Source organism: Cerasibacillus terrae, assembly GCF_008039555.1.
Classification (GTDB): Bacteria; Bacillota; Bacilli; order Bacillales; family Amphibacillaceae; genus Cerasibacillus; species Cerasibacillus terrae.
In genome coordinates this window covers 230,685-346,027 of sequence record NZ_VDUW01000001.1, presented here as the reverse complement: position 1 = coordinate 346,027, position 115,343 = coordinate 230,685, and the positions used below count along the sequence as shown (strand labels likewise).

Sequence of the window (115,343 nt, the reverse complement as noted above, 5' to 3'; positions counted from 1 at the left end):
ACCAACTTGGGTAGGACCTTATGATATAAGTGTTATTCCCAAAAGGTTTAAAAAACAAACCGACTTTTTCTAACTCATGTTTAAACTGATTGATAAAAATTGCTTCTTGTCTCGAAAATTCAAATGTAAGTGGTAATAATAATTCTTGTGACATCTGAATCGGTTCACTTAGTTTTTTTCGATAATATTCATATTTAACACGTTCTTGGGCGGCATGTTGGTCAATCATATATAGCCCTGTTTCGTTTTGTGCTAAAATATAGGTTCCGTGAAGTTGACCAATCGGAAACATCATTGGAACTCGAGTATCAGCATCGCTTATCTCCTGTGATTTCTCTGTCTGAAAGGGTTTTGGTTCCTTCTGTTCTTCCTTTTCATGTAAAAAATGCGGTGTCTCTTGAGATTTTTTTGTATCTAAATTAGAAGTATATTGATCTAATGCTGGTTCCCGAATGGACGGTGAAAATGACTTTTCTTTTTTACTTGTTACAGCTGACTCAAAATCTAATGTGTCTTGTATGGATTTTTTTTCTTCTTGTTTAGTGACTTGCATTTCTGGAATAAGTGTTGTGTTACGAAATGTTTGTTTAATGGTTTCTTCAATTATTTGTATTAATTCTCTTTCCTTACTAAATCTTGCTTCTAGCTTTGTTGGATGGACGTTAAAATCAACTAAATATGGATCCATCTCAATAGACAATACAACAATTGGAAAACGACCAATCATCAGTAAGCTGTGATATGCTCGAATAATAGCCTGTGTTAGTAAATAATTTCTAATATATCTGCCATTTACAATGATTGATATAAAGTTTCTTGACGCCCTTGTTACCTCGGGTTTACCAATATAGCCGCGAATTACAAAGTCTAGGCTTTTTTGTTCAAGCGGTATCATTTTTTTGGCGACTTTCATTCCATAGACTTGGGCAATCACCTGTAATAAATCACCAGATCCTGCTGTTTGAAATAATACTTTCCCATTATGCACGGCCTCAAAGCGAACCTCTGGATGTGATAATGCAAGTCGATTCAAATAATCTGTAATATGCCCAAGTTCGGTATGAATTGTTTTCATATATTTAAGACGTGCTGGTGTGTTAAAAAATAAATCATTGACCGTAATCTCGGTACCTTTACGAGCATCACTAATCGATCTTTCTTTTACATGTCCACCCTCTAAAAATAGGTATGTGCTTGCTTTTTCCCCTGTCGATGTTTTAATAGATAACCGACTAACAGAAGCGATACTTGCTAATGCTTCACCACGAAACCCTAATGTTTTTATACGAAACAAATCCGTCTCATCTTTAATTTTACTTGTTGCATGTCGCAAAAAAGCCCTCTCACAATCAATGTCTGAAATGCCATCACCATTATCTGTCACTCTTATTTGTTCAATTCCTGCTTCCTTTAATTCTATTTTTATCCATGTACTATTTGCATCGATACTATTTTCTACCAGTTCCTTCACAACAGAAGCAGGCCGTTCGACAACTTCCCCTGCAGCTATCATATTTGCAAGTGATTCAGACATTTGTACAATTCCCATGCTTTATCTCCTTTCTAAATACTTAGGCAATCATTTTATTAGTTTCTGCAGACGATACAATTCATTTAATGCATCTATCGGTGTCATCTCAAGTAAATTGATTTGGCTTAACTCATGAGCCAAATCAGGTTGCTGAGTAGATTTTTTCATTGGTTTATTCTTCTCTTTTTGTTCTTCAAACAATGAAAGTTGATTTGACTCACTTTTCATTGTTTCTGTTTCATTTGTTCCAGCCTGTTCAAATTTATTTAGAATAGTTGTTGCTCGTTCGATTAAATTTCCTGGTAAGTTAGCAAGCTTAGCAACATGAATTCCATAACTTTTATCTGCAGCTCCTTCTTTTACTTGATGTAAAAATACAACATTCCCTTCATATTCTTCTGCTCGAACATGAATGTTTTTTAATCTAGGCAAGGAGGTTTCAAGTGCAGTTAGTTCATGATAATGCGTAGAAAACAATGTTTTAGCATAAACATAATCATGAATATATTCAACAATTGCTTGTGCTAACGCAATCCCGTCATATGTGCTTGTCCCCCGTCCAATTTCATCTAATAAAATCAAACTATTTTCGGTTGCATTTTTTAAAGCATGGTTTGCTTCTAACATCTCTACCATGAAGGTACTTTGCCCTGAAACAAGGTCATCTGCTGCCCCAATTCTAGTAAAGATTTTATCGAAAATCTTCAAATGAGCCTTTTCTGCAGGTACAAAACAGCCAATTTGTCCCATAATAATAATCAAGGCAAGTTGCCGCATATATGTACTCTTTCCTGACATATTTGGTCCAGTAATTAATAAGATATCTGTATCCTCATCTAAATTGATATCGTTTGGGACATAGGAACCATCTTTAATTACTTGTTCTACAACTGGGTGACGGCCATCTTTGATTGATAATTCTTGTTGATGAAAAACAGGTCGAGTATAATGATTGATTTCACTAACCAAAGCAAATGATTGCAATACATCAATGGTACTGATAATTTCAGCTAATACTTGTAACTGTGGAATATGTTCTTTTATTTTTTCCCGTATACCCAAAAACAACTCATACTCTAAGTCAATACTCTTTTCTTCTGCTTCTAATATTAATTGTTCTTTTTCTTTTAATTCTGGTGTAACAAATCGTTCTGCATTTGTTAATGTTTGTTTTCGTTCATATCTCCCCTCAGGAAGTAGATGAAGATTTGCTTTGGTTACTTCAATATAATATCCAAAAACACGATTATAACCGATTTTTAATGAACGAATATTTGTTTCTTCTTTTTCTTTTTTCTCTAACTCCGCAATCCATTTTTTCCCATTGTGACTTGCATCCCGATATGTATCGAGTGTTTTATGGTAACCATCTTTAATTAATGAACCTTCCTTAATTGATACAGGTGGGTCGTCCTTTATACTTTTTTCTAGTAAATCAATTAAATGATTTGGTACTTGAAGTTGTTCTGCTAATTGTTTCGTTTTTTCTTCTTCAAACTGAGTCAATATTTGTTTGATGTTAGGTATTTGTTGTAATGAATTTTTCAATTGGATTAAATCTCGTGCATTAACATTTCCAAAAGCAACTCTTCCAGCAAGTCGTTCCAAATCATATACTGATTTTAAAGATTCACGTAATTGTTCTCGTTGCATAAATCCTTTTAAGAAACTTTCAACAATATCAAGGCGATTTTCGATACTTGTTTGATGTAATAGTGGACGTTCAATCCACTTTTTTAATTGTCGAGATCCCATTGCAGTGACTGTTTTATCTAAAATCCATAACAAACTTCCGTGTTTTCCCTTTCTTAAAATTGATTCCGTTAATTCTAAATTTCGTTTCGAATACATGTCTAGTGATAAATATTGATTTAATTCAATTATTTTTGCTTGTTGTAAATGATTTAGGGATCGTTTTTGTGTGTGTTGTATATAATTTAATAATCTGCTGAATCCTTTCATTAATCTTTCATCATTATTTATATTTTCACATAGGAAACGATACTCCGCATTAAAATTCACCTTATCTTCATAAGAAATCGTTACATGTAATCGGTCTTTTAACTGCTCCTGATACTTTTTCGGCAATGCTGTTGCAATAACCACTTCTTTTATTGGTTGATTATATAGTTCGTGGATTACTTGTTCCCATCCATTATTTAGTAAGGCGATTCGATTTTCTCCTGTTGACAGATCATTATATGCAAGTACAAATGTGCCATCTGGAAAATGAGATAAACTAGCAATATAGTTGTTATCATGTTCCTCTAACATAGTGCTTTCCATAACTGTTCCTGGTGTAATCACTTGAATGACTTCTCTTTTCACAATTCCTTTTGCTTTTTTTGGGTCTTCTGTTTGTTCACAAATAGCAACTTTGTATCCTTTATCAATTAATATTTTAATATAGTTACTTGCTGAGTGATACGGGACGCCACACATTGGTATTTCTTCCTTTTGTCCAGAGTCCCTCTTTGTTAATGTTATTTCAAGTTCTTGGGCTGCTTTTATCGCATCATCAAAAAATAGTTCATAAAAGTCACCAAGACGAAAAAATAAAAACGAATCTTTATGTTCTGCTTTTATTTTTAAATATTGTTTAATCATTGGTGTATGTTTTGCCATTATAAATCCTCCAAAACAGTCATCATATGTTGTCATTATAACATAAAAGTTGTTATTATAGGCATTTCCTTTATTTATCGGCTGTCAATTATATTGGGGAAATCAATTTTAAAAATGAACAAAATCAGCAATTGAAATAAAAGAAATAAAGAAACTTACGAGAATTATTTTCCCGTAAGTTTATAAAGTTTTTATTCTTTGTTTTTTAAAAAATTAGGGTCCACATCCTCTAATTCCTCGTCAACAACAGCAAAATCCCATGCGTCATCATCATCTACATAATTATTCCCTTCTGGATCGACTTTTACATATACTTTTGTCTCTCCAATCACTTGAACAATAAATTCACGTTCTGTATCTACTTTTATTTGATCACCTTTCTTTGAAATCTCACATTCTAAGCAATTTGGTTGTTGAGTTGCTTTACAAACGACATCAAAATCATTGCTAATGGAATGATCATCTTTAATGGAAAGTGGTACAATATCACGATATTGGACTCGCTCTGTGACAACTTCTGTTTTCGTATTATCATGATAGGAATACCATATATTTATATCATAACTTCCATTTACCTCTACCGAATCCTCTGACTTTTTCTTCGAATGATATCGATGATTAATAATCCAGCATCCTAAGATACTTGTTGGTCTATGTGATGGTGTAACGGAATGAGTTTCGTTCGTAAACTTTTTCCCTTTTCCACAAACTGCTTTCGTTATAATTTCTCGATACTCTTTTTTTAAAAAACTCATAATAACGTTTACCTCCTCTTTTTACATTGTCATTTTATGCAAGGCGAATACCTAAAGTGAATCTTTTGCAAGAATATAAAACAGCATATTCTTCTTGCCTATTAGGTGAATCTACTACGTTATATGAGAAGTACAACAAATATGTTACAAAATACAAAAAAAGCTTGACGATGTTTCACATCATCAAGCAATTTTTTAAGACTGACAACAAGTAGGTTTTTTATTTTTTAATTTAGAACCTGTTTCTCCTGCAAGGACATCGCCACCCGTTGATTCAATAATATCTTTTGTAACAGATCGGGCAATTGTTCCTGTAATAAGTTGAAGAACATCATTTACTACAACTTGCGTATCTTTAAATTCCTCTACAACAGGAATTGCATCTAATTCATTTTGCATCCGGTCTAATTCTTTTTCTACCTTTTCAAGAGCCTCTGTTTTTTCATATGCTTGTAGATTTACTGCTTGTTTTTGTAATGCTTTAATTTTTGTGATAAGAGATTGTACTTTTTCACTTTCGTTTATTTTTGCTTCTGCTTGTTTAAATTGCTCAATTTCTTCTGTGTTTGCCAACATTGATGCTAATTTTTTTGCTTCATCTAGAACTTGTTTACGTGTATATTGTGTCATTTATTTCACCTCTACTGTATTTTCTACCATGATTCCATCTAATGACCATGTTTTTGCTTCTGTTATTTTTACTTTGACGATATTTCCGATTGCTTCTCTTGGACCTTTGAAGTTTACTAGTTTGTTTTTTTCGGTGTAACCAGCTAATACATCTGGGTCTTTCTTACTTTCACCTTCAACAAGCACTTTAACAATTTCACCTGTATATTTTGTCATTGCTTCACTAGATTGCTGATTTACAAGATCATTTAATCGATACAGACGTTCTTTTTTCACTTCTTCAGTTACATCATCTTTTTTCCTTGCAGCTGGTGTTCCTTCCCTTGGAGAATAAATAAATGTGTATGCCGATTCAAAGCCAACTTCTTCAACAAGTGAAAGTGTTTCTTCAAATTGTTCCTCCGTTTCATTAGGGAAACCAACAATAATATCTGTTGTAAGTGTAACATTTGGAATTGCTGCTTTTATTTTACGAACTAGTTCTAAAAACTCTTCTCGCGTATATTTTCTGTTCATCTTCCGTAAAATTTCACTACTTCCTGATTGAACAGGTAAGTGAATATGATCAAGAAGATTTCCACCTTTTGCAAGCACTTCAATCAGATGATCATCAAAGTCCCGTGGATGGGAAGTAGTAAAACGAACACGTGGGATATCAATTTTGCGTACATCATCCATTAAATCACCAAAACGATAATCAATGTCTTCAAAGTCTTTTCCATATGCATTGACATTTTGCCCTAGGAGTGTCACTTCTTGATATCCTTGTGCAGCTAAGTGACGAACTTCTTGTATGATATCTTCTGGTCTTCGGCTCCGTTCTTTACCACGTGTCATCGGAACAATACAGTACGTACAGAATTTATCACAGCCGTACATGATATTAACCCATGCTTTTATTTTCCCTTGCCGTACTTTAGGAAGGTTTTCTATGATATCTCCTTCCTTGGACCAAACTTCGACTACCTGGGCTTTCCCAAACATTGCTTCTTTTACTAAATGTGGCAGACGATGAATATTATGCGTTCCAAAAATGAGATCAACATGTTGGTGTTTTTTCATAATTCGATTAACAACAGACTCTTGTTGTGACATACAACCACAAACACCTAATATCAAATCAGGTTTCTCTAATTTCAGCGGTTTTAAATGCCCAATTTCACCAAAAACTTTATTCTCTGCATTTTCACGAATGGCACATGTATTCAATAAAATAATATCAGCATCTGATGTGTCTGAGGTGGCTTCATACCCCATACTACTTAAAATACCTGCCATTACTTCTGTATCATGTTCATTCATTTGACAGCCATATGTGCGAATTAAAAACTTCTTACCTTTTCCAACATCCCTCATATCTTCTGGGATATTGAAATCATAATGTACCTCTACTTGTTCACGACCACGTTTACGTGCTTTATTAATATTAGGTGGCTCATACGTTGTTTCAAAGTATTTTGCAAAATCTGCACTCGTTTTTTCATGTAATGGTTTGTCCTGACCGGATTTTTGGTCCGCGGCATCCACTTGTTTAATTTGAGATTGTTCTTTACGTTGTTGTTCGTTCATGATTAGACTCCTTTCTTTAACAATCCATTTATCTTAAAATTAATCATACATTATTTTAGTATAAAGGGTATAAGTAAATTAAACAACATTTCACATATAATATTTCTCTAAAAAAAAGACAATAAAAAAACAGTGTCACAAAAATGTAACACTGCTATGTGAAATACTTTTTTATCTTGGTTCCACAATTAACTTTATAGCCGTACGTTCTTCGTTGTCAATCATAATATCAGTAAAGGCAGGAATACAGATTAAATCGACTCCACTAGGTGCAACAAATCCTCTAGCAATTGCTACAGCTTTTACAGATTGGTTTAATGCTCCCGCACCGATGGCTTGTATTTCTGCTGTACCACGCTCACGTAATACATTTGCAAGTGCACCTGCTACTGAATTTGGATTTGATTTTGATGAAACTTTTAATATTTCCATTACTAGTACCTCCTCTTTTGCTTGTTGTCGTTCTAATCCTATCCTATTCTTAAAGTCCGCACCTTATTACATTATTATGAATGAAATAGTCGAAAAATTCAAATATTCAAGTAAAAAATGGATGATCATCATTTATTAAAATTCGTTTAATAGACTCTGCTCTTCCCGTTTTTTTGTCTATAGTTAGAATAATAGCACTTAATTGTGTGCTACCTTTTTCATCAACATTGAAACGTACTGGTAAATTGGTAAGGAAACGTTTTAGAACTGCTTCTTTTTCTACTCCCAAAATACCATCATATGGGCCAGTCATACCAACATCAGTGATATAAGCTGTACCATTTGGTAATATACGTTCATCTGCTGTTTGTACATGGGTATGTGTTCCAACAATAGCACTTACTCTACCATCCACATACCAACCAAGTGCTTGTTTTTCACTTGTTGTTTCTGCATGAAAGTCAACAAATATGATGTCTGTTCTTTTTTTTGCTTCTTCAATGAGTATATCTATTTTTGTAAAAGGGTCATCAATTGGTGCTAAAAATGTTCTTCCCTGTAAATTAATAATTGCAACTTCTATTCCATTTACATTTAGAAATACAAGCCCTTTTCCTGGGTTATTTTGCGGAAAATTCGCTGGTCTTACCATATACTTCGCATCATCAATAAAGTCGAATATTTCTTTTTTATCCCATGCATGGTTACCTAATGTAACAGCTTGAGCTCCCCATTCTAAAAATTGTTTGTAAATTTTTTCGGTAATACCTTTTCCAGCAGCCGCGTTTTCACCATTGACAATAGTAACATGGGGATGGTACTTGTCTTTTAATTTCGGTAAATAATCTCTTACCATTGTTCTACCCGGAGATCCAACTATATCTCCTATAAATAAAATTCGCATATATTTATCATCCTATATTTTATAATATGTATAGTTTTCCACAAATAAAAATAAATGTCAAAAAATAAAAGCGGAGTAATTACTCCGCTTTTACTTAATTGCTTTAAATATAACACACAATCAGGTTTATGAATTATTTAGCATATTCAATAGCTCGTGTTTCACGTATGACGGTAATCTTTATATGACCTGGATAATTCAATTCTTTCTCAATTCGCTTTCGAATATCTCGAGCAATATGAACAGAATCAACATCATCAATCATATCAGGCTTTACAATAATTCGAATTTCCCGTCCGGCTTGGATAGCATATGATTTTTCAACTCCGTCAAACGACTCTGAAATGGATTCTAGTTTTTCAAGACGTTTGATATAGTTTTCTAATGATTCGCTTCGTGCTCCAGGTCGTGCTGCAGAAATTGCATCTGCGGCAGCAACTAAAACTGAAACAACAGAAGTTTGTTCTTCATCACCATGGTGTGAGGCAATAGCATTAATAACAATTTCATGTTCATTATACTTCATCGCTAATTCTTTACCGATTTGAACATGACTTCCTTCTACTTCATGGTCAATTGCTTTTCCGATATCATGAAGCAAACCAGCTCTTTTTGCCAATACTTCATCTTCACCTAATTCAGCAGCAAGCAATCCAGAAAGATACGCTACTTCCATTGAATGCTTTAAGACGTTCTGTCCATAGCTTGTACGATATTTTAAACGACCTAGTATTTTTATTAAGTCTGGATGTAAGCCATGTACACCAAGCTCAAAGATTGTTTCTTCACCGACTTCACGTATATGCTCGTCCACCTCTCGGCGCGCTTTGTCTACCATTTCTTCTATTCTTGCTGGATGGATTCGTCCATCTTGAACAAGATTTTGTAATGCAATTCGAGCAATTTCTCTACGAATTGGATCAAAGCCAGATAGTATAACAGCTTCTGGTGTATCATCAATGATTAAATCAATACCAGTTAATGTTTCCAAAGTACGTATATTTCGTCCTTCACGACCAATAATACGTCCTTTCATTTCATCATTTGGCAAACTTACAACAGATACCGTTGTTTCAGCAACATGATCTGCTGCACAACGCTGAATTGCAGTAGAAAGGACTTCTTTTGCCTTTTTGTCTGCTTCTTCTTTTGCGCGATTTTCTGTTTCTTTAATCATCATGGCAGAATCATGTCTTAATTCTTTTTCAATACGGCTCAGGATCACTTGTTTTGCTTGCTCTGTTGTATATCCTGAAATGCGTTCAAGCTTGGACTGCTGCTCAGTTATCACAGCTTCCACTTTGCTTTCCATTTCTTCAATTTGTTGTTGTTTTGTTGTTAGGGAAGATTCCTTTTTCTCTAACATGAGCTCACGCTTATCAAGCGTTTCGCTTCTTTTATCTAGATTTTCCTCCTTTTTCATGAGGCGATTTTCTTGCTTTTGCAATTCTGCACGGCGTTCATGCAACTCTTTTTCGGTTTCTTGACGTAATTGATATATTTCATCTTTCGCTTCTAAAAGAGCTTCTTTTTTAGCTGCCTTAGCATTACGCTTTGCTTCTTCAACTATTTGTTTTGCTAATGTTTCTGCACTTGAAATTTTAGCTTCAGCAATTTTTTTACGAATCAGATAACCAACAACAATACCGACGATTAGGAACAAGGCAAGCAAAATGGAGATGATTATAGGATAATCCACGGTTTCTCACCTCCTATTGCTATAAATTTGTTGAATTCATTATTGTCGGCATGTACCATATTCAATAAATAAAAATACAACGTGTATAATTTTAAAAGATATAACTATACATCTTCAATTTTAATTGTCCAGGTAAAACTTGTCAAGAAATCTTCACAAGTTTTGGTTATATTTAAGGAAATAAATTCTTTCACCAAATTAAAACCCTTTATCTCATATGATAAAGGGTAGTCTATTAAATATTAGAGAAAAAAATAGGATTATTCCTGTAAATCCAATACTTCCTGGCCTTCTTCTGCCGTTTCCTCTTCTTTATCTGAATCTAATTTATAATGATTTCGGATTTCTCCTTGGATTTCTTCTAGCATATCAGGATGAGCTTGTAGAAATTGCTTAGCATTTTCTCGTCCTTGCCCGAGTCTTTCTTCTTCATAGGAATACCATGCACCACTTTTTGTGACAATATCTAAATCAGAGCCAATATCTAGTAATTCACCTTCTTTAGAGATTCCTTCACCATACATGATATCTACCTCCGCTTGCTTAAATGGAGGTGCTACTTTATTTTTAACAACCTTAATTCGTGCACGGTTTCCGACCATTTCATTTCCTTGTTTCAATGTTTCTGCACGGCGTACTTCTAAACGAACAGAAGAATAGAATTTCAATGCACGTCCACCTGGAGTTGTTTCAGGATTTCCGAACATTACACCAACTTTTTCGCGGATTTGATTAATGAAAACAGCAGTTGTTTTTGATTTATTAATAGCACCTGAAAGCTTCCGTAGTGCTTGAGACATAAGTCGAGCTTGTAAACCAACATGGGAATCTCCCATTTCACCTTCAATTTCTGCCTTTGGAACAAGTGCAGCAACAGAGTCAACTACAATAATGTCAACTGCCCCACTACGTACTAGTGCCTCTGCAATTTCTAGTGCTTGTTCCCCTGTATCAGGCTGAGACAATAATAATTCTTCAATATTTACGCCTAATGCTTTCGCATATGTAGGATCTAACGCATGTTCTGCATCAATAAATGCTGCTTGACCACCATTTTTCTGTGCTTCAGCAATGGCGTGTAAAGCTACTGTTGTCTTACCAGATGATTCTGGTCCATAAATTTCAATGACTCGACCGCGTGGATAACCACCAATGCCTAATGCAATATCTAAGGCCAATGAACCACTAGAAATAGTTTCAATTTTTTTATTTGCTTCTTCCCCTAATTTCATAATAGAACCTTTACCGAATTGCTTCTCTATCTGTCTTAATGCATTATCTAATGCTTGTTTTCTATCACTCAATGAAACAACCTCCTTTATCATTATATCTATCATACAACTTTTTATTTCATTTGCCAAGAAGAAACCGAATAAGTGTTCTTGTATTTTGTAATCAATAATTAACTAGAAAAGCAATTTTTGTAATCATTATTAATGAAATATTCACTTTTAATGCTTGTAACATGTCAATTTATCGATTTTAAAAACTTAAATAATATTTCATACCCTTTTAACACAGCTTTTCGCCTGATTGATTCGCGATCACCAAAAATCATATGTTTTTCAACTAATTCTTCGCCTTTATCATTAGCAATACCAATAAAGACAGTTCCAACTGGTTTTCCCTCAATATTGGTCGGTCCAGCAATTCCGGTAAAGCTAATTCCTATATTTGTTTTCAATAATTTACATACATTATGTGCTAAAGCACTTGCACATTCGTAACTAACCGTTCCCTTCGTATTGATTAATTCCGTTGAAACACCAAGTATATCTGTTTTAACTTGGGGATCATAACAAACAATTCCGCCCTTAAAAACTCCAGAAGAACCGGAAACAGAAGTCAGCTTTTGGCTAAACATTCCCCCTGTCAAACTTTCTGCCGTTCCAATCGTTAGTTTTCGTTGATTGAGCATGAATAATGCCTTTTTCTCTATTGTTTCATAATCTGTTCCCACATAGAATTTACCAACTCGAGTGAGTATTTTATTTTTGCATTCTTTTAATAAGTGACTTGCTTGTCTTTCTGAATCGGCCTTTACTGTTAAACGAATGATAAGTCCATCACTTTGTGCTAAAGGCGCTATAGTTGGATTAGATTGCTCTTTAATCATATCTTGTAGTTCATGTTCTAATTTTGCCTCACCGATACCAATAAACCGTAAGACCATTGATTGGATTAATTGCTTTTGTCCAGTGATTTTATATAAATAAGGAATAATCTCATTTGTGAACATTGATTTCATTTCATTTGGTACACCTGGTAAAAAGATCCATACTTTCCCTTCGTGGGTAATGATCATTCCTGGAGCCATTCCTACTTTATTTTCTATTACGGTAGATCCTTTAAAAACACGTGCTTGCTTTTTGTTATTATCCGTCATTTCTGTATGGTGTTTCTTAAAATATGCTTCAATCTTCTTCATGGATTCCTCATGTTCCATAAGCTCCATATCACTTACTTCTTGAAATGCTTCCCTTGTTAAGTCATCATCAGTTGGCCCAAGACCACCTGTAACGATAATAATGTCAGAACGCTTTTTAGCTAGATGGAAAGTACTTGAAACACGTTTTAAATTATCTCCAACAACTTCATGATAGTGAACATTTATCCCGTTTGCTGCTAATTGCTTCGAGATCCATTGTGCATTTGTATTTGCAATTTGCCCAAGTAATAATTCTGTTCCTACAGCAATTATTTCTGCCTGATATTCCTTCATTATTTTGATTCCTCCATAACATGCCAATTTTTAATGAAGTAATCCACTCCAGAGAGCACAGTGAAAAATAGCGCAATATACAACATAATCATGTCGATTGGAAAACCAAGATAGGAAAATGGGTAATTATGTAATAATAACAATGCAATGGCCACTAATTGGGATGCTGTTTTAACTTTACCTAAATTACTAGCTGCAAGTACAATACCCTCTCCGGCAGCAACAAGACGAAGACCTGTCACAGCTAATTCGCGACTAATAATTAAAATAACAACCCAAGCTGGTGCTATTCCCATTTCAACAAGTAAGATAAGCGCGGCAGACACAAGCAATTTATCTGCGAGTGGGTCAAGAAATTTCCCTAGATTGGTAACCAATTGGTACTTTCTTGCATAATGCCCATCAATCCAATCCGTTGCAGAAGCAATAATAAATACAATAGCTGCAACAAAATGAGTGATTGGAAGAACATCTTCACCAATTTGCCATTCTCCCCAATTAAAAGGTACACTCAAAATGATAATAAAAATGGGAATTAACATAATACGTGATAAAGTGATTCGATTTGGTATGTTCATTGTTTGAGATTCCTCCTATGATTTTAAAAAATATGAGCTTAAAAAACCCTTCCACATATATTTATGGGAAGGGTTTTTATATGTTTATTCCTCATTTCCTATTTTGACCCTTATTTTTTGTGTGACAACATCTGTCGGATCGATTGGATATTCTAACTCTGTTCCATTGATTGTAATGGTAAAATCTGCAGCATAACCAATATTAAAAAAGACTTCTTCCTCACCTGTCACATCTAATTCATGTGGTGATGTCTCTTCTGTTAATGAATCATAAAATAAACGTTCACCATTTGTACCTTGAATTTCCAACCATGTTTTACTGCCAGATTCTACTACAATTTTCACTTCGTCTTCAGGCTTAGATAATTTAAAAATTGATTCAGGATGATTTCCTGTTCCTTCTTCAACCAATTCTAATGTTGTATTAGAATCATCTGATTGAGCGTCTTCATTCGTATCTTTTTCATTACTTTCTTTTTCTGTATCCTCTTTTGGTTCTTCTTTACTTTCTTTCTCATCTGGATCTGTCACATAAAATTCATTTTTATCGATATTACTTTCCTCATCGACTGGACTATTGCTATCTGGTTTCTTATTTAAAAAATACACCATTGAAACAATAATACCTATAACGAGTATGACAACGATAATCGTAGGAATAAATGAAAATATGGAATGATTTTTTTCCTTTTCTTTTTGTGTGCGACTAAATCTTGTGTACTGTGTATTTTCTGTTTCATCCGGTGCTGGAATTTGCGTTTTAAATTCTTCTAAAAGCTCTTCCGGATCCAGACCAACAACAAGAGCATACTCTTTAATAAAAGCTCTAGCATAAAAATTACCTGGAAGCTTCTCGAAATTACCAGCTTCGATTGCTTCTAGATAGCGTTTTTGAATTTTGGTAATATCTTGAAGGCTTTCCAATGAAATATCTTTTTCCTGTCTGGCCTCTTTTAATCTTTCTCCTATATCCATAAACAACACCATCCAAATATAATGTAACTACATAAATCCCTGATTATGATGTAATGTATTTCTCTCTAAATCTTTATATGATATTTCTTCATCTTCATGATTACGGAGTTCAATAATATAATCAAAGTCCTCCATAGTATACTCTGTTGCTTGGACAAAAATGTCTGGATGTTCAATTACTTTCACAGCTGGTAACTGCATAATTTCACGAATTAATTGCCAATGTTTCTCGTTAGCACGATGTTTCGATACAATTCCATCAATTATGTACGTATTTTGTGGGCTATATTCCCCTTTAATTAATTGGCTACGGACGGTTTGTTTTAATAATGTACTTGATACAAAAACCCATCGTTTATTAGCGCAAACACTTGCAGCTACAACTGCTTCTGTTTTTCCTACTCGAGGCATACCTCGTATACCAACTAGTTTATGCTCATTCTTTTTAAATAATTCTGCCATGAAATCGACTAATATACCAAGATCATTTCTTACAAATCGTACAAGTTTACGATCATCTTGATCACTGTGAATATATCTTCCATGTCTAACGGCTAAACGGTCCCTAAGTTTTGGTTTACGAAGTTTAATTAATTGAATCGTGTCCATTGTTTGTAAAACTGTTTTTAAACGCTCTATTTGTAAATCATCTTTTGTTAATATTAAAAGACCTCGTCTTGCATGCTTCACTCCGTTTATCATAATGATATTAATAGATAGCATACCTAAAAGAGAAGAAATATCTCCTAACAATCCAGGCCGATTAATTAAGATTTCATATTCGAGATACCATTCCGTTTTTTCCATGGCTTTCTCCTTTAATTTAAATAGTTCCATTAATATGTTAACGAATGAATAACACAAATGCAATCATATACGCTTTATAATAAATCATTTTCAGTTTATATGGAAGTAAATTCATTATAAAAATGAATAAAATATTTTATGAAGAAAAAGGAGCTGTAAAAATCACAGCTCCTTTTTAGAAATTTTATTGTCTTTGAACAAGTTTCACCATTGCATTTGCAATAGATTTTTGTTCTTCTTCTGATGCAGCATTCCAAAGTTCACGAAGCATCGCTTGCTCATCATTTTTTGCATCCACCGTTTTAGCTAGGTAATCACCTATCTCATACGCAACATTTGTGACTGTTTCTTCTGTCATTCCCTCTGATTTAGCTTGTTCTAAACGATTTGATAAAAAGCCTTTCCAGGATTCAAAATTATCAAGTACTGACATCTAAATACCTCCTCGATATTATTCAAATTCAAATATAGTATTTGATTTTGACTTAAGTTTATACATCTATAAGAAGGTATTCTGGATCCTTCCACGTGCGTTACTGCCAACCACCATCTATCTTTATAATTTGTCCCTGAATATAATTGGAATGTTCATCAAGTAAAAATTGAACGGCATGTGCTACTTCGCTCGCCATTCCAATTCGTTGAAGTGGAATTTCAGAAACAATACTTTCCACATCTTCTGCTGACAGATGTTCATTCATTTTTGTCTGAATAAATCCTGGACTAATTCCATTAACAGAAATAGATGATGGACCTACTTCTTTAGCTAAAGCTTTAACAAAGCTATTCTGTGCACCCTTTACAGAAGAATAAATGACCTCATTACTTGCGCCTACTTCTCCCCAAATTGAACTAATAAATATAATATTACCTTTTTGTTGTTTGATCATGGACGGAAGCAGTTCCTTACATATAAGCCATGGTGCTTTAACATGTAAATTTAACAAAGTATCCATTACTTGTTCTGAAGTATCTTGGAATAATCCGTAGTAGGCTTTTCCTTGCGCAAATATAATATGATCGATTGGAAAGACAAGCTGATTAAAGAACGATTGCAATTGTGCTGTATTTTGTAGATTAGCTTTGACTTTTAATAAAATTGATTCATTTGGAACTTCTTCAGTTATTCGTTCTATACTATCTTTATTTTCATTAAAATGTAATATAAGTTGATATCCTGCATTTCCGAGTAATTTAGCAATTTCACTGCCAATACCTCCACTGGCTCCTACTATTAATACATTTTTCCCCATTGTCTTCCCCTTATTGTGGCATAATTTTACATACGGATAGTCTCTTTTCATCAATCCAATTTTTAATAAAGTGTTGTATATCCTCTCTTGTTAATGACTCAATTTCTGGAATCACCTGAAAGAAATCAATATCAGCAATTGCATAATGAATGTAATTATTTGCTATATACTCTAAAGAATTCATTGAACGGAGCATTTGACCAATTTTTCGTTTCTTCATGCGATCTACATCTGCTTCTGTTAGTTGTTCATCTTTTACAGACATTAATAACTCCTTCATCCTTTGAATAAATTCATCTGGTTTATTCGTGTTTCCACCAATTAAAGAATATCCAAAGTTTTTCTCTAAAGTTGTTTGATAAAAGAAGCTATTGTCAATTAAATTTTCTTCATATAAGATTTGATAAAGTTTCCCACCTTTGGAAAAATAATGATCTAAAATCATTTGTTGTAGTAAATCCTTTTTTAAGAATTCCTCTTTTTCAAGTGGTTTTACCGATTCCTTAATTCCTACAGTACATTTCGGAATAGATACCGGCATATGAATTGTTTTTTCATCCATATAAGCATGTTCTGGCTCTTTGGGATATTGTGTACGTAGTTCATTCAATGGTTCAAAAGTTTTACTTGTTTGATTGTCCCGAATGAGCTGACTCATCTGGTTAGGTTCAAAATTTCCAGCTATAAATAAAATCATATTTTCTGGATGATAAAATGTGTGATAGCACGTATACAAATGATCCTTCGTTATAGTATGGATGGAATCAACTGTTCCAGCAATATCTATTGTAATTGGATGATTTTTAAACATAGTTTGTAGTGTCCCCATAAAAGAACGCCAGTCTGGTTGATCATCATACATTTTGATTTCTTGGGCGATGATACCTTTCTCCTTTTCAACTGATTCATCCGAAAAATAGGGATCTTGCACAAAGTCAAGTAATGTTTTTACATTTTTCTCGATATTATTTGTTGCTGAAAATAAATAAGCTGTCTTTGTAAATGACGTAAATGCATTTGCAGATGCACCTTGATTACTGAAGTCAGTGAATACATCCCTATCCTTTTTCTCAAAAAGTTTATGTTCTAAAAAATGTGCAACCCCGTCTGGAACAGTAATCTGTTCTGTTTCACCAATTGGAGTGAATGTATGATCAATGGATCCATAATTTGTACAAAATATACCGAATGTTTTTGACATTTCTTGTTTTGGTAATAAAAATACTTGTAGTCCATTTGGTAACTTTTCAGAATAAATGGTTTCATCAATATGTTCATAGTATGTTTTATCCATCAAGATGACCTCCTTTGTCCGTTAATAAATAGACAGTATCTTCTTTAATTTGGTTAGCAATTTGTATACAATCATTTTTATCCACATTTTTAATTCGTTCAATAAGTTGGCTTGGTGGCAGTAAGGTTCCTGCTACGGTTTGTTGATAGAGCATCTCAATGATACCTTGCGGATTATCTAATGTTTCTAATAATTGATTGATAATTAAATTCTTTGTTTTTTCTAATTCTTCTTCCGTAAAATCACCTTGTTGCATTGCTTTTAACTGATGTTCTATAATATCCCTTGCAGCCTTATAATCCTTCGGTGCAATACCACTAAATACAAATAGTAATCCTTTATGACTCTCTATTCGAGATGCTGCGTAATAGGCCAAACTGTTTTTTTCACGAACATTTATAAATAATTTTGAGCTTGGAAATGCACCAAACAAGCCATTAAATACTTGTAAAGCAGGATAAAGATCATCTTTGTACGTGCAATTGGTACGGTAACCAATATGTAGTTTAGCTTGTTGAATATCTTGTTTTTCAATTACTTCATTTACTTCTTCTTTTTCTTGTTGCACATTTTTCTCTATCTTATTAAGGGATCTTTTAACACTTTTTCTGTGAATCTTTGTTGCAAACAATTCCTCAATTTCTTCAGAATCAATATCCCCTACCACATAAATATCTAAATCATCTTCTTTAATTATTTTTTGATAGTATTCATAAGCTGATTTTGCAGTAATTTTTTCTAAGTCTTCTACATAACCATGTACTGGCAATTGATAAGTTTCTTGACTACACATTTCTTCAATTAAACGCATATTAGCATAGCTTAGCTTATCATCTATAATTGATTCAATTTTTTGTTTTAATGTGACCAATTCACGCTTAACGATCTCATTAGAAAATTGTTTTTCTTCTGTCCTTGGATAAAATAACATTTCATTAAATAATGTAATGGCTTCTTCAAATATTGAATTGTTTTTCGTGAACTTTTCATTAGCGACATTAAATCGAATACTAATAATATGGTTATTTCCTTTTTTAGAACTATCTGAAGTAAGAACTGCTCCATATAAATCATCTAACTTTTTTTCTAATGCCGGACGTGTTGGATAGTTTTTCGAACCTTGCATTAAAATATAAGGAATTAATGCCCTTGTAGTAATATTTTCTCTTTGTAGAGCTGTCTTAAATTTTGCTACAAAATGAACTGTTTTAAATTTTTTCGTAGGTATCAGATGTAAGGTGTATCCATTCATATCTATTTTCTCTACTTTCTTTTGCTGGTGCATCATCAATTAACCTCCCATAGCTATCATTATCAATAGTTTAATCTTTCTTTCATTTCTTAAACAAATATTTAAGAAAATCGACTTTATTTAAAGTCGATTTTCCTAATTTTAGTATATTTATCTTGTTCCTTTAATATACGGAACACCATTTGCTTTTGGTGCATCCGCTCTACCAATAAATCCGGCAAGCGCTAAAATCGTTAATACATATGGTGCAATTAGTAAAAATATGTCAGGAACACTCGCTAGAAACGGAACACTTGAACTAACAACACTCAAACTTTGTGCCAATCCAAAGAAAAGTGCAGCACCTAGTGCACCTAGTGGATGCCATTTACCAAAAATAACTGCCGCAAGCGATATGAACCCTTGTCCAACAATAGTAGAATGGGAAAAATTAGATGCAATAGTAAGTGCAAAAACCGATCCACCAAGTCCACCTAATGCTCCAGAAATAATAACGGCAATATAACGCATTTTATATACGTTAATTCCATTTGTATCTGCTGCCATTGGATGCTCCCCGACAGAACGAAGTCTTAATCCAAAAGGTGTCTTATAAAGAATGTACCAAGCAATAACAGCAAATAAAATAGCAATATAAGAAGTTGTATAAACCCCTTTAAAAAACATCGGTCCAATAATAGGAATATCTGACAAAAAAGGAATATCATTTGAGAAAAATGGCTGTGATACCATTTCAGTTTGTCCTTTTCCATACCACTGCTTTGTTAAATATACACCTAGACCTAAGGCTAGAAAGTTAATTGCAACACCACTTACGACCTGGTCGGCACGAAATGATACAGAGGCAACCGCATGTATAATTGAAAAAATTGCACCGACGAATGTTGCAACGATGATTGATATCCATGGAGTCCATCCTCCGAGGGCATCAGCAAAAGTTAAATTAAATACAATTCCAACAAAAGCCCCCATAACCATTAAGCCTTCTAAACCAATATTAACCACACCAGAGCGTTCACTAAAAACTCCTCCAAGTGCCGTAAAAATTAATGGTGCAGAAAAGAATAATGCCGTTGGGATAATCGATTGCAATACATCAATCATTTACTTTTCCCCCCTTTAAAACGAAGTAATGCCCATCTAATAATGTAGCTAGAAGCAACGAAGAATATAATGATTGCAATAATTACATCAACAAGTTCAGTTGGGATTCCGGCACCTGTCGGCATTTCCCCAGCACCCTCTTTTAATGTACCAAATAAAAACGCGGCTATCACGACACCTAGAGGGGTGTTTGCACCTAATAGTGCAACAGCGATTCCATCAAAACCGATATTAGAAAATCCAGACATCACGGAAATATTCCCATATGTACCTAAACCTTCCATCGCACCAGCTAAACCACCTAGTGCCCCAGAAATAACCATTGCTAAAATAATATTTTTACTAACATTCATTCCAGCATATTTTGATGCATGTGGATTAAATCCAACTGCTTTCAATTCATATCCAATTGTTGTTCGATCAATCAAGAACCAAATAATAATTGCTATAAATAAAGCAAGTAAAATACCATAATGAAGACGGGAAAAAAATGTAATACTACCTAACCATTCAGAAGCCATTGATGCAGATTCATGAATGGATTCTGTTGTTGTTTTATGATCTGTCAATACATTCCGAATGATTTCATTTGTGGAGTATAAAGCAATATAATTCATCATAATAGTAACAATAACTTCGTGAACACCTAATTTTGCTTTTAATAATCCAGGAATAAAACCCCATAATGCACCAGCAAGAGCAGCAGCTAGGATTGCTAATGGTAAATGAATAACCATCGGTGCTTCAACAGAAATTCCAACCCATACAGCAGCTAACCAACCAACAATTACTTGACCTTCTGCTCCAATGTTAAATAAGTTTGCTCGAAAGGCAAAAGCAACAGCTAAACCTGATAAAATATATGGTGTACTTCGTCTAATTGTCTCACCAATTGTGTAGGCATCTCCAAATGCTCCTCTCCACAGTGCGGCATAACCAGTAATAGGATTATAACCAGACAAGAGCATAATAACAGCACCAGCAATTAAACCAAGTAAGACAGATATGATTGGAATTAAAACAGAAAATAATCTATGAGAAGACGACATTAATTTTCACCTGCCTTTTTTGTACTACTTCCTGCCATTAACAGACCTAATTCTTGCTCATTTGTTTCCTCAGGCTTTAAATCAGCAACAATTCTCCCATCAAACATGACAGCAATTCGATCACTCACATCCATTATTTCTTCTAATTCGAATGATACAAGTAAAACAGCTCTACCTTTATCACGTTCTTCAATCAATTTTTGATGTATAAATTCGATCGCTCCCACATCTAATCCCCTAGTTGGTTGAGCAGCAATTAATAAATCTGGTGACCGATCAACTTCTCGACCAATAATCGCCTTCTGTTGATTCCCACCCGAAAGTGCTCGTGCTTTCGTATGAATACTTGGTGTTCTTACATCAAATTGGGTAATCATATTTTTAGCATATCGATAAATTTCTTTTAAATTTAGGATACCTGCTTTGGAATAAGGTTTTTTATAATATGTTTGTAATACCATGTTTTCTCCAATAGTATAATCCAATACAAGTCCAAATTTATGGCGATCCTGTGGAATGTGTCCAACACCACTTTCCGTAATTTTACGTGGATTTTTATTTGTAATATCTTTATTATTTAATAAAATTGTTCCAGAATGTGTTTTTGTAAGACCTGTAATCGCCTCGATTAATTCTGTTTGACCATTACCATCTATTCCCGCTATTCCAACAATTTCCCCTGCGCGAAGATTTAATTCCAAACCTTTAATCATATCGATTTTTCTTTTATCTCTTACATATAAATCCTTAATTTCTAAAACAGTCTCTTTAGGGGTTGCTGGGTGTTTATCAACTTTAAAATTAATTTCACGGCCTACCATTAGAGAAGCAAGTTCATTAGCGTTTGTATCAGCTACATTTCGTGTTCCAATACCTTTACCACGCCTTATAATGGTACATTTGTCAGCGACTTGCATAATTTCTTTTAGTTTATGCGTGATTAAAATAATTGATTTTCCTTCTTTTACTAAAGAACGCATAATTTCCATTAATTCATTAATTTCTTGAGGCGTTAATACAGCAGTAGGTTCATCAAATATTAAGACTTCCGCTCCCCTGTATAGTGTTTTTAATATTTCTACACGTTGTTGCATACCTACAGAAATATCTCTTATTTTCGCAGTTGGGTCAACCTTTAGTCCATAACGGTCAGATAGTTCACGAATCTCTTTTTCTGCTTTTTTTAAATCAATTCGACCTGTTATTGTCTTTGGTTCTTTTCCTAGAATGATATTTTGGGTTACAGTAAATGGTTCCACTAACATAAAATGTTGATGAACCATACCTATTCCTAAATCATTCGCAACATTAGGATCTGGAATCTTTACCTCTTTCCCACGAATACGGATTTTTCCTTTTTCAGGTTGATAAAGACCAAATAACACATTCATTAATGTTGATTTTCCTGCTCCGTTTTCACCTAATAATGCATGAATTTCGCCTTTTTGAAGTTGTAGTGTAATATTATCATTTGCAACAATTCCGGGAAATTCTTTACGTATATTTAACATCTCAATAATATATTCCATGATTTAATCACCCCTTTTATGGCAATTACATTTTACTAGTGTTTTAAAATCACCAGACAAAATAAATAAATGGTTGCATAAATTTATTTATTTTGTCTAATGACTTATTAGGAAGTGGAAAAGGTTGACCAATCAACCTTTTCCTCATATATTATAGTGCCTCTAAAAATTTTTCGGTTTCTTCACGTGTTTTTGGAACTTCAATGTCTCCACTGAGAATTTTCTCTTTCCAATCCTCAACAGCATCAATAATATCTTGTGTCATCGCATCTTCATTTGTTGTTGCAACATTGATGGCATCTTCTTCTAGACCGTATTCTAATACTTCACCACCATGGTGTTCGCCATTCATTGCTTTGTTTGACAAGTCATGTACAGCAACATCCACACGTTTAACCATAGAAGTTAATGTAACATTATGGTCTCCAATTTGACCTTCTTCATGTTGGTCACGGTCTACCCCGATCACCCAAATATCACGATCTGGATCATTTTTCTTTAAGTCTTTCGCTTCGTTAAAGACACCATTTCCAGTTCCACCAGAAGCATGATATATAACGTCTATATCGTTGTTATACATGTTAGATGCAATGACTTTTCCTTTATCTGCTGCTCCAAATGATTCAGCATACTGCACGTCTACTTCAATGTCTGGATTAACAGATTTAACACCAGCAATAAAACCGGATTCAAATTTACTAATAAGTGGTGAGTCCACTCCACCAACAAATCCCACTTTGTTTGTTTTTGTTTTCATTGCTGCAGCAACACCAACTAAAAATGATCCTTGATGTTCTTTGAAGTTAATGCTTGCAACATTATCTTGTTCCACAACATCATCTACTATTGCAAAATGTGTGTCTGGATATTGTTTTGCAACTTTGTTAAGGTCCTCTTTTAATTCAAAACCAATTGCAAAAATCATATTATATTCATCACGAATTAATCGTGTCAGGTTTGGCATATAGTCTGCCTTATCATTGGATTGGGCATAGTCAAAGCCTTTCTTCTCTTCAATTCCATGTTCTTCTCCCCAAGCCTTCAATCCTTCCCAAGCTGATTGGTTAAAAGATTTATCATCTACTCCACCGATATCTGTTACCATCGCAACTTTAAAATCTGTAGTGGTTTCTTCTTCGCCTTTATCTGCATCTTTCGTTTCTTCCTCTTTATCAGCACCGCCACCACACGCTGCTAACACCATTCCTACACTAAGTAAAAGAGCAAGTAAAAGTGTCCAATTTTTTCTCATCTTAATACCCTCCTTTTATTATTAAACATCACGAAAAAACAAATTAACTTTTCCTTTAACCACCTCCTTTAACTATATAATTTGTTATACTCTTTTCCGTAATACATGAAAACTAAACATATCTGAACGAAAATAATTTTGTGAATATAATACAGGCCTATCATCTGATGTATAGTGCATTTGTTTTAAAAGAAGGACTGCTTGGTCTGGTTCACAATTTAATATATTATAAATTCTTCGGTGGAAACTAATTGGCTCAATATACGTTACAGCATAATCAATATGAATATTAGTATACTTTTCCAATAATGTAAATAAAGACTCTTCTTTTGAAATATGCTCGATTGGTATGATGTCTTCTGGAAGCTGATCAATACAAAAAACTACTGGTTCTGTATCTGCTGTACGAACTCGTTCCATTCTCACCATTGAATCGTTATGTATATCTGAAAAATACTCTTCCTTTAATTTTTCAGGTGTATGAATAATATCCGCCTTTAAGTATAGAGTACCTGCCTTTTTTCCACTTTGTTCAATCATATCTGTGACACTACTCAGTTGCTCTATCCCTGAAGAGAAGATTGGTTTCGTGTTTATAAATGTACCTACCCCGTGGCGTCGAATGATAACGTTTTCTTCTTCTAAAGTCCGAAGTGCTTCCCGTAATGTCGCTCGTGAAACTCCTAATTGTTTTGATAATTGATATTCTGATGGAAGCTTGTCTTTTTGCTTATATTTTCCTTTTTCTATATCTTTTTTTATTTTATCGATGACTTGTAAATAGAGATGACGTGAATCAGATCGAATTCCCATCGTAATCCTCCCTTATAACAAATATCTCTCAAGAAGTCAGACATCTGACATATGACAATTATATAGTTCAAATATACCATTCTAAAACACATAAATAAACACATAAATAATAGTTTCACTATTTTTTCAATTATTATATATCTTTTTTTCTTATCCTAACTCATTTCCAAATTCTAAACCAAGAGAAAAAGACAGCATGCTTTTAAAAACATACATGCTATCCATAAATATCTAGATTATTTATTTGCAGCCATTTCTTCTTCATCATTTGAAATCAGGACTGTTCTTGGTTTACTTCCTTCATAAGGCCCAACTACACCACGCTCTTCCATAGCATCAATCAGTCGAGCTGCACGATTATATCCAATTCGGAATCGTCTTTGTAACATAGAAATACTAGCACTTTGCATATCTATTATTAATGAAACAGCATCATTGTATAATTCATCGTCTACTTCTTCAAGTTCTTCATCTGAATCCTCAGGTATCATATCCTCCTGGTATGTAGCTTTTTGTTGCTCAATACAATGATCCACCACTCGCTTTACTTCATCATCGGAAAGAAATGCCCCTTGCACTCGTACAGGTTTCGAATTTCCTACAGGCATAAACAACATATCTCCACGTCCTAATAATTTCTCTGCTCCACCAGAGTCTAAAATAGTACGTGAATCTGTTGCAGAAGAAACACTAAACGCAATTCTAGAAGGAATATTCGCTTTAATAACACCAGTAATAACATCTACAGATGGGCGTTGTGTAGCTATGATTAGATGAATTCCTGCAGCACGAGCCATTTGAGCTAACCTTGTAATAGATGCTTCTACATCACTTGATGCAACCATCATTAAGTCAGCTAACTCATCAACTAAAACAACAATATACGGTAAAGTTGGACTTGGCTCATCTACAACATGATTTGTTTCGCGAATATAATCATTATATCCTTCAATATTACGTGTTTCTGTTTCAGAAAATAATTCATACCTTCTTTCCATTTCCTCTACAACCTTTTTCAATGCGCGGGATGCTTTCTTCGGATCTGTTACAACAGGTGCAATCAGATGTGGAATTCCATTGTAAACATTCAATTCAACTTTTTTGGGGTCAATCATCATCATTTTCACTTCATGTGGTTTTGTACGCATTAATATGGATGTAATAATACCATTTACACAGACACTCTTACCACTTCCCGTTGCTCCAGCGATTAATAAGTGTGGCATTTTATTTAGCTCTGTAATAACAGGATCACCAGATATATCACGACCTAATGCAATTAATAATTTCTTCTTATGGTTATTAGGAAGGCTTTCTAAAACTTCTCTTAGCGAAACCATTGCTACTTCTTTATTTGGCACTTCTATTCCTACCGCCGATTTCCCAGGAATAGGTGCTTCAATTCTTAAATCTTTAGCTGCTAGTGCAAGAGCAAGATCATCATGTAAATTAACAATCTTACTAACTTTAACACCTGAACCTGGATAAATTTCATATTTTGTAACAGCTGGTCCAACATGTACTTTTGTTACTTTCGCACGAACACCGAAACTATGAAAAGTTTGCTCTAGTGTTTTTACAGTTGCTTGAATTTTTGACTTTTCATATTGTTGTGGATTATGTTCTGGCTCTGCTAATAGAGTCATTGACGGTAAAATATATTCATAGTTTTCTGTTTCCGTCATTGGTAAAGATTGTTTAATCAGATCATCTTGTGGTTGTTCGTTTACGTCCTCATCAACATTTTCTTGTTTCTTTATTTCTTCCTGCTCATTTTTCGCATAAACAATATCTGTAAAATCCTGAATCACTGGTTCAGGATGTTCTTCTATGTTCTCCTCAGGCATATCTGGAATAAGATGTTTGTCTACCTTTTTTTCTTCCTTCTTCACATTATAGATTGTCCATTTTTCTTTTGAATAGTGAATAAACCGGCTAATTCTTTCATAAATCTTTTTCGCTAAGTCACCTACTGATATTTCCGTTAGAAAGATGATACCTACAACCATAGCAAATAGAGCGACTATTTTTGTACCGAAAGAAGAAAATAGATAATAACAAAATGCAAGCAGTATTGCACCTACCATTCCACCACCGACCTGCATAGCAGTACCATTTCCATTTATGTAAGAAAAAAAGAGATTCCAAGTTGTTTTTATGATAGATGAATCTGCATTGAGAGCTTCTAACTGCTCTAATGTATATGTATGTGTTAAAAGTAGTAATCCAGCAAACAAAATATAAAATCCAATCATTTTTTTGTGAAAAAAATCTGGGTATTTCCGTTTAATAAGTATAACAATTCCTGTTATAAGCAGAAATAGCGAAGCCACAAAAAACCAAATACCTAAAAAGAAACGAAATATATAATCTAATCCTCCTGGAATTAAACCATCACTAATAGCATTAGCACCACTTCCAAAAATGGCCAAAAATATAAATAACAATCCCAATAGTTCAAATTTAACTTTCTGCTTTAATTTCCTTTTCTTTTTCTTTTTCTTTTTTTTGGCCATTTTATCACCTCCAACCTCCTAAAGTATATACATGGGAATTAAGCCTATACAATTCGCGAATCAAATAGGTTAACCCTTGTCATTATAAAGACAAGGGCATCTACATGTACACTGTAATTAGTATAACATATTTTTTCCATTTAATAGACTAGCATTTTCTTGAAAAATGATTGGAACATTAACTTAAAATGCATTCGTATTACTTATTTGGGATGGAAGTCCCTGGGACGTAATTTTGATCCATAAAATCATTTGGATCTGTTGAAAGTAGTTGCAATAATTGGTAAGATCCATTTTCCTGTTCTTCTACATACATTTGCTTTCCTTGAAATGTTACACAATGACGTTTGGAATGTGCCTCATTTTCAGTTGGAAAAATATCCACTTCAGATAATGGCGTATATATAATCACTGAATAACCTCCTGTTCGGGTTCTTTATTGTCTCCAATCAACTCATTAACCTTTTCCATTGCGTTTTTCACACCACCGACTTCATTAATAAGTCCTTGTTCTACTGCATCTTCTCCAACAACATTTGTTCCAATATCTCTTGTTAAGTTACCTTTTGCAAACATCAATTCTTTAAAATGATCCTCTTTAATGTTTGAATGATCAACAACAAATTTAATAACTCGGTCTTGCATTTTATCTAAGTACTCAAATGTCTGAGGAACACCAATAACTAGACCAGTTAGTCGAATTGGATGTATGGTCATTGTAGCAGTAGGAACAATAAAACTATAATCCGCAGCCGTAGCAATAGGAACACCAATAGAATGTCCACCACCTAAAACAATTGAAACAGTTGGTTTAGACATAGATGCAATCATTTCAGCTAATGCTAATCCTGCTTCTACATCACCACCAACTGTGTTTAATAAAATGATTAAACCTTCAATTTTGGGATTTTGTTCAATGGCAATAAGTTGTGGTAATACATGTTCATATTTTGTTGTTTTATTTTGAGGAGGTAATTGGACGTGTCCTTCCACTTGGCCAATAATCGATAAAACATGAATATTCGAATCAGGTGCTTGTGGAACATTCGTTTGACCTAGTTGTTGTATTTTTTCTACTATAGCAGAAGCATTATTTCCACCTTGTTTCGTTTGCTTTTTTTGTTTTTCTGTTTCCTTATCCATTACAAATCACTCCTTTTATATATGGTCATAGTATGTTCGAAATGAGTATATTCATACTATACGAAAATAGGTTTGCTTGAAAAAAACACAAAAAAATACCGGCTATTGCCGGTATTTTTCATTTTATATCAATTGTTTGATGTACTTCTCTTCTTCCTCTGTTAAATCTACTAGTGGCAAACGAACACTTCCACAATCCATTCCACTCAAACGTAATGCAACTTTTAAAGGAGTTGGTGATGGAGCGCTAAATAGTCCATTCATCACTGGTAATAGCTCTCTATGAATGGCAGCAGCTTTCTTTACATCTCCATCTGTAAAGGCAGTGACCATGGATTGCATTTCTTTACCAATAATATGTGAAGATACGGATACAACTCCGTTCGCACCTATGGACATCATTGGCAATGTCAAAGCATCATCACCTGAATAAACGGAAAATGAATCATTTGTTTTTTCAATAATTTTAGCTACTTGGTCTAAGTCGCCCGATGCCTCTTTTACAGAAACAATGTTAGGAATATCACTTAGCTGAATGATTGTATCTGCATCCATTTTTACACTTGAACGTCCTGGTATATTATATAGCATAACAGGTAATGTTGTCACTTTAGCAATCGCAGTAAAATGTTGATACATTCCACGCTGATTTGGTTTATTATAATACGGAACAACAAGCATGATTCCATCTACACCTATTTTTTCTGCTTCTTTTGTTAAAGTGATCGAATTCGCTGTGTCGTTACTTCCCGTACCAGCAAACACTGGTACTCGTTTATCAACTACTTTTACTACATGTTCAAATAATTTTACTTTTTCTTCAAACGTTAAGGTAGGTGATTCACCAGTTGTACCTGATACAACAAGGCCATCTGTTCCATTCTCTAATAAATATTCAATTAATCGTGTTGTTTGATCGTAATCAATTGCCTTATTTTCATCAAATGGAGTGACCATCGCAGTTAAAACTCTACCGAAATCCATGTTTCTAACACCTTCCCCATATTATTACTTTGCACCATTTATTTTATTCAATTTAAATTCATTATGAAGCGCATTAACTGCCTTTTTTAAATCCTTTTCATCAACTAAGACCCAAATTGTTGTATGACTATCTGCTGATTGCAGTATTTGTATACCTTCATCTGTTAATGCTTGAACAATTCTTGAAGCAACACCAGGAACACCTGTCATTCCAGCTCCAACAGCAGAGACTTTCGCGCAATTTTTGTGTAGTGATGGCTGAAAACCTAGCGTATTTAATATATCAATTGCTTTTTCTGTTGAAGAATCTGGTACAGTATAAATTATCCCAGTTGGTGATATATTAATAAAATCAATGGATATACCAGCATCTGCCATCGCTTTAAATACATCAGATTGGCGCGTATAGCCTTCTTCCATCTCTACTTTAATTTGGGTAATAGATGAAATATGAGCAATTCCAGTGATTATACGATCTGTTATATCTGTAGAAGATGTAACAAGTGTACCACCATCATCGGCATAGGTAGACCGGACACGTATCGGAATTTTTGCTTGCATAGCAATTTCCACTGCACGTGGATGAATGACTTTAGCTCCTTGATAAGCTAAATTACATATTTCTGTATATGTTACAGTATCTAACGGGCATGCTGATTCAACAACTTTTGGATCTGCTGTCATAACACCATTTACATCCGTAAATATTTCAATTTGTTCCGCTTCTAGAGCAGCACCTAAAGATGCGGCAGTAGTATCACTTCCACCACGACCAATGGTTGTTATTTCACCTGTTTCTGTTTGCCCTTGGAAACCAGCAACAACAATCACATCATGGTGTTTAAATTCTTGTTCAATTCGCTCTGGATTAATTTGTTTAATCTTAGCTTCTGTAAAATCATCAGTTGTAATAAAGCCGGCTTGAGCACCAGTTAGAGCAATTGAATTGATATGATTTTTTTGAAGTTCGTTTGATAAAACAATAGAAGAAATAACTTCCCCACATGCCATTAATAAATCAAGTTCACGTTTCGAATTATGATTTGCTGGATATTGTACAAGTTCTAATAAAGAATCTGTTGCATATGGGTCTGGCCTTCTACCAAGAGCTGAGACAACAACTATTAATTTATAATTTTGCATAAGAGCATGCTTAATTTGTTTTAAAACATGTTTTCTGCTTTGTTCGTTTTGTACAGAAGTACCACCAAACTTTTGGACTAATATTTGCATAATAAAATTTCACACCTCAATGATTGGGTTTAAATCTAGCTTTATTCTATAACCATTTATTTTTTATTAAACTTTCTGCAATTTGTACAGTATTTAGTGCAGCACCTTTTAATAGATTATCAGAAACAACCCACATATGAAATCCTTTGTCACAGTCTAAGTCTTTTCTTACACGACCAACAAACACTTCATCTTTATCCATTGCACTTAATGGAGTTGGATATGTTTGTGTTTGTATATCATCTTCTAAGACGACCCCTTCCTGTGATTCTAGTACTTTCCATATATCAGTTGGATTGATATTTTCTTTATCTATTTCTATATAGATACTTTCAGCATGTGATGTGAAAAATGGTAGACGAACACACGTTGCCGCTACTTTCACATCTGGTAAATGCATTATTTTTTTCGTTTCATTGATCATTTTCATTTCCTCAGCAGTATAGCCATTTTCCTGAAATACATCAATCTGTGGTAAAGCATTAAAAGCAATTGGATAATGGCGTTTATCACCTGCAACTGGTAAAACTTCTGGCTTTGTTTCTTCTTTATTTACATAGTTTCTTGTTTGTTTATCTAACTCATCTACAGCTTTTTTACCTGATCCGGAAACAGCTTGATAGGTAGAAACAATAATTCGATTTAATCCGTATGCTTTTTGAATAGGTTTTAATGCTGTTACCATTTGAATCGTTGAGCAGTTTGGGTTTGCAATAAGTCCCTTATGATTTTTAATATCTGTTTCGTTTACTTCTGGAACAACTAAAGGTACATTTGCATCCATTCTATATGCACTGGTGTTATCGATGACAACTGCCCCTTTTTCAATGGCAGCTGGTACAAGTGCTTCAGAAACAGATCCTCCTGCTGAAAAGAAAGCAATATCTACGTTTGTAAAACTCTCGGGAGTAGCTTCTTCAACAATTATTTCTTCATTAAAAAAATTAATCTTTTTTCCTGCAGAATTTTTAGAGGATAATAGTTTTATAGAACCAATTGGAAAATTCCTTTTTTCTAGAACATCCATTATTTTTTGACCAACTGCTCCTGTCGCTCCTACAATAGCTATATCATATATTGATTTATTTTTCATTTATATTACTCCCTTCTAATCTATTCTTTCTATTTTATCATACAACATTTAATCATCAAATGGTATAATAACTGGCTGTAATTGTTTTTGTTTTAATGCATTTACAATCGTATTTGGCAGTAATTCCATATTTGCTACTAATGAATTTGGCTTTTTTTCTGGTGCATCTTGCCCAAAAGGAATAAAGAAAATATTTTTACTAGCCATTAATCGCATGAGGTTAACCCCATTTAAACCAAGTGCATCATTTGTGGCAATTCCTAATACAACTGGATTTTGATTTCTCATGGTTGCTTTTGCTGCCATAAGAGGTGGTGAATCTGTTATAGCATTAGCCAATCGACTCATTGAATTACCTGTGAGTGGTGCAATTACCATACAATCCAATGGTCTTATTGGACCTAGAGGCTCTGCATCTGGTATCGTAGCAATTACTTTTTCACCGGTTATATCCTCGATTCTTTGAATATGATCTTTCGCTTTTCCAAATTTTGTATCAACATTTTTAACATTATATGAAACAATTGGCACAACCTCCGCACCTAATTGTTTTAAACGCTCCATTTGAGGAAAAACATCTTCATATGTGCAATGAGAAGCAGTTAAACCAAAACCAATTCGTTTTCCTTCAAGATTCATCTATTGAACTCCTCTCCATTAATATCTGTATAATGACATTCGCAAGTATTTTTCCTGCTGTTTTCGGGGCAACAATGCCAGGGAGACTTTCCGATAAAACCGCTTTAATACCACGTTGTTTAGCAAATTCAAAATCTGTTCCACCTGGTTTAGAAGCAAGATCGAAAATTAAAGCGTGTGGCGGTAAATGCTGGATTGCAGTTTTTTGAATGACAGGAGCTGGGATGGTGTTGATTAAGATATCGCATTCATCCGTATAATCCTCCAATAAATGTAATGGAATAGAATCAAGTCCCATCTCTGTAATCCTTGCTAAATCCCTAATTTTAGTAGCTGCTACAGATACGTTCGCACCTAATGCTTGAAATTTATTTGCTACGGTATGTCCTACTCTTCCAAATCCTGTTACAATAATTCGTGATGAGTGGATTGTGTAATCTGTGTGTTTCATTGCCATGAGAATCGTACCTTCTGCAGTTGGAATGGAGTTATAAATAGCCACATCATCCCTATCTAATAGTGGGATAACTTTTGCATTTGTATTGTCTGTAATTTTATCTAAAAAGTCATTTGTTATTCCAGTAAAGATGGGAGTCTTTTTATCCAATCGCTCAAACCATTTTCTTGATAAATAAATTTCCTCATCAGAAAAAAAAGTTTCTACTAATCCTGCTTTTTTTGTCCCGGTGATTGGTAAAACAATTGCATCAAATAATTCCGGTCTTAAATCAGTAAAATCTACCTGTTTTGCTCCTGTAAACCCTTGTTCTAATTTATTAAATCCTGAAATAGTCGTTGTAAATTCAGGATAGTAATTTAATTGTCTTATCAATTCAATATAGCGTGCATCCCCACCTATGACAGCAATATTCTGTTTCATATTTATTCATCCCCTCTTACTCCATACAATTGGAATTTTATGATTGCCCCTTAACTGATTTCTATATAGTTTATGTCATTGTCATTAGAGGGTGATTAATTAGATAAAACTGGGTATTTATATATGAAGACATCCATAGAGATGGCTGTCCATTCATATTTCATATACGTATTAATCACAAGTGCGAAGAGCGGTGTCTTCGTTGTAATTAAAATATTTGTCGATTTTATATTTTTTATGGAATCTAACGTTTTTATAGAAGATTTGAATTCCTTTTTCTGTAATATAGGAAGGATAGAAAAATTGAAAAAATAGTTGCATCTTTAAATTTTATATCGTATGATTAATATTAAAATTCAAAATAAAGGGATGGTAGCATGAAAGAGAAACCTATACGGGTGGATTATCGTACTGATAAAAAAACAAAGCCGATCATTGAAGATATAGAGTTTGGTAGAGAATTTACTGACCACATGTTTGTAATGGATTATTCTTTTGCTCATGGTTGGCATGATCCACGAATTATACCTTATCAACCACTTACCGTTGACCCAGCTGCAATGATTTTTCATTATGGACAATCCGTTTTTGAAGGGATGAAAGCATATCTTTCACCAAAAGGTGACGCACTTCTCTTTCGCCCCCAAAAAAACATTGAACGTCTAAATCGTTCCAATCAACGCCTTTGTATACCAGAGATTGATGAAAAATTTGTCTTAAAGGCAATAAAACAGCTCGTTAGTCTTGAAAAAGAATGGATTCCAACCAAACAAGGAACATCACTTTACATCCGTCCATTTATCATCTCAACAGAACCATATTTAGGTGTAGCTTCATCACAACAGTATCAATTCATTGTTATTTTGTCGCCTGTGGGTTCGTATTATAAAGAAGGAGTTAATCCAGTAGAAATTTTGGTGGAAAATGAATATGTTCGGGCTGTTGTTGGTGGAACAGGTGAAGCTAAAACAGGTGGTAACTATGCATCCAGTCTTAAAGCTCAAGAAATTGCTGAAAGAAATGGATATGCTCAAGTTTTATGGCTTGATGCTGTAGAAAAAAAGTATATTGAAGAAGTCGGTAGTATGAATGTATTTTTTAAAATAAATGGTGAAATCATTACACCTGCTTTAACAGGGAGTATTTTACCAGGAGTTACAAGAGATTCAGCTATTAAATTATTAAAACATTGGGGCTTTAAAGTAACGGAGAGTAAAATTACTATAAAGGAACTAATCGAAGCATTTCATAATGGCATACTTGAAGAGGCGTTTGGTACGGGAACCGCTGCCGTCATCTCACCAATTGGCTCACTTGTCTGGAACGATGAGAAAATAACGATTAATCAAGGAAAGACAGGGGAACTGTCCAAAAGATTATACGATACAATAACAGATATCCAATACGGAAAAACGAAAGATCCTTTTGGATGGAGTGAATATGTTGATAAAGCACTCATTAAATAAACAATATAAAACATCGGTTACTGATGATTTTTATTAGTAACCGATGTTTTTACTATCCATCATAGTATGACTTTTTATCAATCTAGTAGGATGCAAATAAAGCTTGCCCAAAGATGCTTTATAATATATTTAGACATATTCTCTTAACTGAACTTTCAAGATTTTCCCGCTCGCTGTTTTTGGTAATTCATCCATAATTGTCACCATCCGTGGACATTTAAAATGAGCTAAATGTTCTCTTGTAAAGTCAATTAATTGTTGCTCTGTCACCTCATGACCACTGCGTAAAACAACAACTGCATGTGGTGTTTCACCCCATTTTTCATGTGGAGTCGCAATAACTGCTACTTCTTGAACTGCTGGGTGATCGTATAAAACATTTTCAATTTCAATAGAGGAAATGTTTTCTCCACCACTAATGATAATATCTTTCTTTCGATCAACTACTCTTATGCGTCTGTCTTCATCCATTGTTCCCATATCACCAGTATGAAGCCAACCATCAATAATTGTTGCATTTGTTTGTTCTTCATCTTTCCAATAACCCTTCATCACTCCTGGCCCTTTAACAATTATTTCACCAACTTCTTTTCCATCTTTCTCCACATCATTACCTAATTCATCAACAACTCGAACTTGTGATCCTATCATTTCATAACCTGTTTTTACTTTCATTTCATAGTATTCATCATCATCTACACCATCATCTTCTGAAGAAATATATGATGCAAGTGTTAATGGTGATGATTCTGTCATTCCATATACTTGATAAAACTCCCATCCAATATCTTCTTCCAACTGTTTAATAAACGCCTTTGGTGGTGCAGCTCCTGCAACAACGATTCGCACGTTTTGTTCAATCTTCGGTTTAACATTCTCATAATTATCCATAATCGATTGTAGTACAGTTGGGGCCATATGCATGACAGTTACTCCATACTTTTCCATCTTCTCTAAGATTACTTTTGGGTCTACTTTTTTCTGCATGACTTGTGTAGAACCATTTGCTGTATAGTAAAATGGCGAACCCCATCCATTTACGTGAAACATAGGTAAAATATGCATCAATACGTCTCGGTCACTCACACGTAAATGGTGCATTGCTGATAATGCATGCAAATAATTATTTCGATGGGTTAACATAACTCCTTTTGGATTCCCAGTTGTTCCGCTTGTATACAACAATGTACTCACATCATTTTCACTTAAAAGCACACGTGGAAAAGTTGTTGATGGATAAGTTTTAAGCCACTCATCGTATGAAATGAGATCGTTTTCATTTTCAGTCAGTCCATGTACAATAATTTTTTCTATTGTTTTCAGTTGATCACGAACTGGTTCAATTAAATGTACTAACTCATGATCAACAAATAATACTTTACTTTCACTGTGATTTAAAATATAAACATAATCACTTGGCAACAGCCTCGTATTTAATGAAACCATAATTCCACCAACTTGAAAAATCCCGTAAAATCCTTCATACATTTCCAATGTGTTTGGTGCTAAATATGCTACTCTGTCCCCTTTTTGAACATCAAGAGACGATAATCCATATGAAAGGCTATTAACACGCTTGTTTATATCTTCGTAAGTATATCTTGTACCATATTCATCAATAATTGCAGGCTTTTTTCCATATAAATGTACAGCTCGGTCTAAAAACTCTGTCAGAATTAAAGACATCTATTGTTTCCCCCTCTACAAAAAATAAGAATTATCAAAATTATACCATATATTTTACTTTTTGGAATACATTTGTGTCAAATTTTCAACAAATATCTTCATTTAAAAAGGGGATATATCGATTTTAATCACACTTTTAGATTAAATATCATTTCATTCCTGTTTTTGTTACCATATAGATTTCTACGTATATCTATTCTCCATTCTGAAAACATTAAAATTATTCCATATCTACCATAATCATATCCTCGCCAATTTTTTTAATATCATCCCAACGAATTTTTGTTTCTTCTCCGTCTTTTTTTAAGCCAAACCATTTATAGTCCGGAATAATAAAGGCATGAATTTTACCTGTACGTGGATCGATTTCTAAATCAGTCTGTCCCAGAATACCTAACCTCGTTCCATAGTGAATATTAACAATTTCTTTTCCACTAATATCTTTGTATCTCATAGGATCCTCCTTTTTAAACGTATATTTATCATATATATATGCATAAAAAAATAGCCTATGTTCAAAACATAGGCTATTTTTCCGGCGATACCAAAGCAGAAGAGTAATCTTGATTAAATACATTGTCAATAACGAAACGAATTTGTTCATGTGTCACTGCATCAATAGCGTGAACCATTTCATCTAAATTTCGATGACGATTTAATAATAATTCATTTCGACCATTTCGACTCATCCGACTGCTTGTACTTTCCAACCCTAATACCATATTTCCTTTTAATTGTTCCTTACTATTTTTTAATTCCTTATCTGTTATTCCCTTTTCAATGAGTTGATGAATGGTAGCCAAAATCGTATCCTTTAACAAAGTAAGTTGTTTTTTCCCGGTTCCTGCATAAATCGTTAATAAGCCTGTATCTAAAAAGGATGAGTGATATGAGAATACAGAATAAGCAAGCCCTTGTTGTTCCCTTACTTGTTGGAATAACCTTGAACTCATACTACCACCTAATATATTATTTAAAATAACCATACTGAAAATATTGTCATTATGGACAGGTAAGCCCTTGAAACCTAAGCATAAATGTGCCTGCTCCGTTTCTTTCACTTTTTGTATATGATTCGTATGAAATAAAGGAGATACTATTTTTTCTCTTTTTCCTTTTGTTTTAAAAGATCCAAATGAACGCTCAATCAATTGTATGAATGAATCATCTATATTTCCAGCAATAGATATCACAATATTTTCAGGTGTATAGTAATTTTCCATATAATCACGTAAAGTTGAATCCGAAAAAGAATCAAGATGTTTCTTTGTGCCTAAAATCGGATACCCTAATGCATGTTCACCAAATGAAGCATGTGCAAGCATATCATGAACAATATCATCCGGCGTATCATCATACATTTTAATTTCTTCTAAGACAACCTTTTTTTCTTTTGCCATTTCATCGGACTCATAGGTTGAATTAAAAAACATATCTGCTAATAAATCAAGTGCATATTCTTTATGGTTATCAAGTACTTTCGCATAATAACATGTATACTCTTTAGATGTAAAAGCATTAATATGACCGCCAATGGAATCATATGCTTCTGCAATATCTTGAGCAGATTTTGTTTTTGTGCCTTTAAAAAACATATGTTCTAAAAAGTGAGAAATACCATTATTTTGTTCTGTCTCATTTCTTGAACCTGCTAAAACCCATATACCAATTGTTACAGAACGAACAGTCGGTATATGCTCTGACACAATACGAAGTCCATTTTTACATACGTGTTTTTCAATCAAATAGATGTCCCCCTGAAATTTTATATTTATCTTTTTTCGGATAGTAATTGATCAATCGACCCAATTCTATAACCTTTTTCTTTTATCTGTGTGATTAATTCATTTAATCCATTTGCAATCACCGGTGTAGGATGCATCAAAATCGTTGCACCTGGATGAATATTTTTTGTCACGCGATTTAGCATAACAGAAACGGATGGTTTCTTCCAATCAATTGTATCAACTGTCCATAGAATTGTTTCCATTTGTAAGTTATCTGCCATTTTAACGACTTCTTCAGAAAAACTCCCACTTGGGGGCGCAAACCAGCTAATATCTTTCTCGATAATTGCTTTAATGATTTCATTTGTTTGTTCGATTTGATCCTTTATTTCATGATTTGAAAGTTTTGCCATGTCTGGATGGTTATATGCGTGGTTTCCAATTGTATGGCCTTCTTCATCAATCATTTTTACAAAATCTACATTTTCTTTTGCCCATTTTCCCTCCAAGAAAAATGTGGCCTTTATATTTTGTTTTTTTAAGATATGTAAAATTTTTGGCAGATGCTCTGTTCCCCAGGATACATTAATCAAAAGTGCAACCATTTTCTTTTTTGGATGACCACGGTAAATAGGTGTTGCTTTTAAGTCACTTAGAGATACATCTGGGGAAATCTCTTCAAAAACAAGATCAGTATCATTAAATGTACCGCTTTTTTTCATTTTTTCATATGATTCTTTCACATTTACACGGATTCCATTTCTTCCAGGTGTTTTTTTCCAGACCCGGTCAATATAAGCATCTTCTGGTTCCTCATTAAATTGTTCACTTTTTTGTTTAATTTCCTCATAAAGCAAGTTGCCATCTTTTGATACTTCTAATGCATAATTTTGTAAATAATTGCCAACAAATGGATTATAATGAATATTCCACGTAAATGCAACTAATAGCACAAACACAATAACATGTATATATTTACGAAGTCGATACATATCTTGTCCCCCTTTCATTTATTTATATGAATATGGGGTTCTGATATGTTTTATTCATCTTATTAATCAAATACAACCTTTGATATTTTTTACAATAAATAAAAAAGAAACTGGTTTTCCAGCTTCTTCGTTATATTTATTATATCATTTTGATTTAGCTTCTTTTTCTTGCTCTTTTAATATAGCTTTTCGGGAGAGATTAATACGTCCTTGTGAATCAATTTCAATTACTTTCACCATAATTTCATCACCAAGTTTAACAACATCTTCTACTTTGTTTGTACGTTTAATATCTAGTTCAGAAATATGGACTAGCCCGTCTTTTCCTTTGAAAAGCTCTACAAAAGCGCCAAATTTTTCAATTCGCTTCACTTTTCCTAGATATAATTCGCCCACTTCTACTTCACGAACAATATCTTCAATGATTTTTTTCGCTTTGTCATTCATTGTAGAATCCTCTGAGGAAATAAAAATATCCCCATTTTGTTCAATATCAATTTTAACTCCGGTTTCGTCAATAATCTGATTGATTTGTTTTCCACTTGGCCCAATCACATCACGGATTTTATCTGGTTTGATTTTCATAGTTAAAATCTTAGGTGCATATGGTGATAAATCTGTTCGTGGTTGCCCAATTGTTTCAAGCATTGAATTCAATATATGCATCCGGCCGCTTTTCGCCTGTGTTAATGCTTCAGCTAAAATATCTCTTGATAAGCCTGCAATTTTAATATCCATTTGTAATGCGGTAATTCCTTTTTCTGTACCTGCAACTTTAAAGTCCATATCTCCAAGTGCATCTTCCATACCTTGGATATCTGTCAATATGGTATAATCTTCTTCGTCTTTCACAAGTCCCATCGCAATACCTGCTACAGGCGCTTTAATAGGAATTCCTGCATCCATCATAGCTAATGTACTTCCACAAATACTAGCCTGTGAACTGGATCCATTTGATTCTAACACTTCTGAAACAAGTCGAATGGTGTATGGAAAATCTTTTTCATCTGGAATAACATATTCTAATGCTCGTTCACCTAAGGCACCATGTCCAATTTCACGACGACCTGGTCCTCGGATTGGTCCTGTTTCCCCTACACTAAAATGTGGGAAGTTATAATGATGCATAAAACGTTTGGATTCTTCTAAATCTAGTCCATCTAAAATTTGTACATCCCCTAACGCACCGAGCGTACAAATACTTAAGACTTGGGTTTGTCCACGTGTAAACAAGCCTGAACCATGTGTTCTTGAAAGAAGGCCAACACGTGATGACAACGGACGGATTTCTTCTGGGTTTCGCCCATCTGGACGTACTTTCTCTTTTGTGATTAAGCGACGAACTTCCTCTTTTATTAGCTGGTCTAAAACCACTTTCACTTGGCTAATGATTTCTGGTTGTTCTTCTGCTTTTTCTTCATAGGAGGCGACAACTTCTTCTTTCACCTGTTCTATCGCTTCTTCACGTGCATGCTTTTCTTGTACTTGAATGGCTTCAGTTAACCTTTGTCCTGCCATATTTTTTACTTCTGTATGTAGGGAATCTTCAACAGTAAACAATTCTACTTCCATTTTTTCCTTACCTACAGCTTCGATTATTTCTTCTTGAAAAGCTACAATTCGTTTAATTTCTTCATGACCAAACATAATGGCTTCTAGCATTATATCTTCAGATACTTCTTCAGCACCTGCCTCCACCATATTAATACCATCTTTCGTACCAGCCACAGTTAACTCTAAATCACTTTTTTCTTCCTGTTCCACAGTAGGATTGATAATAAATTCACCATCAATTCTTCCAATTTGCACCCCTGCAATTGGTCCAGAAAAGGGAATATCAGATATGCTTAAAGCTATAGAGGAACCAATCATAGCTGCAATTTCTGTAGAGCAGTCCTGATCAACACTTAATACAGTACTTATGACCTGCACTTCATTACGAAATCCTTCAGGAAAGAGTGGTCGTAATGGTCTGTCAATTAAACGTGACGATAAAATAGCTTTTTCACTTGGTCTTCCTTCACGCTTAATAAAACCTCCTGGGATTTTACCAACAGCATATAAACGTTCTTCATAATTAACAGTTAGAGGAAAAAACGGCAAGTCCTTAGCTGTTTTTGAAGCAGTTACAGTAGACAATACGGAAGAGTCCCCGTAATGAATCATACATGCACCATTAGCTTGTTTTGCTAGCTCACCTACTTCGACAGTAAAAGTTCTGCCAGCAATTTTTGTAGAAAATATTTTTTTCTGATCTGTCATCTATTTTAGTACTCCTTTCAAATCCTATCTTACCTACTATCTTATATTTATTTGTTAAAAATGTAAATTGTATGTACACAGATATACAAAAAAAGCAGGATTACTCCTGCTTTTTTATGTTATCTACGTAAACCAAGTTTTTTAATCAAATCACGGTAACGTGTAACATCTTTATTTCTTAAGTAAATAAGTAGATTACGACGTTTACCGACCATTTTCATTAAGCCACGGCGTGAATGATGATCACCTTTATGGGTACGTAAATGATCATTTAAATTATTAATTTCTTCTGTAAGTACAGCAATTTGTACTTCTGGTGAACCAGTATCATTTTCATGAATTTTGTATTCACTAATAATTTCATTTTTACGGTCTTTTGTTAGAGCCATTCGGCACACCTCCTATATTAATATATAAACACCTATCCCCTAGCAATCGTCGGAGTTACGATTTGCCACGAGATGGTTTCATCTTTTCTAGAATACATGTTTAAAGTGAAAATTGCAAGTAAAACAGAGAATTTCTCATCCTAAACAGGTAACTAATTCAGAGTATCTATTATTAACAAAACATATTAAGAAAAATAAGTACGAATTACTTTTTCATCATCTTTCAATTGCTCGATAAGGGCATCAACTGAAGAAAAAGTGACTTCATCGCGAATATATTGATGCCATTCCAATTGTAGCTCTTCTCCATATAAATCATTATTATAATCAAATATATTAACTTCTAGAGATAGTCGATATTTGTCTTCGGGAAAAGTTGGATTTGTACCTAAACTTGCCATTCCTTCATATGTTTTGTTTTTGTATTTAATCTTCACAGCATAGATTCCGGGCTTAGGTAACTGTATCTCTTCTTCTACTTTTAGATTTGCTGTTGGGAAACCAATTGTTCTTCCTCGCTTTGATCCAGTGACAACTGTTCCATATAATGATAATGGGCGACCTAGTAATGCATTTATTTTATCTACCTGCCCAGTTTTTAAAAGTTTTCTAATTCTTGTTGAACTTACTTTCTCAGCATCATCTTCTACTTTAGAGATTGTTGTGTATGTAAACTTTCCCTTTGTATAATCTCCAATATTACTCATGTTTCCTTTACCTTTATGTCCAAATGTATAATCAAATCCTGCTACAATATGCTTAATATTTAAACCAATAATAAAATGATTAATAAAATGTTGTGGTGAAAGGCCTGAAAGTTCTTCATTAAAGGTAATGATATATAAACGATCAACATCCATTTGTTGTAAGATTTCTTGCTTTTGACGAATAGGTGTAATATATTTCACGTTTTCTTTACTTTTATTAAGAATAACGGAAGGATGAGGGTGAAATGTAATTACAGCACTTTCCATATTTTTTTCCTTTGCCTTTGAAATAGCAGTTTGAACTACTTCCTGATGACCCTTATGGATACCATCAAAAAAACCAATTGCAGCAACTGTTTCAGGCAAAATAGAATCAGATAAAATGTGAGGATACTTAAGTTCTATTGTTCTCACTGAGAATCACCTACACTTTCAATGTCAATTAAAAACTCTTACTGCTTTAATTTGATCCTGTTTTTCTCTATTTACTTGATAAATCGCAAGCACTTCATCTTCATGTATTATAACAAATGGTTCTTTTGTTTTCACTTCGTTAGGTGTCGGAAGTTTTTGGCCATATAGTACTCTTCTTTTTACTTCTTGGTTCACTTCAATAATTGGTAAATGATCCAAACCTTGTAAAATGGGAATCAATAATTCTTGTTGTCGGTTATGAATACTCGCTTTTTCAATCATATCAAATGTAATTGAATTTTCCTTAGAAAATGAACCTGATTGAGAGCGTTCAAGATTAGACATATGTGCTGGATATCCTAATGTTTTTCCAATATCAACACATAATGTACGAATATATGTACCTTTTGAACAAATAACCTCAATAGAAAAACGATTTTTTTCCATGTCGTATTGGCTAGTTCTTTTTAATTCGTATATAGTTATCTCTCGTTTCGGACGTTCAACTGTTTTATTTTCTCTCGCATATTCATATAATTTTTTTCCTTTTACTTTAACAGCTGAATACATCGGTGGTACTTGTGTAATGATTCCTGTAAAAGTTTTTAATACTTGGTCAATTTGCTTTAAAGATGGTTGTGTAAGCATGTCCATTTTCTCTACTACTTTACCATAGGCATCTTCTGTTTCTGTTGCTATTCCCAATTCAACTTCAGCCTTATACGTCTTTTTTGTATTTGTTAAATAAGGGACTATTTTTGTAGCTTGTCCTATACAGATTGGTAATACTCCTTCCACTTGTGGGTCAAGTGTTCCTGTATGACCAACTTTTTTCGTTGAATAGAGCTTCCTTATTTTCGCAACACAATCATGTGATGTTAGCCCTCTTGGCTTCCATAATGGCAAAATACCTTTCATTGCTCAACTTCACTCTCCTTTATCAAAGGGTAATCAACAATCAGTCGAGGTTGAAGAAAACCTCCACTGATTGAAGAGTCACTTTATATCAAAGCTACTCATGGAAAAATCTGACCTACGAAAAGTAAGTCAGATTCAGCAACTAGCATTTACATTTCCTATGAATGATTTTTTAAAATTATTCTTTTAATTGACGCAGGATTTTTTCAATATGATTCCCATATTCTAGAGCTTCATCATATTCAAAAGTAATCTCTGGTGTTTTTCGCAATCGAATTCTACGACCTATTTCAGAGCGAATAAAACCTTTCGCCTTTGTTAGGCCAAGTAGTGTCTCTTGTTTTTCTTCATCGTCTCCAAGAATAGAGATAAAGATTTTTGCTTGTTGTAAATCAGAAGTAACCTCAACATCTGTCACCGTTACAAAGCCAATTCTTGGATCTTTAATTTTTCTTGTTAATATATCTCCAAGTTCTTTTTTCATTTGTTCTGCAACTCGGTTTGCACGTAATTTACTCATTTATTTCACCTCAACTTCACAAACAGGGCTTATAAACGTTCAACATTTGTTATTGTTCGTTCTAACTCTGGGTACGAATCAATTACTCGTAATACTTCTTGAATTACTTTTTCCGCATGGACAAGCTTATTTGAAATAGTAACAATACCTATTTTTGTTCGTTGCCATAAGTTTTGATAATCAAGTTCCGCTACGGAAATATTAAAGTCATTTTTTAATTTACTTATTAATTTCTTAAGCAGAGAGCGCTTTTGTTTTAATGAATTTCCTTCATAAAAGACACACTCTAACTCAACATAAAGGATCATACACGTTCGATTTCCTTCATGATGTACGCTTCAATGATGTCACCTACTTTGATATCATTGAAGTTCTGAATAGTTAGTCCACATTCATAGTTCTGCGCTACTTCTCTAACATCATCTTTAAATCGTTTAAGTGTATCAATTTCACCTTCATAAAGCACTACACCATCGCGGATTAAGCGAACACCAGAATCACGTGTTACTTTTCCGTCCGTAACATAACATCCAGCAATTGTGCCAACTTTTGATACCTTAAATGTTTCACGAACCTCAACTTGACCGATTACTTGTTCTTCATACTCTGGATCTAACATTCCCTTCATCGCTGCCTCAATTTCTTCAATTGCTTTATAAATTACACGATGGAGACGAACATCTACTTTTTCAGACTCTGCTGCTTTTTTAGCATTCACATCTGGTCGAACATTAAAACCAATAACAACGGCATTAGAAGCAGATGCTAAAGAAATGTCTGATTCATTAATTGCACCAACACCTGAATGGATAATATCGATTCTTACACCCTCTACTTCAATTTTTCGAAGGGATGCTGATAATGCTTCAGCAGAACCTTGAGTATCAGCTTTAATAATGATTTTTACTGCTTTCATTTCCCCTTGCTTAATATGTTCAAATAAATCATCTAAACTTACTTTTGTATGTTCACTTCTTGTTGCTAGAACGGCTTGTTGATGACGTGCTTCTCCAATTTGACGAGCCTTTTTCTCATCTTCAAAAACTAAAAATTGATCCCCGGCCTGTGGAACTTCATTTAAACCAGTTATTTCAACGGGTGTAGATGGACCAGCTGTTTTTACACGTTTTCCAATATCATTTAACATTGCACGAACACGACCATTTGTATTTCCTACAACAATTGAGTCACTAATATGCAATGTACCATTTTGAACAAGTAATGTAGCTACAGGACCTCGGCCTTTATCTAGTTCAGCCTCAATAACAGTTCCAAATGCTTGTGCTTTAGGATTTGCTTTAAGTTCCTGCATTTCTGCTATTAAAAGAATCATCTCTAGTAATTCATCAATACCTTTATTTTGTAGAGCAGATAATTGAACAAAAATCGTGTCACCACCCCAGTCTTCTGGGATAAGTTCATATTCTGTTAACTCCTGCATCACTCGATCAGGATTAGCGGTATCTTTATCCATTTTATTCACTGCTACAATAATTGGTACTCCTGCAGCTTTAGCATGGTTTAATGCTTCAACTGTTTGTGGCATGACCCCATCATCTGCAGCAACAACCAAAATCGACAAATCTGTTACTTGTGCACCACGAGAACGCATGCTTGTAAATGCTTCATGTCCAGGTGTATCTAGAAATGTGATTTTCTTATCATCTACTTCAATTTGATAGGCTCCGATATGTTGTGTAATACCGCCTGCTTCACCTGCAGTAACTTTTGACTCTCGAATCGCGTCTAAAAGAGTTGTTTTCCCATGGTCTACATGTCCCATTATGGTAACGACTGCAGGCCTTTCAATTAAGTTTTCTTCCTTTTCTTCCGCAATATATTTATTAAAATCTGTATCTTCTAATATAATTTCTTTTTCTACTTTCACATCGTATTCTGAACAAATTAATTCAATGGCATCATCATCTAAATCTTGGTTTTTTGTCGCCATAACCCCCAAGAAAAGAAGTTTCTTTATAATTTCAGATGAGTCTTTATTCAGTTTATCAGCTAATTCACCAACTGTAAGTGTGCCTTGATAAACAATTTTCTCAGGAGTAGATTTCTTAGAAGACTTTTGTTGGTTTGTATCTTCTTTTGTTTGATTCTTTTTATTATTACCTTTTGTTTCTTTTCGTTTCTTTCTATTTTGATGATTTTGTTTCTTATTTTCTTGTTTTCCCTGTTTCTTCGTGGAATTTGTTTTTTGTTTAGATCCTGATTTGGATTGTATCATTTGATCTAACTTTTTGATTGTATCTTCTGTTATAGTTGACATATGATTGGATACTTCAATTTCCATTTCTTTTAAGTGTTGGATAACTTCCTTACTTGTCATTTTTACTTTTTTTGCATATTCATATATACGTAATTTACGCATATATTCACCCCCAATAAATTACTCTAACAATGTCATTAATTTCGTCGCAAAACCATCATCTAGTATGGCAATGGCAACTCGTTCTGTCTTTCCAACTGCATTTCCTAATGTTTCACGGTCATCCAATATATATAATGGGATGTTGTATGAGTTGCATTTATCTGTTATTTTTTTACGTGTTTGAAAACCAGTGTCATTTGCGAGTATAACAAGTTTCGCATTTCTTTCTTGAATATCTTTTACAATTACTTTTTCGCCAAGTGAACATTTTCTTGCACGATAGGCTAGACCTATTAAGTTTAAATAGTCTTTATTTATCATTTTCATCTACCAACTGTTTTAATTGATCATAAATGGTTGAATCGATATTCGTTTGAAGATGGCGCTTTAATATTTCTGTTTTTTCTGCTTCCTTAATAACAGAAATATCTCTTGAAATATAGGCACCTCTTCCATTTTTCTTTCCTGTTAAATCAACAGAAACATTTCCTTCTTTATCACGAACTATTCGAATCATTTCTTTTTTTGGTTTCATTTCAGCTGTAATAACACATTTCCGTAGAGGTATTTTTCTTTTCTTTACCATAAAAATCCCCCTTAATCGAATAAGTCTTCTTCTGTTTCTGAAATAAATTCTGTATCAGCTAAGATACCTTCCTCAATTGCCTCTGATTCACTTTTGATGTCAATCTTCCATCCCGTTAACTTAGCAGCAAGCCTTGCATTTTGTCCTCGTTTTCCAATTGCTAATGATAATTGATAATCTGGTACAATAACTGTTGTCGCTCTATCTTCTTCATTTACGATTACTTTTAAAACCTTCGATGGACTTAAAGCGTTTGTAACGTAGATAACAGGGTCTTCTGACCATTCCACAATATCTATTTTCTCACCATTTAATTCGTCTACTATCACTTGAACCCTTTGTCCCTTTTGTCCTACACATGAACCAACGGGGTCAATTTCTGGATTTTCTGCATACACAGCAATTTTAGAGCGATCACCTGCTTCTCTAGCAACAGATTTAATTTCAACATGGCCATCATATATTTCTGGAACTTCCATTTCAAACAGGCGTTTTAAAAGGCCAGGGTGGGATCTTGAAATAAATATTTGTGGGCCTTTATTTGTGTTCTCAACTTTAGTCACATACACTTTAATACGATCGTGTACAAGGTATTCTTCATGATTTATTTGTTCAGATTGAGGTAATTTTGCTTCAATTTTACCCAAATCAACGTAGACAAAACGTGAATCACGACGCTGAATAATTCCTGTCATAACATCTTCTTCCCGATCAGCATATTCATCAAAAATAACACCACGTTCTGCTTCTCGTACACGTTGAGTAACGACTTGCTTTGCTGCTTGTGCAGCAATTCTACCGAAGTCTTTTGGTGCTACTTTCACTTCAATAACATCGTCGATTTCATAATTCGGATTAATTTCCTTAGCATCTTCTAAAGCAATTTCTTGCTGGTCATCTTCTGGGTCTTCTACGACTGTTTTACGAGAAAAAATCTCCATAATTCCTTTTTCCTCATCTAATTCTACTCGTACATTTGTTGCAGACTTAAAATTTTTCTTATAAGCAGATATCAGCGCAGCTTCCAATGCTTCTAATAATATGTCTTTATCTATACTTTTTTCTTTTGATAGCGCATCTATCGCTTCAAACAGTTGATTACTCACTTTTTTTCCCCCTTAAAACACAACTGCTAACCTTGCATGTGCAATTTTTTCATAAGGTATTTGAACCTCTTTTTTTCTTGTTTTCAATTTATATTCGATTATAACAACATCGTTTTCAAATTGTTTTAATATTCCCTCATACTCTTTTTCTCCATCAATTGGAGCATACAAAGACACATAAATATTACTATTTATATTTTTCAAAAAATCATCTTTTGTTTTTAAAGGACGTTCAGCACCTGGTGAGGATACTTCTAAAAAGTATGCATCTTGAATAGGATCAAGTTGATCTAATTTTTCACTCAGTTTTTCCGAAATTAGTTCACATTCTGTTAAACCTACTCCTCCATCTTTATCAATGAACACCCGTAGAAAAAAGTCTCTTCCCTCTTTAACATACTCAATATCTACTAGTTCAAGATTTTCTTCTTGCAAAATCGGTGTAACGACTTCTTCTGTAACTTTAGTCACTTCTTCAGCACGCAACACTATTCCTCCTTTACATAACTTATTAGTTCTTATTATGTACGATTAGAATATTTTTCATTTCAATTTGTATAAATTTCTAAACAATATCTTGATTATTAACCATCCAATATAAAACCCTTGCCTGTAAAGGGCAAGGGAAGCAGGAACAAGATGCTCATGTTACGACGAAAGAGTGGGTATATACCCACTCTTTCATAAAGAAATTATCTAATCATAAACAAATTATACCATAGAAGTAAATATGATGCAATCGTCTGCATCATTCAATAAACGGTAGACATGACCCATTTACTAATGAGACAGTTAATTTAAAAGAGAGACAGTTGGTTTTTATCAGGCATTCCTTTTAGGCAACCATGTTGATCTAAATACTCAAGCACTGTTTTCGAAATCTTGCTTCGTTCTCGTAAATCTTCTTTTGATAAAAACTCACCCTCGTCACGGCTTTTCACAATATTGATAGCCGCATTCGTTCCTAAACCATCTACTGCATTAAATGGTGGGATGAGTGTATTGCCATCAACAATAAAGTCAGTCGCACTTGAACGATATAAATCGACTTTTTGAAAGGAAAATCCTCGTTCACACATCTCTAATGAAATTTCTAAAACAGTTAATAAACTTTTTTCCTTTGGTGATGCATCATTACCTTTGGCATCAATTTCTTCGATACGTTTTCGAATTGCTTCTGATCCTTTTATCATTGTGTTTAATTCAAAATCGCTCGCTCTTACAGAAAAGTAGGCTGCATAAAAATAAATTGGATGATGAACTTTAAAATACGCAATTCTCACTGCCATTAAAACATACGCAGCTGCGTGTGCCTTTGGGAACATGTATTTGATTTTTTTACAGGATTCAATATACCAGTTTGGAACATTGTGTTTCCTCATCTCTTCTATCCATTCATCCTTTAAGCCTCGTCCTTTACGAACAAATTCCATTATCTGGAAAGCAGTTGACGCTTCTAATCCCTTTTGCATTAGATAAACCATAATATCGTCCCGGCAACCAATTACTTCAGGTAATGTACATGTACCCTCATTAATTAAGTCCTGAGCATTTCCAAGCCAAACATCTGTACCATGTGAAAGACCAGAAATAATAACTAATTCTGCGAATGTTGTTGGTTTTGTATCTTCTAGCATTTGGCGAACAAACCTTGTACCGAATTCAGGAACACCTAGTGTACCTGTATGACAATCATTAATTTGTTCTGGTTTCAGACCGAGTGGTTCTGGACCAGAAAATATCTTCATCACTTCAGGATCTTCTACAGGTATAGTTTTAGGATCTATTCCTGTTAAGTCTTGGAGCATACGGATGACGGTTGGATCATCATGACCAAGGATATCTAATTTCAGAAGATTATCTTCAATAGAATGGAAATCAAAATGTGTTGTACGCCATTCACTATTTCGGTCATCTGCCGGGAACTGGATTGGTGTGAAATCATATATTTCTTTGTCATCTGGTACAACAATAATTCCACCTGGATGTTGTCCTGTCGTTCGCTTTACCCCTGCACAACCTTGAACAAGTCGATCAATTTCTGTCGGCTTTAAAATAAGTTCATTATCTGATGCATATCCTTTCACATACCCATAGGCGGTTTTTTCTGCAATTGTTCCGATAGTTCCCGCACGATATACATTATCTTCACCAAATAATACTTTCGTATAGTTATGAGCCTCTGGTTGATATTCTCCTGAAAAGTTTAAATCAATATCCGGAACCTTATCCCCTTTAAATCCCAAAAAGGTTTCAAAAGGAATATCTTGTCCATCTTTCATTAATTCATTTTGACATGTAGGGCAGGATTTATCAGGTAAATCAAATCCACTTTTATAAGAACCATCTGTAATAAATTCATGATAATGGCAATTCGAACATACATAATGTGGTGGTAACGGATTTACTTCTGTTATTTCTGTCATTGTAGCAACTAAAGAAGATCCAACCGACCCTCTCGAACCGACTAAGTAACCATCATCTAATGATTTTTTTACGAGTTTATGAGAGATAAGATAAATAACGGCAAATCCGTGCTTAATGATACTTGATAATTCTTTATCTAATCGTTCTATTACGATAGATGGGATAGGTTCTCCATAAATCGATTTAGCACGACTATAACATAAATCCCGTATCTCTTTGTCTGCCCCTTCAATTGTAGGTGTATATAAACTATCTTTAATCGGTGAAATATTTTCTATGTTATTCGCTATCCCCTGACTGTTTGTCACAACAATTTCTTCCGCAACTTCTTTTCCAAGAAAGCTAAATGCCTCTTGCATTTCATTCGTTGTTCGAAATGGCGTATCTGATAATCGATGACGATTTAATGGGTTACCAGCTTGAGATGCAATTAGAATTTGTCGGTATTGTTTTTCATGTTTCTCAATGTAATGTACATTGCCAGTAGCCACAACAGGTTTATTTATTTTTTTCCCTAATGCAACTAATTTTTGAATAATATCCAGGATTTGTGCTTCATTTTGAACAAGGTCTTTTTCGATAAGATGAGCATAATTTGCAGGTGGTTGTACTTCGATGTAATCATAAAATTCCGCAATATTTTCTGCATCATCACTTGATTGTTGCATCATTGTCTCGAATACTTCTCCTTGATCACAAGCAGATCCAATTAAAAGTCCTTCTCGATGTTTTTCTAAAAGGGACCGTGGGATTCTAGGAACTCGATAAAAATAATGAATATGTGCATAAGAGACTAGTTTATATAAATTTTTTAGGCCGATTTCATTCTTCACTAATAAAACACAGTGATATGGGCGAGATCGTTTATAAGCATCTCCTTTTCCCATATGATCATTCAATTGATTATGATTTTGAATTTCTTTTTCTAATAATTTTTCTACCAGTTTCCAAAGTAAATAACCAGTTGCTTCCGCATCATAAATGGCTCGGTGATGTTGAGTAAGTTCAATATTAAAATGTTTACAAAGTGTATTTAGACGGTGATTTTTTAGTTCTGGAACTAAAAAACGTGCCAATTCAAGTGTGTCAATTACTGGTTCATCTACCTTGTTATAATCGATTCGTTGATAACCTTGATTCAAAAATCCAATATCAAAACTTGCATTATGTGCTACCAATACACAATCTTTTGACCAGGCATGAAAATCCTTTAACACATCTCCAATTTCCGGAGCATCCTGAACCATTTCATCTGTAATACCTGTTAAATTTGTTGTTGTTTCCGATAGTGGATGATGTGGATTTGCAAATGACTCAAAGCGATCAATAATTTCCCCTTTATGAATCTTCACACCTGCAATTTCGATTATCGTATCATAAACAGCTGAAAGCCCTGTTGTCTCCACATCGTATACAACATAGATAGCTGATTCAAGTTCTAAATCTTGTTCATTGTATGCAATAGGAACACCATCATCAACAAGATTAGCTTCGACACCATAAATCACTTTCATATCATGTTTCTTACCTGCTTGATATGCTTCTGGAAAGCCTTGGACACCTGCATGATCAGTAATGGCTATTGCAGGATGCCCCCACTTTTTAGCCTGTTTTATTAATCTACTTGGTGATACAACTGCATCTAATTGACTCATCATAGTATGTGCGTGTAGTTCTACTCTTTTTTTCTCTTCTTTTGCTGTGTCTTTTTTTTCATCCACTTTGATTTCATTGATATCATTTGCCATCATTGTTAATTGATTAGAATACATATCTGTTTGTATACTACCACGTGCCTTAACCCAAATACCCTTCTCTAATTGATCAAAGACTTCTTCATCTTCTTCCCCTCTAGAAAACTTCTTTATTGTTAAGGAATCCGTGTAATCTGTTGCCTTTATAATTAATAAACTGCGCCCAGAGCGTAATTTACGAACATCAACATCAAAAACATAGCCTTGAACAGTCATTCTTCGCTCTTCTTCTTGGATATTTTCCATTTGTACAGGATCATCATTGATTTTATAACCAACCATAAAGTCCTGGTTCTTTCCAGCATGTTTCTTCTTCTGATCACGTTCTTCCCTTTGTTGAATTGTTTTCAACATCATTTCACGATCTTCTACTGCTTGTTTTTGCTTAAATTCTTGGATATTTGTTTGTTGATCATTCACATGAACATCCAAGACAAATTTAGGTATAGCAACTTTTTGACAAAATTGTTGGAAATCATGTTCTAATTTCCTTTTAATCGTTATCGCTTCTGCTTCATTCCTTGCTTGTATGACAAGTTTATTATTTTCTACTGTTGGTACTTGATGAAGCACAACGTCTTTATATGCTGGAGAAAGTATTGTATTTTGTAAATAATACTGCCAGTAATCTGTAATTGTTTCGGTATTTATTTGCTTGTCTTTTGTGTATAGTGTACACACTACATTTGTTAATTTTTGAAATGTTTTTTGTAAAGTGATAATAAATGATTGGTAAATTTGTAGTGGTAATATGGCGTTTATCTCAATATGAAAATGCCATAATTTCTTTTGTTTAAAAACATCTAATCGTTTTAATGAAGCATTTTCAAAATACACTTGATGTTCATCCGGTAATTGTAATTGTTCTAATAAGATATTTATTTTTTCCTGGTTTGTAAGTTCCATTGTTCTTCCCCCATTAGGATCAATAAATCCAGTGTATCAAAAATCTAAAAAACAGTATTGAATAACGGAAACCCTTGCCGTAAGATGACAAGGGTACCTATTAGAGTTTTTTTAATTGGTCTGTTTCGTATAAATTCTAATGTAAATTTGTTAATTATTCTAAAATACATCTTCCACTACAAACATTTTTTAGAAACTGACTTTTATTAAAGAAAAAGTCGTTGAATATCATTCCATGTCACAACAATCATTAATAACATTAACATGGCAAAGCCAATAAAATGAACAATACCTTCTTTTTGTGGATCAATTGGCTTACCACGAACAGCCTCTAGCCCAACAAATAATAATCTACCACCGTCAAGTGCAGGTAATGGAACTAAATTAATAATTCCTAAGTTAATACTGAGCATTGCTGTCCACATAAGAAAGTTTGTAAAACCTGTTTTTACCACTTGGTCTGTTGCGTCATATATACCTACTGGTCCAGATAACATGTCAATCGAATACTGTCCGGTAATTAATTTTCCTAAATTCGTTAAAATTAAGGTAGTAATTTCATATGTTTTTGTAAAGCCATATTTCACCGTTCCGATTGCAGATTTATGAAATGCTTGATAAACACCAATTTGTCCTAATTCCACATCCAATTCTTCTATATAAACAGAATCGGGAACAACAGATAATTCAACATTTTCACCATTTCGTGAAACAGTCATATCTAATTCAGTTTTAGGATTATCTCGAACAATTGCTTGGAACTCTTCAAATGTAGAAATCGTTGTTTCATCAATTTTAATAATTTCATCACCATTTTCAAATCCAGCTTGTTCAGCAGGGCTTCCTTCCTGAATTTTATCAATTTCTGCATGATCAACAGGTACACCTTGTGAAATTCCTAAGATGAAGAAGATTACAATCGCCAATAGAAAGTTCATCATAGGTCCAGCAAATAATTGCATTGCTCGTTGTCCAATTGTTTTTGATGCGAACTGACGATTATACGGTGCAATTTGCGTTTCGTTTTCATCCATTATGAAAAATGCTTTTTCAGCAACATCAAATGAGAGTTTTTCATGTTCATCTATTTCATATCCTTCGATAATTAATTGATGGTCAAGGTCTACATGCTCCACTTCTATGATTCTTGCGTTCGGATGTTTTGCCTTATTATTAACGATGATTTTTATTACTTTGCCTTCTTCGTCAAATTCAAGGCCAATATGTTGACCGGGTTTCAGTTCAATAATTTCTGGATCTTCTCCAGCAACCCTTACATAACCACCGATAGGAAGTAGTCTAATCGTATAGACCGTCTCATTCTTTTTAAATGAAAATATCTTCGGTCCAAAACCAATAGCAAACTCACGAACAAGCATTCCAGCTCGCTTAGCAAAAATCATATGGCCAAATTCATGGATGAATACTAGTAAACCAAACATGAAAATAAAAGCCAAAATTGTTTTCAAAAAATCACCATCCTTTTACAAGGTGTATCAATCAATTCATTGGTATTTTATTCAATTTATCCAAAATCAATCGATTTATCCCTAAAAAATTATTACAATATAAGTAAAATATTTTCATTGTGTGTCTCTAAAACAAGATCATTAAAAGATGGAAAACCGGAAATACAAAAAGTAAGCTATCCATTCTATCTAATATTCCACCATGACCAGGTAATAATCTCCCAGAATCTTTTACATCATAAAAACGTTTATATGCTGAAGCAACTAGATCTCCTATTTGTCCTGATATAGATAAGATTACTGTCATAATAATGAGTTGTAATTTCGGTATTGGTAGCGGATGAAATAAATAGAAGAAATGGCCGACAACACATGCAAAAAGAATTCCACCTATCGCTCCTTCAATTGTTTTATTCGGGCTTATTTCCGGCCATAACTTGTTTTTTCCAAGTGAACGACCTACAAAATAAGCTCCTGTATCTGTTGACCATACGATAAACAAGAGATACAGCACGAATGATAACCCTTCGAAGCGCGTTTCCATAAAGAAGAAAAATCCCATTGAAATATATATAATAGTTATTAAGATAAATCCAGACTGGTCAAATGTGAATTTATTTTTAGATAATACCGTATAAAATAAAATAATAATCACAAATAGCATAACAAACTCTGTCTTTTCCATAGGTAAAGATACACTGCTTGGAATGAGTAAAATCCATAAAAAAATCAATGCAGTAATTGCCGGATAAGATTGAAATGAAATTTGGCGCATTCGTAATAATTCATATAATGCAATCGTCGCCATGGCATAAGTTAATACGACAAATGGAATATTTCCATAAACTAAAATAGGAACAAATATTAGTAGTGCTATAATCGCTGTAATAATTCGTTGTCTCATATCCAGTTCATCACCTTATTCAATTCCTCCATAACGTCTTTTCCTTTTTTGAAAATTGATCAGTGCTTCATAAAAATCATCTTCTGTAAAATCTGGCCACAATGTATCTGTAAACCAAAATTCAGAATAGGCACATTGCCACAGGAGGAAGTTACTTAAACGTTTTTCACCACTTGTACGAATTAACAAATCTGGATCAGACAATCCTTTCGTATATAAATAGTTTGAAAACACTTCCTCATCGATTTCATCCAAATTATAGTTGGATAAATTCTTATCTCGAATCATTTTTCTTACTGCTTGGATGATTTCAAATCTAGCACCATAATTAATTGCAAAATTTAATAATAGCCCATCATTATCTTTTGTTTTTTCCTTAGCATCTTCAATTGCTTCCTTTGTAAAATCAGGCAAAGCAGACAATTCTCCAATTGTCTCAACTCGAACATTTTTCTCTATTAATTCCGGTAAATAAATATGTAAGAACTCTTTTGGCAATTTCATCAAGAAATTCACTTCATAATTTGGACGTTTCCAATTCTCTGTTGAAAAGGCAAATAATGTTAATATCTTAATGTTATATTTTGTAGCAGCACGGACTGCTCTTTGTGTAGCCTCCATTCCCTCTTTATGTCCTGCAACACGTGGAAATCCTCGCTTTTTTGCCCATCTTCCATTTCCATCCATAATCACAGCAACATGTGATGGGACATTTTTAAGTTGTATATGTTGATTGCTTACGTTTTTTTCTTTTTTACTAAAAAAGGGAAATCTGATTGACATATTCTGTCCTCCGAATACTTTAAATTAAAACGGATATACATAGATGTTTGTAAAAACCATTCATTAATCAAAAAGAAAGATATATTTTTTATTATAATACATTTCGAATGAAGTTGAAAATATTAAATAAATCGTAAACCATCATATTCATCCATATCATGTATACATCCTTATTTATTGTATGCCCGCTAGCTAATAATACCACAAAAGCCCTCTTTTAAAAAGAGGGCTTCCACAATAAAAAACAAGCAGTTCTAGAGGAATTAAGCATTACACTTCCATGATATCCTCTTCTTTTACTTTTGTGAGCTCGTCAATTTTTGCTATGTACTGATCTGTTTCTTGTTGTACATCATCTTGTAAGTTACGTAATTCGTCTTCCGTTATATCTCCATTTTTCTCTAATTTTTTAAGCTCATCATTTGCTTCACGGCGGAAATTTCTCACTTGAACTTTACTTTCTTCTGCATATTTACCAACGATTTTCACAAGCTCTTTTCTTCTTTCTTCTGTTAAAGCAGGAATATTAATTCGAATAATATTCCCATCACTGGAGGGTGAAAGTCCTAAATCTGCTTTTTGAATCGCTTTTTCAATATCATTTACAACTGTTTTATCATACGGTGTGATTGCTAGAAGACGCGCTTCAGGTGTTGATATATTAGCTAATTGGTTTAGTGGTGTAGCTGCACCATAGTATTCAACAAGAACATTATCGAGAATACTAGGGTTTGCTCGACCAGTACGAACGGTAGCTAAATTTCTTGAAAATGCTTGTATTGCTTGATCCATTTTTTCTCGCATACCTTTAAATACATCCGCTTCCATTTCAATTCCCCCTTATCGTTGTTCCAATCGTTTCACCTTGAACAACCCTTTTTATATTTCCTTCTTCTGTAATTGAAAATACAATTAATGGAATATCATTATCCATACATAAAGATGAGGCAGTGGAATCCATTACGCCTAATCCTTCGTTTAACATATCTAAATAAGAAAGCTTATCATATTTTGTTGCTTCTTTATTTACTCGTGGATCATCTGAATATACTCCATCTACATTATTTTTTGCCATCAAAATTACTTCTGCTTCAATCTCTGCAGCACGTAATGCAGCAGTAGTATCTGTAGAAAAATATGGATTACCAGTACCAGCAGCAAATATGACTACACGATTTTTTTCTAGATGGCGAATCGCTTTTCTTCTTATATAAGGTTCTGCTACTTGACGCATTTCGATAGATGTTTGGACTCTTGTCGGTATACCGATCTTTTCCAGCCCATCTTGTAATGCGAGTGAATTCATTACAGTAGCAAGCATGCCCATATAATCGGCAGTGGCACGATCCATGCCCATCTCACTACCAATTTTTCCACGCCACACATTACCACCGCCAACAACTATTGCGATTTCAACACCTAAATCAGCAACTTCTTTTACTTGACTAGCGATAGATTGTATCACTTTTGGTTCAATTCCATATCCTTGTTCACCACTTAAGGCTTCTCCACTTAATTTCAATACAATTCTGCGGTAACAGGCTGTTGTCATAGTAACCTCCATAACAGTGTTTTATTTTAGGTGATATATGAATAGGGAACGTTGTTGTTCCCTATTTCATTATTTCATTATTTCTTTATTTGGTTCATAACTTCTTCTGCAAAGTTTTCTTCGCGTTTTTCCATTCCTTCTCCTACTTCATAACGAACAAACGCTTTTACTTCTCCACCGTGGCTAGCAACATGTTTTTTCACTTTAACATCTGGATCTTTAACAAATGCCTGATCTAATAGGCAAATTTCTTCGAAGAATTTACCAAGACGACCTTCTACCATTTTTTCAACGATATGTTCTGGTTTACCTTCATTTAAAGCTTGTGTTTTTAGTACTTCTCTTTCACGGTTCACTTCTTCTTCAGGAACTTCTTCGCGATTTACATAACGTGGATTTGATGCTGCGATATGCATTGCTACATCTTTAGCAACTTCTTCATCTGTAGTTCCTTCTAATAAAGTTAGAACCCCAATTCTACCACCCATATGTAGGTAGTGTCCAAATGCATCGGCATCTGTTTTTTCTATTACTTCAAAACGACGTAGAGAAATTTTCTCACCTATTGTAGCAATAGCAGATTTAATATATGTTTCAACTACTTCTCCATCACCATGGAGCTTTTGTTCCATTGCTTCTTCAACTGTTGCTGGCTTTTGGGAAACGAGATGCTTTCCTAAGTCATTAAGTAATTGTTTAAATTGATCATTTTTTGTAACGAAGTCTGTTTCACAATTTACTTCTAGAAGAGCTGCTGTATTATTATCTACAACAACATGTGTAGCACCTTCAGCCGCAATTCTATCAGCTTTTTTAGCTGCTTTAGCAATCCCTTTCTCACGTAGGAAATCAATTGCTTTTTCGATGTCACCATCTGTTTCTACGAGTGCTTTTTTACAATCCATCATACCTGCACCTGTTTTTTCACGAAGTTCTTTTACCATTTTTGCTGAAATAGCCATTTATAAATCCTCCTTAAGCTTCTGTTTTTCTATATTCTATCTAGTATGGTTCCTTTTGTGAAAAAAAGTGATAAAAGGTATTCCCCCTTATCACCTTTCTTTTTTGTAATTATTCTTGTGTTGTTTCTACTTTTTCTTCTTCTTTTACATCTTCAGCAACTGTTTCTTCTTTTGATTCTTCAGTAGCTGTTTTCTCAGTCACTTCTTCTTCCAATACTTCACCTTGTTTTACTTCAAGAATAGCATCAGCCATTTTAGATGTAAGAAGTTTAACAGCACGAATCGCATCATCGTTTGCTGGAATGACGTAGTCCACTTCATCTGGGTCACAGTTTGTATCAACAATTCCGATGATTGGAATATTTAGTTTGCGCGCTTCAGCAATTGCATTACGTTCTTTACGTGTATCAATTACGAAAATAGCATCCGGAAGTTTCTTCATATCTTTAATACCGCCTAGGAATTTCATTAGGCGTTCTTTTTCTTTTAATAAATCTACAACTTCTTTTTTCGGTAGAACTTCAAAAGTTCCATCTTCTTCCATGCGTTCAATTGATTTTAGACGGTTAATACTTTTACGGATTGTTTTAAAGTTTGTTAGTGTTCCACCTAACCAACGTTGGTTCACATAATACATACCAGAGCGTGTTGCTTCTTCAGCAACTGTTTTTTGTGCTTGTTTTTTTGTACCAACAAATAGTACGGAACCACCATTCGCTGCAACATCTTTCACAAAATTATACGCTTTTTCTACTTTTTTCACCGTTTTTTGTAAATCAATAATGTAAATACCGTTACGTTCTGTGAAAATGTATTTTTTCATTTTCGGATTCCAACGGCGTGTCTGGTGACCAAAATGTACACCAGCTTCCAATAACTGTTTCATTGAAATGATTGACATAATATTCCTCCTAATTGGTTTTACCTCCGACCACGTCATTTTTGTATACGAACCATTGTTATGCCGTCTTCCATAACAATGGCACCACGATACAAATTAGTAGTCGTGTGTGTTTTTTTATGTTTTCCTTAAAGCAACATAGTGTTTACACCAAAAAATAATATACCATAACTATCATATGCAAGCAAGTAATATCTTTATTTTTTTGCATGAAATTTAATAATCAAAGATGCTTCTGTTTTTCCACAATCTAATTTTTTGGCGATTTCATCTACTGATATACCCTGATCATGTAATTGTAATACTTTTGCATGCATGGATGTTTCCGTTTCGTCACTCACTGTAATATTTTTTATCAATGGTTTATCATTTATTGTTACGGTATCCTTAGTTATCTTGTCTTCCATTTTGTTAGATGTACTAGATCTGTTGGATTGATTAGGAGATTTTGTATTTGATAATAGAAGTTTATTTTCTTGTTTTATCTCTTCTAAATAGGTGTCAAGTAGTTGAATAACTTCTGGGTTATTCTGGTTCGTCTTTACGGTTTCTTTGTATAATTTATATAAAATATAAATTAATACGAATGTAATAATATGTATAAGAAAACTAATAGTGAACAAGAATAAAGTCATCATATCCTCCTTATTTACGTTTATCAATTACTTTTCCAAGGTATGGATGTGAAATAGGCTGCTTTCGCTCCATTCTTGTATTTTCACCTTGAATTTTTTCATCTTTCATTCCAATAATCGTGGTCACATGAACCATACCAAATATTTTAATATCTCCTTCTGCTTTCACTGTATAACCAGATGGTACATCCCCGTGGATAATAATGGATCCATTAAAAGGGTTTCACTCGTGTGCTGTTATTTTACGAAGTGTCTTATTCAGCTTAAAAATTGCCTTTTTATGAATTTGAGAAATCCTAGATGTCGTTAAGTTTAGTATTTTCCCAATTTCTGTAAATGTCAATTCTTCATGATAAAAGAGACTTATAATGATTTGCTCTTTTTCATTCAAGACTTTCAAGGCATCACCAAGCTCCTTAACCAATTCTCGTCGGATAAGTTTTTCCTCTGGCTGAACACCATTTTTGTCTGGTATAGAATAACCAATACCTTCATTTTGATCAGAATCCTGTCTTTTTCCTTTTTCATCGATTGACATTACAAAAGAAAAGAGCGTATCCTTCACAACATTTTCTACTTCACCAACTGTCATATCAACATATTTTGCAATTTCTTCAGAAGTTGGTTGTCTTTGCAATTGTTGTTCTAATTTCTGTGAGGCTTCTTCAATTTTTTTCATTTTATCCCTAATGGAGCGAGGAACCCAATCTTCTTTACGTAAGCCATCTATAATGGCCCCTCTTATACGAAATGCTGCATATGTATCAAATTTTAATCCACGGTTGATTTCAAATTTTTTCAATGCATCATATAACCCAACCATTCCAAAACTAATGAGATCGTCTTTGTTTATGTTAACTGGTAAATGTGTTGCTACTCTTTCAGTATGAAAAAATACCAAATACATATAATGCTCGATTAATTGATTGGCAGCATCGTTGTTTTTATTAGTCAGCCAATTATTCCATAGTTTTTTTTCAAGAGAAGATAATTTCGATGACACTCTACATGCTCCTCTCTATGTAAGAACTCAAATGAATGTTTCTCCCTTGTTTACTGTTCTTATTTTCAACATACTTGTCTCCGGTTCAAATTCAATTGTTCTTCCGCTATTCCCCCCAACATCAGATGAAATAATAGGGATTTTATAATAAGCTAATATTTTCTTTGTTGCATCAATATTTCTACGTCCGATTTTCATCATGTCATTTCCATTGGCAAACTGAAACATCTGTGCTCCCCCTGCTATTTTCGCTTGCAGGGCATGCATCCTAGCACCCTTATGAAGTAATTTTTCAACAAGAATGGTTATTGCTGTATCTGCATATTTATATTCATTGATTTCTTTACGACTTACTTGTTTAGAATCAGGCAGCATAATATGTGCAAGTCCAGCAATCTTTTTTGTTTTATCAAAAATAACGGCACCGACACAAGATCCTAGCCCTGATGTACGAATGGTGTTTGGCGCTTTTGCAATGTTTAAATCAGCAATTCCTACTTTAACTACCTTACCTAATTTATTCATCGTAAAATCCTAATGAATGAAAAATTTGTGCAAATGAATCAGCATCAGGAATAAAAAAGAATTGTCCATTTATGTCATTCATTAAATCACCACTATTTATTTTCGTATCGATAATAAGAGCATAATCAATTATTTTTGATAACTCTAATAGCCCGTCAACAACAATCGCACCTGCCATATCAACACTTAAGTATGGAATAGATGGACGCATATTTATTTTGGTAAAATCTGATAATGCTGACAAATAAGAACCAGTCAAAATATTACCAACTTCTTGTAATACAGAACTTGCTAGTTCATGAATTTGATTATTCTCATCAAAAAGTGCGATATTATCTTTCAGTATTTCTTGAATAAGAATTTCTGCTTCTTTTATTGACATAATAAAATAAACGGTACCCGGAGCCTTTCCTTCCACACGAAAAACAATTGCTGTAATAATGTGTTCTGGACCACCGATGACTTCAATCATTTCATTAAAGGAAACTAATCTAATGGAAGGTACCTCCATATCTATTTTTCGTTGTAACATGCTAGATAAGGCCGTTACTGCATTTCCTGCACCAATATTACCAATTTCACGGAGAACATCCTTCTGAATATCTGATAATTTATGAATATCCATTTTTTTAACCTTCCATGTTTTTTATTTGTTGAACTTCTTGAAAATCATTATTTGTTAATGTTTTTTCTAAATCTAATACAATAAGTAGGCGCTCTTTAAGATTAACTACCCCTGTAATATAGTCATGTTTGACAGAACCGATGACTTCTGGCGTCGGCTCTATCGATTGTTTTGTTATATCGATTACATCATTTGCCCCATCAACAACAAATCCAACTTCCAATTCATTAAAATGAACAATGATAATCCGGGTACTTTCATCATGTTCCTTAGGTTCCATCCCAAAGCGAATTCTCAAATCAATTATAGGTGTAACAACACCCCGTAGATTGATGACACCTTTAATATAGTTTTTTGTCTGCGGGACTCTTGTTATGGGGTGTAAGCGTTCAATGCCACCTACATGTCGTACAGGGATGACATACTCTTCATTAGCTAATTGAAACACTATGGCTTTTTCATTAACTAAATCAATACTATCCATCTGAAATCCTCCTTTATAGTTTAAATCTATTTCACAAGTGCATTTGTATCAATAATCAATGCCACTTGGCCATCACCAAGAATGGTTGCACCAGAAATTGCGAATACATCTTTTAAATATTTTCCAAGCGATTTTAATACTACTTCTTGTTGACCAATAAATGAATCAACAACAAGGGCTGCCATTTTATCGCCCTTTTTTATGATAACAATTGGAAGATATTCATCTTTTTCTACGTCAGACGTTGTTGGTATTTGGAAAATATCTTCTAGAAATATAAGTGGGACAACTTTACCGCGAAAATCAATGACTTTCTTATGATGAGCAGATAAAATTTGCTCTTTTTGAATGATCGCTGTTTCAATGATAGTTGATAATGGTATGGCATATTTTTCCTTTTCAATTTCAACTAATAATACTGAAATAATTGATAAAGTTAATGGTAATTGAATAGAAAACATAGATCCTTTATTTGGTTCCGAATCGATAGATACACGTCCACCCAACGATTCAATTTTATTACGAACAACATCAAGACCTACCCCACGACCAGATACATCAGAGATAGCTTCTGCAGTAGAGAAACCACTAGCCATAATAAGTTCATATATTTGTTGATCTGTTAATGTTTCTCGTTGATTTTCCTGAACAATACCATTTTCAATCGCTTTATGAAGAACTTTTTCCTTATTAATTCCAGCACCATCATCTATTATTTCAATAAATACATGATTTCCACTATGGAAAGCCTTTAATTGAATGGTACCTTGCTCTGGTTTTCCTTTCTTCTTTCGTTCTTCCGGTTTTTCGATGCCATGATCCACTGCATTTCGTAATAAATGAACCAACGGATCACCAATTTCATCTATTACAGTTCGGTCCAATTCGGTTTCTGCACCTATAATTTCAATAGCAATATCTTTATTCATCTCTCGACTTAATTTACGTATCATACGTGGGAATCTACTGAACACTTGTTCAACAGGTACCATACGCATGGTTAAAATAATGTTTTGCAAATCACCAGATACTCTTGACATCCGTTCTACTGTTTCCTGTAGCTCCTGATGATTCAACTCAATGGATATTTGCTCTAAGCGACCACGATCAATTACCAATTCCTCAAATAGGTTCATTAATATATCTAATCTATCAATATTGACACGAATTGTTTTTGTAGTAGCCTTTCCAGATGATTTATTAGCTGGTTGTTTCGTTTTATTTGTTTTTGTAGATTTATCCGTTTTTTCTTTTTTTTCTACTTGTCTTTCTTTTTTGTATATTGATACAGAGAATGATTGTGTTGTAACTTTTTTAACTTCCGAAATTTTCATTAGTTTCTTTTTAATTTCTTCTTGTGGACTTTTGGTAACTAGGAGAACCGAAAAAGTATTATCAAAGTCTTCCTCTTCCAGCTCATTTACAGATGGAACAGACTTTATAACTTCACCATGCTGTTCTAGTACTTCGAATACCATAAATGTCCGTGCGGCTTTAAGTAGACAGTCTTCGCTTAATTCAACGGTAATCTCTATGTTTGAAAAACCACGTTCTTTTGATTCATTTAAAATGGATAATTCAAATTCATCTAGTTCAGATTCTGCTAATAATTTGTTCCCATCTGGTGTCTGTTTTGCACTTTCATCTGTCGTTGTAATTTTTTCTCCATTTTCTAGTTGCTTTAGTTGTGATACCAATCGTGTAATATCACATTCACCTGTTCCACCATTTGTAATATCATCCACCATAGCAAGTAACTGTTCATGTACTTCGAATAAAACGTCCATCATTTCTGCTTGCACCATTATTTTGTCATAGCGAATCGCATCAAAAATATTTTCCAGCTTATGTGTTAAATCAGCCATATCATGATAGCCCATTGTAGCTGACATCCCTTTTAACGTATGTGCCGCTCGGAAAATTTCCTCAATTATACTTTTTTCTGATGGATTTTTTTCAAGTTCTAACATATAGTCTGACATGGTGTTTAAATGTTCTGTACTTTCATCAATAAATATCGTTAAATATTGACTAGTATCCATTTTTATCTCCTCCAAGCATTTCAATTACATAAACAAGTTTGTCGCTGACCTGTGTAAGTGGTACGGTATAATCTACTAAGTTTGTATCTTCAACCGCCTTTGGCATTCCATATACAATAGATGTTTCTTTAGACTGATTAATAATAATTGTTTCTTTATCTTGCTTTTTTAGTAGTTTCACGCCTTCTGCACCATCTTTACCCATCCCCGTAAGGATGACTGCTATTTTATTTACATTTTTCATTTTAGCCAGGGAACGAAATAACACATCTACTGATGGACGGTGACCGTTTACAGGGGATAATTCTGTCAACTGGATGTGAAATGATGAATCTAATTTTTGTATTTCCATATGCTTTCCCCCAGGTGCAATATATACAGTCCCATTAACAATTACTTCCTTATCTACTGCTTCCTTTACTTGCAATGATGTTAAAAAGTTTAATCGTTTAGCAAGAGATTTGGTGAAACCACTAGGCATATGTTGCACAATTAAAATCGGTGTCTGAAAATCATCGGGTAGATTGGTGAGAACCGTTTGTAATGCTCGTGGTCCTCCTGTTGATGTACCAATCACAATGAAAGAATCTCTTTTATTTGATTGGATTGGATTAGTCGATTCTAAAACTTTTGATTCTTCCACAGGCTTTTCTATTAATCTTTCTATTTTTTGAACAAAATGGAATGAAAACGATGGTTGATAAGAATCCATTTTACCTTGTGGCTTTTCTATAATCGTAACGCAGTCCTTATTTAGGGCTTGATTCATTACTTGTTTTCCTTGTTGAATCCCCCTTGTCAAGACTAATATTGGTATACTTTGATAATCTAAGATGTTATTCAACACTTTTGTTCCATTCATTGCAGGAATATCTATATCGAGAATAATTATATCTGGCGAATATTTGATAACTTTATAGAATCCTTCTACACCATTTGTTGCTGTTGCAATGATTTGATATTGCTTATTATCTTCAATGGCTTTTGTTACTAGTTGTAACGTTTTTCTGGAATGGATTATCAATAAAATCTTTATGATATTCAATACGTTTACCTCTTTCTAATAAACGTTTTTAATTTGTCAATAAAAGATAGGGAGACTATCTGTTTCTCAACCTTTTCATTTAAGTAATTGCCAACTAGTCTCTTTACCGCCTTTGAAATTGGCGCATTTTCATTTAATAAAAGATATGGTTTTTGTTTTACAACTGCTTTAGAAACAAGTGAATCATTTGGAAGAATACCAATAATATCTACTTCTCTATGTAAAAAATTAAAAATTATTTGTTTGAATTGATTCGCAACTTCTTTCCCCTTTTTCAAATGAGATACACGATTCATAACGATATATAGAGAAAAACTTCTATCATGGTGTAGAATATGTTTAATCATACTGTACGCATCTGTTATTGCCGTTGGTTCTGGGGTTGTAATTACAATACATTCATCAGAGGCTAGGATGAAAGAAAGACTTTTTTCATCTATCCCTGCTCCCATGTCAAATAAAATAAAATCAAAATGTTGTAATGCTTTCTCATATTCTTCAAAGAAATAATTCATATCCTCTTGTGCTACAGTAAAAAGATTTGTTAATCCAGATCCACCAGCAATAAAACTAAGATTTTTTGGCCCTTGTTGAATAATGTCATGAAGTTTGAAGCGCGATACAAATAAATCAACAATGGAGTGTTTTGCCTGTAATCCAAGCAAAACCTCCATATTTCCCATTCCGATATCCATGTCAATGATTAAAACTTTTTTACCTCTTTGTTGCATTTCAATTGCAAAATTTAAGGAAATATTTGATTTTCCTACTCCACCTTTGCCACTTACAAATGAAATTGTTTTAGCATGATTTCTTTTATTACTAGAACGGTAAATTTGTTGACGTAAGTTCTCTGCTTGATCACCCATTCATATAGTCCTGCATAATCAGCTCACTAATATAACGTGCTGATGGTTTGATCATATCGTTTGGAACATCTTGTCCATTGGTCAAATAAGCAATTCCTGTTTTACTGTTCAACATAAGAGATATCATGCTCCCGTATTGCCGTGTTTCATCTAATTTCGTAAAAATATATTCCTTAATAGGGATATTTCTAAATTGTTCTTGGAGTTCCAGTAGATCATCTGGTTTAGCAGTTAGAGACAGAACGAGATATATTTCAATATCTTTTTTTAAATCAATTCGACTCTTTAATTCATTTATATATTTGCTTTCACGGAAATTTCTTCCAGCTGTATCTACTAGAATTAAATCAAAAGTACTAAATTTATCAATCGCAAAACGATAATCTTCTGCTGTATAAGCAACTTCAATAGGAATATCTAAAATTTCGGCATATGTTTTTAATTGTTCAATTGCAGCAATTCGGTAGGTATCTGTTGTTATAAATGCTACTTTTTTCTTATGTTTTACTACACTGTCTGCAGCTACTTTAGCAATTGTTGTTGTTTTCCCAACTCCTGTTGGTCCTACAAAATGAACAATTTTTTTATTAAAACGAATTCCTTCGAAAGTCATATCTTTTATTCGCTTTTCAAGCTCATATTGTGTATCGCCGCCAATATTTTCCGAGGAATAAGATGCACCATGATGCATCATAACTGAATTCACTATTTCACGAGCATACTTATCTTTTAACTCTTGACTCCTTAAATATTCATACACAACTTGATATTCTTTAGGGAACACAACTTTTTGTTGGGATGAATTCGCCCGAACTATCTGTTTAAGCTGTTTTAATTCATACAATACATCTTCATTCATTTTTTCCTCACGTGGCATCGGAATTTTTCTACGTATTCTGCTTTCATTCACATCTTGTTGTAATGGTTTTGGATCCAATGCAGCAATTACTTCCAACTTTCTTTTTTTAAAGAGACCAAGAAACCCACCTTCCTTAATCTCTTTCGATTTCAAAATAATGGCATCTGACCCAAGTTCTTTACGAATTTTTTGCATGGCTTCTGGCATTGTTGGTGCTACAAATTTTTTTATTTTCATGGAACATCTACCACCCCTACACTTTGAACTTGAACATTTGCTTCTAATTCATTGTAAGATAAGACAACGACATGTGGCATATATCTTTCTAATAATTGCTTTACATACATACGAATAGGTGGAGAACAAAGAATAATTGGCGTTTCCCCTTGTATAGCAAGTTTTTCTACATGTTCACTTGCAGACTTAAAAATATTTTGCTGTGCCTCTGGATCTATTGCAAGATAATTACCATGTTCTGTCTGCTGTATGCTTTCTGCAATCATCTTTTCTACGTTCCCGGAAATTGTAAGAACACGAACAGACGAATCATCTTTTGCATACTGCTTTGTAATTTGAGGTGCAAGAGCTTGTCGTACATACTCTGCCAACAAGTCGGGATCTGTTGTCATGTTTCCGTAATCAGCAAGTGTTTCAAAAATAATTGGAAGATTGCGGATTGAAACGTTCTCCCACAATAACTTACTTAAAACTTTTTGGATACCACCAATTCGAAGTGGCTCTGGAGTGACTTCTTCCAGTAATATTGGATAACTTTCTTTTAAGTGATCGAGTAATTGTTTTGTTTCTTCCCGACCTAATAATTGATAAGCATGTTTTTTGATAATTTCTGTAATATGTGTAGAAACAACGGATGGTGGGTCAACTACTGTATATCCCATCATCTCTGCTTCGTCTTTTGTGTCCTCATTTATCCATTTAGCTGGTAATCCAAATGCAGGCTCTTTTGTTTCAACCCCTTCAATACTTTCATCCTCTAAATCAGGTGTCATTGCTAAATAATGATCAAGCAAAAGTTCCCCTTTATCCACTTCATTACCTTTTATTTTAATTCGATATTCATTAGGATTTAATTGAATATTATCCCGTATTCGAACAACTGGAATAACAAGTCCTAATTCAATCGCAAGCTGTCTTCTAATCATTACAATTCGATCAAGTAAATCTCCACCTTGATTTGTATCAACTAATGGGATCAATGCATAACCAAATTCAAATTCAATAGGATCCATGCTAATTAGTTCTATCACATTTTCCTCTGATTTCATTGCCTCTGATTCTGTTTGGTCTTCTTCTACTGTAGAAACCATTTCCTCTTGTGGTTTTTTCAATAATAAATAACCTGCTATCGCTAAAATAGTTGCAATACTTGTCGTTAATAGAAAGTTGATTGGAGTAAATCCTAATAGAAAGATTGTCCCAGCAGCTATAAATAATAATTTTGGATATTGTAATAATTGATCCGATACATCGCTACCGAGATTCCCTTCCGTAGAAATTCTAGTTACAACAATACCTGTTGCTGTTGAAATTAATAATGCTGGAATTTGACTGACTAGTCCATCACCAACTGTTAAGCGCATAAATGTATGTATTGCTTCTTGAAAAGTTAAATCCATTTGAGCCATTCCAATGATTAATCCAAAAATAATATTAATCAGTACAATAATAATCCCGGCAATTGCGTCTCCTTTAACAAACTTACTTGCCCCGTCCATCGAACCATGGAAATCGGCTTCCTTTTCTACCTTTTCTCTTCTTTCTTTTGCTTCATGTTCTGAAATAAGACCAGCATTTAAATCTGCATCAATGCTCATTTGTTTTCCTGGCATAGCGTCTAGTGTAAATCTAGCAGAAACTTCAGATACTCGTTCTGCCCCTTTCGTAATAACTAAAAACTGTATGATAACTAAAATGACAAACACAACAAATCCAACCAGTGGATTATCTCCTATTACGAAGCTTCCAAAAGTATCTACAACTCCACCTGCATCTGCTTTTGATAAAATGGATCTTGTTGTTGAAACGTTTAACCCTAAACGAAATAATGTTAAAAGTAACAAAAGCGAAGGAAAGATGGAAAATTGAAGAGGTTCTTGTGTATTCATAGAAACAAGTATAACAACGAGAGCCAAAGAAATATTGCATAGTATTAATATACTTAATAGCCAACCTGGTAATGGAATAACAAGCATGATAATAATTAAAATAACACCTAAAAGTACGGATAAATCCTTGGCCTTCATGTATTTCTCTCCTTACTCTCCAAACTTTTTTCTACTCTATAAACATATGCTAATATTTCTGCTACTGCCTGAAAGAACTTTTCCGGTATTACCTCGCCGATTTCTGCCTGATCATATAAAGAACGAGCAAGTGGGCGATTTTCTACCGTAATGACATGATTTGCTTTTGCCACTTCTTTAATTTTTAATGCGATGTGATCTGTCCCCTTTGCTACAATATATGGCGCGGATGCTCTTTTTTCATCGTATTTTAATGCAATTGCATAGTGAGTTGGGTTGGTAATAACGACATCTGCATCAGGTACTTCACTCATCATACGTTGTGTTGCCATTTGTCGTTGTCTTTCTTTTATTTTCGATTGGATAAGTGGGTCACCTTCGATATTTTTATATTCGTCTTTTATATCTTGTTTTGACATACGCATATTTTTCTCATAATCATAACGCTGATAAGCATAATCAAAAACAGACAAAAATAGGAGAGCAATAGATGCAGCAATTCCCATAGTTATTGTTGTATTACCGAAAAAAGCTGTTGCACTGTGGATATCCTTAAAAGCTAACATCATCATGTCATCTTTGTAAAACCAAATAACCATAAATGTAATAACAGAAATAACGACTATTTTCAATAGTGATTTTAATAGTTCCACAAGTGCACGAATCGAAAATATTCGTTTTGCACCTTGAATTGGATCAATTTTTTTTAAGTCAAATTTTAATGGTTCTGTTGTAAATAAAAAGCCAATCTGTATTAAATTAGAGGCAATTCCAGCAATAATTGCAATAAGCATAACTGGTGCCAACCATTTGGCAACTTCAAAAGTAGCATTTTTAAAGATTTCATGGACAGATTGTTCTGTTACATCCCAATGAATAAATTCTGTAAAGGTTTGTGTATAAAGCGATGTCATTCCGTCTTTGATGGAGCCACCAAAAACGATTAAGACGATAAAAGAAAATAAAAGTAAAATACTTGTATTAATATCTTGGCTTTTTGCAACTTTTCCTTTTCGTCTCTCATCTTGTCTTTTCTTCGGAGTTGCTTTTTCAGTTTTTTCACCTGCAAAAAACTGTAAATCAAGTCTTAACACATTAAGCACCTCCGAGTATTCGCATCAACCCATGCATCGTTTCAAACATCGTTTCGAATAAAATTTTCGAAAGTCCAATAAAAAGGCTCATAAATAAAAATAAAACAACAAAACTTACTAAAATTTTTAGTGGTAAACCGACAACAAAAACATTTAGTTGGGGTACTGTCCTCGCGATAATCCCAAGCGCAACATCAACCAGAAACAAGCATCCGACAATTGGAATTGAAATTTGAAAAGCAATTAAAAACATCGTACTAAACATCTTCAGAACATATATGGGAATCGTCTCGTTTTGAATTGGAACCAATGTATCAAGTGGAATAATTTGAAAACTAGAATAAATACCATCTATTAATAAATGATGTCCATTTACCGATAATAAAAATAATAGAACAATAATATAGAAATACTGTCCAATAATTGGGCTTTGTGCACCAGTTTGTGGGTCAACAACATTGGCAATAGCAAATCCCATTTGAAAATCAATGAAACCACCAGCAATTTGCACAGCAGAAACAATCATGTAAGCAATCCATCCAATAAATAAACCGACAAAAATTTCCTTTAGTAACAAAATAATGTATGGCTCTTGAAACACAATCGTTGTTGTATCAACGTTTGTGACCATGATTAATGCTAAAAAAAAGCTTAGACCAATTTTAAAAACAGTTGGTATGGTACGGTATGAAAACAATGGGACTACAACGAAAAATGCTAATAAACGAACTAAAATAAGTAAAAATATAGGTAAACGTGTAATTTCCATAAAATCCAGCATAGGCCTACCCTACAAATAAATTTAAATTTTGATATAGATCAACCGTAAATTCAACCATTCTCTTTAACATCCATGGACCAAAAAATACCATCCCAATTAATACAGCGACAATTTTAGGAATAAATGCCAAAGTTTGTTCTTGTATTTGAGTTGTTGCTTGTAAAATACTAACTAACAAACCAACTACCAAAGCTAAAATAAGCAATGGTCCAGAAACAAGAATAATCGTCCAAATTGCTCTTTCTGCTAGACTTAAAACAAATTCTGTGCTCAACAGAAACACCTTCTTTAAATGTTTATTGCTAAAACCCTTCTAAGATGGAATGGGTGATTAGATACCAACCATCTACAAGTACAAATAATAATATCTTAAATGGTAATGAAATCATGACAGGAGGTAGCATCATCATTCCCATAGACATCAATACACTTGCCACAGCCATATCAATGATTAAAAAAGGAATAAAAATCATAAAACCCATTTGAAACGCTGTCTTTAATTCACTGATAGCAAAGGCAGGTACTAAAGTTGTTAAAGGTATATCCTGGACAGACTCTGGTTTTTCCATCTCGCGATAATTCATAAATAGGGCTAGATCCTTTTGACGTGTATGTTTAGCCATAAAGTCTTTCATTGGAAGGCTTGCTTTTTCATATGCTTCATCAAGTGTGATATCCTCATCAAATAATGGTTGAAGTGCGTCTTTGTAAACATCGGAAAAAGTTGGCCCCATTATAAAAAAGGTTATAAATAGGGCTAGACCAATCAATACCTGATTTGGTGGCATTTGTTGTGTTGCCAAAGAAGTCCTAACAAACGATAACACAATAATAATTCTTGTAAAACTAGTCATGAGAATTAAAATTGCTGGTGATAAGGACAGTACTGTCAATAATAATAATAGTTTAATAGATGTTGCTATCGCCTCAGGGTCCGAACTAGAAAAGATATCCACTAAATCATTCATTGATATCTTTCCTTCGCTCATATTGATTTCTAATCGTTTTTCGATTTTCTTTCATTTGATTCAACTCTTTCTGAAACAAGCGTGAAAAATCACCTTTATCCTGATCCTTCGTGTGGGCTCTTTTATTCCGTTTCATCATGAATAGGGAAAATAAATTGGTCTGAGATATTTTTTGTTGTTGATTATCATTATCTAATAGTGCTTTTTTTGTCACTTCATCTGATACTTCCTGAAGCAATTCCACATTATCACCAACACCGATTAAATACATTTTTTCACCTACACGAATAACTTGAATAGATTTATTTTGTCCTAATGAAATGCCACCTAAGTTCTCTAATGTTTTTGATTGTTGAAATAAACGGTTTTTCTTATTCAATAATTTTAATAAGAAGTAAATGAGAAACAGGATGAGACCAAGTAAAACAATTGTCTTCACAATACTAATTGCTAAAGAATCTTTTTCCATTTCTGTTGTTATCGTATCTGACGAATCTTTTTTCTTAGATGGTTTAGAATCGTTGACTTCTTTTTCTTCCAACCAATCTTTAACACTGGAATCAGCTGCATAGCCTTTGGGAATGTCTATGGTCATTGAAAGAATCAGTATAATGATAACGACAAATACTTTCTTTTTAGTCACGATGCTCACTCGTTTCTAGTCTAAAACTTTTTGGATAGCTTCAATTACACGGTCAGCCTGGAACGGTTTTACAATAAAATCCTTTGCACCCGCTTGAATCGCATCAATTACCATCGCTTGTTGTCCCATGGCAGAACACATAACAACTTTTGCTGTCGAATCAATTTCCTTTATCTTCTTTAAAGCCGTGATTCCATCCATTTCAGGCATAGTAATATCCATTGTCACTAAATCAGGAGTTAATTCTTTAAATTTTTCAACGGCTTGTACTCCATCTTGCGCTTCACCAACAACCTGAAACCCATTTTTTGTTAATATATCTTTAATCATCATTCTCATAAATGCTGCATCATCTACAACTAATATTCTTTTCCCCACAGTAAACACTCCTTATATCTAAATTTAATAGTCTATTTTAAATTCATTAAACGATCGGTTTGATTTAATATATCAGTTATTCGAACTCCAAAATTCTCATCAATAACAACGACTTCCCCTTTAGCAATTAATTTTTCATTTACTAAAACATCAACCGGTTCTCCTGCGAGTTTATCTAATTCAACGATAGATCCAGTCGTTAAATTTAAAATATCTTTTACTGTTCGTCTTGTACGACCTAATTCTACAGTCACTTTTAAAGGAATATCCAAAAGCATGTCTAAATTCCTTTGTGTTTGTTGATTTATCTCTACTCTGGGGAATTCTGAAAGAACAGCCTTCTGAACGGGTGCTTCCTTATCAATAGATTTACCAATAAATTGCCCTGGTTCTTCTTCATCTGAATTCGAAAAAATATGCATTTCCTTTTCTACTGGTGTTTCTAGAACATCAGGTTTTTTCTTGGATTGTTCTATTGTATCCACTTCTTCCCCATTATCAGGTTCCGAGAGTTGTAGTAATTCATTCGCCATATCTTTAGCAAAAGGGACTGGCATTACTTGCATAATATTTGAGTCTATTAATTCACCAACCTTTAATTGGAAAGACACTTTTACAAATGTCTCTGTATTTCCTAAGGAGTGGGACTCTTGAAGTTCTTCCATTGTCTTTGTTGCAATATTGGGTGGTGATATATCTATTTTTTTATTAAATACAGTTGACATACTTGTCGCAGCTGTGCCCATCATTTGATTCATTGCTTCTTGTATGGCACTTAAATGGATTTCATTTAATTCAGTGCTTACGTGGGTTCCATCGCCACCTAACATAATATCTGAGATTATTGCTGCATCTTCTGTTTTAATAATAAATATATTTTCACCTGAAAAACCCTCAACATAATGTACCTTGACACAAACGTGTTCGAAATCAAATTCTGCGTCAATTTCAGATTGATTCATAATTAAAATTTCTGGTGTTGTAATTTCCACTTTTTGATTTAACAATGTGGAAAGCGTTGTTGCAGAACTACCAAAAGAAATATTCCCAATCTCTCCTATGGTATCTTTTTCAATACTTGTCAAGTCAACTTCTGGTTTAGCCATTATATCTGTGTCTTCCAATCCTATGTTTAGAAGTGCATCAATCTCATCTTGAGAAAGCATTCCATCATTCATCGTGCACTACTCCCCCTTTAATTTCTTCCAATACCTGGACAGATACATGATTGCCCACTTTACCTAATTGGACATTGAATTTCGGTACATCATTTAACAGTAATAAAAGTGGATCATTAACAGTTTTATCGAGTGTAATAAAATCATCTTTCATTAAATGAAGAAATTGATTAATATTGATTCTTGTTTCACCTAAGATAGCCTTCATTTCAATAGATGACTGTTGTAAGTTTTTAGATATTTTTTTGACTGCTTCTAAATCCCCTTTTATTGTTGATGTTTGCATCTGATAATGCACGGAAAGCTTTGGTATAATAGGTTCTAAAACCATATGTGGGATACAAATATTAATCATTCCACTAACATCACCAATTGTTGTATTAAATGAAACGACAATCACTGTTTCGTTAGGTGACACCATTTGTAAAAATTGAGGATTATTTTCAAAGTCATCTAAAATAGGATCAACATCAATTAGTGAAGCCCATGCTTCTTTTAAAATTGGGCTTGTTTTTTCAAATAATTGTGTCATGATCACTGTTTCAATTTCTGTTAGTTCATTCATTATTGATTCCGTATTTCCCTGTCCACCTAATAGTCGATCAAGCATGGTATATGCAATATTTGGATTGATTTCCATTATTAATGTTCCGTCAAGCGGATCCATTCTAAATACATTTAAAATGGTTGTTCTAGGTACTGAGCGAATGAATTCCTCATATGGTATCTGGTCAACAGATGCAACAGATATATTGACGTATGTTCGTAATTGGCCAGAAAAAAATGTTGTCAGTAAACGCGCATAATTTTCATGAATTCTCCCAATACTACGGACTTGATCCTTTGAAAACCGTAATGCTCGTTTAAAATCATAGACACGTATCTTTTTATCTTCTTCTTCCTGCTTCAATTCCTCTGCATCCATTTCACCTGTAGATAAAGCAGATAACAATGCATCAATTTCACTTTGTGATAATACTTCATCAACCAAAAAATCACCTCCAAAATGAAGTGTTCTTACATATTTTCCCTATGTATTACTGTGTGATTTTATTAATCGTATAAACGTCTGTCACTTTACCTTCTTCCATCACTTCATCTAGTTTGTCTTTAAGCGATTTTTCTAGATCACCTAGATTTTTTTTTAAACTATCTTCTTTCATCATCGATAATTCTTTTAATAAAATATTTTTGATTTGAAATTCACGTTGTTTTAATTCTTCTTTTGCCTTTTTTCCATCTGTTAGAATTTGAAATTGAATTCTTACAAACGTATCGTCTGCTAAGTCAGTAGTAATTTCAGGAGTTTCATAGGAATACTCTACAACTTCCTCTATAGTCAATGCTTCATTTTCATTTTGTTTTTTATCCATGATATACAATAATATAATGGCAGTTACTGCGATAATAAATACAAAACTAACAAAAGAAGTGAGTATGATTTTTACCGTTTTATTCAATAGATTTACCTTCTTTCTGCTCAACAAACGGAAATAAGCCAATCTGTTTATAAAAATCTGTTATAAATTGAGTAACTTGTTGTTCAGATTCTTTCACCACAATCTTTTTCCCATTTATCAATGTAATTGTGGTATCTGGAAATGATTGAATTTGTTCCACGATCAATGCATTCAATGTAAACCGCTCATTATTTAAACGAGTTAATATAATCATAGTTACGTTGGGAGTGCATCAGAATGCACTCCCAACCTCCTTCTCATTCTTATCGTTTTAAATTCACAAGTTCCTGCAGAATTTCATCTGATGTTGTAATAATTCTTGTATTTGCTTGAAAACCACGTTGAGCTGTAATCATTTCGGTGAATTCTTCTGCTAGGTCTACGTTGGACATTTCAAGCGAATTACTGACGATTGCTCCTGCCCCATTTACTTGCGGCATTTCAAGTTCATTAATGAGGCCAGCATTATTACTATCTAAATATAAATTACTTCCAGCCTTTTCTAAACCAGATGCATTTGAAAACATAGCAAGTGCTATTTGGCCTACATCTTCGGGATTTCCTTCCTTATTAACAATAGACACAGTCCCATTGGATTGAATACTAAAGCTTTTGTAACCTTCAGGAAGTGTTATTTCCCCACCATCAACTCCAATTAAATAGTGTCCTTCTGGGTTTACAATATTTCTGTCTTCATCAAGGTAAAAATTCCCTGCCCTAGTGTAATAGCTAGAACCATCACTTTTTAAAACAAACATTCCATCTCCTTCGATTGCAAAGTCTAGTGGACGGTTTGTCGTTTGACGAAATCCTTGAGTATGAACATTATCAATTGATCCCAATTGAGATCCAAGACCAACTTGAGATGGATTCACCCCACCACGATTTTCAGTAGGCCCTTGGGCACCTGATACCGTCTGACTCATCATATCTTGAAAAGTAATACGACCCTTTTTAAAACCGCTCGTATTTACATTGGCTATATTATTTCCGATTACATCTAGTTTTGTTTGAAAATTTTTCATTCCTGAAATTCCAGCATACATTGAACGTAACATATTCCATTCTCCTTTAAATTTGTTTTAAACTGTTTCCATCATTTCACAGTTTTTAGCTTCCCATCTGGGTCCAGCTATATTATTCATTAATTAAAATGGTTCCATTAATATTAGAAAAGATTCTTTCTGATACTTCTTCACGTTGTAGTGCTGTAACAATGGTGTTATTTTTAGTATTAACTAATAATGCTGCACGATTTAACACGACTAATGAATCCGTAATTCCCTTTTGTTTTGCCTTATCGATTTGCTCAGCAATTTTTTGCCATTGAGACTTATTAATAGAAATATTTCTTTCTCTTAATCTTTGTTCTGCATGTTTACTCATCTTTAATTGCTCTGTTTGTAAAAGTTTGTGAAAATCCTGCTTTGTATTCCTTTTTTCCTTTATAGAAGAGGATGGCATTTGTAAAAATTGATGTTGTTGCATAGAATTTATTTTAGGCTTCATCTTGCTTCATATCCTTTTTATCTTCCACATTATTACGCACTTCTATAATTGCATCAGCATATACTTTTTCACCATTTGCCAATTCTAAAATTGCCCAACCATCTTGTTGACTGACAGCTGTCACCTTACTAGATTTTTGTTCAGTGACATTTCCAGTTTGTTCATCTATTTCTTGATAAGTTACTACCTTATTAATCATATGGCTATATTGAATCACAGGAGAAATTAATTGACTTTGAACAAGTGTGTCAATTGATTTTGCCATATTCATCGTTTGCTCTAATGAAGAAAAAGTAGCCATCTGCGAAATAAATTGTTTATCATCCATTGGATTTAACGGGTCTTGGTTTTGTAATTGTGTCATTAATATTTTCAAAAATTCATCTTTTCCCAATTCAGGACTTGGTGTTCGCTCTTTTGGTTGATTATGTAGATAAAGTGATGGATCGATTGTATTCATTTATTACACCTACACTTTCTCATTTAAAAGAAATTGTTCTAGTTGTTTTTCAAACTCATCTCTATGATGTGCTTGTTCATTCGAATCTTGTTCTTGTTGTTTTTCTTGTTGTGAGTGTTCATGGCCATCTTGTTCTTTATGTGGTAAATCTTGTGTGGAAGATAAACCGAAATCTTGTCTTTCAATCACAACTTGATGAGGTGAAAACATATGTTTTAATTGATGAATATTAGACTCTAATGCTTGTTGTGCAGTTTGTGTAGAAACAATTATTTTTACCGCAGTCTCTCCGTTAATTTGTGTAAAACGGAGGAACATTTCCCCTAAATGTTCCGGGCGAAATGAAAAGGATAATTGGCCTCTTCCAGTAGGTTGCATTATAAATGGATGATTTTTTACGAGTTGAATCTTGTCAGCCATCTGCTTTCCTATGTCAACAGATTGCCATCCTTGGTTCTTATCTATATGAATAACAAATTGTTCCACTTTTGACATTGGTAATGATACTGATGAATTTATTGTCTGATAAATTCGGTTAGGGCTATTTCCTACTTGTCTATGCTCCGTCATTACATCAGTCATTTTTTTATAAGAATCCGTTTGTTTTACCGGCCATTGTTCCCCTATTATCTTGCGAATCCATTTGTCTATTTCTTTTGCTGTAACTTTCGATTCTAAAGGATATGTATTTTTCACATTTGATTCTGATCGTTGTTCATATCGCTTTACAAGCTCAAGCCACAATTTCATTTGCTTTGACTGTTCAGGTGTTAGTGCAATTGAACTTGTTTGATAAGGAATGTCAAATCTTTTAAAACTTGACCATTCTTGTAATACGTGTAATAATTCTGGTCCATGCCTTTCCAGATTTTGGTTTGTCATTATTATTGCCATCTTGTCCAAAACCTTCTCTACCATTCTCCCCATTTTCATCTCAATCTCTGAATTAAAATCAATCGTTCTATTATTCAAAGAGGTTCTTAATATGCTTGTTTGTTTTGACAGTTGTTTTGAAACCATTTGTTCTGTGGTATTGTTATTAATGTTAGTATCAGCTAGAAGAAATTCTGGTATCATTTGTGAAACATTAATCATATTTGTCATTGATGTCTCATTTTTAACTTCTTCATCAATCATTTCTAATGGATGCTGTTCTGTTCCTACTAACTCCTCATTTTCGTGTTGGTATCTTTTCTCTTGTTCTTCACGATTGGCAAAGGCTTGTTGAATTTGTGACAGAGTATCCATGAATTCCTTGTTTCCACCAGAAGAAAATGAAGGATTTTTTTCTAATTCTTGATGACTTTTTGTAAACTGATATGAAACGGCTATCGGGATTTCTTGCATATTTGTTTCCCCCCTTCTTATAGGATTTTTTAAATTCTATTTTAATTTTCGTGAAGTAATTTTTGTGTCAATGATGCAGCAGTTTTTGCATCCATTGCTTCTAAAATTCCACCACGCACTTTATTGGGCATTTCTTTTAAAATAGAAATAGCTGTGTTTTCATTCATATTTTTAATAATTTGTGCAGCTTGATTAGGTTCCATATCCTTAAAGGAACCAACAAATTGTTGTACCTCTGTATTTTCCGGTTCTTTTTTATCCTCTTTATTTTCTAGTGATTCTTGTGTTTTTTCTATTTTCAAGTTTTCCTTTTCCAGTTCTTTAACCCGGGCTTGTAGTTTCTCGTTTTCTTCTTGTAACTGTTGAATCATTTCATTTTCATTTTCTTTATCGATTATTCCCTCCGTGTTTAATTCTTCTTTTTTATTCGTTTTATCTTCATCAGATGAAATGATTGATGATATAACTGGTGTCTTATTTCCAATCGACTTCATAAAGCCAAGCGTATCAAACCCAGCTATAGAAAAAATAATAATTGCTAACGTCCCTGCAACAATAATTGGAATGATAATAGCGAATATGAACCAAATTAATGGATTTGTCTTTTCTGTTTTATTTTTCATTTGATTACGCATATTTGTCACCTAGTACTTATGTATTGGCGCATGGAAATTTCATCCATAGCCATATTTTCATTATGCTTGATTTTTTTCTTTTCTTCTTCTTCTTGAAGCTCAATGATCTTTTCATATTTTTTCATTTCGATATAAGCATCTGTCAACTGGGACTGTTTTAATTCCATATCATTCCTAGCAATTTGTACCTCGTTCTGGATTTTCGCAATTTGCTTCGTTAGTTTTTCAATGTAAGCATTCTGTATACGTAGTTGTTCAATTGTTATTTTTGTTTGTAATATGGTATCCTGTTCTTCTTCTACATTTTCTTTTCTCTTTAAAAGCTTATAGAGCTTACTTGCGACATCTTCAAATGTCTCCATAGAAAGATGATATGCCTTCTGAGCATCATCTTTCTCTCTTTCCCTTAAAATCAATAGTTTTGATAATGAGGTTTGTTGTGGCATCAATTATTCCTCCCATTTAAAAGCTCTTTCATCATTTGTAATGAATCATTAAAATTATGATGTTCATGGGTGTTTTGTGTTAAAAATGCCTCTATTTTCGGCTGATATGCAATTGCTTGGTCAATCTTATGATTTGTTCCTCTTTTATAGGCTCCTATTTGTATTAATTCTCGGTTTTCTTCATAAATAGCCATCAGTTCCCTTAACTGTAACGCTAGCTTTTGATGATTTTCGTCTACAATATGATTCATTACACGACTAATTGATTTTAAAATATTAATTGCTGGATAATGGCCTCGTTCTGCTAATTGACGATCCATAATGAAATGTCCATCCAAAATGCCTCGAACAGCATCTGCAATGGGGTCATTCATGTCATCCCCATCAACTAATACAGTATAAAATGCTGTAATAGTTCCACGTTCACTCGCTCCCGTTCGTTCAAGAAGTTTCGGTAAACTAGCAAAAACGGATGGTGTATATCCTTTTGTCGTGGGGGGTTCTCCTGCTGCAAGACCAATTTCTCGTTGCCCCATTGCAACCCTTGTAATGGAATCCATCAATAAGTTAACGTGATACCCACGATCACGAAAATATTCGCTAATTGCTGTAGCTGTATATGCTCCTTTTATGCGCATCAATGCTGGTTGATCAGAAGTAGCAACAACAACAATTGATTTCTTAAGCCCTTGTTTTCCTAAATCTTTTTCAATAAACTCCCGCACTTCTCTTCCACGTTCTCCAATCAATGCAATAACATTAATATCCGCATTACTATTCCTAGCTATCATCCCTAGTAATGTACTCTTTCCTACACCACTTCCAGCAAAAAGACCAATCCGTTGGCCTTTTCCAACAGAAAGAAGTCCATCAATTGCTTTTACACCAATTTGAATGGGTTCTTCGATTGGGGGTCTTGTCATAGGATTAGGTGGGGCTTGTTCGGTCACATAATTCTGAAGTCCTGTTGGAAGTTTGGAATAATCAAGATTATTCCCCAATGAGTCAATGACTTTTCCTAGTAAACCGCTGCCAACCTTTATTGTTAATGGTTTTCCTGTTGATTCTACTAAACAATCAGGACCTATCTCCATTACTTCTGTATAAGGCATAAGAATAATTTTATCTTTCTTGAAGCCAACAACTTCTGCTAAAATAGGAGGACCTTGTTTATTTTTAGTATGGATATAACAAACTTCTCCAATATTCGCTACAGGTCCTGAGGATTCTATCATTAAACCTACAACCTGCAATACTTTTCCATAGTGTTTGTATGTATTCGTGTTATCTATTAATGCAGTTACTTTATCTACATTCATCGCTTGGACTCCATCACAAATTCTTCTAATACTTCTCGAATCTCATTTAATTGACTATCTATCCCTATATCAATCATTCCTGTTGAATGTTCTAATAAACATCCAAATGGTGGTAAATCTTCTTTCAGTTTTATTAATAAGGTTGTTTCATTTTCTAAAATTTGCAGAAATTCTTGTTTTTGCTCAATCAAATGTCCATAAAATTTTGTTGAAACATAAATAGTAAGTTTTTCTTTGTTTTCTAGATTCTTAATTGCTTCTTTTATAAAAGATTGACATAGTGCGACATTCTCTTCTAGTTCTTTTTTCATTATTTTTTCAGCTACATGGACAGCTATTTGTAAAATTTCAGATGTACTATTTTCTAATGTCGAATGATAATCTTGAATAGCTTGTTCACTAATTTCATTTACTTTTTGAAGTGCATCTTTGTATTCAGCAAAACCAGCCTCTTCACCAAGCGTAAATCCTTCTTCATAACCTTTTTTTCGTATTTCTCTTTCCAGTAATTCTTTTTCAGCTTTCCATTGTTCTTTTTCTTCTTCAATAGCTTGTTTTGTTTCAGCAAGTAATTGTTCTTTTTGATTTTTCAACTTAGCCAATTGTGTTGTTTCTTCCTGTATTTGGTTTTGAAGATTTTTTATTTTATCTTTAAATTCTACATTTGAGCTTGATTGTGAATGGTTAATTGGTTTTATTTTAATAAGCTTGTTAGGTTGCAAGAATCTATTAGACAATGATATCGTCTCCTCCACCACGAGCAATAATGATCTCGCCAACTTCTTCTAGACGGCGAATAATCGAGACAATTCTGGTTTGTGCTTCTTCTACATCACGCAATCTAACAGGCCCCATAAACTCCATTTCTTCCTTGTATGTCTCAGCCATTCTTTGCGACATATTTTTAAATACAAGTTCTTTAACCTCTTCGCTTGATACTTTCAATGCTAGCTGTAAGTCTTCATTATTTACTTCTCTGATTACGCGCTGGATTGCACGGTTATCTAGAATGACAATATCCTCAAATACAAACATACGTTTCTTAATTTCCTCAGCCAATTCTGGATCATGTATTTCTAAAGAATCTAGTATTGTTCGTTCCGTACTACGATCCACACCATTTAGCACTTCTACAACTGCTTGAATGCCACCTGTCTGAGTATAATTATCTGTGAAAGATGATGAAATGTTTCTTTCCAATATATTTTCTACCTCACTAATAATTTCAGGTGATGTTGAATCCATTGTTGCAATACGCTTAGCAATATTTGCTTGCATTTCTTGAGGTAATTCCGATAATATTTGTCCAGCTTGCTCTGCATCTAAATAAGATAATACAAGGGCTATTGTTTGCGGATGTTCATTTTGTATGAAATTCAATAATTGTTGTGGTTCAGCTTTTCTAGCGAAATCAAATGGACGTACTTGTAAGGAAGAAGTTAATCGGTTAATAATATTCGATGCTTCCTGTTTACCGAATGCTTTCTCTAAAACTGTTTTAGCATAGCCGATTCCACCTTGCGAAATATAGTTTTGCGCTTGTACAATTTGATGGAACTGGCTAATGATCTCTTCTTTTACGTCAGAATCTACTTTTTTTACGGACGATATTTCTAAGCTTAATTTTTCTATTTCCTCTTCTGTCAAATATTTATAAATTTGAGCAGAAACATCAGGACCGAGGGATATTAATAAAATTGCTGCTTTTTGACGACCTGTTAATTGACCTACTTTTCTTGCCATGACATATCCCCCCTATTCGTCTCCAATCCAACTTCTGAGTAATTTAGCAAATTCATCTGGTTTATCTTTTGCCATTTTCTCCAATTGCTTTTCTTGCATCATTTGTTCGGAATCCTGGTCTACTTTAATAGGATCAACCTTTTGTTCTGTTATGAAAGGCGTTTCTTCTTCAATAATTTCTGATTCTTCTTCTACAACGTTTCTCCGACGTATTAACAAGATAAATAGAACAATAAGTAAAACTACCAAAATACCACCAACAATATATGCCCAAACAGGAATTTTAGTTGGCTTAACGTCTACTTGAGGTGAACGATCTGTAAATTCTTGAAAAGTAACTGAAATACTATTCTGGTCTAAACTTTCTTCCAATTCTTCTTCATATGATTTGTCAACTGTTGTAGTTACAATGGAATTCAGAATAGACATCATTCCTTGTTCAACAATTTCTTGATCTTGTTGTGTTAAATATTCTATTTCATTATCATTTTTATTTTTAACATTATTAACCGCAACCTGAATTCCTAAATCACGTATTTTATACGGACTTTCAACAATCTCCTTTTTTATTCGATTATATTCTGAGTTAATTGTTTCCTTTACAAGCTCATAATCTCCATTTTCACTTTCATCTGTTCCTTGATACCCTGCAATATCTTCATCTCCCGTACCCGCAACACCACCAACTTCATCTGGTCCTCCGGTGTATGACTCCTGGATTTTCTCAACACTAACAGGTACCCCTTCCATGTTTTGTTCATCGACAGGTTCAACAATCTCTTCAACACGGTTTTCTTTTGTAAAATCGATATCCGTTGTAACAGAAACAATGACATTTTCTTGACCAACAATTGTCCCTAGCATTTGTTGAACTCTTTTTTGCAAATCACGTTCGATGTCTTTTTTCACGGTTTGTTGATATGTATAATCATTATTCTGTCCAGGACTATTCATTAATTCATCTTTATCGAAGTATTCGAAGTATTGATTCATGATCGCGATATTATCTGCTGGTAAATTCGGTACTGCTTTAGACACAAGTGTGTACAATGCATTAATTTGATTCCCTTGAAATTTGTATCCTGGATCCGTATGTAAAACAATTGAAGCACTTGCAGATTCTGCTTGCTCACTAACAAATACAGGCTCCTCTGGAATATTGATCATCACTTGGGCATCTTTAATTCCATCAATTCCTTTTATCAGATTTGCTAACTCTGTTTGCATAGCATCCAATTTCATCATATTAAATTCATTATCCGTAACTCCCCAAGATGTATTCTCTGAGAAAAAGGAATAATCAATATTTCCACTGTTTGGAATGCCTTGCCCTGCAAGTTCTATAAGCAAACTATCTTTTTTCTCTTCTGGAACATTAATTGTTGTTCCTCCATCTTCTATTTCATAAGGAATACCTTGTGCATCTAGTTCTGTTTTAATTTGATTTGCTTCTTGCATCGATAAATCATTATATAATGGAGTGAAATTTGTTTTTGTAGCTAATAAAGAAATAATTACTACTAATGCTAATATCCCAATAACAGAACCAATATATATCCCTTTTTGCAACTTCGTACGTTCTTTCCAATATGTTTTGGACTTATTTAAATAGTTCATTATCTTTTCTTTCATACAATCCAAACCCCCGCCAAACTAAAAAACATTATGAGCAAATTATGTAAAATGTATCGTATTAAAATATGTTTTAAGTTATATATTGTTAGTTTATTTATAAACTATTTATTAATCATACTTGCATTCTCATTATTTCATTATAAGCATCGATAACTTTCCGCTGGATTTGGACAGTTGTTTCCAATGTGATACTAGCCTTTTGAGCTGTAATCATGACGTCATGTAAATGATCAATTTTTCCATTTGCCAATGCTTTTGTTTTTTCGTTTGAATGAAGCTGAGATTCATTGACCTTATCTATTGATTTTTTTAATATAGATGAAAAATCTTTATTTGCATTCTCCTTCGCTTGTACCTGTTGTTGGTTTTCACGGATAGGAGCAATAGATGGCTGTATATGATTTAAAGAATATGTCATTTTTGTTTCTCCTATCTATTTTCCAATTTCTAACGTTTTCATTAACATGCTCTTACTTGCATTTAAAGCAGTTATATTTGCTTCGTATGATCGGGTTGCACTCATTAAATCTACCATTTCCTTTAAAGGATCAACATTAGGCATCTGTACATAGCCATCCGCATTTGCATCAGGATGTGACGGATTATAAGCTAATTTGAATGGTTGTCCATCATCCGTTATTTCTTTCACTCGGACTCCTTGTGCATGGTTTTTAGAATGATTTGTTGCTTTATCTAAATATGTTTTAAATGAATTTTTTGTCGGTGCTAATGTAACCATTTTTCGGCGATACGGTTCAAATTCTCCATTTTCATTCATCGTCGCTCTTGTTGTATGACTGTTAGCTAAATTACCCGATACGATATCCATACGTAGTCTCTGTGCAGTTAATCCACTTGCACTTGCATTAAAACTACTAAAGATCGACATGATTATCTTCCTCCCCTAATAACTGTTTGGATATCATGAAATTTCCCGTTCAAACGATCTACTAAACTTTGATAATAAATTTGATTCTTTGCTAATTGCGCCATCTCTTTATCCATATCAACGTTATTTCCATTATGATTATATTGTAGATTGTTTTGAATGAAGTTCTTATATGTATATGATTGATTTTGGAAAGGGATATGTTTCACATGAGTTTGTTTAGCTTGGAATGATTGGCCTAATTTTTCATTTAATATTTCATTAAATGAAGTATCTTTTCTTTTATAATTCGGGGTATCAACATTAGCAATATTCGTTGAAATTAACTTATTTCTTTTAGAAGAAAAATCTAGCGCATATTCTAGTGTCTGAAATGTATTACCAAAAATACTCATTATGTAAATACCTCTTTCTTCCTATGATTTAAGACTCATTTTTTTTATTTTTTTCAAAAAAAAGACAATATTGGATATAAAAAAACTATATTCCTTGTCTATTGTAGGCAAAAATAGGAATAAAGTCTAGTTCAATTAAGTATTTTTTTAATACACATATATGAATAGTCTTTTAGAACTAATTACTTATCACTAGTTATGCATTATTATTTAAAATAGTTATCCTTCTTCCCTTATTATATAGGGAAAGTACAGAGAAATCATATTAATTTATGACTAAATTATAACAATGTGTATCATAATTAAGTAAAAAGTCCTATTCTATATAATCTCCCGGGAATAAATTATATTTGTGTTTTTATAATCATTAATTATTTGGAATCAAAATTACAAGTACATTCATTCTTAACATCGATTAGAGTGGTATAAAAAGCCAATAAAAAAAGACCGACACAAATATCGGCCTTTTTTTCAACTTATCTAGAGCGTAATTTGTCTAATTCTACTAAGAACTTGTCATTTAATACCTTAATATATGTTCCTTTCATACCAAGTGAACGGGACTCAATGACACCTGCACTCTCTAGTTTTCTCAATGCATTCACAATAACAGAACGAGTAATTCCTACACGGTCAGCTATCTTACTTGCAACAAGCAGCCCTTCTTTTCCGTTTAACTCTTCGAAAATATGATCAATTGCTTCAAGCTCACTGTATGATAATGAGCTAATCGCCATTTGAACGACTGCTTTACTACGTGCTTCCATTTCAATCTCTTCTGTTTTCTCATGTAAAATTTCCATTCCTACTACTGTAGCACCATATTCTGCTAAAAGTAAGTCATCATCGTTAAATTCTTCTGTTAAGCTACCTAAGATTAATGTACCTAAGCGCTCTCCACCACCAATAATTGGCACAATTGTTGTAAGACCTTCTTTAAATAAATCACGATTTTCTATTGGAAATACTGTGTATGAACTATCAATATCTAGATTAGGTGTTGTTTCATGGATATTGAATAAGTTTTCTGTGTACTCTTGTGGAAAACGTCTTTCCTCCAACATTTGTTTCATTCTGTCATTTTCAATTTCTTGATTAATAGCATATCCTAATAGTTTACCACGTCTTGATACGATGAACACATTCCCTTTAATCACATCTCTTAATAAAGCGGCCATATTGCTAAAGTTTACCGATTTCCCTGTAACCTTCTGTAACATTGAGTTAATTTTTCTTGCACGTGTTAATAAATCCATTTTATATTCCTCCATCCTCTTATTAAAAAATTATAAAATATACTGGCTTAAATCTTTATTTTTTGCAATTGTACTTAGTTTTTGGTTAACGTATTGTGATGTAACATCTACTGTCTCTAAATTAATGTCTGGAGCTTCAAATAATAAGTCTTCTAACAGCTTTTCTAGAATTGTATGAAGTCTTCTAGCCCCAATGTTATCTGTATCTTGATTTACCTGATATGCTATTTTCGCAATACTTTCAATAGCGTCGTCTTTAAATACAATATTTATACCTTCTGTTTTTAATAATGCCTCATATTGTTTTAAAAGCGCATTTGATGGTTCACGCAAAATGCGTTCAAAGTCTTCCACAGATAGTTTCTCTAGCTCCACCCTTATCGGAAATCTCCCTTGTAATTCCGGAATTAAATCAGAAGGTTTTGCCATATGGAATGCTCCGGCCGCAATAAATAACATATGATTTGTCTTCACAGGTCCATGCTTTGTAATTACCGTAGAACCTTCAACAATTGGTAAAATATCTCGTTGTACACCTTCACGGGATACATTTGGTGAATTATCTTCTTTACCTGCTACCTTGTCAATTTCATCAACAAAGATAATGCCTGATTGTTCAGCACGCTGAATAGCGTCTCGAGAAACTTCCTCCATATCAATTAATCTCTGGGCTTCTTGATGTGTTAAAATTTTCCTAGCCTCTGATACTGGCAGTTTCCGTTTTCTTTTTTGTTTAGGCATAAATTTACTAAAGGTATCTTGCATATTCATCCCCATTTGTTCCATACCCGAACCTTGCAGCATATCAAATAAGGATGGTGGTGTTTCTTCAATTTCAATCGTGACAATATGATCTTCCATTTCACCTAATGCTAACATCTGTTGAATTTGTTTTCTTTTTGTTTTTATTTGAGTATCTGTTACATCTTCATTTTCTTCTTCATTTTCTTGTTGTCCCGTAAATAAAAGTTCAAATGGATTTTTCATTTGTGTTTGTTTCTTCACCTGTGGTACAAGAAGTGTCACAAGTTTTTTATTTGCCTTTTCTTCTGCTTTCTCATTTACTTCACTTAGTTTTTCTTCTTTTACCATCCGTATGGACATTTCAACTAGGTCACGAACCATTGATTCCACGTCACGACCAACATAACCAACTTCGGTAAATTTAGTCGCTTCTACTTTAATAAACGGTGCAGAAATGAATTTCGCTAATCTTCGGGCAATCTCTGTCTTACCGACACCTGTTGGACCAATCATGAGAATATTTTTCGGGATAATCTCATCTCTCATGTCATCATCCAATTTAGTACGACGATACCGATTACGAAGTGCAACAGCAACAGATTTTTTTGCATTGTTTTGACCAATGATGTATCGGTCAAGTTGTTCTACGATTTGTCTTGGAGTATAATTCATTCCCATTTTCACATGACCTCCTTATGAATCGAGAACTTCCAATGTAAGCTGGTCATTTGTATACACGCATATTTCTCCGGCAATTTTCATCGCTTTTTCCGCAATTTCTTTTGCGTGTAGATGTTCTGCATAACGTGATAATGCTCTACCTGCACTTAAAGCGTAATTTCCACCAGAGCCAATTGCGAGAATACCGTCATCTGGTTCTATTACTTCCCCAGTTCCCGATACTAAAAACATATTTTTTTTATTCATCACGATTAACATTGCTTCCAATTTCCGAAGAACTTTATCACTACGCCATTCTTTTGCTAACTCTACTGCGGCCCGAGATAAATTCCCATCATATGCTTCCAATTTACCTTCAAATTTTTCAAATAATGTAAATGCATCAGCTACAGAGCCAGCAAATCCAGCTAATACTTCCCCATTAAATAATTTCCGGACCTTTTTTGCTGTATGTTTCATAACAACAGCATTTCCCATTGTTACTTGACCATCACCACACATTGCAGCATTTCCATTGTGGTGAATAGCAAAAATTGTCGTTGCATGCATTTCAAGCACTTAAAATCACCCTTTCAATCTTACTTCGTTTTATTTGCTCTTGGGTGGCTGTTCATATAAACATTTCGTAAATAATCCCTTGTTACATGCGTATAGATTTGTGTTGTTGACAAATTTTCATGTCCGAGCAATTCCTGAACTGTCCGTAAATCGGCACCTGCATTTAACATATGTGTTGCAAATGTATGTCGTAATTTATGTGGGTAAATATTAATAGTTAAAGATGCTTTTTCTACTAATTTGTCTAAGATCAATCGCATTCCTCGATCTGTTAAGGGTCTCCCACGCGCATTAACAAATAAATAGTCTGTTGATATGGATGTTTTTTCTAATAGCTTTAATCTTCCATCATGCAAATACATTCTTAGAGCTTCTTCAGCAAATGTACCAAACGGAACATAACGCTCTTTATTCCCTTTTCCAGTAACAAAAATAGTCCCGATCGAAAAATCAATATCATCGACATGAAGATTCACACATTCACCAACTCGAATTCCTGTTGCATATAATAATTCAAGAAGCGCTTGGTTACGTTGACCTAACGGCGTAGTTAAATCACTAACCTTAAATAACTTCTCTAATTCTTCCTCATACAAAAAACTAGGAATTCGCTTTTCTTCCTTCGGTAAGGAAACATGAATAAATGGGTTATCGGGAACAATGGCTTCTCTTTCTAAAAACCTATAAAAACTTCGCAAACATGAAAGCATCCTAGATACTGTTTTCCTGCTCAATTTTTTATTATATAAATTGGTCAAAAAAATTCGAATATCATGTTGATTGATGTCACGTAAATCATGCAAATTCTCTTCTTTTAAAAATGAAAAAAAAGAATCTAAGTCATCTTCATAGAAGCGTAAGGTATATGGAGATGCGTTTTTCTCTATTTGCAAATATTCCATGAATTGCTTACAACATAATTGATAATTGACCAAATTCTCACCTCTTTGAACAGCGATTTAAATAATATCACATATTAATTTGCAAAGCAATAGATTTAACATAATTGTAACAAAATTCAGAACCTGCCCTTATTCCAAGTGAAACAGGTCTCCTTGCCCAAAATAATTCTGATTTTCTCATGAAATCGAACAGTTCTAAGTGTCAAGTGTTTCCACCTTGCACCAATGAAAAATTATAACTGTTTCAAAATAAATAGTCAACTGAAACCAATTAATTATTAAAAGAGAGTTTATTGTCTGATTATATTTATTCACACTTTATCTATAATTTAAACCTATTAAGAAACACTTTCTCATTACTTCACAGCAAAAAGCCGCCTGATATAGGCGACTTTCATTACGCTTGTGTATTTTCCTTATATTCACATTCTGTACATTGAATACGTGTTTCTTTTTTCGTTCTTTTTTCTACTAATAATGATTCACATTTTGGACATGGCCTTGATATTGGTTTATCCCAAGAAACGAAATCACATTCTGGATATTGATCACAACCATAAAATAGTCTTCGCTTTTTGGAACGTCGTTCAACGACATCTCCTTTTTTACATTTCGGACATGTTACACCGATTTTCTTAAGTATTGGTTTTGTATTACGACAATCCGGAAAATTGGAACATGCTATGAATTTTCCATATCTCCCCATTTTGTAAACCATTTCATGACCGCATTTTTCACAATCAATACCAGCAGGTTCATCTTTTATTTCAATTTTTTCCATCTCTTTTTCTGCTACATCTAAACGTTTTTCAAAATCTTGATAAAAATCATCAATGATTTCAACCCAATTATTTTTACCTTCTTCAATGGAATCAAGGTCATTCTCCATCTTAACGGTAAAATCTACATCAATAATTTCCGGGAAGAATTCCTTCAATAAGTCAACAACAATGGTACCAAGTTCTGTAGGAATAAATCGTTTTTGATCTATTGTTACATAGCCACGTCTTTGAATGGTGTCTAAAGTCGGAGCATAAGTAGATGGTCTTCCAATCCCTTTCTCTTCCATTGTTTTAACGAGCCTTGCTTCCGTGTACCTAGGTGGTGGCTGTGTAAAATGTTGGTTTGGAGTAATGTCTTTAGCGTCGATGACCATGTCTTTTTCTAAATCTGGTAATAATTTATTCTCGACTTTTTTATTATCATCATTTCCTTCAATGTACACTTTCATAAATCCTTGAAATTTAATTTTCGAACCGGTTGCTCGAAATTCCACATCATTGTTCATTAAATGAACAGTCATTGTATCCATGACGGCAGGTGCCATTAAGCTTGCTAAGAATCTTTCCCAAATTAATTTATAAAGTCTATATTGGTCCCGTGACAGAATGCTTTTCAAACTTGCAGGGTCTCTTCTAATAGAAGTTGGGCGGATTGCCTCGTGTGCGTCTTGAGCACCTTTTTGTTGAGTCTTTTTTCGGTTTGTACCTAAAAATGAGGTTCCAAATTTCTCTTTAATATATTCCGCTGTTTCATTTTTGGCAACATCAGAAATCCTAGTTGAGTCTGTACGCATATATGTGATTAATCCGGTAATTCCACCTGCTTTTTTACCTAAATCAATTCCTTCATATAATTGTTGTGCAACCATCATTGTTTTCTTTGCTCGAAAGTTTAATTTACGGGCAGCTTCTTGTTGTAATGAAGATGTCGTAAACGCTTTAGCAGGATTGCGACGACGTTCTCGTTTATTAACTTTGTCAACAGTAAACTGTTTTGTAAGTTGATTTAATATTTTTTTTACATCTTCTTCAGTATTTAGTTTTGTCTTTTTACCATTAACACCATAAAATGTTCCTTCAAATACTTCTTTGTCTTTTTCAAAATTAGCAGTAATGGACCAGTATTCCTCTGGCTTAAAATTCTTTATTTCATTTTCTCGTTCAATAATCATTTTTAATGCTACAGATTGAACTCTTCCTGCACTTAAACCTTTTTTTACTTTTTTCCAAAGTATTGGACTTATGTTATATCCAACTAAACGGTCAAGTATCCTCCTAGCTTGTTGTGCGTCAACTAAATCCATATTGATTGAGCGCGGGTGTTTAAATGATTCTTTAATCGCATCTTTCGTAATTTCATTAAATACTACACGACAATCCGAATTCTCATCAATATTTAGTGCGTAAGCAAGATGCCACGCAATTGCTTCCCCTTCTCTATCAGGGTCGGCTGCAAGATAGACTTTTTTAGCTTTTTTTGCTGATGACTTCAATTCCTTTAAAATACTACCTTTGCCACGGATTGTAATATATTTCGGTTTATAATTATTTTCTGCATCAACAGCCATTTGGCTTTTTGGTAAATCACGAACATGCCCCATGGACGCTTTCACAGTATATTTTTTTCCTAAATAACGTTCAATTGTTTTAGCTTTTGCTGGAGATTCAACAATTACAAGATAATCTGACATATTATTTCCTCCTAAAAATAAAACAAATACCTAACCATGTACATCATTTTATCTTAATGGACTTATTTTTTAGTTTTCTATTTGTAGATTGAAATCTTCACTAATATATATATTTATATTCTTTTTGTCAAACAAGTCAATATCCATTTTGCATCATTATAGCTTTTGTTGCAACCATTCTTTTCCAAATGATGCCCAATCATCCTCAATATCTGTCGCATTAGAAACTAGTTTTGCACCTTCTTGAATAATTTTATGACAGCCTTTTGTTTGTGGCATAGTTGGTGTTCCAGGTACAGCATATACTTCCCTTCCTTGATCTAAAGCTTGATCAACTGTAATCAATGTACCGCTTCTCTCTGTTGCTTCGATAACTAACGTTCCGAAACTTAGACCACTAATAATTCGATTTCTTTCAGGAAAATGATAAGATTTTGGGGGGATTTCGGGTGGATATTCTGAGAGTGCAAGCCCTTTTTTAGCAATTTGATAAAATAATGGTGTGTTTCTTTTGGGGTAAATATGTTCGAACCCACTTCCTAAAACAGCTATCGTTTTACCATGATTATTTAATGTAAAATGATGCGCCATGCTATCTACGCCAATTGCCATACCACTTACAATAAGCCAATTATTATCTAAAAGCGGTTTTATAACATATTCTATTTTATCTCTTACTTGATATGATGGTTTTCTTGTACCTATGACACTTATATTTTTTGGATAGTTTAATAAGTCAAGGTCACCAACTGCATATAGAACATATGGTGGATCGGGAATATTCCTTAAGGTGAGTGGATATTTTTCATCAAATATAGTGATGATTTGATATCGTTTTTCGTAGTGGATTATTTTTCTTAATTGTTCAGAATCTCGTATCCCCTTATACAATAGTGTTGCATGTTTGAAAGGAATTGTAAATAGTTGGTGCATTTCTGAGGGTGTTAGCTGTTCAATGAGGGATAGTGTAGGATCTTGATGAAGGATCTTTCGAATTGTCCGACGTGTTACTCCTTGACAAAAATGTAACTGAATCAAGCGGTAACGTGCCTTTTTCGTTAACATATAGTCACTTCCTTATAAAATGTTAAGAAAGGAATCTGAATATTCATTCAGATTCCCTAACACTACTAGTATTAGTGCGTTTTACATTTTTGGTCTAGTCCTTTTTCTTTTAACACACGGATCATTGTTTCTCCAATGACAGCTGGTGTTTCTGCAACAGCAATTCCACATTCATTCATAACGCGGATTTTTTCTTCTGCTGTTCCTTGACCACCAGAGATGATTGCCCCAGCATGTCCCATACGCTTTCCTGGAGGTGCAGTTACGCCACCAATAAAGCCGATAACTGGTTTCTTCATATTATCTTTAATCCAGCGAGCAGCTTCTTCTTCAGCTGTACCACCAATTTCACCAATCATAACAACAGCTTCTGTCTCTGGATCTTCATTAAATGCTTCTAAAACATCAATGAAGTTCGTTCCATTTACAGGGTCTCCACCAATTCCAACAGCAGATGTTTGACCATATCCTGCTTGGGAAAGTTGATGTACTGCTTCATATGTTAAAGTTCCAGAGCGTGATACTACACCAATATGCCCTTTTGTATGAATATATCCTGGCATAATACCAACTTTACATTCATCAGCAGAAATAACACCTGGACAGTTAGGACCAATTAGACGTGTTTTCTTGCCTTCCATATATCGTTTCACTTTTATCATATCCAAAACAGGAATATGTTCTGTAATACAAATTACAACATCTAATTCAGCATCTACAGCCTCAATGATAGCATCTGCAGCAAACGGTGCCGGAACATAAATAACGGATACATTAGCACCTGTTTGATCAACAGCTTCTTGTACAGTGTTAAATACAGGAACTCCTTCTACCTCTGTTCCGCCTTTTTTTGGTGTAATACCACCGACAATTTTTGTACCATATTCTAGCATTTGTTTTGTATGAAATCTGGCAGTACCACCAGTGATTCCTTGAACAATGACTTTAGAGTCTTTATTTACGTATACACTCATATGTTTGTCCGTCCTTTCCTTCTAATTCAGTCTATTTTGTGATTTCCTTATTTTAATAATGAAACAATTTTTTGGGCGCCATCTGCCATGGAGTCTGCAGACGTAATATTTAAGCCAGATTCATCCAGTATTTTCTTACCTAAATCTACATTCGTACCTTCTAGGCGAACAACTAATGGAATTTCTAAGCCAACTTCTTTTGTAGCTTGAACAACACCTTCTGCAATAACATCACACTTCATAATACCGCCAAATATATTCACAAATATTCCTTTTACATTCGGGTCGGACAAAATAATTTTGAATGCTTCTGTAACTTTCTCAGCTGTTGCTCCGCCACCTACATCAAGAAAGTTAGCTGGATCGCCACCATAATGTTTAATAATATCCATAGTAGCCATTGCAAGACCTGCACCATTTACCATACAACCGATATTACCATCAAGCGCAATATAGCTTAAATCATATTTTGATGCTTCAATTTCTTTTTCATCTTCTTCGTCTAAATCACGAAGTTCACCCACATCTTTTTGACGGAATAGGGCATTATCTTCAATATTTAACTTTGCATCTAATGCCATGACATCTCCATCACCTGTTACAACTAATGGGTTAATCTCCGCAATAGAGCAATCTTTCTCAACATAAACATTGTATAAGCCCATCATAAACTTAACAGCTTGTGAAATGGACTCTTCTGGAATGTTTATATTAAAAGCAAGTCTTCTTGCTTGGTATGGCATCAATCCTACAACAGGATCAATCGCTTCTTTGAATATTTTTTCTGGATTAGTTGCTGCTACTTCTTCAATGTCCATTCCACCTTCTTCAGATGCCATCATAACAACACGTGAAGATGCGCGGTCCAAGACAAGCCCTAAATAATATTCTTTTTTAATGTCACAACCTTGTTCAATATAAAGTCGTTTAACTTCTTTTCCTTCTGGTCCAGTTTGAGGTGTCACCAAAACCTTACCTAAAATCTCATCGGCATATGTACGAACTTCGTCTAGGTTTTTGGCAACTTTAACGCCACCTGCTTTTCCTCGTCCACCTGCATGGATTTGAGCTTTTACAACAGATACAGAAGTACCTAATTTTTCAGCAGCTTCTACTGCTTCATCAACAGAAAATGCTACGATACCATTAGGCACCTTTACGCCATAATTTCGTAAAATTTCTTTACTTTGATACTCATGAATGTTCATCTTATAGCCTCCAATCTATTTCACTGCAACTCCATTGTATTAAATTCTCTCTAATTAAACAAGAATATGTGCTGAAATGAGTTAATTCTATCTTTTTTGTCAATTTAGCATAATTATTTTTCTTCCATTTGGTCAACATGGTAAATAAATGCAAATACTTCGGCTACAGCTTCGAATAATTCTGGGGGGATTGTGTCATTGATATTTAATTGCGATAGAAGTTCCACAAGGGTTGGATCTTCCAATATAGGAACACCATTCTCTTGCGCAGTATGAATGATGTTTTCTGCAATATGCCCCTTCCCTTGGGCTGATATTTTGGGTGCGTAGTCTAATTCTTGATTATATGTTACAGCCGTAGCTTGACGTCTTTTATTAGTCATATCCGAAAGTCAATCCCCTCATAGGAATATGTTTTATTATCTATTTTAGAAACAATGTTTTGATTTTGTTTGTTTGCTAAGGTCCTATAGGTAATCGTTATTAATTGGTAATCGATATCTTTAAGGCCTTTTTTTAACATCAACTCAAGTGGACCTGTTTTTTCTTTTAATAACGGTGCTAAATCGTTATAAACAGTGAGAGTAACTGTTCGTTTTTGAACATGCATATCTATTACTGTTTTATTTAAATATGCTAAATTTAAGTAAAATATAATTCTACAATAATCACCATCTAGAGCTCCATTTTTCCCTTTTTTTCCAGCAAATGTAATATCAATCGGTTTAGTTAGGCCAAGTTTTTTTCCAGGCATTTGTAAGTAAACCTGAAGCATTTGCTGCGATTCCTGAATAGAATGTAATTGTAATCCATTTATAACATGTACAAGTTGTTGATGAGTTTGCTTATCGATTCCTTGATGCTCATTCATTAATTTTAGAATAATCGCTTTTACCGAATCTTTATTGGCTTCCATTTTTGTTACAAGTTGCTCATGATTTAGTCCAATTAAATCAATACTATCTTTTGCATGTAATAAAAACTGATCTTTCATCGGTAAAGATAAAAAATGTCGATTCTTTTTATAAAGATTCGTTAAATTTATTAAGTAATGATACGTTTCTTCCCGCTGAAACGTTTCCAAAGTCCGGAATAACTCATCATGATTATTAAGCATTTGAATCATTGTTCTGAGCTGTTTTTGAAATAATGGTGGCATTTTTTCGATCATTTGTTGGATGTGAACCTGATTTTCTCTTGTTAGTTTCGGTTTATTTTGTAAAATTTTGTTCACAATATATTGGATTTTCTTTTTACTATGCACCATTTGTTCTACTACAGTAAAAAAAGTCTTTTCTTTTAATGGAAATGGTAAATTGGTGTGATTCCATTTAGTCACATCCAATATATTTGAGTCCTGTTTTACTTTACCAAAAAGTTGTTCCCATTTTGATTTCCAAACAGCGTAATTTGTATTTAAATCAATATTTCCAGCTATTTTTAAAAGGTGAAACATGCGGCTGTTGTTATCACGTATATCCGAAAAAATCTCTCGTAGCAACATTTCTTTTCCTGAAGGGATTTTTTCAATTAAAGTTCTCAGTTGCATAATGAGTTTTTCCTGTAATAATGAGCGTTTCTCCTGTAATTGAATCTGTTTTAATACAGCACTAGAAATCGTCGGAAAGTTTATTACTTCTTTTGCCATCAATGCTTTAAAAACAGATGACTTTATTGGATATTCCATTAATAACATATTTTTTATTATTTGTTTTCCAAGTTCTTTATTCTCTGTTTTATGTATTAATGAATATGCTGTCTTTAAGTCTTGTGGATGAAAAGAAATTTTTTCACTTAATAATAGCTGTGTAATTTGCAGTAACTCTTGTGTTATCGGAAGTTTTAATTGGTGCAAAAGCTTTGTAAGTCCTTCTTTTCCTTGTTTATTTTCCGCCATACCAATTACTTTAAGATGAAGAAGTTCTTCCATATTTTCTACTTTTAAATAATACGTTTCACCACTGACTAAGGGGGCTTCGATTTGAGCTATCAATTGCTTGTTACCTAATTGAATTCTAGCTTTTTGATTAGGAAAAAGCTCTAAAATTTTCCCTTGAATGATTTGTCCAGCTTTTAATTTTTTCTTGAAATCGAGCTGTCCAATCGAATAGACTGATTGATTGGACAGATGATAAATGCTCATAAATACCCCCCTTCCTTTTTACAGCACATTTTTAACTGGTGTAAATGATTTGCGGTGATATGGTGTTAAACCATGCTTTTCAAGTGCGTAAAGATGATTCTTCGTACCATAACCCATATTACTAGAAAAGTCATAATACGGGTATTCAAAATGAATTTTCTGCATAAGCTTATCACGTGTTACTTTAGCTAAAATACTTGCTGCTGCAATGGATACACTTTTCTCATCACCTTTTGTTATTACCTCTTGATTAAATCCTGGATTATCTAATTTCACAGCATCTATTAATACATAATCAGCTGTTGGACTTAAGCTGTGAATTGCTTTTGTCATTGCCAATTTTGTTGCATTAAAAATATTTATTTTATCGATTACTTCATTATTCACTATACCAATACCATAACTTATAGCATGTTCTTTAATATATGCAAAGTATGTATTACGTTTTGATTCTGATAGCTGTTTCGAATCATTTAAACCAAGTAATTCAAAGTTATGAGGCAATATAACTGCAGCTGCAACAACAGGTCCTGCTAATGGGCCTCTTCCTGCTTCATCTACTCCAGCGATAAATTGGAAACCTTGTGCATAACCTTGTTTTTCAAATATACACATCTCTTGAAACATTTCTTTTAATTCCTCTTGCCTGATCTGTCTTTTTCGATATGTTCGAATTAATTGTTGTACACCTTTGCGATCATCTTTTTGTAAAGATTGAATGAGTGTATCATCTACTTTATCTGTATGAAATAAACTTTTTAACTCGGCAATTGTTTTTCTAGTCATATAAACACCTACTTATCTTTTATATCGGCTTTTATTTATAAAAATGAAACTTCAATCAGTGGGAGTTTTCTTCATCTCCAACTGATTGTTAGTTGAACGAATCGGGCCTTTACTGGCTGTTGAGCTTCCACTTATAATTCTTGAGTACCTCGAATTCTTGATGTGGAGGTCTTACAGCCAGTTAATCTGCGATAAAAATAAAAATGATATTAGCCTTATTTCTAAAAAAAGTTATCATTATTTATGTTGTTTTAGGAGATTTAACTGTCAAAAATGAACGAAATTACATTTGTAGCAAAGAATACGGAACTGCCAAAAAAATAGGCATCTATCCGAAGATAAACGCCTATTTTTCTACAATCTCCAACGTTACTTTTCCAATTCGTCCATCCCTTAAATCACGCAATACAATTTCAGCAACTCGGTCAAAATTAACATGTCCCCCACTCTCTAAAGCTCCTTTATTTTTGCCAATCGCAACAAAAATATCCCACATATCTTCCATATCTTGTTCAATTCCATAACGTTGTTTTAATAAGTCAGGATACTGTTTTTGTAAGTATTTAATAGTGTATGCAGTAATATCTTGCAATGAAAGGAGTTGATCTTTAATGGTACCAATTGCAGCTAGTCGATAACCAACTTCCTCATCTTCGAATTTGGGCCATAATATTCCTGGTGTATCCAGTAAATCAAATTCCTTTTTTATTTTAATCCATATTTGATGTTTGGTAACTCCAGGCCGGTCTCCTGTTTTAGCAATTTTTTTATTTGCTAATCGATTGATAAGCGTTGATTTACCTACATTTGGGATACCCACTATCATTGCTCTTGCTACTCGTGTTTGAATACCTCGTTTTTTTAACTTCTCTAGTTTTTTATTGCCCAATTGCTTTGCCATTTGAATGACTTGTTGGATGTCTTGTTTCTGGTTCACATCTATCGCAATGGCAGGAATCTCGTTTTCTTTAAAATAAGCTAACCATTTTTTTGTTTCTATATCATCTGCTAAATCTTTTTTCATTAATACTAATAATTTCGGTTTGTTATCCAAAACTTCTTGCAACATTGGATTTTGTGAAGATACAGGTGCTCTTGCATCTACTAATTCCATCACAAAATCAACAAGCTTTAACTTTTCTTTTATTTCGCGCCTCGCCTTAGCCATGTGGCCAGGAAACCATTGTATTGTCATGTCTTTTCCTACTTTCCTATTACTTGCATCCGTTCAATTGGCCAATAAATAGTGGATGTTCTACCAACAATTTGATCCATCGAGATAAGACCAATAGAGCGACTATCTACCGAATTTCCACGATTATCACCAAGTACAAGCACATAGCCATCTGGTATTTGGCTATACCCTCCAGGCAATTGTTCAAGTGTAAAATCCTCTGTTAATATTTGATAGGGTTTCATATTTGCTTTTTGTTCTTTTAGAAAAGGTTCTTCTACTGGTTGTTGATCAATAAATAATGTGTTGTCCTCTACAGAAACATGTTCTCCAGGTAATCCTATGACACGCTTAATAAAATCCTTCTTATCAGATGCATGGAAAACGACGACATCAAATCGTTCAGGTTCTTTTACCCGATAAATAAATTTATTAACAATCATTTGATCACGATCTTTTAATGTTGGCAGCATGGATGGGCCGTCAACTATAATCGGAATAAAAAAAAAGGTACGCACGATATATGCTACCGCAACAGCAATCAGTAGAGCTTTAATCCAACCAAACCAGTCATTTTTTCGTTTTTCCATGAATTTACCTCCGACAATTACACTTCCTATATAATATTGTAGTCCACTATTACTTCCTATTTCAACTATTTATTAATATCATGGTTCATAAAGTAAAGAAATAGACTTACGATTTATTTTAGTTAAAAAAAGCAACAGTCCTAATGTTGGAGAACTGTTGCTTTTGTCTTATTTCATTACTTCGTATCCTTCTAATAAATTTATTAAAATTAACGACGTTCTTTAATTCGTGCTGCTTTACCACGTAGGTTACGTAAATAGTAAAGTTTTGCACGGCGAACTGTACCACGACGTACAACTTCAATTTTATCAACGCGTGGAGAATGTACTGGGAATGTACGCTCAACACCTACACCATAAGAGATTTTTCTTACAGTAAATGTTTCACTGATTCCGCCATTTTGACGTTTAATAACAACGCCTTCAAATACCTGGATACGCTCACGTGAACCTTCAACAACCTTCACATGAACTTTAACTGTATCTCCAGCACGGAAATCAGGATGATCTGTACGAAGTTGTTCTTTTGTAATCTCTTCAATTAATTGTTGCATCCTGCTTCACTCCTTCCAAACCAATGTTCATTATTCTCTAAGGAACAGCGGAACATCGTTTATCAACTTGAGAATCGCACTCAAGCACACAAGTAAATATACCATATTCTATTCTTTAATTCAACTTGAAATATTGCCTTTTTAGTCTTTTTCTAATCTTGATAAAAATTCTTTTTCTTCCTCTGAAAGTGGAAAATCCTGTAAAAGTTCTTTTCGTCTTTCATATGTTCGCTGTAATGATTGGTTTTTTCTCCACGATTTAATTTTAGCATGGTCTCCAGATAATAGAATATTAGGTACTTTCATCCCCCGAAAATTAGCTGGTCTTGTATAATGTGGGTGTTCTAATAATCCGGTAGAAAATGAATCTTCTGGAGCTGAAGCTTTATTACCTAGGACATCTGGTAGTAAACGAACAACACTATCAATTACGACCATTGCTCCAAGCTCTCCTCCTGTTAAGACATAATCTCCAATGGATATTTCATCTGTAACAAGGTGTTTTCGGATTCGTTCATCATATCCTTCATAATGTCCACAAATAAAGATAAGATGGTCTTCTTGCGCTAATTCTTCTGCTTTTTTTTGGGTATAGGGCTCACCTTGAGGACACATTAGGATGACACGCGGTGTTGTTTTTGTGTTTTTCATTTTCGCATCTACCGCATCGAATATTGGTTGTGGGGTAAGCACCATCCCTGCGCCTCCCCCATAAGGATAATCATCTACTTTCTGATGTTTGTCTGTTGTATACTCACGAAAATTAACTAAATCATAAGTGAATTTTTCTTTTTCTTGTGCTTTCTGTAAAATAGATGTATTTAAAATACCGCTAAACATTTCTGGGAATAGCGTTAATATATCGATATGCATTTAATCCAACAATCCTTCCATTGGTTCAATTAAGATCTTTTTTTCTCCAATATTAATTGACTTTACGACATCATCAATATATGGGATACACACCTCTTTGCCGTTCGCCTGTTTAATTGTCCATACATCATTTGCACCTGTTGTAAAAATATCAGAAACAATACCGATTTTTTCCCCTTTTATTATAAACACTTCACAGCCAATGATTTCATGATAATAGTATTGTCCTTCTTCTAGCTCATCTAACTCATCCATAGACACTTTAAGACTGGCATTTTTAAAACGCTCTACTTCATTAATATTTTCATAACCAACGAATTTAATTAAATCATATTGTTTATGATAACGTTGACTTTCGATAATTATTTCCTGCGGAGACCCTTCTATAGGGAAAATATACAAACGATTTCCAGGATTAAAACGTTCTGGGTTGTCTGATAAACGAAGAATTTTTAATTCCCCCTTTATACCATGAGTATTAATTACCTTCCCCACATTAATCATGCTATCTTCCATCATATTCACCTACTCTTTATCAATCCTAACAACGATGTCGTCCTTTAAGATAATTGCTTCATCATTCATTAGTTTACTCCAATGCGTTCCTTCTTCTACTTCAACAAGGGCTTCAACCTCATTTTCGAGGATCTCACTCCCTATAGCAAGAATTTCTAGTTGCTCCATTTTAAAATCAATAGCTTTTATTTTATCTTTTCGTAATTCAATTTCTTCATGGAACTTCTGAGCAATATCTTGCTTCGAAAATGCTGTTTTATTATTCATTTTTCGTTGTTCAAATAATAATTGTTGACACTCTTGTTCAAGTCGCATTTTATGATAATTAAATCGTTCGAATAGTGCTTTTTTACTTTTTTCCGTAATAATTTGTTTAACTTTTACTTTTTTTATTATTTTCATAGAGTTTCCCACTTTCAGAACAATTTAAGAAACTATTGTCAATAGATATAAGGAAAGGGAAAGGGAATGCTCCCTCTCCCTTACATAATATCTAAATAAATGCGTTTATTATTTGTATCGGTTTTACTTGCATAAATAATCGTGCGAATGGCTTTCGCTACTCTGCCATTTTTACCAATAACTTTCCCTACATCTTTATCATTTACTGTTAAATGATAAACAATTTTCCGTTCTTCTTCCGATCTTGTTACGGAAATATCTTCCGGATAATCCACCAATGGTGTCACAATTGTTTCTATTAGGGTTTTCATGATACCACACTCTTATTTTTCATTTTTTTGGTCATGAAATTTCTTCATGATGCCTTGTTTTGAGAAAAGATTACGGATTGTATCACTTGGTTGAGCACCTTTCGATAACCAATGCAATGCTTTTTCTTCGTCAATTTTGACTTCAACTGGTTGTACAACTGGGTTGTATGTACCAATTTGTTCGATTGAACGTCCATCACGTGGTGAACGGGAATCCGCAACAACAATACGATAAAATGGATTTCTTTTTGAACCCATACGTTTCATACGAATTTTTACAGCCATATTTATACACCTCCATTAATATGTTTTCACAGTTTTAAATTGTATCAGAAATAAAGTAACCTGTAAAGTGTTTTTGCATTACATGAAAGGAAATTTGAATCCTTTTGCTTTTTTCCCTTTTTGCATATTGGTCATTTGCTTCATCATTTTCTTCATTTCATTAAATTGCTTTAGTAGACGATTCACTTGTGATACAGATGTTCCAGATCCTTTAGCAATTCTTTTCTTTCGACTTGCATTCATGATTTCAGGTTGTTGTCTTTCTTCTTTTGTCATGGAATAAACGATTGCCTCTACTTGATCTAATTGTTTTTCATCAATCTGTACGTTTTTAAGGCCCTTCATTTTATTCATGCCCGGAATCATTGTCATCAAATCTTCTAACGGCCCCATTTTTTTCACTTGACCCATTTGCTCTAGAAAATCCTCAAAAGTAAATGACATGGTACGCATTTTCTCTTCTAACTCTTTTGCTTGTTTTTCGTCAACTGTTGTTTGAGCTTTTTCAATAAGGGTTAGTACATCACCCATTCCTAAAATACGGGATGCCATTCTGTCAGGATGGAAGGGTTCTAATTGGTCTAGTTTTTCACCCATCCCGGCAAATTTTATTGGTTTCCCTGTAACAGCTCGAATAGATAATGCAGCCCCACCACGTGTGTCACCGTCAAGTTTTGTTAGGACAACACCAGAAATGTCCAATTGTTCATCAAAACTCTTTGCAACATTTACTGCATCTTGCCCTGTCATTGCATCAACAACAAGAAAGATTTCGTCTGGATTTACTGTTTCTTTCATTTGGGTCAATTCATCCATCAAGTTCTCATCTACATGTAGGCGTCCTGCTGTATCAACAATTACATAATCATAGTGATTTTCTTTTGCTTCTTCAATTGCTTGTTTTGCAATGTCAACGGGATTTGCATCTGTTCCTTGAGAAAAAACAGGCATGTTCAATTGTTTTCCTAATGTTTCCAGCTGATCAACCGCTGCTGGTCTATAGACATCACAAGCAACTAATAATGGAGAGCGATTATATTTCTTTCTTAATAAATTCGCAAGCTTACCACTTGTTGTCGTTTTACCAGCACCTTGTAACCCAACCATCATAATCACGGTTGGAGGTTTGGGAGCTACAGCTATTTTACTATGTTCTCCACCCATGAGATCTGTTAACTCATCTTTTACTACTTTAATAACTTGTTGTCCAGGAGTTAAACTGTCCATCACTTCTTGACCAATCGCACGCTCTTTAATACGTTTGATTAGATCTTTTACCACTTTAAAATTAACGTCTGCTTCCAATAGCGCTAAGCGGACTTCTCTTGTCATTTCTTTTACATCTTGTTCTGATACTTTCCCTTTACCAGTAATTTTTTTAATCGTATCTTGTAACCGTTCAGCCAACCCTTCAAATGCCATAGAGGGTATCCTCCTATTCCGATTCCTTCAATTGATTGATAAAAATCTTTACTTGATTCTCATTACCCTCCGAAAAAGCTGTTTCCAAATGATTGATAATGCTTTTTCGTTCTGTGAATTTCTCGTATAAATGTAATTTTTCTTCATAATTTTCTAATGTTTTTTCAGTCCGTTTGATATTGTCATAAACCGCTTGTCGTGAGACCTCATGAATTTCTGATATTTCACCAAGCGAAAAATCTTCTAAATAATACATTTGTAAATAGATTCGCTGTTTTTCTGTCAATAATGATTGATAAAAGTCAAATAAAAAGTTCATTCGATTCGTTCTTTCTAACATTTGAATCATTCCTTGTTAAGCGTAAATCCTTTACATAATAATAGCTAACTGAAGACTTTCTTGTCAAGTATTCTTTTTCCTCGTTCACTCATCTTCTACTATTTCATCTTCGTCTGATTCATCTTTTTCATCCATCATATCTGCAAATAATCCATAAACAAAGGCATGTGGATCGAATGGTTGAAGATCTTCTATCTGTTCACCAAGACCAACATATTTGACCGGTATATCTAATTCCTGACGAATAGCTAAAACAATTCCACCTTTTGCAGTACCATCCAATTTAGTAAGGATAATTCCTGTGACATTCGTTGCTTCAGAAAATGTTTTTGCTTGACTTAAAGCATTTTGTCCTGTTGTTGCATCTAAAGCAATTAAAACTTCATGAGGTGCACCAGGAATTTCCCGTTCAATGACGCGTTTTACTTTAGAAAGTTCTTTCATTAGATTTACTTTATTTTGCAATCTTCCTGCCGTATCGCATATTAAAACATCCGCCTTTCTTGATTTTGCTGCTTGGATACCATCATAAATGACAGCAGCAGGATCACTACCTTCACTTTGTTTAATAACTTCTACATCAGCACGTTTTCCCCATTCTTCTAACTGTTCAATTGCACCTGCCCGGAATGTATCTCCAGCAGCGAGTACAACGTTTTTTCCTTGTTGTTTTAATTGATGAGCTAATTTTCCAATAGATGTTGTTTTCCCAACACCATTCACACCAACTACTAATAGGACAGAAAGGTCATCCTCTTGAATATTGAGGTACTCTAAACCTTCTTCATCTTCTCCATAGTACAATTCAACCATTTTCTCTGAAATAACCGCTTTTACTTCCGCTGTTTCTTTAATATTACTGCGTTTTACTTCCATTTTTAATTCATCAATTAGATCCATTACCGTCATTACACCTACATCAGCGGTAATTAACACTTCCTCTAACTCTTCAAAGAAGTCTTCATCTACTTTTCGATAGCGAGCAATTAAATCATTGATTCTTCCTGAAAATGTATTTCTAGTTTTTTTCATTCCTTTTTTATATTTCGTTGATACTTCTTCTGTTTCTTCTTTTATAAATTTACTTTTTAATTTTTTAAAAAAACTCATGAACTTCAACCCTTTCTGCATGTATTTGTACAATGAATTTCTAGAATAAATATGATTGCATAGCAATTGTAACGAAATATAAGCTATTTCGTCTATAGTTTATAATATTTACATACAAACTTTTACTAATCTCTATTGGTGTGAAACAAATTCTTCCGTTTCGTCTAAACGAACAGATACGAATCGGGAAACACCGGATTCTTGCATTGTTACACCATATAATACATCTGCTTCTTCCATTGTTCCTTTTCTATGCGTGATTACAATGAATTGCGTCTTTTCACTGTGTTGTTTCACATATTTTGCAAAACGTACTACATTGGCCTCATCTAAGGCTGCTTCTACTTCATCCAAAACACAAAATGGTACCGGTCGGACTCTTAAAATAGCGAATAATAATGCGATAGCGGTTAATGCTCGTTCTCCACCGGATAATAACCCTAGATTTTGCAATTTTTTGCCTGGAGGTTGAGCAATAATTTCTACCCCTGTATCTAAAAGATTGTTTGGGTCTGTTAATTTCAATTCTGCTTTACCGCCACCAAATAATTGTTTGAAAACAATGGTAAATTCTGCTTTAATCTTTGTGAATGTAGTGTCGAACAATCGTTTCATCTCTTGATCCATTTCTTCAATAACATCGTGCAATGTTTCCTTTGCTTCTACCAAGTCATTTTGTTGCTTCGTTAAAAATTCATACCGGTCTAAAATACGATTATATTCATCGATGGCACCTAAGTTAACAGCCCCCAATTGCTCGATCTTTTGTTTCAAATTTTGAACGGCTTCTTTCTCTTGGTCAATATTGTCTGTTTTCTCATATGTCTGGGAAGCTTTTTCAAAGGTTATCGTATATTCTGTTTCTAAATGGGAAAGTCTATTTTCCAGTTCCACGTCAAGACGTGTCTGTTGTAGTTCTTTTTCTTGCATATTACCTATTATTTTTTGATGTGCCTTATTTTCTTCTTTTAACTCTCTCTCTTGTTCTTCAATCCTGGTCATTAATTGTAAGCGCTCTTGTCGTTTACCTTGGATCATTGAAGTTAAGTATTCTTTTTTCTTTTTTTGCTCTTGAATCGTTTGATTGACTTCTATTTCTGTCTGGCTTAATTTTTGCTGTTCTAATAAATCCTGTAATTCTTTTACCGTGTTACGATACTCCACTTCATATTCTTCTAATTGTTGCCTTTGTTTTTCAACATTTTCTTCTTTATTTTTAGCTCGTTCTTCTTGTTCTGCTAATAAAATACGTGCTTGATGATACTCTTTTTCTAGCCCTTCTTGATTTTCTTTAAACAGCTTATGTTCTTCTGATAATGATTGTATTTTGTCATGAATTTCGTTTAATTTCGATTCAATAGTTTGCAATGTTTTCTTTTTTTCTACTGCACGCTTTTCAAATCGAGACCGGTCTACCTCTAATTGTTCTTTCTCCAACTCAAGCATCGTTATGTGTTCACGAATGGAAGCTCGTTTTGTTTCCAATTGCTTTTGGTTTGTTTTTGCTTCCTGTAATCGTTGGTAATGATTGTATAATTCTTGTTCTAAAGCTTGAATTTCCTTTCTCTTTTCTAAATACTTTTCTTTAGCTGAGGTTGCTTGTTTTTCGATATACTCTATCTTTTTTTCTGTTTCTGATAATTGTTTGGTGGTCTTCTTCAAATCACTATCCCTTGTAAACAATGACCGTGTTTTATTACGTTTTGCTCCACCTGACATGGAACCACCGGGATGAACAACATCACCTTCTAATGTCACAATACGAAATTTCCGTTGTGTCAAACGAGCAAGTTCATTTGCATCTTTTAATGTATAAGTAATTAAAACATGACCCATTAAATAATCTACAACTATTTGATATGTTTCATCCGTTTCTACTAATTCAGAAGCAACTCCGATATATCCTGGGTGATTTTTTACCTGTTCAAGTATGCTAGTTGGAATAAATCGTCTTTTAATCGATTGTAAAGGTAAAAACGTCGCACGACCATTATTTGTCTTTTTAAGCCATTGGATTGCTTGTCTTGCTTTTTCATCATTCGTAGTAACAATATGTTGAGCCTGTGCACCTAATGCGGTTTCCATTGCATATACAAATTTGTCCGGGATTGACATTAAATCAATTACAGCTCCATGTATGCCATCTAATTGATTGTTTTTTCGAGCTTTTAATACAGCTTTAACCCCTTGATAAAAACCTTGAAATTCGTTTTTCATCGACTCTAGCATTTCTTTTTTGGATTTTAATTTTTCCATATATTGATAACCCTGATATAAATGTTCGCGCGATTGTTGGGCCTTCTTCTCCCATTCACTGATTTCAGCCTTTTGTTTGTTTCGTTTATTCTCGTTTATTTGATATTTCTTTTTTTCAGATTTAAGCTGTTCCAGAGCATGTTCTTCTTGTTCTTCTATCTCATGAAAGGAATATAATAAATCGTTATATCGCTTTTGAAGATGCTCTTCTTTTTTAGATTGTTGCGTTAATTGCTGCTGAATGGATTGTTTTTCATTACGATCTGCTGCTTGTTTATTTAATTCATCAATATATTCTGTTTTTAATCGTTCAATTTCTTCTTCAATGTCTTCTTCCTTATTTAATAATTTCTTCTCTAATTCGGAAACCTTGTTAAGAATTTCTCTTCTTTTCTTTTCAATTTGCTTCCATTTATCCTTTTCTTTTGTGTAATTTGTGGTGATTTCCTTTATTCGTTCACCTAATTCTTGTTTCTTTGTATTTAACTTTTCTTTATTTACAGCAAAATGTTTAGAACGTTCATGAAGGATTCTTTTTTTTCCTTCTGAATTCTCCAATATTTGGGTCATTTCTAATAAGCTTTCTTGAAGTTGTTCTACTTCTTCATCGATTACCTGGATGTATTGACGTTTTTGTTGAATCTTTGCATCATTTTTTTGTATTCCTGTTTTTACTTCTATCTCTTCTCTTTCTTGTTGATCAAGTTCTTTTTTCAAGCCTTGCCAGTCACGATGAAGATGTTCAATTTCTGTTATCAAAAGAGAGATTTCTTTATTTTTTAATTTACCTTTCAAATTCATATATTCTTTCGCTGTTTCAGATTGAACTTTTAAAGGTTCCAATTGTTGTTCTATTTCATAAATAATATCCTCTACACGGAATAAATTTTCAGCTGTTTCCCCAAGTTTTAACTCTGCTTGCTTTTTCCGTTGTTTATATTTTAAAACTCCAGCTGCTTCTTCAAAGATAACTCGTCGTTCTTCCGCTTTTGAACTAAGAATCTCTTCTATCTTTCCTTGACTTATGATTGAAAAAGCTTCTCGCCCTAGTCCTGAATCCATAAATAAATCGACGATATCTTTCAAACGACATGCTTGCTTATTAATATAAAATTCGCTTTCCCCAGAACGATAAACCCTTCTTGTAACACTTACTTCTTCATAATCAAGCGGAAGCTCCCCCACACTATTATCAAGAACTAAGGTTACCTCAGCGACATTTAATTTATTACGTGTATCACTACCTTGAAAAATAATATCTTCCATCTTAGAACCACGTAATGATTTGGCAGATTGCTCGCCTAAGACCCAACGAATCGCATCTGTTATATTACTTTTCCCACTTCCATTAGGACCTACAATGGCAGTCATACCAGGTACAAAATCAACATGTATTCTTTCCGCAAATGATTTAAAGCCAACACTTTCTAATTTCTTTAAAAACATAAAACATTCTCCTCTAGAAACAATCAATCAAATCGATAAGGTAAAAAGGATATATATAGAACTTTTTTATGATACTTATATGTATTTATAATGTTTATATAAAGCGCATCTCGCATTATTTTCGACATGAATACTATCATTAGTATAAGACATTACTTGGCATAATGCCGTATTTATTCTATCATAATATATATTGGATAAACTATTTTTCCGAAAAATTCAGCTGGCCATACAAAGACTACATAATATTAAAAATCTATTAAATGAGGTGAAATGATTGAATTTAGAGCAAGCTTCGCAAAATAATTTAAAATTTATCCTTGAAGGAATTGGTAATCACTTAAAGGTAGCTAACCGCGGATTATTAGATCCGAATGATTATGACTTAAATAAATATGATGATTTAAAAATGATGTATGACATGATTAAGCAAAAAGGGAATTTAAGTGCTTTAGAAGCACAAGCTTTCCTAGATGAATTGCGAGAAGTAAGAAAAAATTAATAGATAATGATGCACTTCTTACCTTGTATGATAAGAAGTGCATTTTTTTGGAATTTCACCAACACAAGAATTCCCTTTTATTATTCATTATTATTCATTTAGTTTTACTTCTTTTTCCTGTGGTATAATGCAATTGCTTTTTTAGCTGCTAGCTGTTCGGCTTCTTTTTTAGTCCGCCCTTTTCCTTTCCCATAAACTTCACCATTTAATAAAACTACTGAGACAAATTCTTTATGATGAGATGGTCCTGTTTCATCCATAATTTGATATGCAATGGTTTGATTATTATTTTGTTGGACAATTTCTTGTAACTGGCTTTTATAATCCATCACATGCGAAAAAGCACCTGTTGATATTTCCGGAAAAATATATTTCTCTAGAAATGTTAACACTGCTAGAAATCCCTGATCTAAATACAAAGCACCGAGAAACGCTTCGAAAACATCTGCTAATATTGCTGAGCGTTCTCTACCACCAGTCTGTTCTTCCCCTTTTCCTAGTAATAAATATTTACCAAATCCTAATTGACGTGCAAAATGTTCTAATGAAGCTTCACAAACGATGGTTGCTCGTAATTTTGTCATTTCCCCTTCTGGCATATGTTGCATTGTTCGGTATAAATATTGAGAAACACCTAATTCTAATACGGCATCACCTAAGAATTCCAAGCGTTCATTATCCAGGAATTTTTCCTTCCGATGCTCATTCACATAAGATGAATGTGTAAAAGCTTGTCTTAATAATTTTCGTTTATGAAAATGTATTCCAAGGTCCTTTTCTAACTGGGAAACGTGTATTTCCATCCTAATTTTTCACCTCATTCCAACTAAAACAAGAAGAAAGTCCTGCAATGCAAGACTTTCTTTCTATTCACCACTTAAAGAGATAATAAAACATGTATTATCGATTGCTGTTTATGTAGTTGACAGCATCTCCAACAGTTTTAATACTTTCAGCGTCTTCTTCTGCGATTTCCATGTCAAACTCATCTTCTAATTCCATAACAAGTTCAACAACATCTAGTGAATCAGCTTCTAAGTCATCAATAAAAGATGCTTCCATTGTTACTTTATCTTCTTCAGCTTCAAGTTGATCTACAATGATTTCTTTTACTTTTTCAAAAATAGCGTCCATGAATTTCACCCCCTTCAAAAGGAATATATCATTTAGTTTACATCCATTGCCTACAAAAGTCATTTCTTACATAACCATGCCACCATCAACATGTAGTGTTTGGCCTGTCATGTAACTTGAATCATCTGAAGCTAGAAAGCGAACTACTCTAGCTATATCTTCCGGCTGACCAAGCTTTGCCAGTGGAATCATCTTTAACATTGCCTCTTTTTGTTCATTTGTTAATTCAGCTGTCATGTCTGTAGATATAAAACCTGGTGCAACAGCATTAACGAGAATATTACGAGAGGCCAATTCTTTAGCAGTTGATTTCGTTAGGCCGATCACACCTGCTTTTGCTGCTACATAATTCGCTTGACCAGGATTACCACTAACTCCTACAATGGAAGCCATATTAATAATTCTTCCGTAACGTTGTTTCATCATCTGTCTCGAAACAGCTTTTGTACATAGAAATACACCTTTTAAGTTGGTATTAATAACATCATCAAAATCTTTCTCTTTCATACGCATAATCAAATTATCTTTTGTAATTCCTGCATTATTCACTAAAATATCAAGCCGATTAAACTCTTTGATCGTATCTTTTATCATTTTTTTAACACTTATCTCATCTGAAACATCTGCTTGAATAGAAATTGCTTTTCTACCCATTTCCTCAATTTCTTTTACAACTTCTTCGGCACGTTCTTTATTTCCAGCATAATTAACGACAATATCGGCGCCTTCTTTAGCTAATTCTAAGGCAATTGCTCGCCCTATCCCGCGAGATGCTCCTGTAACAAGTGCAACTTTTTCTGTTAGCATGGCATTTCCTCCTTATACCAATTTATAAACGAATCAAAGGACGCAAGATCTGTAATGGAAAATACATGAACACTACGATCGATTTTACGTAAAAGCCCACGTAATACCTTTCCACTACCAATTTCTACAAACGTATCTACACCAGCTGTAATCATGGATCGGATTGATTCCTCAAAACGAACAGGTGAATATAGTTGCTCTACTAATAGTTTCTTTATTTCATCTTTATTTATTACGGCTTCTGCTGTTACATTTGCATAAACAGGGATTTCTGCATCTTTTAACGGAACTCCATCTAAATGAGATGCAAATGTATCACTTGCGGCTTTCATTAATCTAGAATGAAAAGGACCACTCACATTTAGTGGAAGGACACGCTTTGCACCTTTTTCTTTAAAAAGGATGCTTGCATCATGAACACCTTGTTTCGTACCTGAGATAACCACCTGTCCTGGGCAATTTAAATTTGCGATATCAACTACTTCCTCTTTAATTCCAGTCAGAACATCTCTAATTTCTTCTTCGTTTAATCCTAATACTGCCGCCATACTCCCTTGCCCTTTTGGATATGCCTCTTCCATTAGTTTTCCACGTGTACTTACTAGTGGTAGGGCATCGTGTAATTGTAGAGATCCTGCTGCAACAAGGGCACTATATTCTCCAAGACTGTGACCAACTGTCATATCAGGATATACACCCTCTTGTTTTAGTAAGGAAAAAACAGCCATACTAGCTAAGACAAGTGCCGGTTGTGTGTTTTCTGTTTCTGTTAATACTTCTTTTGGCCCATGAAACATCATTTCCTGGATATCTTTCCCTAATACTTCCTTCGCCTCTTGATAAAGTTTTTGTATCGAAGGATAATGCTCATAAAAATCTTGCCCCATTCCAACAGCTTGTGAACCTTGACCTGGAAACATAAATGCTATTTTTCTCATTTATTCTCCCCCTGATTTTTATCTTGCATTTGTTTGACTTTCATTTGAATGGTTTCAGTTACTTGATGTTCAACCATATGGCAAGCTTGTTTGATTGCACTGACAATAGCTCTTCGGTTTGATGAACCATGTGCTTTAATGACAGGCGCTTTAAGCCCAAATAATCCCGCACCACCATATTCCGAGTAATCCAATTTAGTTTTCAGTTTTTTTAAGTCATTCTTCATCATTCCAGCTGCTAGTTTTGTTTTGAATGAACTCAAAAAAGTATCTTTCAGCATGGAAAACATATTCATTGCAGTTCCTTCAATTGTTTTCAAAGCAATATTTCCACTAAATCCATCTGTTACTACAACATCTGCCGCACCAGAAAGTAAATCTCTTGCCTCAATATTTCCAATAAAGTGAATCGGTGCTTCTTTTAATTGTGTAAAAACTTTTTTAGTTAATTCATTTCCTTTTCCATCTTCTGTACCAACATTTAAAAGGCCAACTGTTGGTTTTGTTATATTTCTCACTTTTTCACTATAAATGGATCCCATGATTGCATAATGAACAAGATGACTTGGTTTTGCATCGACATTCGCCCC

At 33.8% G+C, this 115,343-nt stretch carries 117 protein-coding genes (2 of these 117 cut by a window edge); 2 read left to right on the top strand and 115 right to left on the bottom strand.

Annotated elements, in window-relative coordinates; genetic code table 11:
- From mutL to dpaA, 30 genes are all read right to left on the bottom strand, one after another.
- A protein-coding gene (gene mutL / locus FHP05_RS01705; RefSeq protein ID WP_147665473.1) for a DNA mismatch repair endonuclease MutL crosses the window boundary here: on the bottom strand, positions 1 to 1,549 show its 5' portion. 278 nt of this gene lie to the left of the window's left edge; only the first 1,549 of its 1,827 coding nucleotides appear in the window; its start codon is at positions 1,547 to 1,549; the stop codon falls past the left edge of the window.
- 30 nt (positions 1,550 to 1,579) lie between these two features.
- Positions 1,580 to 4,156 (bottom strand): DNA mismatch repair protein MutS, encoded by a 2,577-nt coding sequence (gene mutS / locus FHP05_RS01700; RefSeq protein WP_147665471.1) that lies wholly within the window; start codon positions 4,154 to 4,156, stop codon positions 1,580 to 1,582.
- Positions 4,157 to 4,347: 191 nt separating this feature from the next.
- The gene (locus FHP05_RS01695) at positions 4,348 to 4,911 is read right to left on the bottom strand and encodes an outer spore coat protein CotE (protein WP_147665469.1); all 564 of its coding nucleotides are present in this window, start codon (positions 4,909 to 4,911) and stop codon (positions 4,348 to 4,350) included.
- Positions 4,912 to 5,106: 195 nt separating this feature from the next.
- On the bottom strand, positions 5,107 to 5,541 hold the full coding sequence (locus tag FHP05_RS01690) for a RicAFT regulatory complex protein RicA family protein (protein ID WP_147665467.1): 435 nt from the start codon (positions 5,539 to 5,541) through the stop codon (positions 5,107 to 5,109).
- Positions 5,542 to 7,110 (bottom strand): tRNA (N6-isopentenyl adenosine(37)-C2)-methylthiotransferase MiaB, encoded by a 1,569-nt coding sequence (miaB, locus tag FHP05_RS01685; RefSeq protein ID WP_147665465.1) that lies wholly within the window; start codon positions 7,108 to 7,110, stop codon positions 5,542 to 5,544.
- 171 nt (positions 7,111 to 7,281) lie between these two features.
- The gene (locus FHP05_RS01680) at positions 7,282 to 7,542 is read right to left on the bottom strand and encodes a stage V sporulation protein S (protein WP_147665463.1); all 261 of its coding nucleotides are present in this window, start codon (positions 7,540 to 7,542) and stop codon (positions 7,282 to 7,284) included.
- A 106-nt stretch (positions 7,543 to 7,648) separates the two neighbouring features.
- Complete coding sequence (locus FHP05_RS01675; protein ID WP_147665461.1) at positions 7,649 to 8,446, bottom strand: TIGR00282 family metallophosphoesterase; 798 nt, start codon at positions 8,444 to 8,446, stop codon at positions 7,649 to 7,651.
- Positions 8,447 to 8,579: 133 nt separating this feature from the next.
- The gene (gene rny / locus FHP05_RS01670; RefSeq protein ID WP_147665460.1) at positions 8,580 to 10,145 is read right to left on the bottom strand and encodes a ribonuclease Y; all 1,566 of its coding nucleotides are present in this window, start codon (positions 10,143 to 10,145) and stop codon (positions 8,580 to 8,582) included.
- Positions 10,146 to 10,405: 260 nt separating this feature from the next.
- Entirely contained in the window at positions 10,406 to 11,449 is a 1,044-nt protein-coding gene (recA, locus tag FHP05_RS01665) for a recombinase RecA (RefSeq protein WP_147665458.1), read from the bottom strand.
- A gap of 164 nt (positions 11,450 to 11,613) precedes the next feature.
- Positions 11,614 to 12,867 (bottom strand): competence/damage-inducible protein A, encoded by a 1,254-nt coding sequence (locus FHP05_RS01660; protein ID WP_147665456.1) that lies wholly within the window; start codon positions 12,865 to 12,867, stop codon positions 11,614 to 11,616.
- Positions 12,867 to 13,445: a CDP-diacylglycerol--glycerol-3-phosphate 3-phosphatidyltransferase gene (gene pgsA, locus FHP05_RS01655; RefSeq protein ID WP_147665455.1), complete on the bottom strand. Its 579-nt coding sequence runs from the start codon at positions 13,443 to 13,445 to the stop codon at positions 12,867 to 12,869. The genes FHP05_RS01660 and pgsA overlap by 1 nt, the downstream gene beginning before the upstream one ends.
- An 84-nt stretch (positions 13,446 to 13,529) precedes the next feature.
- Positions 13,530 to 14,420: a helix-turn-helix domain-containing protein gene (locus FHP05_RS01650; RefSeq protein ID WP_147665453.1), complete on the bottom strand. Its 891-nt coding sequence runs from the start codon at positions 14,418 to 14,420 to the stop codon at positions 13,530 to 13,532.
- Between the two features lie 27 nt (positions 14,421 to 14,447).
- Positions 14,448 to 15,227 carry a DUF3388 domain-containing protein gene (locus FHP05_RS01645; RefSeq protein WP_147665451.1) on the bottom strand — a complete coding sequence of 260 codons (780 nt, stop codon included), beginning with the start codon at positions 15,225 to 15,227 and terminating at the stop codon, positions 14,448 to 14,450.
- A gap of 184 nt (positions 15,228 to 15,411) precedes the next feature.
- Positions 15,412 to 15,660 (bottom strand): DUF3243 domain-containing protein, encoded by a 249-nt coding sequence (locus tag FHP05_RS01640; RefSeq protein ID WP_147665449.1) that lies wholly within the window; start codon positions 15,658 to 15,660, stop codon positions 15,412 to 15,414.
- A 100-nt stretch (positions 15,661 to 15,760) separates the two neighbouring features.
- Complete coding sequence (gene ymfI, locus FHP05_RS01635) at positions 15,761 to 16,480, bottom strand: elongation factor P 5-aminopentanone reductase (RefSeq protein WP_147665447.1); 720 nt, start codon at positions 16,478 to 16,480, stop codon at positions 15,761 to 15,763.
- Positions 16,481 to 16,490: 10 nt separating this feature from the next.
- A complete protein-coding gene (gene yfmH, locus FHP05_RS01630) occupies positions 16,491 to 17,774 on the bottom strand; it encodes an EF-P 5-aminopentanol modification-associated protein YfmH (RefSeq protein WP_147665445.1) in 1,284 nt (427 codons plus the stop codon).
- Entirely contained in the window at positions 17,767 to 19,062 is a 1,296-nt protein-coding gene (gene yfmF / locus FHP05_RS01625) for an EF-P 5-aminopentanol modification-associated protein YfmF (RefSeq protein WP_147665443.1), read from the bottom strand. The genes yfmH and yfmF overlap by 8 nt, the downstream gene beginning before the upstream one ends.
- Before the next feature lie 114 nt (positions 19,063 to 19,176).
- The gene (locus tag FHP05_RS01620; protein ID WP_147665441.1) at positions 19,177 to 20,130 is read right to left on the bottom strand and encodes an ABC transporter permease; all 954 of its coding nucleotides are present in this window, start codon (positions 20,128 to 20,130) and stop codon (positions 19,177 to 19,179) included.
- On the bottom strand, positions 20,127 to 21,179 hold the full coding sequence (locus tag FHP05_RS01615; protein WP_147665439.1) for an ABC transporter permease: 1,053 nt from the start codon (positions 21,177 to 21,179) through the stop codon (positions 20,127 to 20,129). Before FHP05_RS01615 ends, FHP05_RS01620 begins: the two co-directional genes overlap by 4 nt.
- Entirely contained in the window at positions 21,179 to 22,708 is a 1,530-nt protein-coding gene (locus tag FHP05_RS01610; protein ID WP_147665437.1) for an ABC transporter ATP-binding protein, read from the bottom strand. The genes FHP05_RS01615 and FHP05_RS01610 overlap by 1 nt, the downstream gene beginning before the upstream one ends.
- A 151-nt stretch (positions 22,709 to 22,859) precedes the next feature.
- Positions 22,860 to 23,960, bottom strand: a complete 1,101-nt coding sequence (locus FHP05_RS01605) for a BMP family lipoprotein (protein ID WP_147665435.1) — start codon at positions 23,958 to 23,960, stop codon at positions 22,860 to 22,862.
- A gap of 84 nt (positions 23,961 to 24,044) precedes the next feature.
- Positions 24,045 to 24,773, bottom strand: coding sequence for a GntR family transcriptional regulator (locus tag FHP05_RS01600; protein WP_147665433.1), 729 nt, complete (start codon positions 24,771 to 24,773; stop codon positions 24,045 to 24,047).
- A 236-nt stretch (positions 24,774 to 25,009) separates the two neighbouring features.
- Positions 25,010 to 27,289, bottom strand: a complete 2,280-nt coding sequence (locus tag FHP05_RS01595; protein WP_147665432.1) for an FtsK/SpoIIIE family DNA translocase — start codon at positions 27,287 to 27,289, stop codon at positions 25,010 to 25,012.
- 199 nt (positions 27,290 to 27,488) lie between these two features.
- Positions 27,489 to 27,701, bottom strand: a complete 213-nt coding sequence (locus FHP05_RS01590; RefSeq protein WP_191126197.1) for a YlzJ-like family protein — start codon at positions 27,699 to 27,701, stop codon at positions 27,489 to 27,491.
- Positions 27,698 to 28,432 (bottom strand): ClpP family protease, encoded by a 735-nt coding sequence (locus tag FHP05_RS01585; protein WP_147665430.1) that lies wholly within the window; start codon positions 28,430 to 28,432, stop codon positions 27,698 to 27,700. The genes FHP05_RS01590 and FHP05_RS01585 overlap by 4 nt, the downstream gene beginning before the upstream one ends.
- A 123-nt stretch (positions 28,433 to 28,555) precedes the next feature.
- On the bottom strand, positions 28,556 to 29,416 hold the full coding sequence (gene dapA / locus FHP05_RS01580) for a 4-hydroxy-tetrahydrodipicolinate synthase (RefSeq protein WP_147665429.1): 861 nt from the start codon (positions 29,414 to 29,416) through the stop codon (positions 28,556 to 28,558).
- 24 nt (positions 29,417 to 29,440) lie between these two features.
- Complete coding sequence (gene dapG, locus FHP05_RS01575; protein WP_147665427.1) at positions 29,441 to 30,649, bottom strand: aspartate kinase; 1,209 nt, start codon at positions 30,647 to 30,649, stop codon at positions 29,441 to 29,443.
- A gap of 46 nt (positions 30,650 to 30,695) precedes the next feature.
- Complete coding sequence (asd, locus tag FHP05_RS01570) at positions 30,696 to 31,742, bottom strand: aspartate-semialdehyde dehydrogenase (protein ID WP_147665425.1); 1,047 nt, start codon at positions 31,740 to 31,742, stop codon at positions 30,696 to 30,698.
- 48 nt (positions 31,743 to 31,790) lie between these two features.
- Entirely contained in the window at positions 31,791 to 32,381 is a 591-nt protein-coding gene (gene dpaB, locus FHP05_RS01565; RefSeq protein ID WP_147665423.1) for a dipicolinate synthase subunit B, read from the bottom strand.
- Positions 32,371 to 33,261: a dipicolinic acid synthetase subunit A gene (gene dpaA / locus FHP05_RS01560; protein WP_147665421.1), complete on the bottom strand. Its 891-nt coding sequence runs from the start codon at positions 33,259 to 33,261 to the stop codon at positions 32,371 to 32,373. Before dpaA ends, dpaB begins: the two co-directional genes overlap by 11 nt.
- Before the next feature lie 377 nt (positions 33,262 to 33,638).
- On the opposite strand from dpaA, the gene FHP05_RS01555 reads away from it, so the two are divergent.
- On the top strand, positions 33,639 to 34,727 hold the full coding sequence (locus tag FHP05_RS01555; protein ID WP_147665419.1) for a branched-chain amino acid aminotransferase: 1,089 nt from the start codon (positions 33,639 to 33,641) through the stop codon (positions 34,725 to 34,727).
- A gap of 129 nt (positions 34,728 to 34,856) precedes the next feature.
- On the opposite strand, the gene FHP05_RS01550 is transcribed toward FHP05_RS01555, so the two are convergent.
- The 80 genes from FHP05_RS01550 to smc form a co-directional block, all read right to left on the bottom strand.
- Positions 34,857 to 36,413 (bottom strand): long-chain-fatty-acid--CoA ligase, encoded by a 1,557-nt coding sequence (locus FHP05_RS01550; protein WP_147665417.1) that lies wholly within the window; start codon positions 36,411 to 36,413, stop codon positions 34,857 to 34,859.
- Between the two features lie 220 nt (positions 36,414 to 36,633).
- The gene (locus tag FHP05_RS01545; RefSeq protein WP_147665416.1) at positions 36,634 to 36,867 is read right to left on the bottom strand and encodes a YlmC/YmxH family sporulation protein; all 234 of its coding nucleotides are present in this window, start codon (positions 36,865 to 36,867) and stop codon (positions 36,634 to 36,636) included.
- Positions 36,868 to 36,940: 73 nt separating this feature from the next.
- Positions 36,941 to 38,158 carry a M16 family metallopeptidase gene (locus FHP05_RS01540; RefSeq protein ID WP_147665414.1) on the bottom strand — a complete coding sequence of 406 codons (1,218 nt, stop codon included), beginning with the start codon at positions 38,156 to 38,158 and terminating at the stop codon, positions 36,941 to 36,943.
- Between the two features lie 26 nt (positions 38,159 to 38,184).
- Positions 38,185 to 39,132 (bottom strand): polysaccharide deacetylase family protein, encoded by a 948-nt coding sequence (locus FHP05_RS01535; protein WP_147665412.1) that lies wholly within the window; start codon positions 39,130 to 39,132, stop codon positions 38,185 to 38,187.
- Positions 39,133 to 39,276: 144 nt separating this feature from the next.
- On the bottom strand, positions 39,277 to 41,394 hold the full coding sequence (pnp, locus tag FHP05_RS01530; protein ID WP_147665411.1) for a polyribonucleotide nucleotidyltransferase: 2,118 nt from the start codon (positions 41,392 to 41,394) through the stop codon (positions 39,277 to 39,279).
- Between the two features lie 119 nt (positions 41,395 to 41,513).
- The gene (gene rpsO / locus FHP05_RS01525; RefSeq protein ID WP_147665409.1) at positions 41,514 to 41,783 is read right to left on the bottom strand and encodes a 30S ribosomal protein S15; all 270 of its coding nucleotides are present in this window, start codon (positions 41,781 to 41,783) and stop codon (positions 41,514 to 41,516) included.
- Positions 41,784 to 41,968: 185 nt separating this feature from the next.
- Positions 41,969 to 42,904 carry a riboflavin biosynthesis protein RibF gene (gene ribF / locus FHP05_RS01520; RefSeq protein ID WP_147665407.1) on the bottom strand — a complete coding sequence of 312 codons (936 nt, stop codon included), beginning with the start codon at positions 42,902 to 42,904 and terminating at the stop codon, positions 41,969 to 41,971.
- A 24-nt stretch (positions 42,905 to 42,928) separates the two neighbouring features.
- Positions 42,929 to 43,822, bottom strand: a complete 894-nt coding sequence (truB, locus tag FHP05_RS01515; RefSeq protein ID WP_147665405.1) for a tRNA pseudouridine(55) synthase TruB — start codon at positions 43,820 to 43,822, stop codon at positions 42,929 to 42,931.
- A 178-nt stretch (positions 43,823 to 44,000) separates the two neighbouring features.
- Complete coding sequence (gene rbfA, locus FHP05_RS01510) at positions 44,001 to 44,342, bottom strand: 30S ribosome-binding factor RbfA (protein WP_147665403.1); 342 nt, start codon at positions 44,340 to 44,342, stop codon at positions 44,001 to 44,003.
- A 29-nt stretch (positions 44,343 to 44,371) separates the two neighbouring features.
- On the bottom strand, positions 44,372 to 44,650 hold the full coding sequence (locus FHP05_RS01505) for a DUF503 domain-containing protein (RefSeq protein WP_147665401.1): 279 nt from the start codon (positions 44,648 to 44,650) through the stop codon (positions 44,372 to 44,374).
- On the bottom strand, positions 44,647 to 46,722 hold the full coding sequence (gene infB, locus FHP05_RS01500) for a translation initiation factor IF-2 (RefSeq protein ID WP_147665400.1): 2,076 nt from the start codon (positions 46,720 to 46,722) through the stop codon (positions 44,647 to 44,649). Before infB ends, FHP05_RS01505 begins: the two co-directional genes overlap by 4 nt.
- An 18-nt stretch (positions 46,723 to 46,740) precedes the next feature.
- Positions 46,741 to 47,040: a YlxQ family RNA-binding protein gene (locus FHP05_RS01495; protein ID WP_147665851.1), complete on the bottom strand. Its 300-nt coding sequence runs from the start codon at positions 47,038 to 47,040 to the stop codon at positions 46,741 to 46,743.
- Entirely contained in the window at positions 47,033 to 47,308 is a 276-nt protein-coding gene (gene rnpM / locus FHP05_RS01490) for an RNase P modulator RnpM (protein ID WP_147665398.1), read from the bottom strand. Before rnpM ends, FHP05_RS01495 begins: the two co-directional genes overlap by 8 nt.
- A gap of 11 nt (positions 47,309 to 47,319) precedes the next feature.
- Positions 47,320 to 48,414 (bottom strand): transcription termination factor NusA, encoded by a 1,095-nt coding sequence (gene nusA / locus FHP05_RS01485; RefSeq protein ID WP_147665396.1) that lies wholly within the window; start codon positions 48,412 to 48,414, stop codon positions 47,320 to 47,322.
- A 12-nt stretch (positions 48,415 to 48,426) separates the two neighbouring features.
- The gene (gene rimP / locus FHP05_RS01480) at positions 48,427 to 48,900 is read right to left on the bottom strand and encodes a ribosome maturation factor RimP (RefSeq protein WP_147665395.1); all 474 of its coding nucleotides are present in this window, start codon (positions 48,898 to 48,900) and stop codon (positions 48,427 to 48,429) included.
- Between the two features lie 311 nt (positions 48,901 to 49,211).
- Positions 49,212 to 53,501 (bottom strand): PolC-type DNA polymerase III, encoded by a 4,290-nt coding sequence (locus FHP05_RS01475; protein ID WP_147665393.1) that lies wholly within the window; start codon positions 53,499 to 53,501, stop codon positions 49,212 to 49,214.
- 206 nt (positions 53,502 to 53,707) lie between these two features.
- Positions 53,708 to 54,970 (bottom strand): RIP metalloprotease RseP, encoded by a 1,263-nt coding sequence (rseP, locus tag FHP05_RS01470; RefSeq protein ID WP_147665391.1) that lies wholly within the window; start codon positions 54,968 to 54,970, stop codon positions 53,708 to 53,710.
- 127 nt (positions 54,971 to 55,097) lie between these two features.
- Positions 55,098 to 55,874: a phosphatidate cytidylyltransferase gene (locus tag FHP05_RS01465; RefSeq protein WP_147665390.1), complete on the bottom strand. Its 777-nt coding sequence runs from the start codon at positions 55,872 to 55,874 to the stop codon at positions 55,098 to 55,100.
- A 15-nt stretch (positions 55,875 to 55,889) separates the two neighbouring features.
- Positions 55,890 to 56,657, bottom strand: coding sequence for an isoprenyl transferase (locus tag FHP05_RS01460; RefSeq protein WP_147665388.1), 768 nt, complete (start codon positions 56,655 to 56,657; stop codon positions 55,890 to 55,892).
- 270 nt (positions 56,658 to 56,927) lie between these two features.
- A complete protein-coding gene (gene frr / locus FHP05_RS01455; RefSeq protein ID WP_147665386.1) occupies positions 56,928 to 57,485 on the bottom strand; it encodes a ribosome recycling factor in 558 nt (185 codons plus the stop codon).
- A 1-nt stretch (position 57,486) separates the two neighbouring features.
- Positions 57,487 to 58,209: a UMP kinase gene (gene pyrH / locus FHP05_RS01450; protein ID WP_147665384.1), complete on the bottom strand. Its 723-nt coding sequence runs from the start codon at positions 58,207 to 58,209 to the stop codon at positions 57,487 to 57,489.
- A 77-nt stretch (positions 58,210 to 58,286) separates the two neighbouring features.
- Positions 58,287 to 59,171, bottom strand: coding sequence for a translation elongation factor Ts (gene tsf / locus FHP05_RS01445; RefSeq protein ID WP_147665383.1), 885 nt, complete (start codon positions 59,169 to 59,171; stop codon positions 58,287 to 58,289).
- 109 nt (positions 59,172 to 59,280) lie between these two features.
- Positions 59,281 to 60,072: a 30S ribosomal protein S2 gene (gene rpsB / locus FHP05_RS01440; protein WP_147665381.1), complete on the bottom strand. Its 792-nt coding sequence runs from the start codon at positions 60,070 to 60,072 to the stop codon at positions 59,281 to 59,283.
- Between the two features lie 197 nt (positions 60,073 to 60,269).
- Complete coding sequence (locus FHP05_RS01435; RefSeq protein ID WP_147665379.1) at positions 60,270 to 60,707, bottom strand: DUF6115 domain-containing protein; 438 nt, start codon at positions 60,705 to 60,707, stop codon at positions 60,270 to 60,272.
- A 10-nt stretch (positions 60,708 to 60,717) separates the two neighbouring features.
- Positions 60,718 to 60,912 (bottom strand): DUF342 domain-containing protein, encoded by a 195-nt coding sequence (locus FHP05_RS01430; protein ID WP_147665377.1) that lies wholly within the window; start codon positions 60,910 to 60,912, stop codon positions 60,718 to 60,720.
- An 18-nt stretch (positions 60,913 to 60,930) separates the two neighbouring features.
- Positions 60,931 to 61,710, bottom strand: coding sequence for a FliA/WhiG family RNA polymerase sigma factor (locus tag FHP05_RS01425; protein WP_147665376.1), 780 nt, complete (start codon positions 61,708 to 61,710; stop codon positions 60,931 to 60,933).
- A 27-nt stretch (positions 61,711 to 61,737) separates the two neighbouring features.
- Positions 61,738 to 62,235, bottom strand: coding sequence for a chemotaxis protein CheD (locus FHP05_RS01420; RefSeq protein WP_147665374.1), 498 nt, complete (start codon positions 62,233 to 62,235; stop codon positions 61,738 to 61,740).
- Complete coding sequence (locus FHP05_RS01415; protein ID WP_147665373.1) at positions 62,228 to 62,860, bottom strand: chemotaxis protein CheC; 633 nt, start codon at positions 62,858 to 62,860, stop codon at positions 62,228 to 62,230. Before FHP05_RS01415 ends, FHP05_RS01420 begins: the two co-directional genes overlap by 8 nt.
- 4 nt (positions 62,861 to 62,864) lie before the next feature.
- Positions 62,865 to 63,344, bottom strand: a complete 480-nt coding sequence (locus FHP05_RS01410; protein WP_147665371.1) for a chemotaxis protein CheW — start codon at positions 63,342 to 63,344, stop codon at positions 62,865 to 62,867.
- Positions 63,345 to 63,370: 26 nt separating this feature from the next.
- Complete coding sequence (locus tag FHP05_RS01405) at positions 63,371 to 65,386, bottom strand: chemotaxis protein CheA (protein WP_147665369.1); 2,016 nt, start codon at positions 65,384 to 65,386, stop codon at positions 63,371 to 63,373.
- Positions 65,376 to 66,431: a chemotaxis-specific protein-glutamate methyltransferase CheB gene (cheB, locus tag FHP05_RS01400; protein ID WP_147665367.1), complete on the bottom strand. Its 1,056-nt coding sequence runs from the start codon at positions 66,429 to 66,431 to the stop codon at positions 65,376 to 65,378. Before cheB ends, FHP05_RS01405 begins: the two co-directional genes overlap by 11 nt.
- Positions 66,432 to 66,436: 5 nt before the next feature.
- Complete coding sequence (locus FHP05_RS01395) at positions 66,437 to 67,300, bottom strand: MinD/ParA family protein (RefSeq protein ID WP_147665366.1); 864 nt, start codon at positions 67,298 to 67,300, stop codon at positions 66,437 to 66,439.
- The gene (flhF, locus tag FHP05_RS01390) at positions 67,293 to 68,396 is read right to left on the bottom strand and encodes a flagellar biosynthesis protein FlhF (protein ID WP_147665364.1); all 1,104 of its coding nucleotides are present in this window, start codon (positions 68,394 to 68,396) and stop codon (positions 67,293 to 67,295) included. The genes FHP05_RS01395 and flhF overlap by 8 nt, the downstream gene beginning before the upstream one ends.
- Positions 68,393 to 70,423 (bottom strand): flagellar biosynthesis protein FlhA, encoded by a 2,031-nt coding sequence (flhA, locus tag FHP05_RS01385; RefSeq protein ID WP_147665362.1) that lies wholly within the window; start codon positions 70,421 to 70,423, stop codon positions 68,393 to 68,395. Before flhA ends, flhF begins: the two co-directional genes overlap by 4 nt.
- Positions 70,420 to 71,517, bottom strand: a complete 1,098-nt coding sequence (gene flhB / locus FHP05_RS01380) for a flagellar biosynthesis protein FlhB (protein WP_147665361.1) — start codon at positions 71,515 to 71,517, stop codon at positions 70,420 to 70,422. Before flhB ends, flhA begins: the two co-directional genes overlap by 4 nt.
- Position 71,518: 1 nt before the next feature.
- The gene (gene fliR, locus FHP05_RS01375) at positions 71,519 to 72,298 is read right to left on the bottom strand and encodes a flagellar biosynthetic protein FliR (RefSeq protein ID WP_147665359.1); all 780 of its coding nucleotides are present in this window, start codon (positions 72,296 to 72,298) and stop codon (positions 71,519 to 71,521) included.
- Between the two features lie 4 nt (positions 72,299 to 72,302).
- Positions 72,303 to 72,572 (bottom strand): flagellar biosynthesis protein FliQ, encoded by a 270-nt coding sequence (gene fliQ / locus FHP05_RS01370; protein ID WP_147665357.1) that lies wholly within the window; start codon positions 72,570 to 72,572, stop codon positions 72,303 to 72,305.
- 28 nt (positions 72,573 to 72,600) lie between these two features.
- On the bottom strand, positions 72,601 to 73,266 hold the full coding sequence (gene fliP / locus FHP05_RS01365) for a flagellar type III secretion system pore protein FliP (RefSeq protein ID WP_147665355.1): 666 nt from the start codon (positions 73,264 to 73,266) through the stop codon (positions 72,601 to 72,603).
- Entirely contained in the window at positions 73,259 to 73,909 is a 651-nt protein-coding gene (gene fliO, locus FHP05_RS01360; protein WP_147665353.1) for a flagellar biosynthetic protein FliO, read from the bottom strand. Before fliO ends, fliP begins: the two co-directional genes overlap by 8 nt.
- 15 nt (positions 73,910 to 73,924) lie before the next feature.
- Positions 73,925 to 74,287 (bottom strand): response regulator, encoded by a 363-nt coding sequence (locus FHP05_RS01355; RefSeq protein WP_147665351.1) that lies wholly within the window; start codon positions 74,285 to 74,287, stop codon positions 73,925 to 73,927.
- Positions 74,288 to 74,319: 32 nt separating this feature from the next.
- A complete protein-coding gene (fliY, locus tag FHP05_RS01350) occupies positions 74,320 to 75,465 on the bottom strand; it encodes a flagellar motor switch phosphatase FliY (protein ID WP_147665349.1) in 1,146 nt (381 codons plus the stop codon).
- A complete protein-coding gene (gene fliM / locus FHP05_RS01345) occupies positions 75,458 to 76,456 on the bottom strand; it encodes a flagellar motor switch protein FliM (RefSeq protein WP_147665347.1) in 999 nt (332 codons plus the stop codon). The genes fliY and fliM overlap by 8 nt, the downstream gene beginning before the upstream one ends.
- Before the next feature lie 46 nt (positions 76,457 to 76,502).
- Positions 76,503 to 76,925: a flagellar basal body-associated FliL family protein gene (locus FHP05_RS01340; RefSeq protein WP_147665345.1), complete on the bottom strand. Its 423-nt coding sequence runs from the start codon at positions 76,923 to 76,925 to the stop codon at positions 76,503 to 76,505.
- Entirely contained in the window at positions 76,918 to 77,139 is a 222-nt protein-coding gene (locus FHP05_RS01335; RefSeq protein WP_147665343.1) for a flagellar FlbD family protein, read from the bottom strand. Before FHP05_RS01335 ends, FHP05_RS01340 begins: the two co-directional genes overlap by 8 nt.
- A 49-nt stretch (positions 77,140 to 77,188) precedes the next feature.
- The gene (flgG, locus tag FHP05_RS01330) at positions 77,189 to 77,983 is read right to left on the bottom strand and encodes a flagellar basal body rod protein FlgG (RefSeq protein WP_147665341.1); all 795 of its coding nucleotides are present in this window, start codon (positions 77,981 to 77,983) and stop codon (positions 77,189 to 77,191) included.
- Between the two features lie 79 nt (positions 77,984 to 78,062).
- Complete coding sequence (locus FHP05_RS01325; protein WP_147665339.1) at positions 78,063 to 78,434, bottom strand: TIGR02530 family flagellar biosynthesis protein; 372 nt, start codon at positions 78,432 to 78,434, stop codon at positions 78,063 to 78,065.
- Entirely contained in the window at positions 78,424 to 78,894 is a 471-nt protein-coding gene (flgD, locus tag FHP05_RS01320) for a flagellar hook assembly protein FlgD (RefSeq protein WP_147665338.1), read from the bottom strand. Before flgD ends, FHP05_RS01325 begins: the two co-directional genes overlap by 11 nt.
- Positions 78,895 to 78,903: 9 nt before the next feature.
- Positions 78,904 to 80,241, bottom strand: coding sequence for a flagellar hook-length control protein FliK (locus FHP05_RS01315; RefSeq protein WP_147665336.1), 1,338 nt, complete (start codon positions 80,239 to 80,241; stop codon positions 78,904 to 78,906).
- A gap of 41 nt (positions 80,242 to 80,282) precedes the next feature.
- Positions 80,283 to 80,876, bottom strand: coding sequence for a MotE family protein (locus FHP05_RS01310; protein ID WP_147665335.1), 594 nt, complete (start codon positions 80,874 to 80,876; stop codon positions 80,283 to 80,285).
- A gap of 5 nt (positions 80,877 to 80,881) precedes the next feature.
- Complete coding sequence (fliJ, locus tag FHP05_RS01305; RefSeq protein ID WP_147665333.1) at positions 80,882 to 81,322, bottom strand: flagellar export protein FliJ; 441 nt, start codon at positions 81,320 to 81,322, stop codon at positions 80,882 to 80,884.
- Positions 81,322 to 82,641 (bottom strand): flagellar protein export ATPase FliI, encoded by a 1,320-nt coding sequence (gene fliI / locus FHP05_RS01300; protein WP_147665331.1) that lies wholly within the window; start codon positions 82,639 to 82,641, stop codon positions 81,322 to 81,324. The genes fliJ and fliI overlap by 1 nt, the downstream gene beginning before the upstream one ends.
- Entirely contained in the window at positions 82,638 to 83,378 is a 741-nt protein-coding gene (gene fliH / locus FHP05_RS01295) for a flagellar assembly protein FliH (RefSeq protein ID WP_191126195.1), read from the bottom strand. Before fliH ends, fliI begins: the two co-directional genes overlap by 4 nt.
- On the bottom strand, positions 83,371 to 84,384 hold the full coding sequence (gene fliG, locus FHP05_RS01290) for a flagellar motor switch protein FliG (protein ID WP_147665326.1): 1,014 nt from the start codon (positions 84,382 to 84,384) through the stop codon (positions 83,371 to 83,373). The genes fliH and fliG overlap by 8 nt, the downstream gene beginning before the upstream one ends.
- Before the next feature lie 12 nt (positions 84,385 to 84,396).
- The gene (gene fliF / locus FHP05_RS01285) at positions 84,397 to 86,016 is read right to left on the bottom strand and encodes a flagellar basal-body MS-ring/collar protein FliF (protein ID WP_147665324.1); all 1,620 of its coding nucleotides are present in this window, start codon (positions 86,014 to 86,016) and stop codon (positions 84,397 to 84,399) included.
- 115 nt (positions 86,017 to 86,131) lie between these two features.
- Positions 86,132 to 86,437, bottom strand: a complete 306-nt coding sequence (gene fliE / locus FHP05_RS01280; protein ID WP_147665321.1) for a flagellar hook-basal body complex protein FliE — start codon at positions 86,435 to 86,437, stop codon at positions 86,132 to 86,134.
- A 15-nt stretch (positions 86,438 to 86,452) separates the two neighbouring features.
- Positions 86,453 to 86,908, bottom strand: coding sequence for a flagellar basal body rod protein FlgC (gene flgC / locus FHP05_RS01275; RefSeq protein ID WP_147665318.1), 456 nt, complete (start codon positions 86,906 to 86,908; stop codon positions 86,453 to 86,455).
- Positions 86,909 to 86,910: 2 nt separating this feature from the next.
- Entirely contained in the window at positions 86,911 to 87,303 is a 393-nt protein-coding gene (flgB, locus tag FHP05_RS01270) for a flagellar basal body rod protein FlgB (RefSeq protein WP_147665315.1), read from the bottom strand.
- A 476-nt stretch (positions 87,304 to 87,779) separates the two neighbouring features.
- The gene (gene codY / locus FHP05_RS01265; RefSeq protein WP_147665312.1) at positions 87,780 to 88,559 is read right to left on the bottom strand and encodes a GTP-sensing pleiotropic transcriptional regulator CodY; all 780 of its coding nucleotides are present in this window, start codon (positions 88,557 to 88,559) and stop codon (positions 87,780 to 87,782) included.
- Positions 88,560 to 88,589: 30 nt separating this feature from the next.
- Positions 88,590 to 89,981, bottom strand: coding sequence for an ATP-dependent protease ATPase subunit HslU (gene hslU, locus FHP05_RS01260; protein WP_147665310.1), 1,392 nt, complete (start codon positions 89,979 to 89,981; stop codon positions 88,590 to 88,592).
- Positions 89,982 to 89,996: 15 nt separating this feature from the next.
- On the bottom strand, positions 89,997 to 90,533 hold the full coding sequence (hslV, locus tag FHP05_RS01255; protein WP_330998070.1) for an ATP-dependent protease subunit HslV: 537 nt from the start codon (positions 90,531 to 90,533) through the stop codon (positions 89,997 to 89,999).
- A 29-nt stretch (positions 90,534 to 90,562) separates the two neighbouring features.
- The gene (gene xerC / locus FHP05_RS01250) at positions 90,563 to 91,444 is read right to left on the bottom strand and encodes a tyrosine recombinase XerC (protein WP_147665850.1); all 882 of its coding nucleotides are present in this window, start codon (positions 91,442 to 91,444) and stop codon (positions 90,563 to 90,565) included.
- Positions 91,445 to 91,841: 397 nt separating this feature from the next.
- Positions 91,842 to 93,917, bottom strand: coding sequence for a type I DNA topoisomerase (gene topA / locus FHP05_RS01245; protein ID WP_147665307.1), 2,076 nt, complete (start codon positions 93,915 to 93,917; stop codon positions 91,842 to 91,844).
- A gap of 156 nt (positions 93,918 to 94,073) precedes the next feature.
- The gene (dprA, locus tag FHP05_RS01240; protein WP_147665305.1) at positions 94,074 to 94,982 is read right to left on the bottom strand and encodes a DNA-processing protein DprA; all 909 of its coding nucleotides are present in this window, start codon (positions 94,980 to 94,982) and stop codon (positions 94,074 to 94,076) included.
- A gap of 71 nt (positions 94,983 to 95,053) precedes the next feature.
- Positions 95,054 to 95,956 (bottom strand): succinate--CoA ligase subunit alpha, encoded by a 903-nt coding sequence (gene sucD / locus FHP05_RS01235; protein WP_147665303.1) that lies wholly within the window; start codon positions 95,954 to 95,956, stop codon positions 95,054 to 95,056.
- Between the two features lie 47 nt (positions 95,957 to 96,003).
- Positions 96,004 to 97,164 (bottom strand): ADP-forming succinate--CoA ligase subunit beta, encoded by a 1,161-nt coding sequence (gene sucC / locus FHP05_RS01230; RefSeq protein ID WP_147665301.1) that lies wholly within the window; start codon positions 97,162 to 97,164, stop codon positions 96,004 to 96,006.
- A 113-nt stretch (positions 97,165 to 97,277) separates the two neighbouring features.
- Positions 97,278 to 97,547 carry an EscU/YscU/HrcU family type III secretion system export apparatus switch protein gene (locus FHP05_RS01225; protein ID WP_147665299.1) on the bottom strand — a complete coding sequence of 90 codons (270 nt, stop codon included), beginning with the start codon at positions 97,545 to 97,547 and terminating at the stop codon, positions 97,278 to 97,280.
- The gene (locus FHP05_RS01220; protein WP_147665297.1) at positions 97,544 to 99,307 is read right to left on the bottom strand and encodes a hypothetical protein; all 1,764 of its coding nucleotides are present in this window, start codon (positions 99,305 to 99,307) and stop codon (positions 97,544 to 97,546) included. The genes FHP05_RS01225 and FHP05_RS01220 overlap by 4 nt, the downstream gene beginning before the upstream one ends.
- Before the next feature lie 18 nt (positions 99,308 to 99,325).
- Positions 99,326 to 100,093: a ribonuclease HII gene (locus FHP05_RS01215; RefSeq protein ID WP_147665295.1), complete on the bottom strand. Its 768-nt coding sequence runs from the start codon at positions 100,091 to 100,093 to the stop codon at positions 99,326 to 99,328.
- Between the two features lie 346 nt (positions 100,094 to 100,439).
- The gene (ylqF, locus tag FHP05_RS01210; protein ID WP_147665293.1) at positions 100,440 to 101,288 is read right to left on the bottom strand and encodes a ribosome biogenesis GTPase YlqF; all 849 of its coding nucleotides are present in this window, start codon (positions 101,286 to 101,288) and stop codon (positions 100,440 to 100,442) included.
- 8 nt (positions 101,289 to 101,296) lie between these two features.
- Positions 101,297 to 101,857: a signal peptidase I gene (gene lepB / locus FHP05_RS01205; RefSeq protein WP_147665291.1), complete on the bottom strand. Its 561-nt coding sequence runs from the start codon at positions 101,855 to 101,857 to the stop codon at positions 101,297 to 101,299.
- Positions 101,858 to 102,066: 209 nt separating this feature from the next.
- Positions 102,067 to 102,411, bottom strand: a complete 345-nt coding sequence (gene rplS / locus FHP05_RS01200; protein ID WP_147665288.1) for a 50S ribosomal protein L19 — start codon at positions 102,409 to 102,411, stop codon at positions 102,067 to 102,069.
- A gap of 141 nt (positions 102,412 to 102,552) precedes the next feature.
- On the bottom strand, positions 102,553 to 103,284 hold the full coding sequence (trmD, locus tag FHP05_RS01195; RefSeq protein ID WP_147665286.1) for a tRNA (guanosine(37)-N1)-methyltransferase TrmD: 732 nt from the start codon (positions 103,282 to 103,284) through the stop codon (positions 102,553 to 102,555).
- Positions 103,285 to 103,800, bottom strand: coding sequence for a ribosome maturation factor RimM (rimM, locus tag FHP05_RS01190; RefSeq protein ID WP_407923414.1), 516 nt, complete (start codon positions 103,798 to 103,800; stop codon positions 103,285 to 103,287).
- A 9-nt stretch (positions 103,801 to 103,809) separates the two neighbouring features.
- Positions 103,810 to 104,202 carry a YlqD family protein gene (locus tag FHP05_RS01185; protein ID WP_147665284.1) on the bottom strand — a complete coding sequence of 131 codons (393 nt, stop codon included), beginning with the start codon at positions 104,200 to 104,202 and terminating at the stop codon, positions 103,810 to 103,812.
- Positions 104,203 to 104,282: 80 nt separating this feature from the next.
- Positions 104,283 to 104,513 carry a KH domain-containing protein gene (locus FHP05_RS01180; protein ID WP_147665283.1) on the bottom strand — a complete coding sequence of 77 codons (231 nt, stop codon included), beginning with the start codon at positions 104,511 to 104,513 and terminating at the stop codon, positions 104,283 to 104,285.
- Positions 104,514 to 104,525: 12 nt separating this feature from the next.
- A complete protein-coding gene (gene rpsP, locus FHP05_RS01175; RefSeq protein ID WP_147665281.1) occupies positions 104,526 to 104,798 on the bottom strand; it encodes a 30S ribosomal protein S16 in 273 nt (90 codons plus the stop codon).
- A 78-nt stretch (positions 104,799 to 104,876) separates the two neighbouring features.
- Complete coding sequence (gene ffh / locus FHP05_RS01170; protein ID WP_147665279.1) at positions 104,877 to 106,220, bottom strand: signal recognition particle protein; 1,344 nt, start codon at positions 106,218 to 106,220, stop codon at positions 104,877 to 104,879.
- Positions 106,221 to 106,233: 13 nt separating this feature from the next.
- Entirely contained in the window at positions 106,234 to 106,560 is a 327-nt protein-coding gene (locus FHP05_RS01165) for a putative DNA-binding protein (protein WP_147665277.1), read from the bottom strand.
- Between the two features lie 84 nt (positions 106,561 to 106,644).
- Positions 106,645 to 107,670: a signal recognition particle-docking protein FtsY gene (gene ftsY / locus FHP05_RS01160; protein WP_147665275.1), complete on the bottom strand. Its 1,026-nt coding sequence runs from the start codon at positions 107,668 to 107,670 to the stop codon at positions 106,645 to 106,647.
- 132 nt (positions 107,671 to 107,802) lie between these two features.
- Positions 107,803 to 111,372 carry a chromosome segregation protein SMC gene (gene smc / locus FHP05_RS01155; RefSeq protein ID WP_147665273.1) on the bottom strand — a complete coding sequence of 1,190 codons (3,570 nt, stop codon included), beginning with the start codon at positions 111,370 to 111,372 and terminating at the stop codon, positions 107,803 to 107,805.
- Positions 111,373 to 111,649: 277 nt separating this feature from the next.
- On the opposite strand from smc, the gene FHP05_RS01150 reads away from it, so the two are divergent.
- Positions 111,650 to 111,874 (top strand): DUF1128 domain-containing protein, encoded by a 225-nt coding sequence (locus FHP05_RS01150; RefSeq protein ID WP_147665271.1) that lies wholly within the window; start codon positions 111,650 to 111,652, stop codon positions 111,872 to 111,874.
- Between the two features lie 104 nt (positions 111,875 to 111,978).
- Here the strand turns inward: FHP05_RS01150 and rnc are convergent, their stop codons facing one another.
- From rnc to plsX, 5 genes are all read right to left on the bottom strand, one after another.
- Entirely contained in the window at positions 111,979 to 112,677 is a 699-nt protein-coding gene (rnc, locus tag FHP05_RS01145; protein WP_147665269.1) for a ribonuclease III, read from the bottom strand.
- Between the two features lie 97 nt (positions 112,678 to 112,774).
- The gene (acpP, locus tag FHP05_RS01140; protein ID WP_147665267.1) at positions 112,775 to 113,008 is read right to left on the bottom strand and encodes an acyl carrier protein; all 234 of its coding nucleotides are present in this window, start codon (positions 113,006 to 113,008) and stop codon (positions 112,775 to 112,777) included.
- Between the two features lie 66 nt (positions 113,009 to 113,074).
- Entirely contained in the window at positions 113,075 to 113,815 is a 741-nt protein-coding gene (fabG, locus tag FHP05_RS01135; RefSeq protein ID WP_147665265.1) for a 3-oxoacyl-[acyl-carrier-protein] reductase, read from the bottom strand.
- The gene (gene fabD, locus FHP05_RS01130) at positions 113,809 to 114,753 is read right to left on the bottom strand and encodes an ACP S-malonyltransferase (protein WP_147665263.1); all 945 of its coding nucleotides are present in this window, start codon (positions 114,751 to 114,753) and stop codon (positions 113,809 to 113,811) included. Before fabD ends, fabG begins: the two co-directional genes overlap by 7 nt.
- Positions 114,750 to 115,343: the 3' portion of a phosphate acyltransferase PlsX gene (gene plsX / locus FHP05_RS01125; protein WP_147665261.1), read on the bottom strand. Its footprint extends 417 nt past the window's final position; only the last 594 of its 1,011 coding nucleotides appear in the window; its start codon lies beyond the right edge, outside the window; its stop codon occupies positions 114,750 to 114,752. Before plsX ends, fabD begins: the two co-directional genes overlap by 4 nt.

Excerpts from the sequence above, each read along its gene's own strand:
- mutS (WP_147665471.1), bottom strand. The coding sequence starts at position 4,156 with ATGGCAAAACATACACCAATGATTAAACAATATTTAAAAATAAAAGCA.
- FHP05_RS01695 (WP_147665469.1), bottom strand. The coding sequence starts at position 4,911 with ATGAGTTTTTTAAAAAAAGAGTATCGAGAAATTATAACGAAAGCAGTT.
- FHP05_RS01690 (WP_147665467.1), bottom strand. The coding sequence starts at position 5,541 with ATGACACAATATACACGTAAACAAGTTCTAGATGAAGCAAAAAAATTA.
- miaB (WP_147665465.1), bottom strand. The coding sequence starts at position 7,110 with ATGAACGAACAACAACGTAAAGAACAATCTCAAATTAAACAAGTGGAT.
- FHP05_RS01680 (WP_147665463.1), bottom strand. The coding sequence starts at position 7,542 with ATGGAAATATTAAAAGTTTCATCAAAATCAAATCCAAATTCAGTAGCA.
- FHP05_RS01675 (WP_147665461.1), bottom strand. The coding sequence starts at position 8,446 with ATGCGAATTTTATTTATAGGAGATATAGTTGGATCTCCGGGTAGAACA.
- FHP05_RS01660 (WP_147665456.1), bottom strand. The coding sequence starts at position 12,867 with ATGAAGGAATATCAGGCAGAAATAATTGCTGTAGGAACAGAATTATTA.
- pgsA (WP_147665455.1), bottom strand. The coding sequence starts at position 13,445 with ATGAACATACCAAATCGAATCACTTTATCACGTATTATGTTAATTCCC.
- FHP05_RS01650 (WP_147665453.1), bottom strand. The coding sequence starts at position 14,420 with ATGGATATAGGAGAAAGATTAAAAGAGGCCAGACAGGAAAAAGATATT.
- FHP05_RS01645 (WP_147665451.1), bottom strand. The coding sequence starts at position 15,227 with ATGGAAAAAACGGAATGGTATCTCGAATATGAAATCTTAATTAATCGG.
- FHP05_RS01640 (WP_147665449.1), bottom strand. The coding sequence starts at position 15,660 with ATGTCAGTACTTGATAATTTTGAATCCTGGAAAGGCTTTTTATCAAAT.
- ymfI (WP_147665447.1), bottom strand. The coding sequence starts at position 16,480 with ATGGGGAAAAATGTATTAATAGTAGGAGCCAGTGGAGGTATTGGCAGT.
- yfmH (WP_147665445.1), bottom strand. The coding sequence starts at position 17,774 with ATGGATAAAACATACTATGAACATATTGATGAAACCATTTATTCTGAA.
- yfmF (WP_147665443.1), bottom strand. The coding sequence starts at position 19,062 with ATGATGCACCAGCAAAAGAAAGTAGAGAAAATAGATATGAATGGATAC.
- FHP05_RS01620 (WP_147665441.1), bottom strand. The coding sequence starts at position 20,130 with ATGATTGATGTATTGCAATCGATTATCCCAACGGCATTATTCTTTTCT.
- FHP05_RS01615 (WP_147665439.1), bottom strand. The coding sequence starts at position 21,179 with ATGTCGTCTTCTCATAGATTATTTTCTGTTTTAATTCCAATCATATCT.
- FHP05_RS01610 (WP_147665437.1), bottom strand. The coding sequence starts at position 22,708 with ATGGAATATATTATTGAGATGTTAAATATACGTAAAGAATTTCCCGGA.
- FHP05_RS01605 (WP_147665435.1), bottom strand. The coding sequence starts at position 23,960 with ATGAGAAAAAATTGGACACTTTTACTTGCTCTTTTACTTAGTGTAGGA.
- FHP05_RS01600 (WP_147665433.1), bottom strand. The coding sequence starts at position 24,773 with ATGGGAATTCGATCTGATTCACGTCATCTCTATTTACAAGTCATCGAT.
- FHP05_RS01595 (WP_147665432.1), bottom strand. The coding sequence starts at position 27,289 with ATGGCCAAAAAAAAGAAAAAGAAAAAGAAAAGGAAATTAAAGCAGAAA.
- FHP05_RS01585 (WP_147665430.1), bottom strand. The coding sequence starts at position 28,432 with ATGGATAAGGAAACAGAAAAACAAAAAAAGCAAACGAAACAAGGTGGA.
- dapA (WP_147665429.1), bottom strand. The coding sequence starts at position 29,416 with ATGGATTTCGGTAGAGTTTTAACTGCGATGGTCACTCCATTTGATGAA.
- dapG (WP_147665427.1), bottom strand. The coding sequence starts at position 30,649 with ATGCAAATATTAGTCCAAAAGTTTGGTGGTACTTCTGTACAAAACGAA.
- asd (WP_147665425.1), bottom strand. The coding sequence starts at position 31,742 with ATGAAAAATAAATCAATATATGATATAGCTATTGTAGGAGCGACAGGA.
- dpaB (WP_147665423.1), bottom strand. The coding sequence starts at position 32,381 with ATGAATCTTGAAGGAAAACGAATTGGTTTTGGTTTAACTGCTTCTCAT.
- dpaA (WP_147665421.1), bottom strand. The coding sequence starts at position 33,261 with ATGAAACAGAATATTGCTGTCATAGGTGGGGATGCACGCTATATTGAA.
- FHP05_RS01555 (WP_147665419.1), top strand. The coding sequence starts at position 33,639 with ATGAAAGAGAAACCTATACGGGTGGATTATCGTACTGATAAAAAAACA.
- FHP05_RS01550 (WP_147665417.1), bottom strand. The coding sequence starts at position 36,413 with ATGTCTTTAATTCTGACAGAGTTTTTAGACCGAGCTGTACATTTATAT.
- FHP05_RS01545 (WP_147665416.1), bottom strand. The coding sequence starts at position 36,867 with ATGAGATACAAAGATATTAGTGGAAAAGAAATTGTTAATATTCACTAT.
- FHP05_RS01535 (WP_147665412.1), bottom strand. The coding sequence starts at position 39,132 with ATGTATCGACTTCGTAAATATATACATGTTATTGTGTTTGTGCTATTA.
- pnp (WP_147665411.1), bottom strand. The coding sequence starts at position 41,394 with ATGACAGATCAGAAAAAAATATTTTCTACAAAAATTGCTGGCAGAACT.
- rpsO (WP_147665409.1), bottom strand. The coding sequence starts at position 41,783 with ATGGCTCTAACAAAAGACCGTAAAAATGAAATTATTAGTGAATACAAA.
- truB (WP_147665405.1), bottom strand. The coding sequence starts at position 43,822 with ATGAAAGGTATTTTGCCATTATGGAAGCCAAGAGGGCTAACATCACAT.
- rbfA (WP_147665403.1), bottom strand. The coding sequence starts at position 44,342 with ATGAGTAAATTACGTGCAAACCGAGTTGCAGAACAAATGAAAAAAGAA.
- FHP05_RS01505 (WP_147665401.1), bottom strand. The coding sequence starts at position 44,650 with ATGATCCTTTATGTTGAGTTAGAGTGTGTCTTTTATGAAGGAAATTCA.
- infB (WP_147665400.1), bottom strand. The coding sequence starts at position 46,722 with ATGCGTAAATTACGTATATATGAATATGCAAAAAAAGTAAAAATGACA.
- rnpM (WP_147665398.1), bottom strand. The coding sequence starts at position 47,308 with ATGGTAAAGAAAAGAAAAATACCTCTACGGAAATGTGTTATTACAGCT.
- FHP05_RS01475 (WP_147665393.1), bottom strand. The coding sequence starts at position 53,501 with ATGGAACTTACAAACCAGGAAAAAATAAATATCTTATTAGAACAATTA.
- FHP05_RS01465 (WP_147665390.1), bottom strand. The coding sequence starts at position 55,874 with ATGAGACAACGAATTATTACAGCGATTATAGCACTACTAATATTTGTT.
- FHP05_RS01460 (WP_147665388.1), bottom strand. The coding sequence starts at position 56,657 with ATGTCAATCAGATTTCCCTTTTTTAGTAAAAAAGAAAAAAACGTAAGC.
- frr (WP_147665386.1), bottom strand. The coding sequence starts at position 57,485 with ATGGAAGCGGATGTATTTAAAGGTATGCGAGAAAAAATGGATCAAGCA.
- pyrH (WP_147665384.1), bottom strand. The coding sequence starts at position 58,209 with ATGACAACAGCCTGTTACCGCAGAATTGTATTGAAATTAAGTGGAGAA.
- tsf (WP_147665383.1), bottom strand. The coding sequence starts at position 59,171 with ATGGCTATTTCAGCAAAAATGGTAAAAGAACTTCGTGAAAAAACAGGT.
- rpsB (WP_147665381.1), bottom strand. The coding sequence starts at position 60,072 with ATGTCAATCATTTCAATGAAACAGTTATTGGAAGCTGGTGTACATTTT.
- FHP05_RS01435 (WP_147665379.1), bottom strand. The coding sequence starts at position 60,707 with ATGACTTTATTCTTGTTCACTATTAGTTTTCTTATACATATTATTACA.
- FHP05_RS01420 (WP_147665374.1), bottom strand. The coding sequence starts at position 62,235 with ATGAATAAATTAGGTAAGGTAGTTAAAGTAGGAATTGCTGATTTAAAC.
- FHP05_RS01415 (WP_147665373.1), bottom strand. The coding sequence starts at position 62,860 with ATGGATATTCATAAATTATCAGATATTCAGAAGGATGTTCTCCGTGAA.
- FHP05_RS01410 (WP_147665371.1), bottom strand. The coding sequence starts at position 63,344 with ATGGATAGTATTGATTTAGTTAATGAAAAAGCCATAGTGTTTCAATTA.
- FHP05_RS01405 (WP_147665369.1), bottom strand. The coding sequence starts at position 65,386 with ATGGATACTAGTCAATATTTAACGATATTTATTGATGAAAGTACAGAA.
- FHP05_RS01395 (WP_147665366.1), bottom strand. The coding sequence starts at position 67,300 with ATGGGTGATCAAGCAGAGAACTTACGTCAACAAATTTACCGTTCTAGT.
- flhF (WP_147665364.1), bottom strand. The coding sequence starts at position 68,396 with ATGAAAATAAAAAAATTTGTAGCACCAACAATGCCAGAAGCCATGCAA.
- flhA (WP_147665362.1), bottom strand. The coding sequence starts at position 70,423 with ATGAAGGCCAAGGATTTATCCGTACTTTTAGGTGTTATTTTAATTATT.
- fliR (WP_147665359.1), bottom strand. The coding sequence starts at position 72,298 with ATGCTGGATTTTATGGAAATTACACGTTTACCTATATTTTTACTTATT.
- fliP (WP_147665355.1), bottom strand. The coding sequence starts at position 73,266 with ATGAATGATTTAGTGGATATCTTTTCTAGTTCGGACCCTGAGGCGATA.
- fliY (WP_147665349.1), bottom strand. The coding sequence starts at position 75,465 with ATGAATGATGGAATGCTTTCTCAAGATGAGATTGATGCACTTCTAAAC.
- FHP05_RS01335 (WP_147665343.1), bottom strand. The coding sequence starts at position 77,139 with ATGATTATATTAACTCGTTTAAATAATGAGCGGTTTACATTGAATGCA.
- flgG (WP_147665341.1), bottom strand. The coding sequence starts at position 77,983 with ATGTTACGTTCAATGTATGCTGGAATTTCAGGAATGAAAAATTTTCAA.
- FHP05_RS01325 (WP_147665339.1), bottom strand. The coding sequence starts at position 78,434 with ATGAAGCCTAAAATAAATTCTATGCAACAACATCAATTTTTACAAATG.
- flgD (WP_147665338.1), bottom strand. The coding sequence starts at position 78,894 with ATGAATACAATCGATCCATCACTTTATCTACATAATCAACCAAAAGAG.
- FHP05_RS01315 (WP_147665336.1), bottom strand. The coding sequence starts at position 80,241 with ATGCAAGAAATCCCGATAGCCGTTTCATATCAGTTTACAAAAAGTCAT.
- FHP05_RS01310 (WP_147665335.1), bottom strand. The coding sequence starts at position 80,876 with ATGCGTAATCAAATGAAAAATAAAACAGAAAAGACAAATCCATTAATT.
- fliJ (WP_147665333.1), bottom strand. The coding sequence starts at position 81,322 with ATGCCACAACAAACCTCATTATCAAAACTATTGATTTTAAGGGAAAGA.
- fliI (WP_147665331.1), bottom strand. The coding sequence starts at position 82,641 with ATGAATGTAGATAAAGTAACTGCATTAATAGATAACACGAATACATAC.
- fliG (WP_147665326.1), bottom strand. The coding sequence starts at position 84,384 with ATGGCAAGAAAAGTAGGTCAATTAACAGGTCGTCAAAAAGCAGCAATT.
- fliF (WP_147665324.1), bottom strand. The coding sequence starts at position 86,016 with ATGAAAGAAAAGATAATGAACTATTTAAATAAGTCCAAAACATATTGG.
- fliE (WP_147665321.1), bottom strand. The coding sequence starts at position 86,437 with ATGACATATTCTTTAAATCATATACAGCCATCTATTGCTCCTATCCGT.
- flgC (WP_147665318.1), bottom strand. The coding sequence starts at position 86,908 with ATGTCGATCTTTAGTAGTTTTAATGCAAGTGCAAGTGGATTAACTGCA.
- flgB (WP_147665315.1), bottom strand. The coding sequence starts at position 87,303 with ATGAGTATTTTTGGTAATACATTTCAGACACTAGAATATGCGCTAGAT.
- codY (WP_147665312.1), bottom strand. The coding sequence starts at position 88,559 with ATGGATTTATTAACACGTGCAAGAAAAATTAACTCAATGTTACAGAAG.
- hslU (WP_147665310.1), bottom strand. The coding sequence starts at position 89,981 with ATGGGAATGAATTATACTCCAAGACAAATCGTAGAACAACTTGACCGA.
- hslV (WP_330998070.1), bottom strand. The coding sequence starts at position 90,533 with ATGCATGCAACGACAATTTTTGCTATTCACCACAATGGAAATGCTGCA.
- xerC (WP_147665850.1), bottom strand. The coding sequence starts at position 91,444 with ATGGAATATTTGCAAATAGAGAAAAACGCATCTCCATATACCTTACGC.
- topA (WP_147665307.1), bottom strand. The coding sequence starts at position 93,917 with ATGTCAGATTATCTTGTAATTGTTGAATCTCCAGCAAAAGCTAAAACA.
- dprA (WP_147665305.1), bottom strand. The coding sequence starts at position 94,982 with ATGTTAACGAAAAAGGCACGTTACCGCTTGATTCAGTTACATTTTTGT.
- sucD (WP_147665303.1), bottom strand. The coding sequence starts at position 95,956 with ATGAGTGTATACGTAAATAAAGACTCTAAAGTCATTGTTCAAGGAATC.
- sucC (WP_147665301.1), bottom strand. The coding sequence starts at position 97,164 with ATGAACATTCATGAGTATCAAAGTAAAGAAATTTTACGAAATTATGGC.
- FHP05_RS01225 (WP_147665299.1), bottom strand. The coding sequence starts at position 97,547 with ATGACTAATAAAAGACGTCAAGCTACGGCTGTAACATATAATCAAGAA.
- FHP05_RS01220 (WP_147665297.1), bottom strand. The coding sequence starts at position 99,307 with ATGAGCATTTATCATCTGTCCAATCAATCAGTCTATTCGATTGGACAG.
- FHP05_RS01215 (WP_147665295.1), bottom strand. The coding sequence starts at position 100,093 with ATGACTAGAAAAACAATTGCCGAGTTAAAAAGTTTATTTCATACAGAT.
- ylqF (WP_147665293.1), bottom strand. The coding sequence starts at position 101,288 with ATGACAATACAATGGTTTCCTGGCCACATGGCTAAGGCGAGGCGCGAA.
- lepB (WP_147665291.1), bottom strand. The coding sequence starts at position 101,857 with ATGGAAAAACGAAAAAATGACTGGTTTGGTTGGATTAAAGCTCTACTG.
- rplS (WP_147665288.1), bottom strand. The coding sequence starts at position 102,411 with ATGCAACAATTAATTGAAGAGATTACAAAAGAACAACTTCGTACAGAT.
- trmD (WP_147665286.1), bottom strand. The coding sequence starts at position 103,284 with ATGCATATCGATATATTAACGCTATTCCCAGAAATGTTTAGCGGTATT.
- rimM (WP_407923414.1), bottom strand. The coding sequence starts at position 103,800 with ATGGAAGATAGCATGATTAATGTGGGGAAGGTAATTAATACTCATGGT.
- FHP05_RS01185 (WP_147665284.1), bottom strand. The coding sequence starts at position 104,202 with ATGAAAATAATAAAAAAAGTAAAAGTTAAACAAATTATTACGGAAAAA.
- FHP05_RS01180 (WP_147665283.1), bottom strand. The coding sequence starts at position 104,513 with ATGAAAACCCTAATAGAAACAATTGTGACACCATTGGTGGATTATCCG.
- rpsP (WP_147665281.1), bottom strand. The coding sequence starts at position 104,798 with ATGGCTGTAAAAATTCGTATGAAACGTATGGGTTCAAAAAGAAATCCA.
- ffh (WP_147665279.1), bottom strand. The coding sequence starts at position 106,220 with ATGGCATTTGAAGGGTTGGCTGAACGGTTACAAGATACGATTAAAAAA.
- FHP05_RS01165 (WP_147665277.1), bottom strand. The coding sequence starts at position 106,560 with ATGTTAGAAAGAACGAATCGAATGAACTTTTTATTTGACTTTTATCAA.
- ftsY (WP_147665275.1), bottom strand. The coding sequence starts at position 107,670 with ATGAGTTTTTTTAAAAAATTAAAAAGTAAATTTATAAAAGAAGAAACA.
- smc (WP_147665273.1), bottom strand. The coding sequence starts at position 111,372 with ATGTTTTTAAAGAAATTAGAAAGTGTTGGCTTTAAATCATTTGCGGAA.
- rnc (WP_147665269.1), bottom strand. The coding sequence starts at position 112,677 with ATGGAAATACACGTTTCCCAGTTAGAAAAGGACCTTGGAATACATTTT.
- acpP (WP_147665267.1), bottom strand. The coding sequence starts at position 113,008 with ATGGACGCTATTTTTGAAAAAGTAAAAGAAATCATTGTAGATCAACTT.
- fabG (WP_147665265.1), bottom strand. The coding sequence starts at position 113,815 with ATGCTAACAGAAAAAGTTGCACTTGTTACAGGAGCATCTCGCGGGATA.
- fabD (WP_147665263.1), bottom strand. The coding sequence starts at position 114,753 with ATGAGAAAAATAGCATTTATGTTTCCAGGTCAAGGTTCACAAGCTGTT.